This window comes from Streptomyces sp. NPDC051207 (assembly GCF_040682395.1).
Lineage (GTDB): Bacteria > Actinomycetota > Actinomycetes > Streptomycetales > Streptomycetaceae > Streptomyces.
On the sequence record NZ_JBFBAX010000015.1, the window covers coordinates 1 to 115,343 of the forward strand.

A 115,343-nucleotide genomic window follows, 5' to 3' on the forward strand; every position below is an offset into this window, starting at 1 on the left:
ACCTGGAGTTCGCGGGCCTGCTGGCGCTGGCCGACGTCTCCCGCGAGACGTCCCCGGCCCTCGTCCGGGGCCTGAGGAACGCGGGCGTACGGCCGCGCAGCCGCCGCACACGATGGGGGCCTGTGCCAGGACCGAGGGAACGACCCGGACGTTGCGCCCGCAGTCGCAGACCGCCTTGACGCGGACACCTCCGCCGGAGGAGCCGTGCCGGGCGGCGGGGCCGCGGAAGCTGCGGGCGGTGTCGGACGCCGTCGCCGCCGTGTGGGCCTTCAGGGCCCGCTGGAGGCGCTCGATCGTCGGCCGGTAACGGCGCTTCGCCTCGGGCGTGAGCGAGACCAGGGAGAAGCCGCTGCTGGGATGCGGCTCCTCGGGATGGTCCAGGCCCAGTTCCTCGGCGATCGAGAGGAAGCGGCGGTTGTGGTAGCGGCCGGCCCGGGACGTGTCGCGCACTCCGCGGGCGGCGGCGATGCCGTGGACTGCTTCGTGCAGCAGCCGCTCGAAGGAGAGCTCGTGACCGCAGGCGGACGACGACTCCCCGATCAGGGACTCTGGCGCGGCTAGATCCGGCAACTCGGGGTGGTACCGCTGGATGTCGGCCCACGCCTGTGCCAGCTCTGCGGCGAGTACAGGTGGTGTCTGTGTCGTGCTCACGTAATGACAACGAGCCGGGGTGCCCCCGTGTTCCTATTCCGGGGCATCTCAAATAATTTGCACGTACCCGTCAGTTGCGACTGATGCGTAGCGACGAGGGCGGGTGCGCTGATCTGCGGAGAAGCCTCGCAGCTCACCACAAGACGGTACGTAGTTCAACATACGACCCGGCGCGTAGCCGTCGGTCCGCGCACCGGGGCGACTGCGCTCCACGCCTGCGCAAGAGGCGATTCGGTCGCTCTGGCACCGGAACGGCCTCTTCTCACCCAGCGCACGCGACAACTGCGACGTTACCCGGTACGTCACCGGTTCCCCGAACCGGCCCGCCCGCGGGAGGTTGGCCGGAACCGTCCAGGTTGCCGGAATGTGAAATCTCGCCGCTTTCCCACGGATTCAGCAAGCCGGCACCCCCTTCCACTGGACGCGGGGTCGCGCTCGGAGTTTCCTGGCTTACGGGGGGCGAGCGCATGGCACGGGGGCCGGTACAGGGCACAACGGCAACTCTCGGCGGATTGGGGCGCTTTCATGACACGTACGCTCGTGCGGCAGCATCCGCGACACGCAGGGCCGGTACCCGGCGTGGACCGGCGTGCACGCGCGCGTGACTGGTCGGAAATCCAGGAACGGATGCTGGTGCCGCTCTACGAGGCCGTCTACCAGAGACTCGACGTGGGCTCGGACACGCGGCTCCTCGGCCTCGGCTGCGGTTCCGGGCTCGCCCTCCTCATGGCGGCCACCCGCGGCGCCGCGGTCACCGGCGTGGACTCATCCTCCCCCGAACGGCTCGACCTGGCCCGGGAGCGGCTGCAGCCGCAGGCACGGGACACGCGCGCGCGTGCCGCGACCCGGGTCGTCGACGGCACCCCCGGGGACACGGCCGACGCGCGGATGCCCGCGTACACGCTGGTGACGGCCTTCGAGCCGATCGGCTGCCTGGCGGGCGACTCGGAAGGGCTCGGCGAGCTGATCGAGGAGGCGACGCCGCTGGTCGCGCGCGGTGCGCCCGTGGTGCTGGCGGGCTGGGGCCCGCCGGAGCGCTGCGCCACGTCCACCGTGTTCCGGGTGGCGACGAAGCTGGCGGACCCGCTGCGCAGCGCGGGCAGCTGGCGCCCGGCGCTGCGGGACGACCTGGAGGAGGTCGCGCAGCGGGCGGGCCTGCGGCCGGACGGTTCCGGCCGGGTGTCCTGCCCCTTCGGGTACGCCGACGTGGACAGCGCGATGCGGGGGCTGCTGTCGACGGGGCTGTTCGACGCGGCGATCGTGGCGACCGACCGGGAGCAGGTGGACAAGGAGCTGTCGGAGGCGCTGCACGCGTACCGGCGGGCGGACGGCACGGTGTGGATGCCGAACGTGTTCCGCTACCTCATCGCCCGCACACCCTGACCCACCGGCCGGCCGGACGGCTTCCGGCCCGTACGCCGCTGGGGGCGCCCCTCACGACGAGGGCGCCCCCAGTGGCGTGACACGCGGGCGGTCAGCCCATGAACTTCTTGAACTCGTCCGGCAGCTCGAAGTCCTGGGCGGCCTGCTGCGGCAGCCCGAAGGCGTTGCCGCCCTGCGCGGCGGCGGCCCGGCGGGCGGCCTCCTCCTGCTCCTGCTGCTTGCGCTTCATCGGGTTGCCGGAGCGCTGCTTGCCCTTGGCCTTCTTCGGCTGCTTCTTGGAGCGGCCGGGGCCGCCGCCCATGCCCGGCACCCCGGGCATCCCGGGCATGCCGCCACCCTGGGCCATGCGGGACATCATCTTGCGGGCCTCGAAGAACCGCTCGACCAGGTTCTTCACGGCGCCCACCTCGACGCCGGAGCCCTTGGCGATACGGGCGCGCCGCGAGCCGTTGATGATCGTGGGGTCCTGGCGCTCGGCCGGCGTCATCGACTTGATGATCGCGGCCGTGCGGTCGACGTCCCGCTCGTCCAGGTTCTGGATCTGGTCCTTGATCTGGCCCATGCCGGGCAGCATCCCGAGGAGCTTCGAGATGGAGCCCATCTTCCTGACCTGCTCCATCTGGGCCAGGAAGTCGTCCAGGGTGAATTCCTGGCCCTTCTTGGACGCCAGCTTGGAGGCCATTTTCTCGGCCTCTTCCTGGCTGAACGTCTTCTCCGCCTGCTCGATCAGGGTGAGCAGGTCACCCATGTCGAGGATGCGGGAGGCCATCCGGTCCGGGTGGAAGGCGTCGAAGTCCTCGAGCTTCTCGCCGTTCGACGCGAACATGATCGGCTTGCCGGTCACCGAGGCGATCGACAGGGCGGCACCGCCGCGGGCGTCGCCGTCCAGCTTGGACAGCACCACGCCGTCGAAGCCGACGCCGTCGCGGAAGGACTCGGCGGTGTTGACCGCGTCCTGGCCGATCATCGCGTCGACGACGAACAGGATCTCGTCCGGGGAGACCGCGTCGCGGATGTCCGCGGCCTGCCGCATCATCTCCTGGTCGATGCCGAGGCGGCCGGCGGTGTCCACGATGACGATGTCGTGGACCTTGGACTTCGCGTGCTCGATGGAGTCCTTGGCGACCTTCACCGGGTCGCCCACGCCGTTGCCCGGCTCGGGCGCGTAGACGGCCACGCCGGCGCGCTCGGCCACGACGCTGAGCTGGTTGACGGCGTTGGGGCGCTGGAGGTCGCAGGCGACCAGCAGCGGGGAGTGGCCCTGCTCCTTCAGCCAGCGGCCGAGCTTGCCCGCGAGGGTGGTCTTACCGGCACCCTGGAGACCGGCCAGCATGATGACGGTCGGCGGCTGCTTGGCGAAGCGCAGCCGGCGCGTCTCGCCGCCGAGGATGGTCACCAGCTCGTCATTGACGATCTTGATGAACTGCTGGGCCGGGTTGAGGGCCTTGGAGACTTCCGACCCGAGGGCGCGTTCCTTCACGCTCTTGATGAAGGAGCGCACGACGGGCAGCGCCACGTCCGCTTCGAGGAGCGCGATGCGGATGTCGCGCGCAGTGGCGTCGATGTCCGCTTCGGACAGCCGTCCCTTGCCGCGCAGGTTCCTGAAAGTCGCTGAAAGGCGATCGGAAAGAGTATCGAACACGGCGCTCGCGGTCCTCGGGGTCGGTGACAGGCGAATGAATCGCCCTCCAGGGTATCCCGCCGGGCAAGTCACCGGGTCCGGCTCATCCTCGCAGGGTCTCCTCCAGTTTCCGGGCCACCGCCGACGCCTCCTCCGCGGGCAGGGGGGCGCCCTCGGCCCCGGTGACGTAGAAGGCGTCCACGGCGTTGGCGCCGAGGGTGGACACGTGCGCGCTGCGCATCCGCACGTCGGCGTCCTCCAGGGCGCGGCCGATGCGGAACAGCAGCCCCGGCGCGTCCTGGGCGCGGACCTCGATGACCGTGGCCAGCCGGGAGGCGGCCGGGTGGACGGTGACGCGGGGCGGCGGCGCGACGACGCCCCGGCGGCGCGGGTAGGCGGCGTCGCGTTCGGCGAGGCGGCCCGCGATGTCCAGGGAGCCGTCCAGGGCGCGGACCAGGTCGGCGCGCAGCCGGGCGGCCTGCGGCAGGGAGCCGTACTCGGCGGCGACCCGCCAGTCCAGCAGGACGACCGAGCCGTCCACGCCGTCGGGCAGGTCCACGGCCCGCAGCTCGGCGGTCCGTACGGTCAGCCGGTGCAGGGCGAGCACGCCGGCGACCGCGGGCAGCACGCCCGGCTGGTCGGGCACGGCGATGAGCAGTTCGACGCCGAGCGGCTCCGGGTCCCCGGACCGCTCCTGGCCCGGGGCGGGCTCGGCGGGCGGTTCGGTCTGGGCCCGCAGGGACAGGACGGGGCTGCCGGTGGCGGCGGCCTCCAGGGCGAGGCGTTCCTGCTCGGCGGTCGGCGCGGCGCTCTCCGGCTCGGGGGAAACGTCGCCGGCGAGCACCGCGGAGACCCGTTTGACCAGGTCGGTGACGAGGGAGCCGCGCCAGGACGACCAGGCGGCCGGGCCGGTGGCCAGGGCGTCCGCCTCGGTGAGGGCGTGCAGCAGTTCCAGGGTGCTCTGCGAGCCGACGGCGTCGGCGACCGCGCGGACGGTGGCCGGGTCCTCCAGGTCGCGCCGGGTGGCGGTCTCCACGAGCAGGAGGTGGTGGCGTACGAGGGCGGCGAGCACGGCGACGTCCGCGCGGTCGAAGCCGATGCGCGCGGCGACGTCCCGGGCGATGATCTCCCCGGCGACGGAGTGGTCGCCGGGCCAGCCCTTGCCGATGTCGTGCAGCAGCGCGGCGACGAGCAGCAGGTCGGGGCGGCTGACGCGGCGGGTGAACTCGGAGGCGCGCACGGCCGTCTCGATGAGGTGCCGGTCGACGGTCCACACGTGCACGGCGTTGCGCTGCGGGCGGCAGCGGACCCGCTCCCAGTCGGGCAGCAGGCGGGTGATCACACCCTCGGCCTCCAGGGCTTCCCACACCTCGACGGTCGGGCGCCCGGAGCCGAGCAGGGTGACCAGCTGCTCGCGGGCCTCGGCGGGCCAGGGCGTCGGCAGCGGGCGCACGGTGGCCGCCATGCGGCGCACGGCGTGCAGGGAGAGCGGCAGCCCGGCCTGCGCGGCGGCGGCTGCGGCACGCAGGGGGAGCACGGGGTCGCGTTCGGGGCGTGCGGCGCGGGCGAGCACCACTTCGCCGTCCTGTTCCACGACGCCCTCGGCGAGCGGGGAGCGCTCGGTGGCGGGCTTGCCGGCGCCGGGTGCCCTCCCGTCGCCCGTCACCACCCGTCGGAGGAAGTCGCCGCGCTCCCTCGTCAGTTTGCGCAGCCTCGGCCGCACGGACCGCGCCCGCAGCACGCGCCCGACCTCGCGCCAGGTGACGTCGCTGGCGTACGAGATGACGCGTGCTGCCTCGTACACCTGCCGCAGCAGGGCGTCGGCGTCGAGGAGGCCGAGTTCGGCGGCCACCTGGTCCTGTTCCTGGAGCGCGAGCCGGTCGGTGGCGCGCCCGGTGGTCAGGTGCAGCGCGTCGCGGACGTCGAGGAGGCGGCGCCGGGCGTCGGCGAGGCCCTCGCGCGGGGCGTCGGCGAGCCAGGACGCGGCGACGGCGCGCAGGGCGGTGGCGTCGCGCAGGCCGCCGCGGGCCTCCTTCAGGTCGGGTTCCAGGAGGTACTGGAGTTCGCCCTGGCGTTCGGCGCGTCCGGCGCACAGTTCCTGCAGTTCGGGCAGGCGTTTGGGGGCCTGGTTGCGCCAGTCGGCGAGGACCGCGGTGCGCAGGGCGGCGGTGAGGCCGAGGTCGCCGGCGAGGTGCCGGGCGTCCAGCAGGCCGAGCTGGGCCTTGAGGTCCTCGCCGGCCGTCCTGCGGGCCTCGGCGGGGGTCCGCACGGAGTGGTCGAGGTCGAGGCCGAGGTCCCACACGGGGTACCAGAGGCGGTCGGCGAGGGCGGCGACGGCCTTGGGGTCGCTGCCGTCGTGCAGCAGGAGCAGGTCCAGGTCGCTGCGCGGGGACAGCTCGCCGCGGCCGTATCCGCCGACGGCGACCAGGCTGGCGCCGGGCAGTGGCCCGGCGGCGGCGAACAGGCCGCCCAGCCAGCCGTCGGTCAGTTCGGACAGGGCCGCGCGGCGCGGCGGCCCGGACCGCGCCTCCTCGGTGAGGAGGCGCAGCCGGGCCGCCGCGTAGCCGCCGGGTCCCGGTTCCTCTGCTTCGTTGTGCACGTCCGTGCTCGTCACCCGGCGACTCCTGTTCCGTTGTCCTGCAGCGCGTCTGTCCTACAGCGCGTCCGGGCCGCGCTCGCCGGTCCGGACCCGTACGGCCGTGTCGACGGGGACGGACCAGACCTTGCCGTCACCGATCTTGCCGGTACGGGCCGCCTTGACGACGACGTCGATCAGCTGCTCGGCGTCGTCGTCCTCGACCAGCACCTCGATGCGGATCTTGGGGACCAGGTCGACGGTGTACTCGGCGCCGCGGTAGACCTCGGTGTGTCCCCGCTGCCGGCCGTAGCCGCTGGCCTCGGTGACCGTCAGGCCGTGGACCCCGAAGGCCTGGAGGGCTTCCTTGATCTCGTCGAGCCGGTGCGGCTTGACGACGGCGGTGATGAGCTTCATGCGTCCACCTTCTTGCTCTCGGCACCGGCGACGGGGGCGGGGGCGGCGGTCCGGGCGGCGGTACCTCCGCCGGCGCCGCTGAAGTCGTATGCGGTCTCGGCGTGCTCGGCCTGGTCGATGCCGGCGATCTCCTCGTCCTCGGTGACCCGCATGCCGATGGTCTTGTCGAGGAGGAAGGCGAGGATCGCGGAGACGACCAGCGAGTAGGCGAGGACGCCGAAGACACCGGCGCACTGCTTCCAGAACTGGTCCAGGCCGCCGCCGTAGAAGAGGCCCGCGACGTCGGACTGGCCCTTGCCGGTGGCGAAGAAGCCGACGAGCAGGGAGCCGAGGATGCCGCCGACGAGGTGGACGCCGACGACGTCGAGGGAGTCGTCGTAGCCGAACCGGTACTTCAGACCGACCGCCATGGCGCACAGCACACCGGCGACGACGCCGACCGCGATGGCGCCGAGCGGGGAGACCGCGCCGCCCGCCGGGGTGATGGCGACCAGGCCGGCGACGGCACCGGAGGCGGCGCCCAGCGTGGTGAACGCGCCGTGGCGGATCTTCTCGTAGGCGAGCCAGCCGAGGACGGCGGCGGCGGTGGCGACCTGCGTGTTGACGAACATCAGCGCGCCGACGCCGTCGTCGTTGCCGAGCCAGGAGCCGGCGTTGAAGCCGAACCAGCCGAACCACAGCAGACCGGCGCCGAGCATGACCAGCGGCAGGCTGTGCGGGCGCATCGGGTCCTTCTTGAAGCCGACGCGCTTGCCGATCACCAGGATGACACCGAGGGCGGCGGCACCGGCGTTGATGTGGACGGCCGTACCGCCGGCGAAGTCGATGACGCCCAGCTCGAAGGCCCAGCCTCCGGCGCCCCACACCCAGTGGGCGACCGGGAAGTAGACGACGGTGGCCCACAGGGCGACGAACAGCGCCCAGGCGGTGAACTTGACGCGGTCCGCGAGGGCGCCGCTGATCAGGGCCGGGGTGATGATCGCGAACATCAGCTGGAAGACCAGGAAGACGAAGACGGGGATGGTGTATCCGTCCCACAGCTGCGTCAGGCCGATGTTGCTCAGGCCCACCCAGTCGGAATTCCAGCCGACGATGCTGCCGGAGTCCGTGCCGAAGGCCATGGAGAAGCCGTAGAGCACCCACAGGACGGTGACGATGCCCAGGCTGATGAAGCTCATCATCAGCATGTTCAGGGTGCTTTTGACGCGGACCATGCCTCCGTAGAAGAAGGCCAGGCCCGGGGTCATGAGCATCACCAGGGCGGAACAGATGAGCATGAAGCCTGTGTTGGCGGACGACAGCGTGGGTGCGTCCGCCGCAAGCGTGATGGCGGCTGATGCCATCGGCGTCTCCTCGTCATTGGTACGGCCCCGTGCGGGCGAAGCCTGAGCGGATTGAGGGGTGGGCCGGTTATGCGCCATGAGATTGGCGCAGCGCCGTTTCGGTGGAAGCCCCTCGTTGTTTCGCCGCCGTGACGAAGGCGGTGCGAGTGTTACGCCTCGGTGAACTGCCTGATCCCGGGTCGCCGGATCGTTATCGTGGCGCAACCTTCCCAGCGAAGGGGCACCACGGGGGATGCGAACCGGCCGCGGTCGGCCTTCCGACGACTTGGCGTGGGGGAGCCGAGTCGGGCAGTTCGGGAGGGCCGGCCGCGGCCGGGGTTCGGGGTGGTCAGACCGCTTCGGCGGTCTCCGGCAGCTCCGCGGCGAGCCGCTGGGTGAGGTCCACGACGTCGGCGAGGTCGCCGAAGTCGCGTACGGCCGTGTCGACCGTCTTTCGGATACGAGTGTTGACGCGCTCGGAGCGGACCTTTTTGGCCACTTCCATGGCCTGTTGGGCGAGGATCGCGCTCTGCTCGGGCTCGCGCTGGAGGAGGTGCACGGTGGCCATGCCGATGAGGTTCAGCGCGTAGGACCGCTGGTGCTCGCCGTCCTGCGCGAACAGCTCCACGGCCCGCCGCATCAGCGGCTCGGCCAGGGACGCGTAGGTGGGGCTGCGGCCCGCGACGTAGGCGAGGTCGCGGAACGAGTGGGAGTTCTCGCCGTGCAGCTCGGCCTCGGAGAAGAAGCGGATCCAGTCGGGGTCCGGCTCGTCCCACTCGTCGGCCTCGGAGAAGATGTCCTCGGCCATCCGGACCGCCCGCTTGCACTTGCCGGGCTGGCCCATGTTGGCGTAGGCGCGGGCCTCCATCGCATACAGCATCGACTGGGTGCGCGGGCTCGCGCAGTCCCGGCTGCCGTACTGCGCGAGGTGGATCAGCTCCAGGGCGTCGTCGGGCCGCCCGAGATGGATCATCTGGCGGCTCATGCTGGAGAGGATGTACGAGCCGAGCGGCCGGTCGCCCGCCTCCTTCGCGGCGTGCAGCGCGAGGACGAAGTACTTCTGCGCGGTGGGCTGGAGCCCGATGTCGTACGACATCCAGCCGGCCAGTTCGGCCAGTTCGGCGGCGACCTTGAACAGTTTGCGGGCGGTCTCCTCGGGCTGGGGCTCCTGGAGCAGGTCGGTCACCTCGTGCAGCTGGCCGACGACCGCCTTGCGGCGCAGCCCTCCGCCGCACTGGGCGTCCCACTGCCGGAACATCACCGTGGTGGTCTCCAGCAGGTCCAGCTCGGGCCTGGAGAGCCGGCCGCGGGAGCGGGTGGTGGGCTCCGACCGGGGCTCGCGCGCCGGGCCGGACGGCGCGGGCACGAGCCAGCGCTGCATGGGCTCGATGAGGGACGGCCCCGCGGACAGGGCCAGCGAGCTCCCGAGGAAGCCGCGCCGCGCCAGCATCAGGTCGCTGCGCGAGAACTCGCTGAGGTGGGCCACGGTCTGCGGGGCCGTCCAGGGCAGGTCGACGCCGGTCACGGAGGGCGGCCTGCGAGTGCTGCGCAGTCCGAGGTCCTCGACGGAGACCACGACGCCGAAGCGCTCGGAGAACAGCTCGGACAGGATCCTGGGGATGGGCTCGCGGGGGTTCTCGCCGTCCAGCCAGCGGCGCACCCGTGAGGTGTCGGTGGAGATGTGGTTGGCGCCCATCTGGCGTGCGCGGCGGTTGACTTGGCGGGCGAGCTCGCCCTTGGACCAGCCGCTGCGGACGAACCACGAGGTGAGCAGCTCATTGGGGCGCTTGTCCGCGTTCGTCGCGTTACCGCCGTTGCCGCTCACTGGAACGCCCCCATCCCTGAGACCACTGTGCCGTCGAGTGCGCCAAGCCCTATCAGAATGCCGGTGACCGGGTCTTCCCGTCCGCCGGTTGTCACCCTTCGAACGGACGGTCGCCTTGCCTCCGGCATACCCGGAAAGGCATGTGCCCCCAGGCCTCGTGCACTAAAAGTAATCCTACGATCACGCACTCAGCCACGGCGAACCCGGAAACGCCACCATTCGCCACCCCTTCGAATGAACTCACCCCCGCCCGCATCCGATTGACTTGACACCGGACAGTCAGAAGTAGAGGGAACGGTGCACCGAGGGGCGCGCGCGGCCGAACGTGCCACCCCGAACACCCCAAGGCGCCACCCGTGTCGCGCGACAACGAGGCGACAACGGGGAGTTTGAGGACAGGCAGTCACGTTCCGCATCCGACTCGTAACCATCGGTGCGCCGGACCCGTTGGAGGGGGTATGGGCTTCACGATCGGCAGCAGCCGGGGCATCCGTGACATCCGGTCCGGCACACGCCGCCGCGGCCGCTCCTCGGAGTGCACCGCCGTGGCCGAGTTCACCGGGCTGTGGGGCTGGGACGTGGTGCCCGGCGCCCGGGCCGCCGCGGGCGCCTGCTCCTGCGGCCGGGACGACTGCCGGGCACCGGGCGCGCACCCGCTGGACTTCGCGCCGGAAGTGCCCGCGGGTGCCACGCTGGACGAGGTGACCCGGGCCTGGTCGGCCTTCCCCGGCGCCTCGGTGCTGCTGCCGGTCGGCCGGACCTTCGACGTGATCGAGGTCGCCGAGGCCGCCGGGCGCCGCGCGCTGGCCCGGCTGGAGCGCATGGGCCTGCCGCTGGGCCCGGTCATCGCCACCCCCGAGGGCCGCGCCCACTTCTTCGTCGCCCCCGGCGCCGCCGCCCGACTGCCCGAGCTGCTCTACCGCATGGGCTGGGACGACCCGGCCGCCCTCGACCTGCGCGGCCTCGGCGCCGGTACGTACGTCACGGCCCCGCCGTCGGACCGCGGGGGGCGCGGGCCGGTGCGCTGGCTGCGCTCCCCCGCCCTGGACTCGGCGTCGAAGCCGCCGGCGGCCCGGCTGCTGCTGGGCACGCTGGCGTACGTGGCGCACCGGTCGCGGGCGTAACACCCGCGGCGCGTCCGCGGCGCCGACGGCGAAGCGCCCGTCCCCGAAGGTGCTCTCGGGGGCGGGCGCCTGTCGTCGTCCACGGTGGTGCGGGGGTGGCTCATTCTCCGATGAGCGCGTCGACGAACGCCTCCGGCTCGAACGGCGCGAGGTCGTCGGCGCCCTCGCCGAGACCCACGAGCTTGACCGGGACGCCCAGCTCGCGCTGCACGGCGACGACGATGCCGCCCTTGGCGGTGCCGTCCAGCTTGGTGAGCACGATGCCGGTGATGTCCACGACCTCGGCGAAGACACGGGCCTGGACCAGGCCGTTCTGGCCGGTGGTCGCGTCCAGCACGAGCAGCACCTCGTCCAGCGGGGCCTGCTTCTCCACGACGCGCTTGACCTTGCCGAGCTCGTCCATGAGTCCGGTCTTGGTGTGGAGCCGGCCGGCGGTGTCGATGAGGACGACGTCCGCGCCGAACTCCTTGCCCTCCTTGACCGCGTCGAAGGCGACGGAGGCGGGGTCACCGGCCTCCGGGCCGCGCACGGTGTGGGCACCGACCCGCTCGCCCCAGGTCTGCAGCTGGTCGGCGGCGGCGGCGCGGAAGGTGTCGGCGGCGCCGAGGACGACACTGCGCCCGTCGGCCACCAGGACGCGGGCGAGCTTGCCGGTGGTGGTGGTCTTGCCGGTGCCGTTGACGCCGACGACCATCACGACGCCGGGTCCGCCGGTGGCGGGCTCGGTCTTGACCGCGCGGTCCATGTCGGGGCCGACCAGCGTGAGCAGTTCCTCACGCAGCAGGGCGCGCAGCTCCTGCGGGGTGCGGGTGCCGAGCACCTTGACCCGCTCGCGCAGCCGCTCGACCAGTTCCTGGGTGGGCTGCACGCCGACGTCGGCGGTGAGCAGCGTGTCCTCGATCTCCTCCCAGGTGTCCTCGTCGAGGTGCTCGCGGGACAGCAGCGTGAGCAGTCCCTTGCCGAGGGCGTTCTGCGAGCGGGACAACCGGGCGCGCAGGCGCACCAGGCGCCCCGCGGTGGGCTCCGGGACCTCGATCTCGAGGGCCGGGAGTTCTTCGACGGGTGGTTCCCCGACGGCGATCGTCGAGCCGCCGCCCGGCAGGTCCACCTCCTCTATGGTCCGGCGCGGTTCGTCGCGCGGCGTCTCGGCCTCGTCGCCGACGTGCGGTTCGGCCGGAGGGGCGGTGATGTCGGGGGCGGCGGGCGGCGGCGGGGGCAGCGTCTTCTTCCGGCGGCTGCCGACGACGAGCCCGCCGAGCGCGCCGAGCACGACCACGGCGATGACTACAGCAAGGATGACGATTTCCATAACCCGTCCAGTATCAGTCATGGGCACCGCCGGGCACCTCGCCCGCGCGTGCCGTGCCGCGCGGGCGAGGTGGGGCTCAGCCCATCTCCTCCAGGGTCTTGCCCTTCGTCTCCTTGACGAACTTCAGGACGAACGGGACGGACAGCGCGGCGAAGACGGTGTAGATGACGTACGTGACGGACAGGTTCCAGTCGGCCAGCGACGGGAAGCTCGCGGTGATGGCCCAGTTGGCGATCCACTGCGCGGCGGCGGCCACTCCGAGGGCGGCGGCGCGGATCCGGTTCGGGAACATCTCGCCGAGCATGACCCAGACGACCACACCCCACGACAGGGCGAAGAACAGCACGAACACGTGGGCGGCGATCAGGGCGACCCAGCCCTGCGTTTCCGGCAGCCTGCCGTCGACCAGGTCGAAGGAGAACGCCCACGCCTCCAGGGCGAGGCCGATCACCATGCCGACGGAGCCGATGATCGCGAGCGGGCGGCGGCCGAGGCGGTCCACGAAGATCATGGCGATGACGGTGCCGACGATGTTGATGATCGACGTGGTGAAGGAGTAGAAGAACGAGTCCGTCGGGTCGACGCCGACCGACTGCCACAGCGTCGAGGAGTAGTAGAACGCGACGTTGATGCCCACGAACTGCTGGAAGACCGACAGGCCGATGCCGACCCAGACGATCGGCTTGAAGAGGAAGCTGCCGCCGAGCAGGTCCTTGAAGGACGACTTGTGCTCGCTCTGCATGGCGTTCTCGATCTCGGCGACGCGCGCGTCGAGGTCGATCGCCGTGCCCTCGACCTCGCCGAGGATCTCGCGGGCGCGCTCGTGCTCGCCCACGGAGATCAGGAAGCGGGGGGACTCGGGTATGACGAAGGAGAGCAGGCCGTAGAGGACGGCCGGGACGACCATGACGCCGAGCATGACCTGCCAGGCCTCCAGGCCCATCAGCTCACCGCGCTGGTCGCCGTCGGCGGCGTGGAGCAGGCCCCAGTTGACGAGCTGGGAGACGGCGATGCCGACGACGATCGCGGCCTGCTGGAAGGAGCCGAGCCGGCCGCGGTAGGCGGGCGGGGCGACCTCGGCGATGTAGGCCGGGCCGATCACGGAGGCCATGCCGATGGCGAAGCCGCCGACGACCCGCCAGAAAGCGAGGTCCCACAACGTGAAGGGCAGGGCCGAGCCGACGGCGCTGACGGTGAACAGGACCGCGGCGATCTGCATGCTCCGGATCCGGCCGATGCGGTCGGCCGTGCGGCCGGCGGTGGCGGCGCCGACGGCACATCCGATCAGGGCGACGGCGATGACCTGGGCCAGCGCCGCGGAGCCGATGTCGTAGCGGTCCCGGACGGCCTCGACGGCGCCGTTGATCACGGAACTGTCGTAGCCGAAGAGGAAACCGCCCATCGCGGCCGCCGCCGCGATGAAGATGACGTGCCCGAGATGTTCGGGGTGAGCCGTCCCGGCTCCTGACGCGGGTGCCTGCGCTGTGCTGGTCACGTGTACTCCTCGGGCCCCGGCAGCGTCGCCGGGTGGGGGGTCAGCCCTTCCAGGTGCCACCTGAGGTACCTGAAGGTGAAAGCAACGTTGCCGAGACTATTCCTTCAAGTATCGAAGTCAATAGGGACAGAGCTGTGACGTTCACGGCAGCGGTGACCGAGATGTGTTCACTTCCTGAAGAAGTTCTGAACGGGCGGAGAAGTCCTCAGCGCAGGCGCTGGCTGATGACCTTGGACACGCCGTCGCCCTGCATGGAGACGCCGTACAGCGCGTCGGCGACCTCCATCGTGCGCTTCTGGTGCGTGATCACGATGAGCTGCGAGGTCTCCTGCAGCTCCTGCATGATCCGGATGAGCCGCTGGAGGTTGGTGTCGTCGAGCGCGGCCTCGACCTCGTCCATGACGTAGAACGGGCTGGGCCGCGCCTTGAAGATCGACACCAGCATGGCGACCGCCGTCAGCGACCGCTCGCCGCCGGACAGCAGGGACAGCCGCTTGACCTTCTTGCCCGGCGGGCGGGCCTCGACGTCCACGCCCGTGGTGAGCATGTTGTCGGGATCGGTCAGCACCAGGCGCCCCTCGCCGCCCGGGAAGAGCCGGGAGAAGACGCCCTCGAACTCGCGGGCGGTGTCCCGGAAGGCCTCGGTGAAGACCTGCTCGACGCGCTCGTCGACCTCCTTCACCACCTGGAGCAGGTCGGCCCGCGTCTTCTTCAGGTCCTCCAGCTGCTCACTGAGGAACTTGTGCCGTTCCTCCAGCGCCGCGAACTCCTCCAGGGCCAGCGGGTTCACCTTGCCGAGCTGCTGGTAGGCCCGCTCGGCGGCCTTCAGCCGCTTCTCCTGCTCGGCCCGCACGAAGGGCCTGGGAAGGTTGCGGGGATGCTCCGGGTCGTCCGGCAGTTCCTCGCCCTCGGCCGGGGGCGAGGGCGGCACCGGCTGGTGCGGGCCGTACTCCGCCACCAGTCCCGCCGGCTCGACGCCCAGTTCCTCCAGCGCCTTGGCCTCCAGCTGCTCGATCCGCAGCCGCTTCTCGGCGCCGAGCACCTCCCCGCGGTGGACCGAGTCCGTCAGCTTGTCGAGTTCCGCCTTCAGATCGCGTCCCCGGGCGCGGGCGTGGCCGAGTTCCTGCTCGCGGTGCGCCTTGGCGGCCTCGGCGGCGGTACGTTCCTGCTCGGCGCGGGCGAGGGACACCTCGACGTGTGCGAGGAGTTGCCGGGCGCCGGAGGCGACGGCCCCGGCGACGGCGGCCTCGTGGCGCAGCCGGGCCCGGCGCTGCTCGGCACGCGCGCGTGCCTCGCGTTCGGCGCGGGCGGCCCGGTCGAGCGAATCGGCCCGCCCCGCGAGCCCCTTCACCCGCTCCTCGTGCGTACGGACCTGGAGGCGGGCCTCCATCTCGGTCTGCCGGGCGTTGGCCCCGTCGGCGGCGAGCCGGTCGCGCACGGAGGTGTCCGGCTCGTCCTCGATCGGCATCTCCTCGGCGACGGCGAGCCGCTCGGCCAGCTCCTCGGCGTCCTGGAGGGCCTTGTCCAGCGCCTCCTGCGCGCGTGCCGCGGCGGCCGTGGACCGCTCGGCCTCACCGGCCGCGCCCCGGGCCTGCCCGGCGAGCCGCCCGAGCTGCTGGGCCACGGACGACTTCTCCCGGTCGGCGGCCCGGCGCCGCTCCCCCAGCTCCTCGACGCGCGCCGCCCACTCCTCGCGCCGCCCGGCCGCCGCGTGCTGCGCCTCGGCCAGCTCCCGGCACCTGACCTCCAGCTCCTCCAGCTCGGCGGCGGCCTCGTCGACGGAGGCCTGCACCTCCAGCAGGCTCGGCGCCCCGGCGGACCCGCCGTGCGCGAAGTGCGCGCCAAGCAGATCGCCCTCGGCGGTCACGGCGGTGAGGTCGGGGCGGGCGTACACGAGGTCCTCGGCGTCCTCCAGGGTGCTCACGACGACGATGCCGCGCAGCAGGCGCCGTACGGCGGACATCAGGTCGGCGGGGCCGCGGACCAGGTCGGCGGCGGGAAGTGCCGCGCCGGGCGGCCGGTCGTCCGCGGGGCTCGTCCCGTCCCCGGGGACGGCGTCCGGGGCTCCCGCCAGCAGCAGCGACGCCCGTCCCGCGTCCTGCTTGCGCAGCAGGCGGATCGCGTCGGCCGCCGCGGACGGCGACGTCACCGCCAGCGCGTCCGCCGCCGCGCCGAAGGCCGCCGCCAGCGGGACCTCGTAGCCGGGCGTCACCGTCAGCAGCTCCGCCGCCGGGCCGAGCAGTCCGGTGAGCCGGTCGCGCGCCCCGAGCAGGGCCCCGGTGCCGTCCTTGCGGCGCAGGCCCATGGCGAGGGCGTCGTGGCGGGCCTGTGTCGCGGCGCGTTTGCGTTCGGCGGCGGTGACGGCCTCGCGGGCGGCGGTGTGGGCGGCCTCCGCCTCGGCGAGCCGCGCCTTGGCGGCGTCGTGCCGCTCGGCGAGTTCCCGGTCGCCCGCGTCCAGGCCGTCGACCTCGGCCCGCAGGGTCTCGTACTCCTCCTGGGCGGCGGCGGCCCGCTCCCGGGCCTCGTCGCGGGCGGCGGCCAGCCGCTCGATCTCGGCCTGGGCGGCTGCCGCGCGGGACCGGGCGGCGCCCACCTGTCCCCGCAGCCGGGCCAGTCCCTCGCGGCGGTCGGCGATGGCGCGGGCCACGTCCTTCAGCCGGCGTTCCTCGGCGGCCAGTGCGCGTTCCAGCTCGGCCCGGTGGGCGACGGTGTCCTCCAGGGCGCGCTGGGCCGCCTCCAGGGCCGCCTCCAGCTCGGCCTCCTGCTCGCGGATGCGGGCGGCCTCGCGCTCCATGTCCTCCGGGTCGCGGCCACGCCGTTCCTCGGGCGGGGCGGAGGTGGCGCTCTTCACGCGCGCGTCGGCGAGCGAGACCGTGCCGCGCACCCGCTCGGCGAGCTGGGACAGCTCGTACCAGGTCTGCTGGGCGCGCTGGAGGCGGGGGGTGAGCTGCCGCACCTCGTCCTCGAGCAGGGCCTCGCGCTGGAGGGCCTTCCTCAGCTCCTGCTCGGCGGCCTCCTTGAGCTCCTTGAGGGCGGCCTCGTCGGCGACCTCGGCCTGGAGCGCCTCCCGCAGCCGTACGAGGTCGTCGGCGAGCAGGCGCAGCCGGGCGTCGCGCAGGTCGGCCTGGATGACGGCGGCCCGCCGGGCGACGGCTGCCTGGCGTCCGAGGGGCTTGAGCTGGCGCCGCAGTTCGTCCGTGAGGTCCTGTACGCGCGCGAGGTTGGCCTGCATCGCGTCCAGCTTCCTGAGCGCCTTCTCCTTGCGCTTGCGGTGCTTGAGGACGCCGGCTGCCTCCTCGATGAAGGCACGGCGGCCCATGGGGTCGGCGTGCAGGACGGAGTCGAGCTGGCCCTGGCCGACGATGACGTGCATCTCGCGGCCGATGCCGGAGTCGGACAGCAGTTCCTGGATGTCGAGCAGGCGGCAGGTGTCGCCGTTGATCTGGTACTCGCTGCCCCCGTTGCGGAACATGATCCGCGTGATGGTGACCTCGGCGTACTCGATGGGCAGCGCGCCGTCGGAGTTGTCGATGGTCAGCGACACCTCGGCACGGCCGAGCGGCGGGCGGCCGGTGGTGCCGGCGAAGATGACGTCCTCCATCTTGCCGCCGCGCAGCGACTTGGCGCCCTGCTCGCCCATGACCCAGCTGAGCGCGTCCACGACGTTGGACTTGCCCGAGCCGTTCGGGCCGACGACGCACGTGATGCCCGGTTCGAAGCGGAGCGTGGTCGCCGAGGCGAACGACTTGAACCCGCGGAGGGTCAGGGCCTTGAGGTGCACGCCGGTGGACTTTACCCGCCGGGGTTGTCTCACTCCATGAACCGGCGGTTTCGCCGGTGGACACGCAGGGCACACCAGACGTTGAAGATGGTGAAAGGATGCGCGGGGGCAAGGAAAGCCACCGGAAGGTCACCCGAAGGCCGTCGGCGCCGGCGGAGGCAAGAAAGAAGGGACGCCGAAGCGTCCCTTGCAACTCTGAGAATCAGCGGCTGTGACGGGCGGCCCAACCACTGCTGCGCTGGTGTGGAGCGGTGCAGCGATCAGGTCAGCGCAGGCTCCGCCTGGTGTGCGTCAACGCTCTCCGTGATCCTGTCGTGAGAAGCGGCAGCCGACAGTGCGTCCTTCTCGGCCTGGATCCGTACGAGCTCGGATTCGAGGTCCTGGACGCGCTGCTGCAGCCGTCGCATCTCGGCGAGGAGTCGCGGGTCGGAACCGCCGACGTAACCGAGAAGCGCCTTTGCCATGATGGATGGTCCTCCACAATGAGTGACCGACCGAAGCGGTGTGGGTCGTGAGGGATTCGCACCCGCGGTGCTTGGCAATGGTGGAGTGGTGGTGCCGTTCTCCCATGCCAAACAGCTGAGGTGCGCGGGGCTTTCAGCGTCTCACCAAAAAGTTTGACGGTCAACACGATCACGCCCCGTATTGGCGGCAACCCGAGGGCGCGCGGCCTGAAGCGGCGGCGCGGCGACTCCTGCGGGGCCCTCGGGGCGTGGCGATCATCCTTGCCGGTGGAGCCTGCCACGGCAAGCCCCTGTTGGCAACCACCAGCCATTTCTTCCCCCGGCGGGCCCCGGCGGCGGGCTCGTCCGGCGCCGGGCGGGCGGTGCCGGGAGGCGCGGTCAGCGGATGGCGAAGCCGTCGTAGCCGCCGCGCGGTGTGTCCCAGATCTCTGTCACTCCGTCCACGCGGCCGGGCGTGTCGTCACCGCGGAGCCAGTCGAGCAGCGCCTCGCACGCCTTGCGGGGACCCTCCGCGACCACCTGGACCCGTCCGTCCGGCAAATTGAGAGCAAAACCACTCAAGCCGCCGAGCTCCAGGGCCTTGGCCCGCGTGAACCAGCGGAAACCCACACCCTGGACGCGTCCGCGCACCCAGGCGACCAGCCGTGCATCCTCGCTCATGGGTGCAACCTAACCGGCGAATGTCTCGTGCGGCACTTCCTCACCGGGCGGCATGCGGTACCGTCCCCACCCAAACGAAACTCACCCGTTCGTGTGAGTTTCGTGTTGATCGCGAGGACGAGTCGACCGCGAGAACGAGGAAGGCCAGGACATGGGACGCCACCGACGCTCCGCCGCCGGCCGCGCCGCCACGGGCCGCGCCGCGGGGGGCACGCAGCCGGAAGGACACCGCGAGCCGCCGGGCTCGTACGGGGACGACCGCCCGGCTATGGGGATCGCCCCGTACCTGAACCCCGAGGCGTACGCCGAGACCTACGCCAGGGCCGAGGCGTTCCTCTACGCCACGGACGACGACTACACCCCGGCCTCGGGCACCCGCGCCTTCCCGGCCGAGGGCCACACCGGTGACGGCTACCGGCCCGACGGCGGCCCCGCGCGCTCCGGGGGCCACCGGCGGCGGCGCGGGAAGAAGGCCGCGCCGGTCCGCACCGGGCTGCTGGGCGTCTCGGCCGCCGTCGCGCTCGGCACGGTCGCCGTGTCCACCGGTGCGGTCCCGGGCCTGGACCACTACCGCCTGGGCGGCGGCTTCGGCGCCGGCGACAAGGTGCGGGCCGCCGACTCGCCGACGAGCACGCCGAGCGAGCAGGGCGGCACCTCCGGCTCCGTCGAGAACCGCGACGGCACCGCCCCGAGCCGCGGCACCGAGCGCTCCACGTCCCCGTCGGTGTCGGTGTCCCCGTCGCCGTCCGCGCCGACGACCGGGGCCCCGTCGAAGAAGCCGGAGACCACGCCGAGCGAGAAGCCCCGGCAGACGCCCACCCGGCAGGCCACGAAGACGCCGGATCGCCCCACCGCGCCGGTCACGGTGTCCGAGGAGGCCGCCGCCGCTGCCCAGGTGCTCAAGCTCGTCAACGACGAGCGGACCCAGGCCGGCTGCAGCCCCGTCGCCGCGAACAGCGCGCTGAGCGAGCTGGCCGCGGACTTCAGCGAGGACATGGCCGAGCGCGGCTTCTTCGACCACACCGACCCCAGCGGCGCCACGCCGTGGGACCGTGCGGAGAAGGCCGGCATCGACAACCTCGGCGGCGAGAACATCGCCCGCGGCCAGGCCGACGCCGAGACCGTCATGAAGGCCTGGATGGACAGTCCCGGCCACCGCGCCAACATACTGAACTGCGACTTCACGACCCTGGGCGTCGGCGTGCACATCGCCGAGGGCGGCCCTTGGTGGACGCAGAACTTCGGCTACTGACCCGACCGGCCGCCCCCTCCTGACCCGCCCCCGAGCGCTGCCCCCCGGTGAGCGCCGTCCGCAGGGCAGCGCTGTGGTCGCCTACGCCGGGTCCAAGCGGTGTCCCCCGCGGGCACGCTGGAGCACATCACGGTGCGCTGGGGTGCGCTCACCCTGGGTGCCCTGTCCGAGGGGTCCCTCCGCTTCAACGCGCTGCGCCGCCGGGTCGACGGCGTCAGCGAGAAGATGCTCTCCCAGCGCTGCACGCCCTGGAGCGCGACGGCCTGGTGCACCGCGAGGCGCAGCCGGTCAACCCGCCCCGCGTGGACTACGAACGCACCCCGCTCGGCCGCGAGGTCGCCGCGCGCCTGCTGTCCCTGATCCACTTCCTGGAGGGCAGCATGGACGAGGTCCTGGCCGCCCGTGAGCGCTACGACGCGGCGCGCGGCGGGCGCTGACACCTCGGGCAGAAGTAGCTGGACCGGTTCATCCACGGGCGCCGGCGCATCGGCGTACCGCACCGGCGGCACGGCTCGCCCTCCCGGCCGTAGGCGTCCAGGGACCGGTCGAAGTAGCCCGACTCGCCGTTGACGTTGACGTACAGGCTGTCGAAGGAGGTGCCGCCCACGGCGAGGGCCGCGTTCATCACGTCCCGGACATGGCCGAGGAGCTGGAGCGTGCGGGGGCGTGTGAAGGCCGACGTGGGGCGCTCGTAGTGCAGGCGGGAGCGCCACAGCGCCTCGTCGGCGTAGATGTTGCCGACTCCGCTGATCAGCGACTGGTCGAGCAGGGCCCGTTTGATCGTGGACCGGCGGCGGCGCAGCGCCTGGTGGAACGCCTCGTCGTCGAAGCGCGGGTCGAGGGGGTCGCGGGCGATGTGCCCGATGACGTCGGGCAGGCCCTCGGGGGTGGTCTCGTGCAGCGACAGGCCGCCGAAGGTGCGCTGGTCGACGAAGCGGAGTTCGGTGGCCTCGGCGGCGGCCGGTGCCATGGCGTCGGCGAAGCGGATCCGGATGCGCAGGTGCTTCTCGTCGGGCGCCGACCGCGGCTGGACCAGCAGCTGGCCGCTCATGCCGAGGTGGGCGAGGATCGCCTGCCCGGTGACCCCGGTGCCCTCCAGCGGCAGCCACAGGTACTTGCCGCGCCTGCTGGGCATGCCGATGCGGTGCCCCTCGAGACGGTGCGCGAAGTCCTCGGCGCCCGCGGGATGGCGGCGTACCGCGCGCGGGTGCAGGACCTCGACGTCGGCGACGGTCCGGTGGGCGACCCACCGTTCGAGGCCGCGCCGGACGACCTCCACCTCGGGCAACTCGGGCATGGACTCCCCCGTACGGCCGTGGGATCGAAGAGGAACGAGCCGAGCGCCCGCCCCGGTCTCGCGGGGCGGGCGCTCGGATGCTGCCTGTCGGTCAGGCGGAGGCCGACGGGGCGTCGGCGTTCTCAGGAGTTCCGGCAGCCTCGGGGGCCCTCACGAAGGCCCCGGCGACTTCGCCGACGCTCTCCGCACCCCCGACCGCCTCGCCCGCGCTCACGGGAGGCTTGGCGGCTCCGCCGGCGCTTTCCGCATCCCCGGCCGCCTTGTCGGCGCCCACGGGGGCCCCGGCGGCTCCGTCGGCGCTGACCGGATCCCCGGCGGCCTCAGCGGCGCTTTCCGCGCCCCCGGCCACCCCTGCCGCGTTCTCAGGAGCCTCGGCAGCCTCTGCGGCGGCCTCGGCCGCTGCCTTGGCGCGCTCGTCCGCCGCGGCCCGGATGGACCGCCACGCGGACTCGGCGGCCTGCTGCTCCGCCTCCTTCTTGCTGCGGCCGGTGCCGGTGCCGTACGAGACGCCTCCGACGCGGGCGGCAGCAGTGAAGGTCTTCTCGTGGTCGGGGCCGGTCTCCGTGACCAGGTACTCGGGCACGCCGAGCCCTTCGGTCGCGGTGAGCTCCTGGAGACTGGTCTTCCAGTCCAGGCCGGCTCCGAGGTTCGAGGACTTCTCGATCAGCGGGTCGAACAGGCGGTGCACCAGCTCCGCCGCCGATTCCAGCCCCTGGTCGAGGTAGACCGCGCCGATCACCGCTTCCAGGGTGTCGGCGAGGATGGATGCCTTGTCCCGGCCGCCCGTGCCCTCTTCACCGCGGCCGAGGCGGATGAAGGAGCCCAGGTCGAGGCCGCGACCGACCTCCGCCAGCGCACGCGAATTGACCACCGCGGCCCGCAGCTTGGCCAGCTGGCCCTCGGGCAGGTCGGGGTGGGTGCGATACAGCGTGTCCGTGACCACGAGGCCGAGCACGGAGTCCCCGAGGAACTCCAGACGCTCGTTCGTGGGCAGACCGCCGTTCTCGTACGCGTACGAACGGTGGGTCAGTGCTCGCACCAGAAGGGCGGACTCGACCTGGTAGCCGAGCCGCCCTTCCAGAAGCGTGTGGGACGAGGCCTGGTTGTCCGCCTGCTGCTTCTTGGGCGTGGACACAGTGCCTCTCACCAGCCGCTCAGACCTCGAGGACCTGGCGCTTGTTGTAGGTGCCGCAAGACGGGCACGCGATGTGCTGCTGCTTGGGCTCGTGGCAGCGCTCGCACGCAACCAGGGTGGGGACCGCAGCCTTCCACTGCGACCGGCGGTGGCGCGTGTTGCTGCGCGACATCTTCCGCTTCGGAACAGCCACGGCTACTTCTCCTGCTTCTCGTCGGCGCGTGCTGACTGAGGCGCGCCGCCGCTCATCTCGTCCTTCTCGCCGTCCTTCATGGTGCCGGCGAGTCCCTGCAATGCCGCCCAACGGATGTCGACGGCGTCATGGTGGTGGTCCGGGTCGTCCGCGAGGCGCGCGCCGCACTCGGCGCACAGACCTGGGCAGTCTTCCTGGCACACCGGCTGCATCGGCAGTGCGAGCACCACCGCATCGCGCAGCACGGGCTCGAGGTCGAACAGGCCGTCCTCGATGAAGAGCCTGTCCTCGTCTTCCTCGGCGTCGTCGGCCGGCTCCGCCCTGGGGCGGCCCCGGTCGTCGGCGTCAGGGTACGAGAACATCTCCTGGAAGTCCGCTTCGAGCTGCTGCCCGAGCGGCTCCAGACACCTTACGCACTCCCCCTCGGCCCGTGCACGGGCGGTGCCTGTGACGAGCACCCCTTCCATGACGGACTCCAGGCGGAGGTCGAGCTCCACCGGGGCGCCTTCCGGCACTCCGATGACGTCCTTCAGACCGAGGTCCTGGGGAGCGTCGACCGTGCGGGACAGGCGCTGCAGCGCACCGGGCCGCCGGCCCAGCTCGTGTGTGTCGAACACGAGGGGGTTGCGGTGGTCGAGGCGGGCGTTCAGGGCCATTCCTGCTTTCGATCTTCCGAGCTCTCGGGACGCCGCCCCTTCGGTCTGTCCGGGCAGCGTTGATCGCGGACGTACACGCGACCGAAGAGCCAGGATACTGGACCTTTCGCTCTCGGCCCAATCCGGTGTGCCCGGTGGGGCACGCACCGGCCGTCGCGGGGCCTCAGCCGTTGCCGCGGCCCTGCTCGTAGGCTCGCAACTGCTCGGCGCTGATCATGCTGGTGTCGAACAGGCTGGTCTCGTCGAGGGCCTGCGGCGGCTGCGGCGGGACGGTGGTGTGGGCCTGCGCGGTGCCGTTCGGGTCGTAGCCGCCCTGCTGGGCTTCGTAGCCCTGGTAGCCGTAGGCGTCGGCCTGCTGGTAGCCGTCCTGCTGGTAGCCGTACACGCCCTGCTGTGCGCCGTCGTACTGCTGCGGGTAGCCGCCGCCGTACGGGTCCGGCTGTGCGGGCTGCTGGTAGCCGTACGCCGGCTGCGGTGCCGGATGGCCGGGCTGCCGGCGGGGCTCCTGGGCCGCGATCGGCTCGGCGACGGCCGCGAGGTCGGCGAGGTAGTCGGCGTCGCTGGTGTGCTGGACGGTGCTGGTGTCGTCGGCGAGGGCGCCGAGGTCGTCGCTGGCGATCCGGCCGTGCAGCTTCTGCCGGCCGCGCCCGACGGCTTCCAGGGTCTTGGCGAGGACCGCCTCGAAGGCGCCGAGCTTGACGTCGACGTACTCGTCGGCGGTGCGGCGCAGGGTCTGAGGGTCGTGGCTGCGCTCGGGGGCGTCCTCGTCCTCGTAGCCCCGCTCGTCGAGTCCGGGGCCGGTGCCGAGCAGCTTCTCCCGGCCGCGGCCGACGGAGCCGAGCGTCTTGGTGAGGACGACCTCGAAGTTGGCGAGCTTGGAGTCGACGTAGTCGTCGGCCTCGGCGCGGATCTCCTCGGCCTCCTTGCGGGCCTCGGCGAGGATCCGGTCCGCCTCGGCCTGCGCGCGGCGGGCGATCTCGGTGCCGGAGACCAGGGAGCTGCGTTCGGCGTGCGCGCCCTCGATGATCCGCTCGGCCTCCTGGCGGGCCCGGGCGACCATCTGCTCGCGGTCGCCGATCAGCTCCTGGGCCTGGGCGAGGGAGCCGGGCAGGGCCGCGCGCAGTTCTTCGAGCATCGAGAGCAGTTCGGCGCGGTTGACCACGCACGAGGCCGACATGGGCATCGACCGGGCACTGGAGACCGAGGCGACGATCTCGTCGAGCTTCTTCTGCACGTCCACCGTGTGCTCGCCACTCTCTACAGCTGTGTTGGAGACGGACGGGACGACTGTACGGCCACGGGGCTGCCGGGTGACAGCGCGTGACGGCCCGTCAGCCGGTCAGTCGCGCCGCAGCCGCTCGCCGAGCGCCGCCAGCACCTCCGGGGGCACCAGGTGGGAGACGTCGCCGCCCCAGGCCGCGACCTCCTTGACCAGGGAGGACGACAGGAAGCTGTAGGTGGGGTTGGTGGGCACGAACAGCGTCTCGACGCCGGTCAGGCCATTGTTCATCTGGGCCATCTGCAGCTCGTAGTCGAAGTCGCTGACGGCCCGCAGGCCCTTCACGATGGCCGGGATGTCGCGCTCCTTGCAGAAGTCGACGAGGAGGCCGTGGAAGGCCTCGACCCGGACGTTGGCGTACTCGGCGGTGACCCGGCGGATCAGGTCGATCCGCTCGTCGATCTCGAACAGGCCCTTCTTGGACTTGTTGATCATCACCGCGACGTAGACCTCGTCGTACAGGCGGGAGGCGCGGGCAATGATGTCGAGATGTCCGTTGGTGATCGGGTCGAACGACCCGGGACAGACGGCGCGGCGCACTTGTGATCCCTCGCTCTCCGGTCCGGTCATCGTGCGTCTTCGCACGTAGCGGCGGCGCGACCGTACCAAAACGTTCCCTCGCCGTAGCGACGGGCCCGGAGCGCCTCGAAGCCCTCCGGCCACCGGAATTCGCCGCCCCTGGTGCTGCGCTCCACGGTGACCAGCGCATCCTCCGCGAGCCAGCCCTCCGTGCGTAGTGTGAGCAGAATCTCGCGGAGATCGTCGTCCGACACGGCGTACGGCGGGTCCAGGAACACGATGTCGTACGGCTGCTCCGGCGGCGCCGTACGGATGACCTGTTCGGCTCTGCCCGCCCTGACCTCGGCGCCGGGCAGGCCGAGCGACGTCACGTTCTCCCTCAGGGTGCGGGCCGCTCGCGCGTCGGCCTCGACCAGCAGGGTGTGGCTCGCGCCGCGGGACAGGGCCTCCAGGCCGACCGCGCCCGAGCCGGCGTACAGGTCGAGGACGCGCTCGCCGTCCAGGGGGCCGCCGAGGAGGGACTGCCAGGTGGACAGCAGGCCTTCGCGTGCGCGGTCGGAGGTGGGGCGCGTGCCGGTTCCCGGGGGGACGCGCAGGCGGCGTCCACCGGCTGCGCCGGCGATCACGCGGGTCATCTGGGTTCCTTCGTCGGGGTGGTTACGGATGCCAGTGTGGCAGCGAATGCTCAGCCCTTCTCCAGGTACTGCTCCCTCTCCTCGTCCAGGAGGGCGTCCAGGGCCGTGCGCAGGGCCGGCAGGCGGGTGAGGTCCGGGTCGGCCGCCACGACCGCCGTCGCTTCCTCGCGGGCCTCGGCGATGACGTCCTCGTCCTCGATGACCGCGAGCATGCGCAGGCTGGAGCGGGTGCCGGACTGCGCCTGGCCGAGGACGTCGCCCTCGCGGCGCTGTTCGAGGTCGATGCGGGAGAGTTCGAAGCCGTCCAGGGTGGCGGCGACGGCGGCCAGGCGCTGCCGGGCCGGGCTCGCCTCCGGCATCTCGGTGACGAGCAGGCACAGGCCGGGGGCCGAGCCGCGGCCGACGCGCCCGCGGAGCTGGTGGAGCTGGGAGACGCCGAAGCGGTCGGCGTCCATGATCACCATGGCGGTGGCGTTCGGGACGTTGACCCCGACCTCGATGACCGTCGTGGCGACCAGGACGTCGGTCTCGCCGGCGGCGAAGCGGCGCATGACCGCGTCCTTGTCGTCGGGGTGCATACGGCCGTGCAGGACCTCGACGCGCAGGCCCTGGAGGGGGCCCTTGGTGAGCTGTTCGGCGACGTCGAGGACGGCGAGCGGCGGGCGTTTGCCGTCCTCGTCCTCGGAGGGCTTCTTCTTGGTCGCCTTCTTGGGGCCGGCGGGTTCGTCGGCGTCGTCGCCGATGCGGGGGCAGACGACGTACGCCTGGTGGCCGCCCGCGACCTCCTCGCGCACGCGCTCCCAGGCGCGGGCGAGGAAATGCGGCTTGTCGGCGACGGGGACGACATGGCTGGCGATCGGGGAGCGGCCGGCCGGGAGCTGGTCCAGGACGGAGGTCTCCAGGTCGCCGAAGACGGTCATGGCGACCGTGCGCGGAATGGGGGTCGCGGTCATCACGAGCAGGTGCGGCGGCTGCTTGCCCTTGCCGCGCAGGGCGTCGCGCTGCTCGACGCCGAAGCGGTGCTGCTCGTCCACGACGACCAGGCCGAGGTCGTGGAACTGCACCTTGTCCTCGATCAGCGCGTGCGTGCCGATCACGATGCCGGCCTCGCCGGTGGCCAGGTCGAGCAGTGCCTGGCGCCGGGCGGCGGTGCCCGTCGAGCCGGTGAGCAGCACGACCTTGGTGGCGTGCTCGGCGCCGCCCAGCATTCCGCCCTCGGCGAGCTCGCCCATCATCTCCACGATCGAGCGGTGGTGCTGCTGGGCGAGCACCTCGGTGGGTGCGAGCATCGCGGCCTGCCCGCCCGCGTCGACCACGGCGAGCATGGCGCGCAGCGCGACCATCGTCTTGCCGCTGCCCACCTCTCCCTGGAGCAGGCGGTGCATCGGGTGGTCCGTGGCGAGGTCGTCGAAGATCTCCTTCGAGACGCGGCGCTGGCCCTCGGTGAGAGTGAAGGGGAGGCGGGCGTCGAAGGCGGTGAGCAGTCCGGCCGGCTTCGGTGTGCGGGGGACGGCCGGGAGCTGGGTCTCGGCGTGGCGGCGGCGGGCCAGGGCGACCTGGAGGACGAACGCCTCGTCCCACTTCAGGCGGGCGCGGGCGTCGGCGATGTCCGCCTGGGTGTGCGGGCGGTGGATCTTCAGCAGGGCCTCGGGCAGCGGGATCAGACCGCGGCCGGCGCGGAGGCTCTCCGGGAGCGGGTCGAGCGCCTCCCGCGCGCTGGGCAGCACGGTCTGGATCGCCTTGCCGATCTTCCAGGACTCCATCTTGGCGGTGGCCGGGTAGATCGGGATGAGGGCGCCCGCCCAGGTTTCGGCGGTCTCCTCGGCGCCCTCCCCGTGCAGCAACTCGTACGCCGGATGTGCCAGTTGCAGCCGGCGGTTGAAGACGGAGACCTTGCCCGCGAACAGGGCGCGGGTGCCCGGCAGCAGCTCCTTGTGCGGCTTGTGGACGCCGTTGCCGAAGAAGACCAGCTGGAGCCGGCCGCTGCCGTCCGTGATGGTGACCTCCAGGCGCTGGCCCTTGCCCCGCGGGGCCCTGGACGAGGCGAACGTGTGCAGGCGGGCGTCGGCGACCTGGGCGACCACCGTGACGTGCTCGTCCATCGGCAGGTCGGCGAGGTGGGTGAGCCGGCCGCGCTCCTCGTATCTGCGCGGGTAGTGGTGGAGGAGGTCGCCGACCGTGTGCAGGCCGAGGTGCTCGGCCATCACCTTCGCGGTGGCGGGGCCGAGCACTGATTTCAGCGGCTGGTCCAGTGGTTCTTTCAGCGCGGGCACGAGATCCATTGCACACCACGTCACTGACATCGCCGTATACATCCCCGGAAAGTCCTGGTCAGGCGGCTCCGTCCGGCCTTAGGATGGCGCGCTCCCGCCATCCCGCGGTCACCGCCTCACAGGGACCGCCCGACCCCGCGCCGTCGCCTCTCCCCACCGGCGCCGTGATGATGGACTCCCAGATCTCTCAGTCACCCCAGACACCCCGGCAGTCTTCGGGTTCCCTTGCACCACAAGGGGTCCAGACTCCTCACACCTTCCAGGTCGACCTGCGCGGCCTGGTGGACCTGCTGTCCCATCACCTCTACTCCAGCCCCAAGGTGTACCTGCGCGAGCTGCTGCAGAACGCCGTGGACGCCATCACCGCCCGCCGCGCGGAACAGCCCGACGCCCCGGCCCGCGTACGGCTGTACGCCGACTGCGGTCCGGACAGTGCGCTGCGCGTCGAGGACACCGGCGTGGGGCTCACCGAGGCGGACGTGCACAGCCTGCTGGCGACGATCGGGCGCAGTTCCAAGCGCGCCGACGGCCTTCAGGAGGCCCGCTCGGACTTCCTCGGGCAGTTCGGGATAGGCCTGCTGGCCTGCTTCGTGGTCGCCGACCGGATACGCGTGGTCAGCCGCAGCGCCCGCACGCCCGACGCGCCGCCCGTGGAGTGGACGGCGAGCGACGACGGGTCGTACACCGTGCGGACCCTGCCGGACGAGGCCAGGCCCGAGCCGGGCACCACCGTGCACCTGAGCGCTCGGGCGGGGGCCGCCGAGTGGCTGGCCGGCAAGCGGGTGCTGGAGCTGGCGCGGGACTTCGGCTCGCTGCTGCCGTACGACGTGCGGGTGGGCGACGAGGCGGTCACCGACCTGCCGGCGCCGTGGGACCGGGCGTACCCGAGCCCGGCGGCCCGGCGGGTGGCCCTCGCCCGGCACTGCCACGAGCTGTTCGGGTTCACGCCGCTGGACTCGATAGACCTGGACGTGCCGCTGGCCGGCATCCGGGGCGTGGCGCACGTCCTGCCGTCGGCGATCAGCCCGGCGCAGCGCGCGGGTCACCGGGTGCACCTGAAGGGCATGCTGCTGACCGAGCGGGCCGAACAGCTGCTGCCCGACTGGGCGTTCTTTGTGCGCTGCGTCCTGGACACCGACAGCCTGCGGCCCACGGCCTCGCGCGAGTCGCTGTACGAGGACGAGACACTGGCCGCGGTGCGCGACGCGCTGGGCGAGCGGATCCGCTCCTGGCTGACGCAGCTCGCCACCGGGGACCCGGAGCGGCTGTCGGCCTTCCTGGCGGTGCACCACCTGGGCGTGAAGTCCCTCGCGCGGCACGACCACGAGATGCTGCGCACGATGCTGCCGTGGCTGCCCTTCGAGACGACCGACGGGCGGCTGTCGCTGGAGGAGTTCGCGCAGCGCCACCCGGTGGTGCACTTCACGCGGACGGTCGAGGAGTTCCGGCAGGTCGCGCCGATCGCGGCGGCGCAGGGCATCGGTGTCGTCAACGGCGGCTACACGTACGACAGCGAGCTCGTCGAGGCGCTGCCGTCGGTGCGGCCCGGCACGGCGGTCGCCGAGCTGGACGCCGACACGGTGACCGCGCACCTGGACGCCGTGGACCCGGCGGAGGAGCTGGCCCTGTCGGGCTTCCTGGCCGCCGCGCGGGCGAAGCTCGACCCGCTGGGCTGTGACGTGGTGCTGCGGGCCTTCCACCCGCTGTCGGTGCCCGCGTTGCACCTGGACGACCGGGAGGCGCGGCACGAGCAGGCCCGCGCGGAGGCCGAGGAGCAGGCGGACGAGCTGTGGGCGGGCATCCTCGGCTCCCTGCGCGGGAGTGCGCCCCGGGCGCGTCTGGTGCTCAACCACCTCAATCCGCTGGTCCGCAGGATCAGCTCGCTGCGCGATCCGGAGCTGATCGGCACGGCGACGGAGTCCCTGTACGGGCAGGCGCTGCTGATGGCGCAGCGCCCGCTGCGGCCGGCGGACTCGGCGCTGCTGAACCGGGCGTTCATCGGTCTGCTGGAGTGGGCCACCCACGGGGAGGACGGTCACTGATGACGGAGATCACCAACTTCGACGCGCTGCGCCGGGCGATGGCGGAGAACTCCGAGCAGCCCGAGGGTCCGGCCCGCAACGCGCGCGCGGAGCAACTGCTCGCCGAGGCGGAGAAGCTGAACATCCCGCTCGCGGTGATCGAGGCGCTCGGGCACCAGCTGAAGGTCTACAACTACAGCTCCGAGAAGGACAAGATGTTCGTCCCGTTCTCGCGGCTGCTGCGCATGTGGGACGAACGGCCGGAGGACTTCGACGAGTACGAGGCCCATCAGCTGCACTGGGTCTTCAAGTGGGTGTCGTCGGGGATGCTCGACCAGCCGCACATCCCGTTGGCCTCCATCGAGAAGTGGCTCGCCGAGATGGAGCACCGCTACCGGCTCGCCGGACACACCGAACGGGCCGTGCGGGGCGCGGAGTTCAGTGTCGCCGCGCACATCGGGGACGTGGCGCGCGCGGAGCGGGCGTACGAGGCGTGGCTGGCCGCCGACCGGGACCGGATGGCCGACTGCCACGCGTGCGAGCTGCACGAGCAGGGCTGGTGGCAGGCGGAGCGCGGCCGGGACGAGGAGGCGCTGCGGCTGTGGCAGCCGGTGCTGGAGGGCGAGTTCAGCTGCGCCCACGAGCCGCACACCGTGCTGGCGTCGTCCCTGGCGCCGCTGCTGCGGCTGGGCCGCCCGGAGGAGGCGCGCGCCAACCATCTGCGGGGCTTCCGGCTGGTGCGCCCCATGGAGAGCATGCGCTCCGCGTACGCGGACCACGTGGAGTTCTGCGCGCTGTCCGGCAACGAGGCGCGCGGCCTGGAGCTCCTCGCGGAGCGGCCGGCGTACTTCACGGACGACGGGCATCCGCGCAGCAAGCTGGACTTCATGGCCGTGGTGGCACTGCTCATGGACCGGCTGACGGAGCTGGGCCTGGGCGGTCAGCGGGTGCCGGGTCCGGCCGGCCGGGCGTGGACCGCGCGGGAACTCGCCGCTCACGCGCGTGCGGAGGCCCTGGAGCTGGCGGCGCGGTTCGACCTGCGCAACGGCACGGGCCATGTCAGTGAGCAGGCACGTGCGCGCATGGGCCAACGGCCACGGGTGGAGCGGCTGCCGCTGGGCGTGCGGGCGACGCCCCGGTCGGTACCGGTCGCCCCGGCGCCCCGGCCGGTCGTGCCGGACGGCGCCGAGCCCGAGCTGCCCGCGCTGCTCGCCGAGGCGCGGCGGCTGTCCGAGGCGCTGGAGCCGAGCGCCGTCGAGGCGTGGGCGGCGGTCGAGCGGGCCGCGGAGGGCGTCGAGCTGGACGCCCTCGACCGCGCGGAGATCGCCGACCACCGGGCGATGGGCCTCGGCCCGGACGGGGTCGAGCTGTTCGAGCGGGCCGCCGCCCTGTACGCGGAGGCGGGCGACCCGGGCGAGTCCCTGGCGGCACGCGCGCGTGCGGCGTACGTACGGGCTCTGGCGGGTGACGTGGACGCGGCGCTGACGGCGGTGGCCGAGCCGTACGACACGGCGCGCGCACTGTACGCCGGGGGCGGTACGGGGGTGCGGCAGGCGGCGTCCGTGGTGATGGCGCGGACGCGGATCCTGATGCGGCGCGTGCAGGAGACGGACGGGCCCGTGGCGGACGCCGTACTGGCGGACGCGGAGGAGGCCGTACGGGAGGTGCTGGCGCTCGTCGAGGAGCACGCGGACGGGGACGTGCGGCTGGCGTCGCGGGCCGCCGAGTCCCGGGCGATGCTCGCGGAGCTGGCGGAGCGGCGCGGGGACCCGGAGCGGGCGGCGGAGCTGTTCGCGCGGGCCGCGGCGGAGTACGTCGGGGCCGGGCTGCCGTGGTTCGCGGTGGAGTACGAGGCGCGGCTCGCGCAGCTGGCGCACCACCGCGGTGACCCGGCGGGGGCGGAGCGGGCGCTGCGCGCCGCCCTGGAGCACGGCGGGCCTCATCTGGAGCCGGCCGGCCGTGCCCAGCTGCATCTGCAGCTCACCGAGGTGCTGGGCGGCTCGGGCCGGTTCGGGGAGGCGGCGGACGAGGCGCTGGAGGCGGCGCACTGGGCCGACGAGGCGGGCGGGGGGCCCGCGCTGGGCGCCTGGGCGCGCCACCAGCTCGGCGGGCTGCTGCTGCGGCAGGGCCGCTGTGCCGAGGCCGCCGAGGTGCTGGAGTCGGCGCTGCCGGACCTGACGGCCGAGACGCACGGCGAGGGCACGGTCGTGCAGACCCTGTGGTGGCTCGGCGACTGCCTGGGCGAGCTCGGCGAGCACCGCACGGCCGCCGAACGGCGCCTGCAGGCCGCCGAGATCGCCCAGCACTGGCCCGAGCAGCAGGACCACGCGACGCTGGCGCACCTGGCGGCCGAGTCGCTCGGGCAGGCCGGGCTGCCCGCCGAGGCGGACCGGGCGTACGCGCGCGCGGGTGAGCTGTGGCGCGGGCTCGGCGACGTCCACGGCCTGGTCCGCTCCCTGCGCGCACGCGCGTGGCTGGCGCTGGGCCCGGCCGGGGGCGCGCAGGCCGCGCGGGAGCTGATGGCGAGCGCCGTGCGGGAGTGCGAGGCGGCGCGGGAGGCGGTCGGCGACGACGCCGCCCGGCTGCGGATCACCGCCGAACTCGCCCACACCCACCGGCAGTTCGGCGACCTGCTGGCCCGGTCCGCGGGCGAGGCCACCGAGGAGGACGTGATCCAGGAGGCGTTCGAGGAGGCACTGGTCCAGGTGGCCGCCGCGGCCCGGGGGTTCGCCTCCCTCGGCGACGGCGCGCTGCACGAGCGGACCGGTGCGGAGCTTGCCGCGGGCTGGCTGGAGGCCGACCTCGGCCGCCCGGCCGCGGCGGTGGCACGCGCGCGTGCGGTGCTGGCGGCGTACGACGGCGCGGAGGGCGACGAGGACGACGGTCCGGCGGGGACCCGGCGCGCGGAGGCGGAGCAGATGCTGCGGCTCATGGAGAACGACGCCGACTGAACGACGCCGACCGGCCGCGGGTGCCGGGCGGATCGGGGTCATCCGGGGTCCACTCGACGCCGACCGGCTGCGGGTGCCGGGCGGATCGGGGTCGGTTGGGGGTGCCGGGTGAGTCCCGGTCGGCCGGGGTCTGCCGGGGTCTACTCGACGCCGATCAGCAGCAGCGCGCCCTGCCGTCCGCCCCGGTACACCACGGTGTCGACGGCGAGATGGGCCTCCCGCACGTGTGCCTCCAGGTGCTCGGCGACGGGCTCGGGTGCCTCGTCGCCGAGGACGAGCGTGACCAGTTCGCCGCCGGCGGCGAGCATCCGGTCGAGAACGGTCCCGGCGACGTCCGCGACGTCCGGGCCGATCACGGCCACGTCGCCGTCGATGAGGCCGAGGACGTCGCCGGCCTGGCAGATGCCGGCCGTGGTCCAGGACTGCCGCTCGGCGACGGTGACCTCGGCGTAACGGGTGGCACCGGCCGCCGAGGTCATCGACACGACGTCCTCGTCGAAGCGGCGGTCCGGCTCGTGCACGGCGAGCGCCGCGATGCCCTGCACGGCGGAGCGGGTGGGGATCAGCGCCACCCGGATGCCCTCCGTGCGGGCCTGCTCGGCCGCCGCCGCCGCGGTGTGCCGCAGTTCGGCGTCGTTGGGCAGCAGGACGACCTCGCGCGCGTGCGCCCGCCGCAGCGCCTGCACGAGCTCTCCGCTGGCGGGCGGCTCCCCGGGGCGCGCGAGCACGGCGGTCGCGCCGGCCTCCGTGTAGAGCCCGGCCAGGCCCTCGCCCGGTACGACGGCCACCACGGCGCGCTGGGCGCGCGGGGCACGCTCGGCGCCGGTGGTGTGCACGTCGCCCGCGCCGAAGTGCGTGATCCGGATGCGGTACGGCCGTCCGGCCTCGACGCCCGCCTCGACGGCGGCGCCGGCGTCGTCCACGTGCACGTGCACGTTCCACAGCCCGTCGCCGCCGACCACGACGAGCGAGTCCCCGAGGGCGTCCAGCCGCTCCCGCAGCCGCGCCACGGCCGCGTCGTCGGCCTCCAGCAGATAGATCACCTCGAAGGCGGGCCCGCCGGCCTGGGGCGCGGCTGCGCCGGGGGCGCATGACTCCAGGGCGCACTCTCCGGGCTCCTCGCCGGCGCCGTGCCCGGAGACGTCGGCCTCCGGCCCTTCAGCCGGACCGGCCTGCGCACGCGCGTGCGCGCCGCCGTCTCCGCTCGCCACGCGCGCGTGCACGCCCTCGGCCCGCCCGGGGGCCACGCCCGCGTCGGCCTTCTCGCCGGACCCCACCCGCGCCTGCGGCGAACCGCCGCCCGCGCCGGCTCCCGCACGCGCGCGTGCGCCCCCGCCCGGCCCCGGCCCCTCCCCCGTCAGCGCCTCCACCAGTGCCGCGAGCACCGTCACCAGGCCACGTCCGCCGGCGTCCACCACACCGGCCCTGCGCAGCACGGGCAGCTGGGCCGGGGTGTCGGCGAGGGCGACGAGGGCTCCCTCGTAGGCCGCGCGCGCGACGGTCCCGCAGTCGCCCTCGGCCCGCCCGGCCGCGTCGGCGGCGGCCGAGGCGACGGTGAGGACCGTGCCCTCCACGGGACGGGCGACGGCCTGGCGCGCGGAATCGGCGGCGTGCCGCAGTGCGAGCCGCAGGCCCTCGCCGTCGGCGCGCCCGGAGCCGTCGTCGGCCGCGAGCACCTGCGCCATGCCGCGCAGCAGCTGCGCCAGGATCGTCCCGGAGTTCCCGCGGGCACCGATCAGCGCCCCGTGCGCCATGGCCCGCGCGGCGTCGGCGAGCGCGGGCCCGGCCGCCGTACCGCCGGTCCCTGCCGTGTCGCCGGCCCCGGCCGGACCACCCGGCCCCGCCGCGGAGCCGCCCTGGCCGCGAGAGCCCCCGCGGCCCAGCTCATGCGCCGCGAACACCGCCTCGACCGCCGTCACCGCCGACTCGACCGTCAGATACAGGTTCGTACCGGTGTCACCGTCCGCGACCGGATAGACATTGATGGCGTCGATCTCCTCACGCGCCCGCCCCAGCGCCCGGAGCGCGAGGCCGCACCAGGTGCGCACCGCGAGAGCATCGAAGAACGTCTGCGGCACCTGCGCCACCTGCGCCTCCTTGAGCTGACGGACGTGGGACGCAGCGTAGACCCCGGAGCGGTGGCCTCCGGAAGTGGGCCGGGCGGGGCCCTGAGCTGCCATGGTAGTTTCGCTGTACGGGCGCAGTCGTTGTATGCTGCTCCGGTTGCCCGATCCTGATCGGGCCATTCCCCCTGGCAGCGCCACCCGGATCCGGACCGCTCGTAAGAGCCCCAAGATCTTGATCCCGGCATGCCGGGATCAACCGTAAGTGCATCTGAAGTCTTTGGAGTGACCCGTGGCTGCCAACTGCGACGTCTGCGGCAAGGGGCCGGGCTTCGGCAACAACATCTCGCACTCGCACCGCCGTACGCCCCGTCGCTGGAACCCGAACATCCAGCGCGTACGTACCGTGGTCGGCGGGACGCCGAAGCGCGTGAACGCTTGCACCTCGTGCATCAAGGCCGGCAAGGTTTCGCGCTGACGCACTGCTGAGCGCGCGGCCACTGCTGGTTGCTTGCACTGAGCCGGTCCACCTCGGGTGGACCGGCTTTTTGCTGTCCGCGGGCACTGACTGCCCGGACGGCACCCGGGTTCAGCCCTTGAACCGCCACCCGTGGTCCACCGGCCCGATTCCGCCCCCCAGCGCGAACCCGGCGGCGATCGCCCCGGTGACGTACTCCTTGGCCGCCACGACCGCCTCCGTCACCGCCTGCCCCTTGGCGAGCTGTGCGGCGATCGCGGAGGCGAGCGTGCAGCCCGTGCCGTGGGTGTGCCGGTTGTCGTGCCGGGGCGCCCGCAGCCAGTGCTCCTCCGAGCCGTCGGTGAGCAGGTCCACCGCGTCCCCGGACAGGTGACCGCCCTTGATCACCACCCACTTCGGCCCGTACGCCAGGACGGCGTCCGCGGCCTCCCGCATCCCGTCCCGCGACTCGACGCGCACCCCCGTGAGCTGGGCCACCTCGTCCAGGTTGGGCGTGGCGACCGTCGCGGCGGGCAGCAGCCGGGTGCGTACCGAGTCCAGGGCGGACTCGGCCAGCAGCGGGTCCCCGTGCTTGGACACCCCCACCGGGTCGATCACGGCCGGCGCGTCCGTCCCGGCGATCAGGCCGGCCACCGCCTCGACGAGTTCGGCGGACGCCAGCATGCCGGTCTTCACGGCCTGTACGCCGATGTCGTCCACGACGCTGCGGTACTGGGCCCGCACCGCCTCCACGGGCAGCTCCCAGGCACCCTGGACGCCGAGGGAGTTCTGCGCGGTCACGGCCGTGATCACGCTCATGCCGTGCACGCCGAGCGCGAGCATCGTCTTCAGGTCGGCCTGCACGCCCGCGCCGCCGCCGGAGTCGGAGCCGGCGACCGTCAGGACCCTGGGCGGCGCGCTCATGACTCGATGTCCCCGAAGTGGTCCCAGCCGCCCTGCGTCGTCCAGGGCGCCCCGTCGACCGTCACCTGGGGCAGCGCCGACGGGTTGAGGACCTCGCCGATCACCTTCCAGCGGGCGGGCAGCTTCACGTCCGGCGGGAAGGTCGCCACGATCGCGTGGTCCTCTCCCCCGGTCAGCACCCACTGCATCGGGTCGACGCCGACGGCCTGCCCGATGTCGTTCATCTGGGACGGGATGTCGATCGCGCCGGACCGGACGTCGATGCGCACCTTGCTGGCCTCGGCGATGTGCCCGAGGTCGGCGATCAGCCCGTCGCTCACGTCGCACATCGCGGTCGCGCCGAGGCCGGCCGCCGCGGGACCGGCGTGGTAGGGCGGCTCGGGGCGGCGGTGGGCCTCCACGAAGGCGCGGGGCGAGCGGAAGCCGCGGGACAGGACCGCGTAACCGGCGGCGGACCAGCCCAGCCAGCCGGTGACGGCCACGAGATCGCCGGGCTGCGCGCCGGCCCGCGTGACGGGCTCCTGGTTGCGCAGGTCGCCGAGCGCGGTGATCGAGATCATGATCTGGTCGCCGCGCACGACGTCCCCGCCGACCACGGAGGCGCCCGCGACCTGGCACTCGTCGCGCAGGCCGTCCATCAGCTCGGTCGGCCAGGTCACCGGCAGTTCGGCGGGCACGACCAGGCCGAGCAGCAACGCGGTCGGCACGGCGCCCATGGCGGCGATGTCGGCGAGGTTCTGCGCCGCCGCCTTGCGGCCCACGTCGTACGCGGTCGACCAGTCGCGGCGGAAGTGCCGGCCCTCCAGCAGGATGTCCGTGCTGGCCACGACCCTGCGGTCGGGCGCGGCGACCACCGCGGCGTCGTCGCCGGGGCCGACCCGGACCGCCGGGGTCGTGGTGAGACGGGAGGTGAGCTCCCTGATGAGCCCGAACTCCCCGAGCTCACCAACAGTGCCCTTCATTGCCCTTTCTCCCCTTCTGTCCCTGTCCGTTCCCGGTCGCGGGCCGTGTGTGTCGTCGTTACGGTCGTAGGGACCGTCCATTTCCTTCGCGCCTGCACCGCGGCACGGGAACGCCGGTTCCCGCGGGTCTCCCCGTGGTGAGCGGCGACGCGATACCGTGGCGTTCCTTTTCCCCACATGATCCTCGTGGCCGCCCTGGAGGTTCCGTGGTACAGGCGTACATCCTGATCCAGACGGAGGTCGGCAAAGCGTCGACCGTCGCCGAGACGATCAGCAAGATCCCTGGAGTCGTCCAGGCCGAGGACGTGACAGGACCGTATGACGTGATCGTGCGTGCCCAGGCCGACACCGTCGACGACCTCGGTCGCATGGTGGTCGCCAAGGTCCAGCAAGTGGACGGCATCACCCGTACCCTGACCTGCCCGGTCGTCCATCTGTAGTCCCCCGTCCGCCCTCGGCCGGTGTGCTCTTTTTCCGTCACCGGCACACCGGACCGGGGAAGCCCGGCGATCATACTGCGCCGCGCCTGGAAAGGACCCGCCGAGACGGGACCGCGGGGCTCAGCAAGAAGGCGACCCCCCGGGGGGATCGCCTCCGTGCGCCGGGCGGGCGGGCCGGTTCAGCGCAGCCCGGTGGAGCGCCGCAGCGCCGCCCGCAGCAGCAGGTCCACCAGCTCGGAGTAGCCGATGCCGGTGGCCTGCCACATCTGCGGGTACATCGAGATCGGCGTGAAGCCGGGCATCGTGTTGATCTCGTTGATGACGAACTCGCCGTCCTCGGTGAGGAAGAAGTCAGCGCGGACCAGCCCCTCGCAGGACGCCGCGTCGAACGCCGCCACCGCTTGCCGCCGCACCTCGGCGGTCTCCTCCTCGGTGAGCGGGGCGGGCACGACGCCGGGCGTGGAGTCGATGTACTTGGCGTCGAAGTCGTAGTACGCGTGCGTGTCCGGCGGCGGGATCTCGGCCGGCACGGAGGCGCGCGGCCCGTCCTCGAACTCCAGCACCCCGCACTCGATCTCGCGCCCCCGCAGCGCCGCCTCGACCAGGATCTTCGGGTCGTGCCGCTGCGCCTCGGCGATCGCCTCGTCCAGGCCGGACAGGTCGTCGACCTTGGTGATGCCGATGGACGAACCCGCGCGCGCGGGCTTCACGAACAGCGGCCAGCCGTGCTCGCCGGCGAACTCCACGATCCTCTTGCGCGCGGCCGGCTCGTCCCGCTGCCACTCGCGGGGCCGGATCACCAGGTACGGGCCCACCGTGAGCCCGAAGGAGGTGAACACCCGCTTCATGTACTCCTTGTCCTGGCCGACGGCCGAGGCGAGCACCCCGGAGCCGACGTACGGCACCCCGGACAGCTCCAGGAGGCCCTGGAGGGTGCCGTCCTCGCCGTACGGGCCGTGCAGGACCGGGAAGACCACGTCGACGTCGCCGAGCACCTTCGGCACCGATCCGGGCTCGCTGTAGACGACTTCGCGGCTGGCGGGGTCGACGGGGAGCACCACGCCGCCCTCGCCGGACTCGGCGAGCTCGTCCACGCTGGGCGTGCGGCGGTCGGTGATCGCCATGCGGTCGGGCTCGTCGGCGGTGAGCGCCCAGCGGCCGTCCCGGGTGATGCCGATCGGCAGGACGTCGTACTTCGTCCGGTCGATGGCGCGCAGGACGGCTCCGGCCGTGACCACGGAGATCCCGTGCTCGGAACTGCGCCCGCCGAACACGACGGCCACACGCGGCTTGCGAGGCGGCTGGTCGGGGCTCTGGGGGAGGTTCTGGGTGCTCATATCGCGTTGAGGGTACCCGCTGGTACCCCCCGCGTCAGCGCCCGCCGGGCCGTCGCGGCGGCGCGTCCCACGGACGGTCGCTCAGCGTCGTTCGGGCTTCGCGCTGCGCGACATGAGTTCCTTGAGGGCGACGACCGGCGGCTTGCCCTCGTGGACGATGCCGACGACCGTCTCGGTGAGGGGCATGTCGACGCCGTGCCGACGGGCCAGATCCAGCACCGACTGGCAGGACTTGACGCCCTCGGCGGTCTGCTTGGTGACGGCGATGGTCTCCTGCAGGGTCATGCCCTTGCCGAGGTTGGTGCCGAAGGTGTGGTTGCGGGACAGCGGCGACGAGCAGGTCGCCACCAGGTCGCCGAGGCCCGCGAGCCCGGAGAAGGTGAGCGGGTCGGCGCCGAGGGCGACTCCGAGCCGGGTGGTCTCGGCGAGGCCGCGGGTGATGAGCGAGCCCTTGGCGTTGTCGCCGAGGCCCATGCCGTCCGCGATGCCGACGGCCAGCCCGATCACGTTCTTCACGGCGCCGCCGAGTTCGCAGCCGACGACGTCGGTGTTGGTGTACGGCCTGAAGTACGGGGTGTGGCAGGCGGCCTGGAGCCGCCGGGCGACGGCCTCGTCGGCGCAGGCGACCACGGAGGCGGCGGGCATCCGGGCGGCGATCTCCCGGGCCAGGTTGGGCCCGGTGACGACGGCGATGCGGTCCGGGCCGACCTTCGCCACGTCGTCCATGACCTCGCTCATCCGCATCGCGGAGCCGAGTTCGACGCCCTTCATCAGCGAGACCAGGACGGTGCCGGGGGCGAGCAGCGGCGTCCACGCGGCGAGGTTGCCGCGCAGGGTCTGCGAGGGGATCGCGAGGACGGTGAAGTCGGCGCCGTGCGCGGCCTCGGCGGCGTCCGTGGTGGCGCGCACGTTCCCGGGGAGTTCGATGCCCGGGAGGTAGTCCGGGTTGGTGCGCGTGGAGTTGACCGCCTCGGCGACTTCGGGGCGGCGCCCCCACAGCACGACGTCGCAGCCCGCGTCGGCGAGCACCATGGCGAACGCCGTGCCCCACGATCCGGTGCCGAAGACGGCGGCCCTGACCGGCTTGCTCACTTGCCCAGCCCTTCTTCCTGTCCTGCTCTGCGCCGCGACTGCGCCGCGGTCCTGTGCCGCTGCTCGATCCGCTCCTCGCGCGGGTCGTAGGGCGTGCTGGGGGCCTTCTCGCCGCGGATCTCCTCCAGCTGGCGGGTGATCGCCCCCATGATGACCTCGGTCGCCTCCTTCAGCAGTTCGGCGGTCATCTCCTGGTCGTAGAACCGCGAGAGGTCCACCGGCGGGCCGGCCAGCACGTGGTGGGTCTTGCGGGGGAAGAGGTTCGGCTTCTTGGCGTAGGGCGGCAGGAGTGCGTTGCAGCCCCACTGGGCGACCGGGACGACCGGGCACTTGGTCTGCAGGGCGACCCGCGCGGCGCCGGTCTTGCCGGTCATGGGCCAGCCGTCCGGGTCGCGGGTGAGGGTGCCCTCGGGGTAGAAGGCGACGCACTCGCCGCGCTGCACGGCGTCGATGGCGGCGCGGAAGGCGCTGAGGGCGTCCGAGGTCTCGCGGTAGACGGGAATCTGCCCGGTGCCGCGCATCGCGGCGCCGACAAATCCTTTCCGGAAAAGGCCGCTCTTCGCCAGGAAACGCGGAACCCGTCCGGTGTTGTACTGGAAGTGCGCGTAACCGAAGGGATCGATGTGTGAATTGTGATTCACGACGGTGATGAATCCACCCTCGGCCGGAATGTTCTCCATTCCACGCCAGTCCCGCTTGAGCAGAACCACCAGCGGCGGTTTGCAGATCACCGCGGCGAAGCGGTACCAGAAGCCGATTCTGCGGCGGGGCACGCGTACACCTTCCTCTAGGGCCTGGGGGGCCGCACAAGTGTCGCCCCGGGCCGTCGGTCTGTCGAGAACACCGTACGCCCGGTGACGGCGCCGCCGGTTGGCCCGGGTGACAATGGCCGCGACAAGGGAGGGACGGAACGCCGGATGCAGTGGACCCTGGTCATACCCCTGAAGTCCTTGGCGCACGCCAAGAGCAGGCTCTCGGACACCGCGGGCGAGGGACTGCGGCCCGGGCTGGCGCTGGCGTTCGCGCAGGACACGGTGGCCGCCGCGCTGGCCTGCCCCGCGGTGCGGGATGTGGCAGTCGTCACGGACGACGCGCGGGCCGGCCGGGAGCTTTCCGCACTGGGTGCCCGGATCGTCGCCGACGAGCCGGGAACGGGACTCAACGCGGCTCTCGCACATGCGGCGGCGGTCGTGCGGGCAACGCGCCGGGAAAGCCCCCTGGCGGCTCTGAACGCGGATCTTCCCGCGCTCCGCCCGGCGGAATTGGCGCGGGTGCTGGAAGCGGCCGCGGAATTCCCGCGTGCTTTTCTCCCCGATGCGGCCGCAATGGGCACGACTCTGCTGACCGCGGCCCAGGGCCGGGAATTGCGGCCGGCCTTCGGCACGGACTCCCGCTCCCGCCACCGCGCGTCCGGCGCCGTGGAACTGCCGCTGGACGCGGTCGACTCGGTACGCCAGGACGTGGACACCGGGGACGACCTGCGCGCGGCGCTCGCGCTGGGCGTGGGCTCCCACACGGCCGCGGTCGCCGCGCGGTTGCTGATACCGGGGCAGTAGGCTGCCGTCATGCAGGCGACCGCATACACGTACGACCCGGAAAGCCGCAGCGGGCAGGTGCTGCTGGACGACGGCACGCCGGTGCCCTTCGACGCGGCGGCGTTCGACGCGGGGGGCCTGAGGCTGCTGCGGCCCGGGCAGCGGGTGCGCGTCGAGACCGACGGCGAGGGCGAGGCCCGGCGGATCACGCTGGTGACGCTGCAGACCTTCTGACACACCGCGGGCCGGACTCCGACGCGGAGTCCGGCCCGGCGCGTGAGTACCCCTGTGCCGCTTACTTCTTGCGGGCGGTGGTCTTCTTGGCGGTGGAGCGGGCGCTCGACTTCTTGGCGGGGGCCTTCTTGGCCGTCGCCTTCTTCGCCGGGGCGTTCTTGGCCGCTGTCTTCGCGGTGGTCTTCTTCGCGGCGGTGGTCTTGGCGGTCGCCGTGGTCTTCTTGGCGGGGGCCTGCTTCGCCGTGGTCTTCTTGGCCGCGGCCGTCGTCTTCTTGGCCGTGGTCTTCTTCGCGGTGGTCTTCTTCGCCGCGGCCGCCCTGGTGGTGGTGGCCTTCTTCGCGGCGGCCTTCTTGACCGTGGCGGAAGATCCGCCGGTCAGGCTGCCCTTGGGTGCCTTCTTCACGGCGACGTCGTTCTTCGGGAGCTTCTTCGAGCCGCTCACCAGGTCCTTGAAGCCCTGGCCCGCGCGGAAGCGGGGCACCGAGGTCTTCTTGACCCGAACCCGCTCGCCCGTCTGGGGGTTGCGGGCGTACCGGGCGGGACGGTCCACCTTCTCGAAGGAGCCGAAGCCGGTGACCGAGACCCGGTCACCCGCGACGACCGCGCGGACGATGGCGTCCAGGACCGCGTCGACAGCATCGGCGGCCTGCTGGCGGCCACCCATCTTGTCGGCAATCGTTTCTACGAGCTGCGCCTTGTTCACGTCTTCCCCTTCGGAGACATCGCCAGAACGAAAGTGTTCAAGCTTTTCGCACGTTAGGCAGATATATACCGCAAATCAAACACGAAACGGGCTTATCACCCTTGTGCCGCAGCGGACTCGGCCGCCCCGGGCTGTTCAGCGTTCCTCTTCGGGGAACCGACCCTCGTCGAGGTCCGTCGTGAACCGCTCCAGACGCCTTGCCGCGTCGGCGAGATCGTGCTTGGCCACGGCCGTAATGACCAGCAGCTTCCGGGTCAGCGCCATCCGTACGCCCTCCGGGACTTGCAGTGCGCGCACTCGTGCGTGCGCTTCCTTGAGCCGGACCGCGACCGCCGCATAGAGCTGGAGTTGGCCGTCGTGTTCCATGCACAGATTGTGCCATCTGGGGCGAGTTGTCGCCTGCCCAGGGGGCAACTGCCGCCGCGAACGGCCTTCCTGGCCCGTGCGGTCGCCGCGGCCACGAACCCCGCGTACCCCGGCAACCACCCCTCTAACGTGGGAAGTTGGCATTACCGGTCGGGCCGAGCGGGGCCGTTCGGGTACAGAAACGGCCGTACCCCCGATCGGGCTGATCGGGGGTACGGCGGGGGTGTCGCGGTGGCCGAAACTCGACCTCCCCCAGGCGCTGGTGTCGGACGCGTCAGGCGCCTCGGGCGAGTCAGACCTGGACGGTGCTCGGCTTGAACGCCGGGCGCTTCGCCTCGTACGTGGCGATGTCCGCCTCGTTCTGCAGCGTGATCGAGATGTCGTCCAGGCCGTTCAGCAGCCGCCAGCGGGAGTTCTCGTCCAGCTCGAAGGAGGCGGTGACGCCCTCGGCGCGCACCTCGCGGCGCTCCAGGTCGACGGTCACCTCGGCGGTCGGGTCCTGCTCGGTGAGCTCCCACAGAAAGTCCACGATCTTCTGCTCCAGAACCACCGTGAGCAGGCCGTTCTTGAGCGAGTTGCCGCGGAAGATGTCGGCGAAGCGGGAGGAGATCACGGCCTTGAAGCCGTAGTTCTGCAGCGCCCAGACGGCGTGCTCACGGGAGGAGCCGGTGCCGAAGTCGGGTCCGGCGACCAGCACCGTGGCGCCCTGCCGCTCGGGGCGGTTGAGGACGAACTCCGGGTCCTTGCGCCAGGCCTCGAACAGCCCGTCCTCGAACCCGTCCCGCGTCACCTTCTTGAGCCAGTGGGCGGGGATGATCTGGTCCGTGTCGACGTTGCTGCGGCGCAGCGGGACGGCCCGGCCGGTGTGGGTGGTGAATGCTTCCATGACTCTCAGACTCCAGCGGGCGTACGGACGTCGGCGTCGGACAGGTCGGCCGGCGATGCCAGGTGGCCCAGGACCGCCGTGGCCGCCGCGACCTGCGGCGACACCAGATGCGTACGGCCGCCCTTGCCCTGCCGGCCCTCGAAGTTGCGGTTGGAGGTGGACGCGGAGCGCTCACCGGGGGCGAGCTGGTCGGGGTTCATGCCCAGGCACATCGAGCAGCCCGCGTGCCGCCATTCGGCGCCGGCCTCCTTGAAGACCACGTCCAGGCCCTCGGAGACGGCCTGCAGACCGACCCGCGCGGAGCCGGGCACGACCAGCATCCGTACGCCGTCGGCGACTTTGCGGCCCTTGAGGATCTCGGCGGCGTTGCGCAGGTCCTCGATGCGGCCGTTGGTGCAGGAACCTACGAAGACGGTGTCCACCGTGATGGAGCGCAGCGGCTGCCCGGCCTCCAACCCCATGTACTCCAGGGCCTTTTCGGCGGCGAGGCGCTCCGAAGCGTCTTCGTACGAAGCGGGATCGGGGACGGCCGCGGAAAGCGGGGCGCCCTGGCCCGGGTTGGTGCCCCAGGTGACGAACGGCGACAGCTCGGCGGCCTCGATGACGACCTCGGCGTCGAACTCGGCGTCGTCGTCGGTGCGCAGCGTCTTCCAGTACTCCACCGCCGCGTCCCACTCGGCGCCCTGCGGGGCGTGCGGGCGGCCCTTGAGGTACTCGAAGGTCGTCTCGTCGGGGGCGATCATGCCGGCGCGGGCGCCGGCCTCGATCGACATGTTGCAGATGGTCATCCGGGCCTCCATCGAGAGCTTCTCGATGGCCTCGCCGCGGTACTCCAGGACGTAGCCCTGGCCGCCGCCCGTGCCGATCCTGGCGATGATCGCCAGGATGAGATCCTTGGCGGTGACACCGTCGGGCAGTTCGCCGTCGATGGTGATCGCCATGGTCTTCGGGCGGGACATCGGCAGCGTCTGGGTGGCCAGTACGTGCTCGACCTGGGAGGTTCCGATACCGAAGGCCAGCGCGCCGAAGGCGCCGTGCGTGGAGGTGTGCGAGTCGCCGCAGACGACCGTGGTGCCGGGCTGGGTCAGGCCCAGCTGCGGGCCGACGACGTGCACGACGCCCTGCTCGACGTCGCCCAGCGGGTGCAGCCGGACGCCGAACTCGGCGCAGTTCGCGCGCAGCGTCTCCAGCTGGACCCGGGAGACCGGGTCGGCGATGGGCTTGTCGATGTCGAGGGTGGGGGTGTTGTGGTCCTCGGTGGCGATGGTCAGGTCGAGCCGGCGCACCCTGCGCCCGCTCTTGCGGAGACCGTCGAAGGCCTGCGGGCTGGTCACCTCGTGCAGCAGGTGCAGATCGATGTAGAGGAGGTCGGGCTCGCCCTCTGCGCGCCGGACGACGTGGTCGTCCCAGACCTTCTCCGCGAGTGTCCTACCCATCGCTTTCCCTCCGGCCGGCAAGGAGTGCGCCGGCCCAACTAGAGATCTTGAGGAGACGGCGCCCGCGCCCCTGTCTCCGGGCGTCCGCCGCCAGGCCCTGGTCACGGGCCGCTGTGAAACTTCGTGGTGTCCAGAGTGGCGTGTTCCACGGAAAATGGAACTTGCGTTTCACAGAGTGAGACGCAAGTATCGTTGCATGGACAACAGTAGCGGCGTCGGCGTTCTGGACAAGGCGGCCCTCGTCCTGAGCGCTCTGGAGTCCGGTCCGGCCACCCTCGCGGGTCTGGTCGCGGCGACCGGACTGGCACGACCCACGGCCCACCGCCTGGCCGTGGCTCTGGAACACCACCGCATGGTGGCGCGTGACATGCAGGGGCGCTTCATCCTCGGCCCCCGCCTGGCAGAGCTGGCCGCGGCCGCGGGCGAGGACCGCCTGCTGGCGACGGCCGGACCGGTCCTCACCCACCTCCGTGACGTCACGGGAGAGAGCGCGCAGCTGTACCGGCGCCAGGGCGACATGCGCATCTGCGTCGCCGCGGCGGAGCGGCTGTCGGGCCTCAGGGACACCGTCCCGGTCGGTTCCACGCTCACGATGAAGGCCGGTTCCTCGGCGCAGATCCTGATGGCCTGGGAGGAGCCCGAGCGGCTGCACCGGGGTCTGCAGGGCGCCCGTTTCACGGCGACGGCCCTGTCGGGTGTCAGGCGCCGCGGCTGGGCCCAGTCCATCGGCGAGCGGGAGCCCGGTGTGGCGTCGGTCTCGGCGCCCGTGCGCGGCCCCTCCAACCGTGTCGTGGCGGCGGTGTCGGTCTCCGGTCCGATCGAGCGCCTGACGCGTCACCCGGGCCGGATGCACGCCCAGGCGGTCATCGACGCCGCCGGCCGCCTCTCGGAGGCACTGCGCCGCTCCAGCTGAACGCCGTCCCCTTGCCCGGGCCGCCTCAACGCCGCGGCAGGCCCAGGCAGCGCGCGCCCCGAAGGGACGCGGAACCGCGCGACCGGCCCAGGACGACCCGCGCTCGCCGACACGCGAAAACGGCCCCCCGCCTCAGCGCAACCGCTGAGGCGAAGAGCCATCGTCTCGTACCCCCGACCGGATTCGAACCGGCGCTACCGCCTTGAGAGGGCGGCGTGCTAGGCCGCTACACAACGGGGGCGTGGACCGTGCGTTTCCGCAGGTCCGAGCTGGTCTACCTGGACTCGAACCAAGACTAACTGAACCAGAATCAGTCGTGCTGCCAATTACACCATAGACCAAAGGTGGTTTAGACCTCTGAGTACCCCCGACCGGATTCGAACCGGCGCTACCGCCTTGAGAGGGCGGCGTGCTAGGCCGCTACACAACGGGGGCCCTGATCTCGAAGGATCCGTACCCCCGACCGGATTCGAACCGGCGCTACTGCCTTGAGAGGGCAGCGTGCTAGGCCGCTACACAACGGGGGCTTGCGGATGTGATCCGCGGTGTGCAGATGAGCTCTGCGAGCTGGCCTACCTGGACTCGAACCAAGACTAACTGAACCAGAATCAGTCGTGCTGCCAATTACACCATAGGCCACTGGAACGCAAGCCCCAGAGGGGATCTTGTTCTAGTTCTGCGCTTCGGGTGTCCGGCCTTGCGGCCCGCGTCCCGCGGCGCAGGAAGAACATTACCCGAAGGTGGACGGGGCTCCAAAACGAGTATCGGCGCCGAGGATCGCGGGGAGTTCGGCGAGCGACGCGATGCGGTGCGGGCCCCGCGGGGGTTCCAGCGTGGCGTACGCGCCGCCGCGGTCGATCCACACCGACAGCAGGCCCGCCTCGGCGGCGCCGCGCCCGTCGATCTCCGGGTGGTCGCCGACGTACGCCACCTGGTGCGGGGCGAGGCCCAGGGCGTCGCAGGCCGCCCGGAAGGCCGCCGGCGCGGGCTTGGAGACGCCCAGTTCGGCAGCGCACAGGATGGCCTCGAAGCGGTCGTGGACGCCGAGCAGGCGCAGCTTGCGGTCCTGGACGTGCAGGCTGGAGTTGGACAGCACGGCGTGCCGGTGGCTGCCCGCGAGGGCGTCCAGGACGGGCAGGACGTCCGGGAAGAGCGCCCAGGCGGCCTCGTAGTGCGCGATGTAGCGCTGGAACCAGGCGTCGGCCTCGGCGTCGGTGAGGTCGCGGTCGATGAAGGCGCGGACGCGGTCGCGCCGTTGGTCCTCGAACGACACCTCCCCCGCCGCGAACCGTGCCCACTGGCGGTCGGTGATCTCCCGCCAGCGGTCGAGGGCCTGCTCGACGCCCTCGTACGCCGCGAGGAGGCCCTCGGCGGCGAGGTGGCCGCGCATGCCGGCGCGGTCGGCGGACGTGTAGTCGAAGAGGGTGTCGTCGACGTCCCACACCACGGCTCTGACGCTCATGGCACCGACGGTAACGCCCGCGCCGCCGTGCGTGCCGGGCGGTGTCCGGGTGCGGGCCTGCTCCGTCGCGGAGCGGGACAGGGCGGCAGCCGGGCCGGCTGCCGCCCTGCGGGGCGTGGTGGTGTCAGTCGCTCACGCGGCGAGCTTGGCGAGCGCCGCGTCGATGCGGGCCAGCGTCGTCTCCTTGCCCAGGATCTCCAGGGACTCGAACAGGGGCAGGCCGACCGTGCGGCCGGTGACGGCGACGCGGACCGGGGCCTGGGCCTTGCCGAGCTTGAGGCCGTGGGCCTCACCGGCGGCCAGGACGGCCTCCTTCAGGGACTCGGCGGAGGTCCAGTCGGCGGCCTCCAGCTTCTCGCGGGCCGTGCGCAGGAGGGCGTCCGAGCCTTCCTTCATGGCCTTCGTCCAGCTCGCCTCGTCCTCGACCGGCTCCGGCAGGAACAGGAAGTCGACGTTGTCGGTGATCTCGGAGAGGACCTTCAGGCGGGTCTGCGCGTGCGGCGCGATCGCCTGCCACTTGGCCTCGTCGAAGGCCTCCGGGGCCCACGGGGCGAACGGGGCCCGCAGCCACGGGCGGCAGCGCTCGGTGAAGTCCTTCACGTCGAGCATGCGGATGTGGTCGCCGTTGATCGCCTCGCACTTCTTCAGGTCGAAGCGGGCCGGGTTGGGGTTCACGTCGGCGACGTCGAACGCGGCGACCATCTCGTCCGTCGTGAAGACGTCACGGTCGGCGGAGAGGGACCAGCCGAGCAGGGAGAGGTAGTTGAGCAGGCCCTCGGGGAGGAAGCCGCGGTCCCGGTAGAGGTTCAGGCTGGACTGCGGGTCGCGCTTGGAGAGCTTCTTGTTGCCCTCGCCCATCACGTACGGCAGGTGGCCGAACTGCGGGACGTCCTTGGCGACGCCCAGCTCGATCAGCGCCTTGTAGAGGGCGATCTGCCGCGGGGTGGAGGACAGCAGGTCCTCGCCGCGCAGCACGTGGGTGATCTCCATCAGGGCGTCGTCGACCGGGTTGACCAGGGTGTAGAGCGGGGCGCCGTTGGCGCGGACGATGCCGTAGTCCGGGACGTTCTCCGGGGTGAAGGTCAGCTCGCCGCGGACCAGGTCGGTGAAGGTGATCGTCTCGTCGGGCATGCGGAAGCGGACGATCGGCTCGCGGCCCTGGGCCTGGTACTCCTCGACCTGCGCGGCGGTCAGCTCGCGGCAGTGGCCGTCGTAGCCGGAGGGCCTGCCGGCGGCGCGGGCGGCCTCGCGGCGGGTGTCCAGCTCCTGCTGGGAGCAGTAGCAGCGGTAGGCGTGGCCGGCGTCGAGCAGTTTCTGGGCGACGTCGCGGTAGATGTCCATGCGCTGCGACTGGCGGTACGGCGCGTGCGGGCCGCCGACCTCGGGGCCCTCGTCCCAGTCGAAGCCGAGCCAGCGCATCGAGTCGAGGAGCTGCTCGTAGGACTCCTCGGAGTCGCGGGCCGCGTCGGTGTCCTCGATGCGGAAGACCAGGGTGCCGCCGTGGTGCCGGGCGAACGCCCAGTTGAACAGGGCGGTGCGGACCAGGCCCACGTGGGGGTTGCCGGTGGGCGAGGGGCAGAAACGGACGCGCGGGGGTGCCCCCTGTCCGAGCGGGGTCGAGGACTTGGGGGACGGGGAGCCTGATGCGCTAGCCACGCTTGACAACCTTGTTGGTGAGAGTGCCGATGCCTTCGATGGTGACGGCGACCTCGTCGCCGACGTTGAGGGGGCCGACCCCTGCCGGGGTGCCGGTGAGGATCACGTCGCCGGGCAGCAGCGTCATGGCCTCGGAGATGTTGACGATCAGGTCCTCGATGGAGTGGATCATCTCGCTGGTGCGGCCGAGCTGGCGCTGCTGTCCGTCGACCGTGAGCTGGATGGTCAGGTCGCTCGGGTCCAGCTCGGTCTCCACCCAGGGGCCGAGCGGGCACGCGGTGTCGAAGCCCTTGGCGCGGGCCCACTGCTTCTCGCGCTTCTGGACGTCGCGGGCGGTGACGTCGTTGGCGCAGGTGTAGCCGAAGACGACGTCCTTGACGCGCTCGCGCGGCACCTCTCGGCACATGCGGCCGATGACGACGGCCAGCTCGGCCTCGTGGTGCAGTTCCTCGGAGAACGACGGGTACTGGATCTCGTCACCGGGCCCGATCACGGAGGTCGACGGCTTGAAGAAGGCGAACGGGGCGTCGGGGACGTCGTTGCCGAGTTCCCGCGCGTGTTCGGCGTAGTTGCGGCCGAAGGCGACGACCTTGTTGGGGAGCACCGGCGGCAGCAGCCGTACCTTGCGCACCGGGACCTTGGTGCCGGAGAGCTCGAAGTCGGCGAACGGGATGCCCTTGATGATGTCGAGGACGAGCTCGTCGGGCTTGTCGCCCTCGACGGCTCCGAAGGCTACGTTCCCGTCGATGGAGAATCTGGCGATGCGCACGGGATGCTGGGCCCCTTGACTGAAGCGGCTGGAGTCTGACGCTCCAGGCTAACGCGGCAACGGGCCCGTGCCTCGCGCGATACGCCCGCGGCCCTCGCGCGGTGCGGCCCGTGGCCCTCGCGCGGCAATGCGCCGCGGCACGGCGAAGGGCGCCCCTCACAGACGGGCGCCCTCGGGTGCGCTGCGGCTACTGGCCGGCGGAGACGGCGGACGGGATCTTGTCCAGGACGGTGCGCCGGGGGTTCGCGGTCTGGGTGGGAAGCTCGACGCCGTGCTCCAACTGCTCCGGCTTCTGCAGTTCGTCGGCGTCCTTCAGGTGGGCCAGCGTCGTGCGTTGCGGATTGGCGATCCTCTGGAACATCATCGTCGTCTTCACGGTTGTACGAGACCCTGTCGTCCGGGCGCCCGGGGAGCGTCAGCGGACGCCGCTCGGGCGCGGGTTGTCGGATGTGCCATCCCTGTAAAGCGTCAGGCTAAACATTCAACTTCCCCCGGATGTGGTGAAGACCCCATGATCGATATGTGAGTTTGCTCACGAGCGAGCGGGCAATTCGGTCATACCGGGCCGTCATATCGCCTTACCGAAACGGACATTGCATCCCTGAAGCCCTCATTCCGCTCCTGATCATGGCGACTGGGACACCGGACCCGCCCAGGCGACTCGCGGCCTTTGGTCCGCTTTGCCGGGGATCTCTTTCCACATGCGGTGACCCGGCGCTCACACCGTGTCACGGTCGTCATGGGCTCGCCCACGGGCCTTGTTGGAGATCCTGCACTGTGCTGGAATTCCACGGACCGCCGCAGGATCGAACCGGCGCACAGGGGGCGCACACAGACGCGCCGAGTGGCGGTGAGAAGGGGGAACCAGCGCCGGTCACTCACGACCACCACGGGGACGTTTTCAGGGCGCCCCCACGACGCCGACACCGTCTTCGCCGTTCACGCGGCGAGACGCCTGGTCCAGAGGTTGCGACGCTAGTGCAGGGACGTTTCAAGAGGGATGGCAGCGCTTCGGCGGAGCCGGAGCCGCACGGCGGGACTGGCCCGATGGCCGGCAGCTCCTCGCCCCAGCACGCCCAGAACCCGGGCCAGTCCGGCGACAGCGGTGACCGCTCCGGACGCCCCGGGGCGTCCGCCTCCGGCGCCGCGTCGGCTCCGGCGCCCGCCAAGGGCCCCGTGGGCCCCGGTTCCCGCCTGGCCCTGCGCAACTGGCGCATCTCGACGCGCCTGGTGTCGCTGCTCGCCCTGCCCGTGGTCGCGGCCACCTCCCTGGGTGCGCTGCGCATCAACCAGTCGATGGACGACATCCAGCAGCTCGACAACATGAAGCTGCTGACGGACATGACGAAGCAGGCCACCGAGCTGGCCGCCGCGCTCCAGGAGGAGCGCGACCAGTCGGCGGGCCCGCTGGCCCACGGCTCGAAGGCCACCGGCTTCACCGTCAAGGGCTACCGCGACAAGACCGACCGCGCCCTGGACAACTTCCTCACCAGCTCCGAAGAGGTCGACAACGCGGCCAAGGACGGCAACCTCCTCGGCGTCCGCGACAGCCTCGTCGGCCTGGCCACCGACCTGAACACCCTCAGCAAGATCCGCGCCAACGCGTACGAGGCCGAGGACAACTCCACGCAGACGGTCGAGGCGTACCACCGTCTGATCACCCACCTGCTCGACCTCTCGCAGGACATGTCGGAGGCGACGAGCAACCCGGAGATGATCCAGCGCACGCGCGCGCTGTCGGCGTTCTCCTCCGCCAAGGAGTACGCCTCCATCCAGCGCGCCGTGATCGCCGCCGCGCTGCCCGCCAACGACGACACCTTCGGCGACCTCTCCGAGAACGACCGGCTCTACGCCGAGTCGGCGCTCCAGAGCCAGACCTCGGAACTGCGCAGCTTCAAGAGCATCTACGGCGACGACAACGCCGAGGAGCTGCTCAAGCCCATCAACGAGGGCAACCCGACGATCGAGTCGACCGACACCTACGCCAGCCGCGCGCTGAACTCCGCGGGCGGTCTGAAGTCGCTGGACAAGCGGTCCTACCTGGACTGGGTCGACGACAGCTCGACCAAGATCGAGCAGATGAAGAAGATCGAGCACACGCTGCTCGAGGACATGGAGCAGAAGGCCCGCGAGCTGCGCAGCGCCTCCGAGCGCGAGGCGATCATCTCGGGTGCGCTGATCCTGCTCGTGCTCGGTGTGTCGCTGGTCGGCGCCTTCGTGGTGGCCCGCTCCATGATCCGCTCGCTGCGCCGTCTGGAGGAGACCGCGACCCGGGTCGCCCAGGACCGTCTGCCCGAGCTGGTCAAGCAGCTGTCCGAGGCCGACCCGCAGGACGTCGACACCTCCGTGGAGTCGGTCGGCGTGCACTCCCGGGACGAGATCGGCCGGGTGGCCGCGGCCTTCGACGACGTGCACCGCGAGGCGGTCCGCCTCGCCGCCGAGCAGGCCCTGCTGCGGGGCAACGTCAACGCGATGTTCACCAACCTCTCGCGCCGCTCCCAGGGCCTGATCCAGCGCCAGCTGTCGCTGATCTCCGAGCTGGAGTCCCGCGAGGCCGACCCGGACCAGCTGTCGTCGCTGTTCAAGCTCGACCACCTCGCCACGCGCATGCGCCGTAACGGTGAGAACCTCCTCGTCCTCGCGGGTGAGGAGCCCGGCCGGCGCTGGACCCGGCCCGTTCCGCTGGTCGACGTGCTGCGTGCCGCCGCCTCCGAGGTGGAGCAGTACGAGCGCATCGAGCTGGCCGCCGTACCGACCACCGAAGTGGCCGGCCGGGTCGTCAACGACCTCGTGCACCTGCTCGCCGAGCTGCTGGAGAACGCGACGTCGTTCTCCTCGCCGCAGACCAAGGTCAAGGTCACCGGTCACGCGCTGCCCGACGGTCGGGTGCTGATCGAGATCCACGACACCGGCATCGGCCTGTCCCCGGAGGACCTGGCGGCGATCAACGAGCGGCTCGCCTCGCCGCCCACCGTGGACGTCTCCGTCTCCCGCCGCATGGGTCTGTTCGTGGTCGGCCGGCTGTCGCAGCGGCACGGCATCCGCATCCAGCTGCGCCCGTCCGACTCCGGTGGTACGACCGCGCTGGTCATGCTGCCCGTCGACGTCGCCCAGGGCGGCAGGAAGCCCCAGCCCAAGCAGGGCCAGCCGGCCGTGGGCGGTCCCGCCGCCGCGCAGGCCGCCGCCGGTGCGGCGGCGGCCCGGCGTGCCGCCGGGCAGGACGCCGGCCCCGGCGGCGCGTTCGGCTCCGGTGGTCCCGGCGGCGGCGCGTTCGGTCCCGGTGGCGGCGGTGCGCTCGGCGCCGGCCCGTCCGGCGGCCGGCTCGGCGCCGGTCAGGGACCGCGTGCCGCGCTGACCGGCCGGGACGGCGGTCGCCCGGGTGCGCCGGGCGGCGCGCGCGGCCCGCAGGGTCCCGCCGCTCCCCAGCAGCGTCCGGCCCCGGCCGGCGCGGGCGCCGGTTTCGCAGGCCAGGCGCCGGGTGCCCCGCAGGGCATGCAGGCGGCCGGTCCGCACGGGCCGCAGGGCATGCAGGGCGGCGACCAGGACGTCTTCGGCGGCAGGCAGCGCGGCGACGACGAGCAGGGCCGCCGCCCGCAGCTTCCGCCGCGCGGTGGTCCGCGCGCCGAGCTGCCCGGCGGCAACCCGCAGCCGTCCCGGCCGAGCTGGAGCGACGAGAACGCCCAGCCGCCGGTGCCGCGCGCCTCGCTGGACACCCCGCGCGGCCACGACGAGCAGGACCATGGCCGGACCTCCCGCATGCCGCGGGTCGACGACCGGCAGGGCCCCGGCTCGACGGCCGAGATCCCGATGGCGCCGCGCCACGACGAGCAGCAGGTCCCGGGTCCTGCGGGCGACTTCCCGCACCCCGGCCTCCCGGGCGCGGACGGCTCCCCGGAGACGGGTCGGTTCGCCCCCGGCACGGAATCCCCGCAGGGCGGCGGGCAGTTCGTGCGTCCGGACGTCTTCGGCGCCCCGGCCGGGCGGGACACCGCGTCCGCACCGGGCCGGTTCCCGGCTCCCCAGGCGTACGACGCCGGTTCGGGCGACCCGTTCGCCGGGCCGGGCCAGGACAGCGCCTCCACCGGCCGGCACGCTCTGCCGGGCCGCGGAAACGGGGTGGACGCCCCGCAGCACACGGACGACTTCCAGCGTCCGGTCAACGGCGCCCGCGGCGGCTTCGACTTCGGCGCCCCGCGCCCGCCGGCTCCGCAGCAGCGGCCGGCCCGCCAGGAGCCCGAGGCGCTGCCCCCGGCCGGTCCCGGTGACGGCCGTACGCCGCTGTACGACACGCTGGAGACCAACTGGTTCCACGGCGCTGGCCGGCAGGAGGCGCAGGAGCGGGAGCAGAACAGCGGCTCCGCCGCCCCGGCCGCGCCGCAGCAGCCGCAGGCCCCCACGGGCCCGCAGCGTTCCGGCGTCACCCCGTGGCGCAGCTCGCCGAACGACGATCTCGTACGGCAGGCGGAACGAGTGCGGCAGCCGGCCGCCGGTGGTGTCACCACCTCCGGCCTGCCGCGCCGGGTGCCCAGGGCGAACCTCGTCCCGGGCACGGCTCAGCAGCAACCGCACCAGAGCGGTCCGCAGGTCTCGCGCGCGCCTGACGACGTGCGCGGACGGCTGACCAATCTGCGTCGGGGTATCGCACAGGGTCGTCAGGCCGGGTCAGGACAGACCGGCAGCTTCCCACGGCCCTCTCACCAGCAGGAGCGTTAGTTGAGCCCGATGAGCCAGGCGGCACAGAACCTCAACTGGTTGATCACCAACTTCGTGGAGAACACCCCCGGGGTGTCCCACACCGTCGTCGTGTCGGCCGACGGTCTCCTCCTGGCGATGTCGGAGGGCTTCCCGCGCGACCGCGCCGACCAGCTCGCGGCCGTCGCCTCGGGGCTGACCTCGCTGACGGCCGGGGCGTCCCGGATCTTCGACGGGGGCACGGTGGCCCAGACGGTCGTGGAGATGGAACGGGGGTTCCTCTTCCTGATGTCCATCTCGGACGGATCGTCGCTCGCCGTCCTGTCGCACCCCGAGTGCGACATCGGCCTCGTCGGCTACGAGATGGCGCTCCTGGTCGACCGCGCGGGAGCGGTGCTCACGCCGGACCTGCGCGCCGAGCTCCAGGGAAGTCTGCTTCACTGATCCGCCCCGGCACCACCCGTCTCACGAAATCACCGTCCGGCCGCCACAATCCCCCCACCGGCCCCGTCAGACGGCACGACTGACCGATCTGCTGTCCCGCCCGGAGGATTCATGACCCCGCCCACCGCCTCTCATGATCCGTACGCGGAGCCGTACGAGGACGAGGGCGACCAGCCGCTGGTACGTCCGTACGCGATGACCGGCGGCCGGACCAGGCCTCGCTATCAGCTCGCCATCGAGGCGCTGATCAGCACGACGGCCGACCCGGCAGCGCTCATGGGGCTGCTCCCGGAGCACCAGCGCATCTGCCACCTGTGCCGTGAGGTCAAGTCGGTCGCAGAGGTGTCCGCGCTGCTGAACATGCCGCTGGGCGTGGCCCGGATCCTCGTCGCGGACCTGGCGGAGGCCGGTCTCGTCGCGATCCACCAGCCCGGCGGCGACGAGACCACCGGCGCGCCGGACGTGACTTTGCTCGAAAGGGTGCTCAGTGGACTTCGCAAGCTCTGACGGGGGCCGTGCCACCACCTCGGCGAAGATCGTGGTGGCGGGTGGCTTCGGCGTGGGCAAGACCACGTTCGTGGGCGCCGTCTCGGAGATCGACCCGTTGCGCACGGAGGCCGTCATGACGTCCGCCAGCGCGGGCATCGACGACCTGACCCACACCGGGGACAAGACCACCACCACGGTGGCCATGGACTTCGGCCGCATCACGCTCGACCAGGACCTGATCCTGTACCTGTTCGGTACGCCGGGCCAGGACCGCTTCTGGTTCATGTGGGACGACCTGGTGCGCGGCGCCATCGGCGCGGTCGTGCTGGTCGACACCCGCAGGCTCGCCGACTGCTTCCCGGCTGTCGACTACTTCGAGAACAGCGGCCTGCCGTTCGTCGTCGCGCTGAACGGGTTCGACGGTCAGCAGCCGTACGCGCCCGAGGAGGTGCGGGAGGCCCTGCAGATCGGCCCCGACACCCCGATCATCACGACGGACGCCCGCCACCGCGCCGACGCCAAGGGCGCGCTGATCACCCTGGTGGAACACGCCCTCATGGCGCGGCTGCGCTAGAACCCCGGGCAAAAACGCAGCGCCGCACGGCAGTTGCCGCAGGCACTCGGTGGCCGGCTGTGTCCTTGGACACGGCCGGCTGCGCTGTTCATAACGTTTCGGCAGAGGAATCCGGTGGTGCCGCCACGCGTCGCGGTCGACCGGTGCCGCTGCGCTCACAAGTTGCCCGCCTTATGCCGCACATCACTGTTTATGCCCGGTTTACACAGGCGCCGCATCAGGGGCAATGTCTTTCTTGCCATGTTTGGAAGAGCGCAGGCCGCCGTGCTGGAATGCCTGAACTGCCCAATGGTCAAAGACGTACTCGTCAGTCGATGGCGCCCTGGGCTCTGAGACACTGCGGCACAACGTGAGGTGCCGACCGCCGAGAGGTTGTTGGTCGAGTGAGGCGAAGCAAGAACAGTCCCGAGCCGTCGGCCCGGGGCAACTTCACCCCGCCGCCGCGCACAGCGGCGCCCGCTTCCGTGCCCGGTCCGGAGCCGACGGCCGCGCCCGCGCCGAGCGGGGGCCGCCTCTCCCCGCGCAACTGGCGCGTGGCGACCCGGCTCAACGCCATCCTCCTGATACCCGTGCTGGTCGGCCTCGTCATGGGCGGCTTCCAGGTCAAGAGCTCGATCGACACCTGGCAGGACGCCGAGGACGCCGAGAACACCGCCCGCCTGGTGCGGGCCTCCCTCACCTACGCCAACGCCCTCTACATCGAGCGCGACGCCACGGCGGCCCCGCTGCTGAAGGGCAGCGCCCAGACCGCCGAGGACAAGAAGACCGTCGCAGCGCTGCGCAGGAGCACGGACGAGGCGGCCGACACCTTCGACCGGGCCGCGCAGAGCATGCCGGACAAGGCCGGACTGGAACGCCGCCTGAAGCTGTTCCGCGAGGCGGAGCCGAAGCTCCAGGCGCTGCGTGCCGCCGCCTACACCCCCAGGCTCAAGGGCGCCGAGACCGAAGAGGGCTACGTCCAGGTCGCCCACCCCCTGATGGAGTTCGCCAACGAGCTGGGCCTGGGCACCGGCAACATCACCTCGTACGGCCGCACCGTCTACGCCATCGCGCTGACCAAGTCGGCGCTGTCGCTGCAGCGTTCCATCGGCATGCACATGCTGGAAAAGCCGGGCCCCACCGACAGCCAGCTCGCCAGCCAGCGCGTCGCCCTCTCCTCCTACGCCTACCTCGAGCGCATCGCCGTCGAGGAGTACCTCGGCGGCGGCACCCAGGCGGACGCCGACAAGCTGGAGCGGGCCGAGGAGCAGGTCAGGGAGGACGGCGCGCGGCAGGCCGCCGAGGCCAAGCGGCAGAACCCCGACTACGTGCCGCCGCCGGCCGACCCGAAGACCATGATCGGGGAGCTGGCCAGGCTGAACACGACGGACGAGAGCGCGCGCGCCCGGCTCGCCCAGCGGGGCATCTCGCCGGCGAACTGGTGGGCGGTCACCACGCTCAAGTTCGACGCCTACCGCCAGATCGAGTCCGACCTCGCCGACACCGCGGTGGCCGAGGCCTCCACGATCGCCGACGACGCCCGGCGCGACACCTACATCACCGGCGCCGCCGTCGTGATCGCCCTGCTCGCCGCGTTCATCCTGGCCGGCATGGTGGCCCGCCAGATGAGCCGCTCGATGCGCCAGCTGCGCAACGCCGCCTTCGGCATCGCCGAGCAGCGCCTGCCGATGCTGGTCGACCAGCTCTCCCGCACCGACCCCGGCCGTGTCGACACCCGCGTCGCGCCGATCCCGATCAGCTCCACGGACGAGATCGGCGAGGTCGCCCGCGCCTTCGACCAGGTCCACCGCGAGGCCGTCCGGCTCGCCTCCGAGCAGGCCCTGCTGCGGGGCAACATCAACGCGATCTTCACCAACCTCTCGCGCCGCAACCAGTCGCTCATCGAGGGCCAGCTGACCCTGATCACCGATCTGGAGAACAACGAGGCCGACCCGGACCAGCTGGAGAACCTCTTCAAGCTGGACCACCTCGCCACCCGTATGCGCCGCAACGGCGAGAACCTCCTGGTCCTCGCCGGCGAGGAGCCCGGCCGCCGCTGGGACCAGCCGGTGCCGCTGGTCGACGTGTTGCGCGCCGCCTCCTCCGAGGTGGAGCAGTACGAGCGCATCGAGCTGTCCGGTGTCCCGGAGGCCGAGATCCACGGCCGTGCCGTGACCGACCTCGTGCACCTGCTGGCCGAGCTGCTGGAGAACGCCACGACGTTCTCCTCGCCGCAGACCAAGGTCCGCGTCACCGCGACCCGGCTGCCCGACGGCCGCATCATGATCGAGATCCACGACAAGGGCATCGGCCTGACCGCCGAGGACTTCGCGGACATCAACCACAAGCTGGCCAACCCGCCCACCGTGGACGCCGCGATCTCCCAGCGCATGGGCCTGTTCGTGGTCGGCCGGCTGTCAGACCGGCACGGCATCCGCGTCCAGCTGCGCCCCTCCGGCGAGCAGGCCGGCACGACCTCGCTCGTGATGCTGCCGGACGCGATCACGCACGGCGGTGGCGGCGAGGGCCAGACGGCCGGTGACGAGTTCACCGTCTCGCAGATCATCCCGGAGCAGAACTTCGGCGGCGAGGACTTCAGCCGGCCGGTGCGGACCGCCGCCGAGCTGGGCTTCGACGACAGCCGCTACTCCGACGTCCCCGACGACATCCGCGAGCTCGACCCGGTCGGCCGCTCCCTGATGCGCGAGGAGCGCCGCGCCGCCCTGGAGCAGGGCCGCGGCCAGGACGACCCGCACAGCGCCCACGAGAGCGCCGAACAGGCCTCCTACGCCGACGAGTTCGGCGGACAGCAGCACGGCTACGACGGCGGCTACCGGGACCAGACCGGCGGATACGGCGCGCAGCCGCCGTACGAGGAGCCGCAGCCGCAGCAGTACGACGGCACGTACTACGCGCCGAACGGCGGCCTGCCGCGGCACGACGCCTTCGGGGCGAACGGCGGCTACCCGGAGACGGGCTACGCGGAGCCGGCCCAGGACGGCGCCCAGGCCGCCGGCGGCGAGACCTATCAGCAGCCCTACGGGGAGCAGACCTACGAGGAGCAGTCGTACCAGGACGACTGGCAGCAGCAGAGCGGCTACCAGAACGGCTATCCGAACCAGTACCCTTCGGATGCCCCGGAGGCGGAGTCCACGCAGGCCGGTGACGCCGGTGAGCAGGACCACGTAGGCTTCGAGCGTCCGGGACCGGCCCCTTCCGCCGGCCACGAGCTGACCGACGCCGGGCTTCCGCGCCGCGGCTCCACCGCGAGCGGCACGAACGGTACGGGCGGTGCGCGGCAGGCGGACCAGGAGGCGCCGGCTCCCGCGGAGAGCAACGGTGACAGCGGCTGGCGGTCGGCGAACGACGAGCGCTGGCAGCAGGCCTCGCAGCTCCGCAAGCCCAAGGCGGGCGGGGTCACCTCCTCCGGCTTGCCGCGGCGGGTGCCCAGGGCCAACCTGGTCGAGGGTTCCGCCGACTCCACCCCCCAGGGAGGCCCGCAGGTCTCCCGTGCCCCGGAGGACGTCCGGGGCAGGCTGAGCAACCTGCGCCGCGGTGTCCAGCGAGGCCGCAGCGCAGGCAGTGAAACGAACGGCCAGGGCTTCGGTCCTGACAGCACCTACAACCAGGAGCGTTAGTGTGAGCCCGATGAGCCAGGCGGCACAGAACCTGAACTGGTTGATCACCAACTTCGTGGACAACACCCCGGGGGTGTCCCACACGGTGGTGGTCTCCGCCGACGGACTCCTTCTGGCGATGTCCGAAGGCTTTCCCCGCGACCGCGCCGACCAGCTCGCGGCCGTCGCCTCCGGTCTGACGTCTCTGACGGCAGGCGCTTCCCGCATCTTCGAGGGCGGCAGCGTGAACCAGACGGTTGTGGAGATGGAGCGGGGATTCCTCTTCATCATGTCCATTTCCGACGGTTCGTCTCTCGCCGTTCTCGCACACCCCGAGGCGGACATCGGCCTCATTGGGTACGAGATGGCCCTTTTGGTGGACCGCGCCGGTACGGTCCTGACTCCCGACCTTCGCGCGGAGCTCCAGGGGAGCCTGCTCAACTAACAGACGGACGGTGCGTTTTGGCGTCCCGTGGCCGTAAGGTTTCGGGACGCGGCTACCACAGCGATGGGTGCCAGGCACAGTCGGAGGAGGAGAAAGTGGCAACACCCCCAGGCGATTCGCCTTCGGGCAACTGGTCGTACGGCCCTGCCCAGGGCCCGCACGACGGTTCCCAGAACCGGTACAACTTCCCCTCCACGCCGAGCCACCGGCAGCCGTACGCGCCCCAGGGCCCCGGCTCCTCGCCGTACGACCAGCCGCAGGCGCCGCGTATCCAGCCGGTGCAGCCGCAGCGCCGCGCTCCCGAGCCGGCGCCCGCCGGAGCATCGCACAACCCTCTGGTGCGTCCGTACGCCATGACGGGCGGTCGCACCAGGCCGCGTTACCAGCTCGCCATCGAGGCGCTGGTGCACACCACCGCGCAGCCGCACCAGATGCAGGGCCAGCTGCCCGAGCATCAGCGGATCTGCAACCTCTGCCGAGAGATCAAGTCGGTGGCCGAGGTCTCGGCTCTCCTCACGATCCCCCTCGGCGTGGCCAGGATCCTCGTCGCCGACTTGGCGGAGGCGGGACTGGTCGCCATCCATCAGCCCGGCGGCGACGAGAGCGCCGGCGGCCAGCCAGACGTGACACTGCTCGAAAGGGTGCTCAGTGGACTTCGCAAGCTCTAGCGGCGGTCCTTCCCGCTCCACCACCTCCGCGAAGATCGTGGTGGCGGGTGGCTTCGGCGTGGGCAAGACCACGTTCGTCGGCGCCGTCTCGGAGATCAACCCGCTGCGCACGGAGGCCGTCATGACGTCTGCTTCGGCGGGCATCGACGACCTCACCCACACCGGGGACAAGACCACGACGACCGTGGCCATGGACTTCGGCCGTATCACCCTGGACCAGGACCTGATCCTGTACCTGTTCGGCACCCCCGGTCAGGACCGTTTCTGGTTCATGTGGGACGACCTCGTGCGCGGCGCCATCGGCGCGGTCGTGTTGGTCGACACCCGGAGGCTCGCCGACTGCTTCCCGGCTGTCGACTACTTCGAGAACAGCGGCCTGCCGTTCGTCATCGCCCTCAACGGCTTCGACGGGCAGCAGCCGTACAGTCCCGACGAGGTGCGGGAGGCGCTGCAGATCGGGCCCGACACGCCGATCATCACGACGGATGCGCGGCATCGCGCGGATGCGAAGTCGACGCTGATCACCCTCGTGGAGCATGCGCTGATGGCGCGCCTGCGGTAGCGCTCCGCGCGGTCTGCGGGCAGTCGTACCTCCCTCCGTGCCTCGAGGGCCCGGGAGGTGCTCCCAGGCGGCACGGGTGGGCGCAAGCACCACCCCTTACCCGCCGGGTTGCGCATCGCCCCCTGCGGCCACTGGGCTGCCGGGGGCTGTCGCATGCCGGGCGCGGGTTGTGTGTGGCTGGGCACGCAGTTCTCCGCGCCCCTGCGGGGCGTGAACGCGAAGAGGCCCCTCCAAAAGGAGGGGCCTCTTCGCGTTCTGTGCGGTCAGCGCCAGCTGTGAGGGGCTCGGAAGCCGGGTTCGCGTTCCAGGCGGCGCCAGCCTGCCCGGGCCCGGCCGCGGTGGGCCGGGGCCGTCTCGGTGGGGCGGGCCGCCGCACGCGCCAGGAGGATGGCCGTCAGGGCGGCGACTTCCTCGGGCTCGGCGTGGCCCTTCTCGACGCGGATGTCAGGCGTGTCCATGGGTGTCAGTCTCCGTGAGAGAGGTCCGCCGGGTTACTGCGGCGGGTTGCCGTGCTTGCGGGAGGGCAGGTCGGCGTGCTTGGTCTGGAGCATGGCCAGGGAGCGGATGAGGACTTCGCGGGTCTCGGCGGGGTCGATGACGTCGTCGACGAGGCCCCGTTCGGCCGCGTAGTACGGGTGCATGAGCTCGGCCTTGTACTCCTTGACCATCTTCTGCCGCATGGCCTCGGGGTCTTCGGCCTCGGCGATCTGGCGGCGGAAGATGACGTTGGCCGCGCCCTCGGCGCCCATCACGGCGATCTCGTTGGTGGGCCAGGCGTAGGTGAGGTCGGCGCCGATGGACTGGGAGTCCATGACGATGTAGGCACCGCCGTACGCCTTGCGCAGGATCAGGGAGATGCGCGGCACGGTGGCGTTGCAGTAGGCGTAGAGGAGTTTGGCGCCGTGGCGGATGATGCCGCCGTGTTCCTGGTCCACGCCCGGGAGGAAGCCGGGGACGTCCAGGAAGGTCACGATGGGGATGTTGAAGGCGTCGCACATCTGGACGAAGCGGGCGGCCTTCTCGCTGGCCTCGATGTCGAGGACGCCGGCCAGGGTCTGGGGCTGGTTGGCGACGATGCCGACGACCTGGCCGTCCAGGCGGGCCAGCGCGCAGATGATGTTCCGCGCCCACCGCTCGTGGACCTCGAGGTACTCGCCGTCGTCGACGATCTCCTCGATCACCTTGGTCATGTCGTACGGCCGGTTGCCGTCCGCCGGGACCAGGTCGAGCAGGACGTCCGAGCGGCGCTCGGCGGCGTCCGTGGACTCGTGGCGCGGCGGGTTCTCCCGGTTGTTCTGCGGGAGCAGGGAGAGCAGGTAGCGCACCTCGGCGAGGCAGGTCTCCTCGTCGTCGTACGCGAAGTGGCACACGCCCGAGGTCTCGGCGTGCACGTCCGCGCCGCCCAGGCCGTTCTGCGTGATCTCCTCCCCCGTCACCGCCTTGACCACGTCCGGGCCGGTGATGAACATCTGCGAGGTGTCGCGGACCATGAACACGAAGTCCGTCAGGGCGGGGCTGTAGGCCGCGCCGCCCGCGCACGGGCCCAGCATCACGCTGATCTGCGGGATGACACCGCTGGCCCTGGTGTTGCGCTGGAAGATGCCGCCGTACCCGGCCAGCGCCGAGACGCCCTCCTGGATACGGGCGCCCGCGCCGTCGTTGAGGGACACCAGCGGCGCACCCGCCGCGATGGCCATGTCCATGATCTTGTGGATCTTCGCGGCGTGCGCCTCGCCCAGCGCGCCACCGAAGATCCGGAAGTCATGGGCGTAGACGAAGACCGTGCGGCCCTCCACCGTCCCCCAGCCGGTGATCACACCGTCCGTGTACGGCTTCTTCGCCTCCAGCCCGAACCCCGTCGCCCGGTGCCGGCGCAACTGCTCCACCTCACGGAAGGACCCCGGATCGAGAAGAAGCTCAATCCGCTCCCGAGCCGTCAGCTTCCCCTTGGCATGCTGCGCCTCGGTCGCCTTCTCACTCGGCCCGGCCAGTGCCGCCGCACGGATGTCGTGCAGTTCGGCCACCCGCCCGCGCGCGTCCGTCGGCTCACCCGGCGCCTCTTCCAAAACGGTCATGTAGTGACCTTACGAAGCCCGGCAAGAAAAGCGGGCCGTCGACTCCGTACAGTCTCCGGACCGTTTTCCTGGTAGCCCTGAACAGAACCGCGGCCCCGGGCAGCCGTTTCGACTGCTCAGAGGGCGTGCCGCTTGTAGGGCTCGCACAAACGCGTCGCCCTGAGAGTCGTCTCACATCGTGAGCCTCCGATGGCCTTCCCGGGTGACGCGGCGACCGGTCGGCGGCCGGGCCCCGGTCGGGTGATTCCCGGGGCGTGCGGTCAGAAGCCTCCGCCGAAGTCCCCGCCGCCGCCTCCGAAGTCCCCGCCGCCGAAGCCGCTGCCGAAGTCGCCGCCGAAGTCACCCGAGTCGAAGTCGGCGCCGGAGACGTCGCCGCCCTCGTGGCCGCCGAAGTCGCCGTACCCCGCGCCGTAGTCGGCGCCGTAGGCCGGGCCGGCCATCATGCTGCCGAGCATGGTGCCGACGAGCAGGCCGGGCAGGATGCCGCCGCCGAAGTAGCCGCCCGCCCAGGGGCCGTACGCCGGGCCCGCCTCCCAGTAGGGGCGGCGGCCGTCGGCGGTGTCGACCTCGCGGACCATCGGGTCGCGGCCCTCGGCCAGCCGGGTGCGGTCCGCCGCGCAGACCGGCACCTCGCGGGTCGTGCCGCCCGGCGGCGTCCAGGTCGCGTCGGCCACCGACGGGCCGTGCCGCGGGTCGAAGAAGCACGGCGGCCGGCGTTCCGGCAGGGGCCTGCCCTCGCGGCGGGCCGTCAGCCGGGCCAGCGAGAAGCGGCCGTCCTCCAGCGTCTGGGTGACGCCCCGCACCTCCTCCGGGTGCCGGGCTGCGGCCATCAGGGACTTGGCCCGGTCGTAGGCGTCCAGGGCGTGTTCGTAGTCGGCCCGCATCGCGTCGTCGGCGCCGGGCTCGGAGGGGTGGAAGTCGAGCCGGTCGAGTTCCTCGCCGAAGGCCGTGATGTCCTCGTCCACGACGACGCGCAGCTTCTCCAGCGCCGCCCGCCGCTCCTCCTCGTGGCGGCGCCGGTTGCGCCGGACGAGGGCGTACGCGCCGGCGCCGCCGGCCGCGAGCACCGCGCCCGTGGTGATCAGCGCGCCCGTCGGCACGCCGTCGCCGCCCTCGCTCCACGAACCCGGCGCGGAGCCGCCCATGCTGCGCAGCGCGTTGTCGACGAAGTCGTTGAGCTGGGCCTTGGTGTCTCCCGCGTCCTGGACGGCGGTGACCAGGTTGCTCACGCCCTGGCGGCTCAGCACGCGGCTGTCGGCGCGCGCGTCGAAGCGGTCGCCGAGGCGGATGCCGTACAGGCCGGTCACGCCGGTCTCGGTGCGCAGGTTCCGGAAGAGGTTTGCCGTCGGGTAGCCGTCCGGCAGGACCGCGACGAAGACGGGCTTGTCCGCGTCCTGGATCTTGTCGGCCAGCGCCTCGGCGTCCGACTCGGACAGCAGGTCCGAGGCGGCCGGGTCGACGTAGACGGGGCTCTCGCGCAGTGCCGCGGCGATCCGGGAGACGTCGGTGGCCGCGTGCGCTCCGGGCGCACCGGCCATCAGGACCGCCAGGACGGCGGCGACCGGCACGATCAGCAGGCGTACGAACGTACGCGTCGTTGCGCCCTTCATATGTTCGAAAGTACCCGAACCGGGAGAGAAACGGGCGTCGGGCCCGGTGGGGATTTCCCCGCCGGGCCCGATGTCCCTCGGTGGTGCCGCCTCACGCGGCCCGGTAGGCCTCCGTCAGCTTCTCCACGGCCGCTCCGTACCGGCCCGTCAGCAGCAGGTGGTCCGCCTCGGCGAAGGGTTTCGCCACGGCCGCCGACAGGTGCCCGTCGGCCTTGTGCTGGACGATCAGGCGGGCCTTGGTGACCAGCGCGCGCCCCGCGGCCTCGGCGCCCGCGCGTTCCACGGCGCTCGCCGCGACGCGCAGCGCCTTGAGCGTCGCCGCCCCGCCCCGCGGCACCTCGGCCCCGGTGGTCAGGCCCCAGCCGTAGGGGAACTGCGGGTCGTAGCTGGAGTCACCGACGTTGATGGGGAGCTGTGCCTGGGACTTGGGCCAGGTGACGGGGAGCTGCCCGGTGAAGGGCCGCCTGCCGTAGAGGACGTCGGCGACGCCGTCGCCCTCGGTGCCCGGCAGCCAGGACGCGACCAGGGCGTCGATGTCGCCGAGCCGGCCCCCGAGCAGCTGGGGACGGCCGGAGACGACCAGCACCACGCACTTCATCGCGCCGCACACCGTGTCGACGGCGGCCTGGTCGGCGTCGGACAGCTCCAGGTCGTGCCCGTTGCCGACGTCGCCGGCGCCCTCGGCGTACGGGGTCTCGCCGACGACGACCACACCGACGTCGTGTCCGGCGGGCGCAGCCGAGGCGTCCTTGGACCAGGTGAGGTCCGGGGAGTGCTTGCGCAGGGCCTCCAGGACGGTCGTCCCGGGGGTGATGTCGCCGGAGGAGCCCTGCCAGGTGACGGTCCAGCCGCCGGACTGGTTGCCGATGTCGTCGGCGTTGGAGCCGGCGACGTACACCTTCTGGTTCTTCTTCAGCGGCAGCAGGCCCGCCTCGTTCTTCAGCAGCACCTGGGACTCGGCGACCGCCTCGCGGGCCACCGCCCGGTGTCCGGCGGAGCCGATGCGGGCGGCGCCGCTCGTGTCGGCGTAGGGCTTCTCGAAGAGGCCGAGGCGGAACTTCTGCGTGAGGATGCGCGCCACGGCGTCGTCGATCCGCCGCTCGCTGACGCGCCCGGCCCTCACCTCGTCCACGAGCGTGCCCCGGAAGTCCCGGTAGGCGTACGGGACCATGATCATGTCGAGGCCGGCGTTGACCGAGGTGCGCACGTCGGAGGCGTAGTCGCCGGGGATCTGGTCGATGGCCTGCCAGTCGCTGACGACGAAGCCCTCGAAGCCCATGCGGTCCTTGAGGACGCCGTTGAGCATGTCGGCGCGGGCGTGCATCTTGACCGGTCCCCTGCCGTCGCCGACCAGGTCGAGGGAGGAGTACGACGGCATGACCGTGCCCACTCCGCGCTTGACCGCGTCGTCGTAGGGCGCGAGGTGGACGGCCTCCAGTTCCTGCCGGGTGACCTTGGTGACGCCCTGGTCGATGGTGTAGGTGCCGGTGGTGGACGAGCCGAAGTCGGTGCCGCCGTCGCCGACGAAGTGCTTGGCGGTGGCGAGCACCTTGTCGGCGCGGTCCAGATCACGTCCGTCGGCGCGGCCCTGCAGGCCCTGGATGACGGTCTCCATCGACTCGACCAGCGCCGGGTCCTCGCCGAACGCCTCGTAGGAGCGGCCCCAGCGTTCGTCGCGGGTGACGCACAGGCAGGGCGCGAAGTCCCACGGGACGCCGGTGGCGCGGACCTCGGCGGCCGTCACCTCGGCGGTGCGCCGGGCGAGCCCGGGGTCGCGGGTGGCGCCGATGCCGATGTTGTGCGGCATGATCGTCGCGCCGACCAGGTTGTTGTGGCCGTGCACCGCGTCCACGCCGTAGATCAGCGGGATCTGGAAGCGGGTGGCCTGCGCGCGCAGCTGGTAGCCGTCGATCATCTTCGCCCACGCCCCAGGGGTGTTGGGCGAGGGGGTGGAGCCGCCGCCGGACAGCAGCGAGCCGAGGGCGTACGCCGCGATGTCGCCGGGGGCGGTGAGCGCGCCGCGCTCGGCCTGGGTCATCTGCCCGGCCTTCTCCTCCAGGGACAGGCGGGAGACGAGGTCCGCCACGCGCTTCTTCACCGGCAACCTGCTGTCCAGGTACGGCAGTCCGTGCGCGTCCACGACGATCTGCGGCGTCTCGGCCGGGGCCTTGGCGCCCGTCACGGTCAGCTTCAGCGGGATCGTCTCGGCGGACTCGGCCGGGCGGTCCTTCAGGGTGGGCACCTCGACGGTGCGGGAGGTGCCGGAGGCGGTGCCCGCCGGGAAGGTGAGGGTGCCGGTGACCGGCGTGTAGTCCTCGCCGGGGTCGGCGGTGCCCGTCGCGGCGGTCTCGTAGGCGACGGTGACCGGCTCCTCGACGGGGACGGCTCCGGTGGTGGCGACGGTGACGCGCACCCGCGCGGTGCCGCCCTCGGCCACCGGGTGCACGGCCGCGTCGGTGGTGACCGTGGCGCGCAGCGACTGGTCGGCCCTGCCGTACAGCTCCACGGCGTCCATGGCGAAGTCGCTCTTGACTCCGGTGGGGAGGGTGACGGCGTAGCCCCACATCTCGGTGAGGCCGAGGACCTGGTCGATGCCGCCGACCGGCTGGTAGTCCGTGCGATAGGTGAAGTCGGAGAAGGGGATCTCGATCTGCTTCCAGCCGGTGAAGTCGTCCGTGAAGGAGGTCGTCCACAGCTCGGAGGCCTCGCCGTGCGCGCCGCCGTCCTTCAGCTCGAAGGCGATCCTCTTGCCGTTGCCGCGGCCCTCCCACCAGAAGCGGATGCCGCGGTGCGCGGACCAGTCGCGGGCGGGGCCCGCGGCGGCGTAGTCGTGGGTGAAGCCTCCGTAGCCGCTGATGTCGTAGGTGCCGGTGAGCACCTTGTCGCCCTCGGGGGCGTCGTCGCGGGCGGTCAGCTCCAGGGCGGGCGGGTCGTCGCTGTCGCCGCCCCAGGTGAACAGGCCCTCGGCGGGCTGGCTCGCGAACGGCACCTCGCCCTCGAAGCGGTCCACCGGGACGGGGGCGGGGTCGTCGGCGCCGGCCGCCTGCGTCGCCGCGGTGAGCGGGAGCAGGGTGGTGAGCAGCGCGGCGGATGCGAGCAGGGCGGTTCTTCGCATGGACCTTCCCTCGGCTCTCTCGGTCATCCCACAGTCATCTCATGACTTAGATCAGGGCGTGAGTTAACTGGTGCGGCGTGTTGCCGTCAAGACTTCACACCGGAACCGGTACATCCCCAATTCGTGGCCGGGGCGGACCGGTTGCCCCTTCGGGACGTGAACGCGCACCCTCTCGACGCGCTGCCGGAGCCGTCGTTCACTCACGGCTCGCACGCCCCGGCGAACGGCGCCCGCGCGCAGATCTGGAACCGCACGGGCGCCGCCAACCGCCGTGGCCGGCCGGGTGCGTTACGCGGCCGGCTCCACGCCCGCCCGCAGCAGGCCGTACGTGTACGCGTCCTCCAGGGCCTGCCAGCTCGCCGCGATGACGTTCTCGGCGACGCCGACCGTGGACCACTCCCCCGTCCCGTCGGACGTGGAGATCAGCACGCGGGTGGTGGACTGGGTGCCGTGCTTGCCCTCCAGGATGCGGACCTTGTAGTCGACCAGCTCCAGCTTGGCGAGCTGCGGGTAGATCTTCTCCAGGGCGACGCGCAGCGCCCGGTCCAGGGCGTTGACCGGGCCGTTGCCCTCGGCGGTGGCGACGATGCGCTCGCTCTTGGCCCACAGCTTGACGGTGGCCTCGTTGGCGTGGGTGCCGTCGGGGCGGTCCTCCACGATCGCGCGCCAGGACTCGACCTGGAAGTACGACAGCGGCCTGCCCTGGACCTCGGCGCGCAGCAGCAGTTCGAAGCTCGCGTCGGCGGCCTCGTAGGTGTAGCCCTTGAGTTCGCGCTCCTTGACGCGCTCGACGACCCGGCCGACCAGTTCGCGGTCGCCGCCGAGGTCGATGCCGAGTTCCTTGCCCTTCAGCTCGATGGAGGCGCGGCCCGCCATGTCGGAGACCAGCATCCGCATGGTGTTGCCGACCTGCTCGGGGTCGATGTGCTGGTACAGGTCCGGGTCGACCTTGATCGCGGAGGCGTGCAGTCCGGCCTTGTGCGCGAAGGCGGAGACGCCGACGTAGGGCTGGTGGGTGGAGGGCGTGAGGTTGACGACCTCGGCGATGGCGTGCGAGATGCGGGTCATCTCGCGCAGCCGGCCCTCGGGCAGCACCCGCTTGCCGTACTTCAGCTCCAGGGCGGCGACGACGGGGAAGAGGTTGGCGTTGCCGACGCGCTCGCCGTAGCCGTTCGCCGTGCACTGGACGTGGGTGGCGCCCGCGTCGACGGCGGCGAGGGTGTTGGCGACGGCGCAGCCGGTGTCGTCCTGGGCGTGGATGCCGAGCCGGGCGCCGGTGTCGGCGAGGACGGTGGCGACGACGGCCTGGATCTGCGCCGGGAGCATGCCGCCGTTGGTGTCGCACAGGATGACGACGTCGGCGCCGGCCTGGGAGGCGGCACGGACGACGGCCTTGGCGTACTCGGGGTTGGCGCGGTAGCCGTCGAAGAAGTGCTCGCAGTCGACGAACACCCGGCGGCCCTGCTCGCGCAGGAAGGACACCGTGTCGCGGACCATGGCGAGGTTCTCGTCCAGGGTGGTGCGCAGGGCCAGCTCGACGTGCCGGTCGTGCGACTTGGCGACCAGGGTGATCACCTCGGCGCCCGCGTCCAGGAGCGCCTTGACCTGCGGGTCCTCGCTCGCCTCGGCGCCCGGTCGGCGGGTGGCGCCGAACGCGACCAGCTGGGCGTGCCGGAACTCGATCTCCTGCCGGGCGCGGGCGAAGAACTCGGTGTCGCGGGGGTTCGCGCCGGGCCAGCCGCCCTCGATGAAGCCCACGCCGAATTCGTCCAGGTGCCGCGCGATGGTCAGCTTGTCCGCGACGGTGAGGTTGATGCCCTCGCGCTGCGCGCCGTCGCGCAGGGTGGTGTCGAAGACGTGGAAGGAATCGTCGAGCTGGCTGGATGCGGTCATGGTCTAAGGCTCCTGATATGGGGTCTCGGTCTACCGGAATGACCGGTTCCACCGTCTCGATGATCCCTCGCGCTCCCTTCCCGGCTGGGGTGGGCCAGGAAACAGAAAAACCTCTCGCGGGTGCGAGAGGTCTGCGCGCGGGTCGAGGACGAGGGTGCCCGCCCGTACCTGGTCGTACGGGGCGGTCACTGCGGACCGGCGCGCCTGCTGCCAATAATCGTGGCGAACGAGAGCACGGGGGCAGTCTGGCACAGAAGGGACCGCCGCCCACGACGCGTCTCAGGATGCGGTCAGCGGTCCGTGCCCAGGTTCTCCGCCAGGAACTCGCGGACGTGTCCGAGGACGTGCTCCCGGTCGGTGCCCCGCAGCCCGATGGCCACGTGGATGGAGAAGCCGTCGAGCAGGGCGCGCAGCCGGGCCGCGAAACGGTCGGGGTCGACGGCCCGGAACTCGCCGTGCGAGATGCCCTCGGCGAGCAGCGCGACGAGGTCGCGGTGCCAGGCGCCCTCGATGGCGACCTGCCGGTCGCGGGCCTCGTCGGGGGCGTTCTGCGAGCGGTTCCACACCTCCAGCCACAGCGTCCAGTGCGGGTCGCGGTGGCCGTCCGGGACGTACAGGTCGACGAAGGCGTCGAGGCGTTCGCGGGCGGTGCCCGCCCGGGTCAGCAGCCGGCCGCGCTCGGCGCCGAGCCGCCCCTCGCTCCACTCCAGGGTCTGCAGCAGCAGCTCGTCCTTGGAGCGGAAGTAGTAGAGCAGGTGGCCGCTGCTCATGCCGACCTCGCGGCCGAGCGCGGCCATGGTGAGCTTCTCCAGGCCGCGTTCGGCGATCATCTCCATGGCGGCGGCGAGCACCCGCTCCCGCGGCGGGGCGTTCTTCCGCGCACCTGCCATCCGGCGGCTCCTAGATCTTCGGCTGTTGCTGGGTGATGCAGTGGATGCCTCCTCCACCGGCGAAGATCGTACGCGCGTCCACGAGGGTCACCGTCCGCCGCGGGTACAGGCGGCGGAAGATCCCGGCCGCGATCTCGTCGCGCGGGTCGTCGAAGGCGCACAGGACGACGCCGCCGTTGCAGACGTAGTGGTTGATGTAGGAGTAGTCGGCCCAGTGGCCGTCGGCCTCCAGGACGGCCGGGGCGGGCACCTCCACGACCTCCAGGCGGCGGCCCCGGGCGTCGGTCTGGGCCCTGAGCAGGCCGATGACCTCCTTCGTCACCTCGTGGTCGGGGTGGGCCGGGTCGGGCTGGTGGTGGGCGACGACGACGCCGGGCCCGGCGAAGGCGGCGACGATGTCGACGTGCCCGAGGGTGCCGAAGCCGTACGGCGGGTAGTCGCCGGTCAGGCCGCGCGGGAGCCAGATGGCCTTGCGGGTGCCGAGCTGGGCGTGGATCTCCGCCTCGACCTCTTCCCTCGTCCACTCGGGGTTGCGCTCGGGGCCGAGCTGCACGGTGTCGGTGAGCAGCACGGTCCCCTCGCCGTCGACGTGGATGCCGCCGCCCTCGTTGACCAGCTTCGAGGGGTACGTCCGTGCCCCCGCGAGGTCCGAGACGTACGCGGCGATCTTCGCGTCGTGCTCCCAGCGGGCCCAGTCCTGGGCGCCCCAGCCGTTGAACACCCAGTCCACGGCGGCGAGCCGACCGTCGCCGCTGGTCAGGAAGGTCGGGCCGATGTCGCGCATCCAGGCGTCGTCCAGGTCCCGCTCGACGGTGTCGACGTCCTCGCCGAGCAGGGCGCGCGCCTCGGCCGACTGCCCGGGGCCGCACACCACCGTCACCGGTTCGAACCGGCGGACCGCGCGGGCGACCGACGCCCAGGCCCGGCGGGCCGCGGCCAGTTCCCCGGGCCCGTCGAAGGTGGGGTTGGCGCCGGGCCAGGCCATCCAGGTGCGTTCGTGCGGGGCCCACTCGGCGGGCATGCGGAAGCCGTCGGCGGCTGCGGACATGGCGGGTCCTTACAGGAAGTAGAGGCGGTTGAGGGTGACGGAGTCGGCGGGCCCGGAGCGGACCGGTTCGCCGTCGAGGGTGACCAGGCCGGTGCGCTGGTCGACGTCGACCTGTCCGGTTCGGGAGTTGAGCCGCAGGTCGGCCGGGCCGATGCCGCGGGTGCCGCGCACGGCGACCCGGCGGCGCCTGGTGGGCATCCGGTCGCCGCCCTGGTCGAGGGCGGCCTGCGCGACGAAGGCGACGGAGATGTCGGCCGGGGTCGCGCCGTGCGCGCCGAACTGCGGCCCGAGCACGAGGGGTTCGCAGGTGTCGGTGGCCGCGTTGGGATCGCCGGTCACGCCGTAGGCCGGGAAGCCGGACTTGAGGACGAGCTGCGGCTTGGCGCCGAAGTACTCGGGCCGCCACAGCACGATGTCGGCGAGCTTGCCGGTCTCGAGGGAGCCGACCTCGTGCGCGAGGCCGTGCGCGATGGCGGGGTTGATCGTCAGCTTGGCGATGTAGCGCAGGACGCGCTCGTTGTCGTGGTCCTCCGGGGCGCCGAACTGGTCCTTCATCTTCCCGGCCATGGCGAAGGTGCGGCGGACGGTCTCGCCCGCGCGGCCCATGCCCTGCGCGTCGGACGAGGTGATGCCGATGGCGCCCAGGTCGTGCAGCACGTCCTCGGCGCCCATGGTCCCGGCGCGGATGCGGTCGCGGGCCATGGCGGCGTCGCCCGGCAGGTCGGTCTTCAGGTCGTGGACGGCGACGATCATGCCGTAGTGCTCGGCGACGGCGTCCCTACCGAAGGGCAGGGTGGGGTTGGTGGAGGAGCCGATGACGTTCGGCACGCCCGCCATCTTCAGCACGTTCGGGACGTGTCCGCCGCCGCAGCCCTCGATGTGGAAGGCGTGGATGGTGCGGCCCTCCAGGACGCGCAGGGTGTCCTCCACCGACAGGCACTCGTTCAGCCCGTCGCTGTGCAGGGCGACCTGGACGTCGTGCTCCTCGGCGACGCGCAGCGCGGTGTCCAGGGCGCGGGTGTGGGCGCCCATGTCCTCGTGCACCTTGAAGCCGCTCGCGCCGCCCTCGGCCAGCGCCTCGACCAGCGGCGCCGGGTCGGAGGACGAACCACGGGCCAGGAAGCCGATGTTGACGGGCCAGGCGTCGAACGCGCCGAAGGCGTGGCGCAGCGCCCAGGGCGAGTTGACGCCCACGCCCCAGACGGGGCCGAACTCCTGGCCGACGATGGTGGTCACCCCGGAGGCCAGCGACGCCTCCATGACGCGCGGCGACAGCAGGTGGACGTGCGTGTCCACGGCCCCGGCGGTGGCGATGAGGCCCTCGCCGGACACGATGGACGTGCCGGTGCCGACCACGACGTCCACGCCGTCGAGGGTGTCGGGGTTGCCGGCCCGCCCGATCGCGCAGATGCGGCCCTCCCTGATGCCGATGGACACCTTGCGGATGCCCTGGGCCGCGTCGATCACGACGACGTTGCTGATCACGACGTCGCAGGTGTCGCGGACGGCGGCGGCCTTCAGGTGCAGTCCGTCGCGGGCGGTCTTGCCGAAACCGGCAAGGAACTCGTCGCCGCGGCGCTGCGCGTCGGACTCGACGCGGATCACCAGACCCGAGTCGCCGAGCCGGACGCGGTCACCGGCGCGCGGGCCGTGGGTGGCGGCGTACTCGTACGGGTTCACTGCGCGGCTCCCAGATATCCGCAGGCGGCGGCCCTGCGCAGGGCCTCTTCCTTGGCGCCCGGCGCGTCCAGCGGCCCGTCGACCAGGCCGGCGAAGCCGATGGCGACGCGGTCGCCCCCGATGGGCACGAGCCCGACCTCGGCGCTCTCGCCCGGCCCGAAGCGGACGGACGATCCGGCGGGGACGGCGAGCCGCATGCCGTAGGCCTTCTCGCGGGCGAAGTCCAGCCGCGGGTTGGCCTCGAAGAAGTGGAAGTGGGAGGTGACGGAGACCGGCACGGCCGCGGTGTTGGTGACGGTCAGCCGCACCGCCGGTTCCGGCTCGGCGTGCTGCGGACCGGGCAGCAGCGCGCCCGGCGCCCGGTCGCCGAGTCCGCCCCCGATCGGGTCGGAGACGACCGCCAGCCGGGAGCCGTCGTCGAAGACGGCCTCGACGTGCACCTCGGTGACCACGTCGGCGACGCCGGGCAGCACGTCGTCGGGGCCGAGGACCGACCGGGCGCGTGCGACGGCCTCGGCGAGCCGGGCGCCGTCCCGGGCGGCCTCGCACACCGCGTCCGCGACCAGGGCGGTCGCCTCCGGCACGTTCAGCCTCAGGCCCCGGGCCCGGCGGGCGCGCGCCAGCTCGGCCGCCCCGAACAGCAGCAGCCGGTCACGTTCCGTGGGGGTCAGTCTCATGACGCGGGCACCTCCTTGCCTTCCACGCAGCGCCTCCCACACTTTAGAGCAACACTCTAAGCCGAGAATTCCCACGACGAAAATATTGACGTACGACGTCAGCCAACATCACATTGAACGGCACTCTAATCCTGGCGGCCGTCGAAGGAGACCAGCCATGCCGATCGAACAGCGCGGAGTCGACACCGTCCCCGAGGAGGAACGCACCAGCGGGCCACGGGACCTCGTGACGATCCTGCTCGGATCCAACCTCTGCCTCGGCGTGATCGTCTTCGGCTGGCTGCCGCCGTCGTTCGGCCTCGACTGGTGGGCCTCGGTCAGCTCGGTCGTCGCGGGCACGGTGGCGGGCACGGCGCTCACCGCCCCGCTGGCCCTCGTCTCGCTGCGCACCGCGACGAACCTGTCCACCTCCTCGGGCGCCCAGTTCGGCGTGCGCGGCCGGCTCGTCGGCTCGGTCGTCGGCCTGCTGCTCGCCCTCGGCTACACGGCCCTGACCGTGTGGATCGGCGGCGACGTGATGCTCGGCGTCCTCGCCCGGCTGACCGGACTGCCGGTGAACGGGACGACGTACGGCGTCGTGTACGCGCTGCTCGCGGCGGCGACGGTCACGGGCGCCGTCTACGGCTACCGGGTGCTGCTCGCGATGTCGCGCGTGCTGGCCTTCGGCATGACGGCCCTGCTGGTGCTCGGCGTGATCGCGTACGCCCCGCACTTCACCACCGGGGCGCTGCCCGAGGCGGGCGGGTATCTGCTGGGCGGGTTCTGGCCGACCTGGCTGCTGTCGGCGGTGGCGGCGGGACTGTCCGGGCCGATCGCCTTCATCACGCTGCTCGGCGACTACACCCGCTACATCTCACCGGCCCGCCACTCCTCGCGCCGGGTGCTGCGCGCGACCTGGCTCGGCCTGCTGCTGGGCCTGCTGGTGCCGCAGCTGTTCGGCACGTTCACGGCGTTCGCCGCCCGCGCGGCCCTGGACTACGCCGGGCCGCTGGTCGACGCCGCGCCCGGCTGGTACCTGGTGCCGCTGCTGCTCGCGGCCACGGCGGGCTCGGTGGGCAACGCCGGTCTGATGCTGTACTCGATGGGCCTCGACCTGGACGCGATCGTGCCGCGCGCCTCCCGCGCCACGGCCACGTACACGGTCGCCGTCGCCGCCACGGCCTGCGTCTTCGCCGGGCACTACGCGTCCACGGCGCAGGACGCGATGACGTCGTTCGTCCTGCTGCTGACGGCGATCGGCACGCCGTGGGCGGTGATCACCCTGATCGGTTTCGCCCGTTGCGGCGGCGTCTACGACGCGGACGCCCTCCAGGTCTTCAACCGCCGCGCGAAGGGCGGCGTCTACTGGTTCCACCGCGGCTGGAACGTCCCGGCGACGGTGTCGTGGGCGCTGGGCGCGGCCGTCGGCGTCCTGTCGGTGTCCCTGCCGCGGTACGAGGGTCCGCTGCTGCCCCTGACGGCCGGGGTGGACGTGAGCTTCCTGCTGTCGGGGGCGGTGGGCGGCGTGGCGTACGTGCTGCTGACGCCGAGGCGGGAGACCGCGGTCGCGGTCCCGGCGGTCCCGGAAGCCCGGTTCAGCGCTCATGGCCGGCCCGGCGATTGAGGACGGGGCCGTCCAGGCCGGAGCGGGGGTCCGGGGCGGCAGCCCCCGGCGGGGCGAGCACCCGCGCCGGGCGCCTTCACCACACCGGGGACGGAGCAAGCCGCGTCAGCCCAGCACGCGCATCCACCCGTGCGTGTCCTCGGCGGTGCCGCGCTGAATGTCCAGCAACGCCTCCCGCAACCGCTGCGTGACAGGGCCGGGCTCCCCCCCGCTCTGCTGCCACTCGGCGCCGGTCCGCTTGACCGTGCCGACCGGGGTGATGACGGCGGCCGTGCCGCAGGCGAAGACCTCGGTGAGGCTGCCGTTCTCGGTGTCGCGCTGCCACTGGTCGACGGAGACCCGCTCCTCCACGGCCCGGTAGCCGAGGTCGCCGGCGACGGTGAGCAGGGAGTCGCGGGTGACGCCCTCCAGGATGGAGCCGGTGAGGCTGGGCGTGACGATCCTGTCGCCGTACACGAAGTACAGGTTCATGCCGCCGAGTTCCTCGACCCACTTGTGCTCGACGGCGTCGAGGTAGCAGACCTGGTCGCAGCCCTTGCGGGCGGCCTCGGCCTGGGCGAGCAGGGACGCGGCGTAGTTGCCGCCGGTCTTGGCGTCGCCCATGCCGCCGGGGACGGCGCGGACGCGGTCCTCGGAGACCCAGATGGAGACCGGCTTGACGCCGCCGGGGAAGTAGGCGCCGGCGGGCGAGGCGATGACGAGGAAGAGGTACTCGCTCGCGGGCTTCACGCCGAGGCCGACCTCGGTGGCGATCATGAAGGGGCGCAGGTAGAGGGACTCCTCGCCGCCGTGGGCCGGCACCCATGCCTTGTCCTGCCCGACCAGGGCGTCGCAGGCGGCGATGAACGTCTCGACCGGCAGCTCCGGCATGGCCAGGCGGCGCGCGGAGCGCTGGAACCGCTCGGCGTTCTTCTCGGGGCGGAAGGTGGCGACCGAGCCGTCGGGCCTGCGGTAGGCCTTCAGGCCCTCGAAGATCTCCTGCGCGTAGTGCAGCACCGTGGTGGCCGGGTCCAGGGAGATCGGCGCGTACGGGACGAGCTGCGCGTCGTGCCAGCCGCGGCCCTCGGTCCACTTGATCGTCACCATGTGGTCGGTGAAGTGGCGGCCGAAGCCGGGGCTGGCCAGGATGGCCTCGCGCTCGGCGTCGGAGAGCGGGCTGGCGGAGGGCTTGAGCTCGATCGTGGGCGTCGTCATGGGTTGATGTCCTTCACCGGTTGTAGTGACGGGCCGCGCTCACGCCTGTACTGCCAGTGGCCAGTGCTAGGACGTCCGAGCATTCCCTCATTCCGCGGCTCCGCGTCCGATTATCGCAAGCGGGTACCGCGGAAGAAATCGGCGTGAATGCGGCCCAGGGGTCGATGTTCCCACCCGGCGGCAGACATGCGGAAGCCGCCGGGTGCCAGGACCCGGCGGCTTCGACGTGTCGAGAGGCGCGCCGGATCAGCCGGCTACGCGTACGGCGAGCGCGTCACCGATCCCGGAGGTGCTGCGGGCGGGCTGCCCGACGCGCTCCGCGAGGTCGGCGGCGACCGCGTCCTCGATGCGGGCGGCCTCGGCCTCCAGGCCGAGGTGGCGCAGCAGCAGGGCGACGGAGAGCACGGTGGCGGTGGGGTCGGCCTTGCCCTGTCCCGCGATGTCCGGGGCCGAGCCGTGGACGGGCTCGAACATGGACGGGTACGCGCCGCTGGGGTTGATGTTCCCGCTGGCCGCGACGCCGATGCCGCCGGAGACGGCCGCGGCGAGGTCGGTGATGATGTCGCCGAAGAGGTTGTCGGTGACGATCACGTCGAACCGCTCGGGCTGGGTGACCAGGTAGATGGTCGCCGCGTCGACGTGCATGTACTCGGTGGTGACCTCGGGGAACTCCTCGGCCACCCTGGTGAAGACGTCCGTCCACAGGTGCCCCGCGAAGGTCAGCACGTTGTTCTTGTGGATCAGCGCCAGCTTCTTGCGGGGGCGGGCCTGGGCGCGGGCGAAGGCGTCGCGGACGACGCGCTCGACACCGAAGGCCGTGTTGACGGAGACCTCGGTGGCGACCTCGTGCTCGGTGCCCTTGCGGATGGTGCCGCCGTTTCCGGTGTACGGGCCCTCGGTGCCCTCGCGGACCACGACGAAGTCGATGGACGGCTGGCCCTTCAGCGGCGTGTCCACACCCGGCAGCAGCTTGGACGGCCGCAGGTTGACGTGGTGGTCGAAGGCGAAGCGGAGCTTGAGCAGGAAGCCGCGCTCCAGGACACCGGACGGCACGGACGGGTCGCCGATCGCGCCGAGCAGGATGGCGTCGTGCTGCTTCAGGGCGTCGAGGTCGGCGTCGGTGAGGGTCTCACCGGTGGCGCGGTAGCGCCGGGCGCCGAAGTCGTACTCCTTGGTCTCCAGCTTCACATCCTGCGGAAGGACGGCGGAGAGGACCTTCAGGCCTTCGGCCACGACCTCCTGGCCGATGCCGTCACCGGGGATCACTGCGAGATTGATGCTGCGAGACATGCGGGCACCCTACTCCTCGTCCCATGGGATGACATGGGCCGTCCGCGATACGGACACCCGGTCGGGGGACACCTCCTGCGCGCCGCCCGCCGTTCACCCGTGTGCCGGGCGGCCGTTGGCCGGCGCTGGGAAGTTCTCTGCCATGGACATCCCCGACTTCGGCATTCCGCCCGCGCTCGCCCGCCGGATGAGCATGGCGGAGCAGCACGAGTACCTGCGGCTGCGGCTGTCCCGGCGCCGCACGCTGGTGACGGCGGGCGCGGTGGCGAGCGGCCTGCTGGCGGGCTGCTCGGGCGGGTCCGCTTCGCGCGGCGCCACGGCGGGCGCGTCCCCGGCCACCGCCACGGCGTCCGGGGTGCCCGGCGCGGTGATCACCCCCTTCGGCCGGCACCTCGCCTTCGGCGCCGACCCGCGGACGCAGATGCGGATCTCCTGGCAGGTGCCGCTCGCGGTGCGCCGGCCCTACGTCCGGATCGGCCTGCGCCCCGACGACCTCGGCCGGAGGATCACGGCGGAGGTGCGCGACCTGCGCACGCCCGAACTGGCGGGCGTCCGCCCAGCGGTCGAGCAGTACTACCTGCACGCGGCCCTGGACGGCCTGCGGCCCGGCACCACGTACTACTACGGCGTCGGCCACGAGGGCTTCGACCCGGCCGCCCCGCCGAACCGGCCGACCATCGCGTCCTTCCGCACCGCGCCCGCGAGCCCGCCCGAGCGCTTCGTGTTCACGGCCTTCGGCGACCAGGGGGTGAGCGACGAGGCGGTGGCCAACAACCGTCTGCTGCTGCGCCAGAACCCGGCCTTCCACCTCCACGCGGGCGACATCTGCTACGCGAACCCGACGGGCCGCGGCAAGCAGTCCGACACCTTCGACGCCTCCCAGTGGGACCGGTTCCTGAAGCAGACCGAGCCGGTGGCCAAGTCCGTGCCGTGGATGGTGACGACCGGCAACCACGACATGGAGGCCTGGTACTCACCGGACGGCTACGGCGGCCAGCTGGCCCGCTTCTCCCTGCCCGACAGCGGCTTCGACCCGCGCACGGCACCGGGCGTGTACGCGTTCCGGTACGGCAACGTCGGCGTGGTGGCGCTGGACGCGAACGACGTGTCGTACGAGCTGCCGGCCAACCACGGCTACACGGAGGGCAGGCAGACGGCGTGGCTGGCCCGCACGCTCAAGGAGCTGCGGGCGGCGCGGGACATCGACTTCGTCGTCGTCTTCTTCCACCACTGCGCCTACTCCACGTCGACGCACGCCTCGGACGGCGGCGTGCGCGCCGCGTGGCTGCCGCTGTTCACCGAGCACCGCGTGGACCTGGTCATCAACGGCCACAACCACGTGTACGAGCGGACCGACGCCATCCGCGGCGGCGAGGTCGGCAGGCCCGTACCCGTCGGCGGGTCGACCGATCCGGCGCGGGACGGGATCGTGTACGTCACCGCGGGCGGCGGCGGCAAGGACCTGTACGGCTTCCCGGCGGGTGTCGGGGAGAGCTACGAGGGCGAGGTCGCCGACCGCGAGTCGGTCGCCACCTTCCGCTGGACGAAGTCGCGCAAGGCCGAGCCGGAGACGGTCGAGTGGTCCCGGGTCCGCCACCGCGGCTTCTCCTTCCTCAGGGTCGAGGCGGAGGCCGGCGCGGCACCGCGGCTGTCGGTGTCGGCGCTGACGCCGGGCGGCGAGCGGATCGACCACTTCGAGGTGCGGCGCGGCGGCTGACGGCGCGCCGCCGGGTGCGGCTGCTCGGACCCGGGGCGGGCTCAGTGCCCGGTGGAGCCGCCGTTGTCCCTGCGGTCGAGGGCGCGCTGGAGGGCGGCGGCGGCGTTCTGGCGGTCGGACTCGCTCGTGCGGGACACGTGGCGGACTCGGCGGCGGACGGTCGTCTCGGCCATGGGGAATCGACTCCTTCGAGTCAACGGAGTGCAGACAAGGGGTTTCGAGACGCCGGGTGGGCGGGGAGCGGCGCCGCAGGGGTTGCCTGCGCGGGGCGCGCGCTCACGACCGCCATTCGCTTGATCGAGCGAGACGTTCGGCTCCTACAAAAGTAGGTGAGGACCGCGCCGCTGTCTCCACAATTACTCGGGCTTCCTACTATCTGAGACGGCACGACGACGCCCCCGGCCCCGGCCGTGGCCGGGAACCGGGGGCGGGGCCGCCGGGCGGGCCGGTCGTCAGCCCATGTGCGGGTAGGTGTAGTCGGTCGGCGGGACGAGCGTCTCCTTGATGGCGCGGGTCAGGGTCCAGCGCATCAGGTTCTGCGGGGCGCCGGCCTTGTCGTTGGTGCCGGAGGCCCGGCCGCCGCCGAAGGGCTGCTGGCCGACGACGGCGCCGGTCGACTTGTCGTTGATGTAGAAGTTGCCCGCCGCGTAGCGCAGCTTCTCCATCGTGTACGCCGCCGCGGCGCGGTCGTTGGCGATGACCGAGCCGGTGAGGGCGTAGTCGGACACCGACTCCATCTGCGTCAGCATCTCGTCGTACTTGTCGTCCTCGTAGACGTACACGGCGAGGATCGGACCGAAGTACTCGGTGCGGAACACCTCGTTGTCCGGGTCGCTGCACTCGATGACGGTCGGGCGGACGAAGTAGCCCACCGAGTCGTCGTAGGAGCCGCCCGCGACGATCGTGCAGGTGGGGTCCTCCTTGGCGCGGTCGATGGCGGCCTTGTTCTTGGCGAAGGCACGCTCGTCGATGACGGCGCCGACGAAGTTCGACAGGTCGGTGACGTCACCCATCGTGATGCCGTCGACCTCGGCGGCGAACTCCTCCTTGAAGCCGGAGTTCCAGATCGAGGCGGGCACGTACGCGCGGGAGGTGGCGCTGCACTTCTGGCCCTGGTACTCGAAGGCACCGCGGGTCAGCGCCGTCTTCAGGATCGCGCGGTCGGCGGACGGGTGGGCGACGAGGAAGTCCTTGCCGCCGGTCTCGCCGACCATGCGCGGGTAGGTGCGGTACTTCTCGATGTTGTTGCCGACCGTCTTCCACAGGTACTGGAAGGTCTTGGTCGACCCGGTGAAGTGGATGCCGGCGAGGTCCCGGTGGGCCAGGGCGACCTCGGAGACCTCGATGCCGTCGCCGGTGACGAGGTTGATGACGCCCTTGGGCAGACCGGCCTCCTCCAGCAGCTCCATGAGCAGCACGGCGGCGAGGGTCTGCGTCGGGGACGGCTTCCACACCACGACGTTGCCCATCAGCGCGGGCGCGGTGGGCAGGTTGCCCGCGATCGCCGAGAAGTTGAAGGGCGTGATCGCGTAGACGAAGCCCTCCAGCGGGCGGTGGTCGAGGCGGTTCCACACGCCCGGGGAGTTCGCCGGGGGCTGCTCGGCCAGGATCTGCCGGGCGTAGTGGACGTTGAACCGCCAGAAGTCGACCAGCTCGCAGGGCGTGTCGATCTCGGCCTGCTGGGCGGTCTTGGACTGGCCGAGCATGGTGGCGGCGGCGATGGTCTCGCGCCACGGGCCCGCCAGCAGTTCGGCGGCGCGCAGGATGATCGCCGCGCGGTCGTCGAAGGACATCGCGCGCCAGGCCGGGGCGGCGGCCAGGGCGGCGTCGATCGCGTCCCGGGCGTCCTGCTGGGTGGCGTGCCGGAAGGTGCCGAGGACGGCCTTGTGGTTGTGCGGCTGCACGACCTCGAAGGGCTCGCCGCCGCCCATCCGCTTCTCGCCGCCGATGGTGCAGGGCAGCTCCCTGGGGTTGTCGGCCAGCTCCTTGAGCCTGGCCTCCAGGCGGGCACGCTCGGGTGAGCCGGGGGCGTAGCCGTGCACCGGCTCGTTGACGGGGGTGGGGACCTGGGTCACAGCGTCCATGGGTTCCGTAACTCCTTGTTGAGCGGGTGGGTGGGGCTCAGCCCTTGCTGACCATCGAGCGGACGAAGAACCGCAGGTTGGCGGGCTTCTCCGCGAGACGGCGCATGAAGTAGCCGTACCAGTCGGTGCCGTAGGCGGTGTAGACGCGCATGCGGTGACCCTCGGCGGCCAGCCGCAGGTGCTCGTCGCCGCGGATGCCGTAGAGCATCTGGAACTCGTACTCGTCCAGTTTGCGCCCCGCGGCCCGGGCGAGTTCCTGGGCGATGGAGATCAGGCGCGGGTCGTGCGACCCGATCATGGGGTAGCCGTCGCCCTCCATCAGCGTGCGGAGGATGCGGACGTACGCCCTGTCGATCTCGTGCTTGTGCTGGTGGGCGACTTCGGCGGGCTCCTTGTACGCGCCCTTCACGAGCCGCACCCGGCTGCCGTTCGCGGCGAGGCGGCGGGCGTCGGCCTCGGTGCGGAAGAGGTACGCCTGGATGACGCAGCCGGTCTGCGGGAAGTCCTTCCGCAGCTCCTCGTGGATGGCGAACATCGAGTCGAGGGTGGTGTGGTCCTCGGCGTCCAGGGTGACCGTGGTGCCGATCTCCGCGGCGGCCTCGACCACCGGCCGGACGTTCTTCAGCGCCAGCTCGTGACCGCCGTCCAGCGCCTGCCCGAACATCGACAGCTTCACCGACATCTCGGCGCGCGGGCCGAGCTCCAGCGGCTTGAGCCGGTCGATCAGCTCCAGGTAGGCGTCCCGGGCGGCCTCGGCCTGCGCGGGAGTGGTGATGTCCTCGCCGACGACGTCCATCGTCAGCTCCAGGCCCCTGCCCGCGAGGTCCTCGATGATCGGCAGGACCTCGTCCACGGTCTCGCCGGGGATGAACCGGTTGACCACCTGCTTGGTCACGGGGGCCGCCGAGACCAGGCGTCGCATCCGGTCACTGCGCGACGCGGCGAGAATCACGGGACCCAGCACGGGGCACCTCCACTGGACGACCGACACGAGGCCGTGACCCGACGATCCGGATACGGCACGGAGAACCACCGTGAAACCTAAGGATCCCCCCGATCGTCGGCCATCGACAGCTGTCACGCATCCGTGCCCCAGATCTCAGACAGATGTATGAAGGTGTCCCTGGTGTGCGGCAGAATGCCCGGGTGACGTCCGAACACAGGGGTGACTACCAGGAGCTGGTGGACGAGATCTCCGAGCTGCTCGGCGCCCCGGCGACGCTGGAGAACCGCGACTTCGAGCTGATCGCCTTCGGCGCCTACGACAGCGAGGGCGACCTCGACCCCTCGGCCCTCGACCCGGTCCGCACCCGCTCGATCCTCACGCGCCGCTCGACACCCGCGGTCCGCGCCTGGTTCGAGGGCTTCGGCATCACCCGCGCGACGGGCCCGGTCCGCATCCCGCCGAGCACGGAGGCGGGCGTCTACCGGGGCCGCATCTGCCTGCCGGTACGCCACCGGGGCGTCGTCCTCGGCTACGTCTGGCTGCTGGACGGCGACCCCGGCCCCGGCGAGCGGCAGCTGGCCGCCGCCATGCGGGTCGCGGCACGGATCGGGGCGCTGCTCGCCGACGAGGCCCAGCACGGCGCCGACCTCACCCGCGAGCTGCGCGCGGTGCTGACCGCCGAGCGCGACTGGCAGCGGGACATGGCGGTCGCCGAGCTGCGCGCCGCCCTCGGCGCCCGCGCCGACGCCCTGCACACGGTGGTGTGCGTGGCCCCGTGGCCGTCGGCCGACCCGGACGACGCCCCGTCGGTCCGTACGGTCCCGGGCGCGACGGCGCTGTGCACCCTGCCGTGGGGCACGGCGTCCCTGTCCCTCGCCCTGCTGGTCCGGCTCCGGTCGGCGGACGTCCCCGCTCCGGCGACATCGGCGGCGGCCCGGCTGCTGGAGAGGGCGCGCGGGAGCACGGCTTCCGGGGGTGCGGCGGGTGCCGGGCCTCGGGTCGCCGCCGGGATCGGGGTCGCGCGCGCCGGGCTGGCCGAGCTGGGGGCGGCCTGGCGGGAGGCGTCGGCCGCGGCCCGCGCCGCCCTGGCGGAGCCCCGGCTCGGCCCGGTCGCCGACTGGACGTCGATCGGCCCGTTCCGCCTGCTGACGGCGCTGCCCCCGAACGCCCCGCGGGACCCGGTCGTACGCCCGCTGCTGTCCCCCGCCCACCGTGGACTCGCCCGCACCGCCGAGGTCTACCTCGACCGCGCGGGCCAGGCCGGCCGCACCGCCGCCGAGCTGGGCATCCACCGCCAGACCCTGTACTACCGCCTGTCCCGCGTCGAGAAGCTGACGGGCCTGGACCTGGACGACGGCGAGGACCGCCTGCTGCTGCACATGGCCCTCAAGGCACACCGGCTCCGACCGCAACACGAAGCCGGGCGAGCCGAATGACTCGGCTCGCCCGGCGCCCGTCCACCCGTGTCAGGTGAGGTTCACCGACCGCGCCGACGTGGCCCCGATCTCCTCGGCGAGCTCCGCCAGCACCGCGGAGCCGACCGTGTCGTCCACCGTCAGCACCGCCAGCGCCTCCCCGCCGGCCGCCGCACGGGCGACCTGCATGCCGGCGATGTTGATGCCCGACTCGCCGAGGATGCGGCCGACCGTGCCGACGACACCGGGACGGTCCTCGTAGCGCAGCACCACCATGTGGTCGGCGAGCGCGAGGTCGACGTCGTACTCCCCGACGGCGACGATCTTCTGCACGTGCTTCGGGCCGGTCAGCGTGCCGGAGACCGACACCTCCTCGCCGGTGCCGAGCGTGCCGCGCACGGTGACGACGTTGCGGTGGTCGGCCGACTCCGAGCTGGTCGTCAGCCGCACCTCGACGCCGCGCTCCTGCGCGAACAGCGGGGCGTTGACGTACGACACCGTCTCGTCCACGACGTCCTCGAAGACACCCTTGAGGGCGCTGAGCTCCAGCACCTTCACGTCGTGCTGGGTGATCTCGCCGTACACCTCGACGTCGAGGCGGACCGCGACCTCGCCGGCGAGCGCGGTGAAGATGCGGCCGAGGCGCTCAGCGAGCGGCAGGCCCGGCTTGACGTCCTCGGCGATGACACCGCCCTGGACGTTCACCGCGTCCGGGACCAGCTCACCGGCGAGGGCCAGGCGCACCGACCGGGCGACGGCGATACCGGCCTTCTCCTGCGCCTCGTCCGTGGAGGCACCGAGGTGCGGGGTGCACACGACCTGGTCGAACTCGAACAGCGGCGAGTCCGTGCACGGCTCCTTCGCGTACACGTCCAGGCCGGCGCCGGCGACGCGGCCCTCCTTGAGCGCCGAGTACAGCGCCTCCTCGTCGACGATGCCGCCGCGCGCGGCGTTGACGATGCGGACGCTCGGCTTGACCTTGCGCAGCGCCTCGTCGCCGATCAGGCCGAGGGTCTCGGGGGTCTTGGGCAGGTGGACGGTGATGAAGTCGGAGACCTCGAGCAGCTCGTCCAGCGACAGCACCTTCACGCCCATCTGCGCGGCGCGCGCGGGCTGCACGTAGGGGTCGTAGGCGACGACCTTCATGCCGAAGGCGGACATGCGCTGGGCGACGAGGGCGCCGATGCGGCCCAGGCCCACCACACCGAGGGTCTTCTCGGCCAGCTCGACACCGGTGTACTTGCTGCGCTTCCACTCGCCGTTCTTCAGCGCGGCGTTCGCCTGCGGGATGTTGCGGGCGGTGGCGATGATCAGGCCGCAGGCCAGTTCGGCGGCGGTCACGATGTTGGAGGTCGGGGCGTTGACGACCATCACGCCGGCCTTGGTGGCGGCGGAGACGTCGACGTTGTCGAGGCCGACGCCGGCTCGCGCGACGACCTTCAGTTTGCGCGCGGCGGCGATCGCCTCGGCGTCGACCTTGGTGGCGGAGCGGACCAGGATGGCGTCCACATCGGCGATGGCCGGGAGCAGCTCGGCCCGGTCGGCCCCGTTGCAGTGCCGGATCTCGAAGTCGGGGCCAAGCGCGTCGACGGTGGCGGGCGACAGCTCTTCAGCGATGAGTACGACGGGTTTCGAGCTCACGTGAGTCCTCACATGTCCAATGCGGACGGCCGTCCCGACGGCCGCATGCGGTGGAGGGTTGCTAGCCGCGTGGAAGACGCACGACGCTGTGGGCCTGACGCGTATGTTGCAGCAGTGTAGTGGCGCCGGGGCGTCGTCCTACGCCGCTTCGGAAGGATCACCCGTCCGTGGCGGGACGGGTGGGACAACGCCGTACCACCGACGTTACCCCTGGTGCGGCACGAGGGGCCGGAGCGTGCCGCTCCGGCCCCTCGGCCACAAGGCTCACGCCTCTTCGTCGACCCAGCTCATGAGCTTGCGCAGCTCCTTGCCGGTGGTCTCCAGCAGGTGCTCGGAGTCCTGCTTCTTGTACTCGTTGTACTTCTTCAGACCGCCGTGGTACTCGTCCATCCACTGCCGGGCGAAGGTGCCGTCCTGGATCTCGGCGAGGACCTTCTTCATCTCGGCCTTGGTGGCGTCCGTGATGATGCGCGGGCCGGTGACGTAGTCGCCCCACTCGGCGGTCTCGGAGATCGACCAGCGCATCTTCTCCAGGCCGCCCTCGTACATGAGGTCCACGATCAGCTTCAGCTCGTGCAGGCACTCGAAGTAGGCGATCTCCGGCTGGTAGCCCGCCTCGGTCAGCGTCTCGAAGCCCGCCTTCACCAGCGCCGCGGTGCCACCGCACAGCACGGCCTGCTCACCGAACAGGTCGGTCTCGGTCTCCTCGGTGAAGGTCGTCTTGATGACGCCGGCGCGGGTGCCGCCGATGCCCTTCGCATACGACAGGGCCAGCGCGAAGGCGTTGCCCGTGGCGTCCTGCTCGACGGCGGCGATGCAGGGCACGCCGCGGCCCTCCTCGTACTGGCGGCGGACCAGGTGGCCCGGGCCCTTCGGGGCGACCATGCAGACGTCCACGCCGGCCGGGGGCTTGATGAAGCCGTAGCGGATGTTCAGGCCGTGGCCGAAGAAGAGCGCGTCGCCGTCGCTGAGGTTCGGGGCGATGTGCTCCTCGTAGACCTGGGCCTGGACGGGGTCCGGGACGAGGATCATGATGACGTCGGCCTCGGCGGCGGCCTCGGACGGGCTCACCACGCGCAGGCCCTGCTCCTCGGCCTTCGTCTTGGACTGGGAGCCCTCGTGCAGACCGACGCGCACGTCGACACCCGAGTCACGGAGCGACAGCGCGTGGGCGTGGCCCTGGCTGCCGTAACCGATGACCGCGACCTTGCGGCCCTGGATGATGGACAGGTCGGCGTCGGCGTCGTAGAACAGCTCGGCCACTGTGGGTTCTCTCCTTGTGTGCAGGTGTTGCGGATCACCGTATGACGGTGGGGGAAGGGACGTTTCGGAGTCTCGGAATACGGGCGGTCGGTGCTGCCCGGCCGCCCGGTTTCCCGGCTATGCCGACCGGTCGAGAGCGCGCAGCGAGCGGTCCGTGATCGAACGGGCGCCGCGGCCGATCGCGATCGTGCCGGACTGGACCAGCTCCTTGATGCCGTACGGCTCCAGCATCTTCAGCATGGCCCCCAGCTTGTCGCTGGACCCGGTGGCCTCGATGGTCACGGCCTCCGGGGAGACGTCGACGGTCTTGGCGCGGAACAGCTGGACGATCTCCACGATCTGGGAGCGCGTCTCGCTGTCGGCGCGCACCTTCACCAGGACGAGTTCGCGCTGGACGGCCTGGGACGGCTCGAGTTCGACGATCTTCAGCACGTTGACGAGCTTGTTCAGCTGCTTGGTCACCTGCTCCAGCGGCAGGTCCTCGACGGTCACCACGATGGTGATGCGGGAGATGTCGGTGTGCTCGGTGACGCCCACCGCGAGCGAGTCGATGTTGAAGCCGCGCCGGGAGAACAGGGCGGCGATGCGGGCGAGGATGCCGGGGGTGTTCTCCACCAGGACGGAGAGCGTGTGCTTGGACATGTTCGGTGCTCTTCCTCGCTCAGTCGTCTTCGTTGTCGCCGAAGTCGGGGCGGACGTCCCGGGCGGCCATGATCTCGTCGTTGGAGGTGCCGGCGGCGACCATCGGCCAGACCATCGCGTCCTCGTGGACGATGAAGTCCACCACGACGGGGCGGTCGTTGACGGAGTTGGCCTCCTCGATGACCTTGTCGAGGTCCTCCGGGGACTCGCAGCGGATCGCGTAGCAGCCCATGGCCTCCGACAGCTTCACGAAGTCGGGGACGCGGGTGCCGGCGCTCGGTGAGGTGGCGTCGGCGCCGGGGCCGGAGTGCAGCACCGTGTTGGAGTAGCGCTGGTTGTAGAAGAGGGTCTGCCACTGGCGGACCATTCCGAGGGCGCCGTTGTTGATGATGGCGACCTTGATCGGGATGTTGTTCAGGGCGCAGGTGGTGAGCTCCTGATTGGTCATCTGGAAGCAGCCGTCGCCGTCGATCGCCCAGACCGTCCTGCCGGGTGCGCCGGCCTTGGCACCCATCGCGGCCGGGACGGCGTAGCCCATCGTTCCGGCGCCGCCGGAGTTGAGCCAGGTGGCGGGCTTGTCGTACTCGATGAAGTGCGCGGCCCACATCTGGTGCTGGCCGACGCCGGCCGCGAAGACCGTGCCCTCCGGGGCGAGTTTGCCGATCCGCTCGATGACCTGCTGCGGGGAGAGCGAGCCGTCCTCGGGCTGGTCGTAGCCGAGCGGGTAGGTCTCGCGCCAGCGGTTCAGGTCGTTCCACCAGGCGGTGTAGTCGCCGCGGTGGCCCTCGCTGTGCTCCTTCTGCACGGCCTGGACCAGATCGGCGATGACCTCGCGGGCGTCACCGACGATGGGCACGTCGGCGGCGCGGTTCTTGCCGATCTCGGCCGGGTCGATGTCGGCGTGGACGATCTTGGCGTACGGGGCGAAGCTGTCCAGCTTGCCGGTGACGCGGTCGTCGAAGCGGGCTCCGAGGGCGACGATCAGGTCGGCCTTCTGCAGCGCGGTGACGGCGGTGACCGCACCGTGCATGCCCGGCATTCCCACGTGCAGCGGGTGGCTGTCGGGGAACGCGCCGAGCGCCATCAGGGTGGTGGTGACGGGCGCTCCGGTGAGCTCGGCGAGGACCTTCAGCTCGGCGGTGGCGCCGGCCTTGAGGACGCCGCCGCCGACGTAGAGGACGGGCCGCTTCGCGGCGGTGATCAGCTTGGCGGCCTCGCGGATCTGCTTGGCGTGCGGCTTGGTCACCGGGCGGTAGCCGGGCAGGTCCATGACGGGCGGCCAGGAGAAGGTGGTCTTCGCCTGGAGGGCGTCCTTGGCGATGTCGACCAGGACCGGGCCGGGGCGGCCGGTGGAGGCGATGTGGAACGCCTGCGCGATGACCCGCGGGATGTCCTCGGCCTTGGTGACGAGGAAGTTGTGCTTGGTGATCGGCATGGTGATGCCGACGATGTCCGCCTCCTGGAAGGCGTCCGTGCCGATCGCCTTGGACGCGACCTGACCGGTGATCGCGACCAGCGGCACGGAGTCCATGTGGGCGTCGGCGATGGGCGTGACCAGGTTGGTGGCGCCCGGCCCCGAGGTCGCCATGCAGACGCCGACCCGGCCGGTGGCCTGCGCGTAGCCGGTGGCCGCGTGGCCGGCGCCCTGCTCGTGGCGGACCAGGACGTGGCGGACCTTGGTGGAGTCCATCAGCGGGTCGTACGCCGGGAGGATGGCGCCGCCGGGAATGCCGAATACCGTGTCGGCCCCGACCTCCTCGAGAGAGCGGATGAGGGACTGCGCGCCCGTGACGTGCTCGGGGGCCAGGTGCTGTCCTCCGGATCGGGGCCGCGGCTGCGGGTGATGGGCCCCGGTGGCCTGGTCGGTCATCGGCATTCTCTTCTCGATGCTGAGGGTTTTTGCGAGGTTTGTGCGGTGTACGCGTGCTGTGCGCCAGGTGCTGGTGCAACAAAAAACCCCTCGTGCCATAAGGCAAGCGAGGGGAGCGCGCCGGGTGGGGTCGCCGGGAGTTCCGGGGTCGATCCGGACGTCACCAGCTTCAGCCGACGCGCTTTCCAAGTACGAGAATTCGGGTGTGCATGGCACTGACCCTCCCCCCGGCACGCACCCACTGTCAAGTGGGTGGGACGGGAGTCTCATTATGTGAGCGCAGGGCCGTCCCGCCTCGGAGGACGGCCGTCACTCCACTGGAGTACACGCCCGTGGCGCCACCCGCGTACGCCGGTTCGGCCGGTCCGTGCGGCACCGGATAGTGGCCCGCGGTGAGGGCCCGGCGCAGCCGGTATTCGTCCAGCGGACCGGAGAAGGCCATGCCCTGCCCGTGGGTGCAGCCCATCGCGCGCAGGGCGACGACCTGCTCGGGCAGGTCCACCCCGTCGGCCACGGACTCCAGCCCGAGGTCGGTGGCGATGCGCAGCAGCCCGCTGGTGATCTTGTGCAGCCGGGCGGACTCCACGACGCCCTCCACCAGACTGCGGTCGAGTTTCAGTATGTCGACGGGGAGCCTCCTGAGGGCCGTGATCGTGCCGTAGCCGCTGCCGAAGCCGTCCAGCGCGATCCGGACGCCGACGCGCTTGAGGGCGCCGAGGCGGCGCTCCAGCTCGTCCAGTCCGGCGCGCGGGTCGCTGTCGGCCAGCTCGATCACCAGCGAGCCGGGCGACAGCCCGTGCCGGGTGAGGAGCGCCTCGACGGAGCCGAGCGGCATGGCGCGGTCCAGCAGCCCCCGGGCGCCGATCCGGACGGCGACGGGGACGGACAGCCCGGTCGCGGCGCGTGCGGCGGCCTGCTCGACGGCCTCCTCCAGCACCCACCGGCCCAGCTCGGCCGTCTTGTCGCTGTCCTCGGCGACCCGCAGGAACTCGGCCGGTGTGAACAGCACGCCCTGCGACGAGCGCCAGCGGGCCTGGGCGCACACGGACGTGATCCGGCCGTCCTGGAGGGAGACCACCGGCTGGTGCAGCAGGGCGAACTCGCCGTCGTTGAGCGCGGCACGCAGGCGCGTGGCCAGCTCCGCCTTGCGGACGACGTCCTGCTGCATCTGCGGTTTGTACAGCTCGACGCGGCCCTTGCCGCCGGCCTTGGCGCGGTACATGGCGAGGTCGGCGTTGCGCAGCAGTTCGCCCGCGCCGATGCCCGGCTCCGCGAAGGCCACGCCGATGGAGGCGTTGACGCGGACGTCGTTGCCGTCGATGAGGTAGGGCTGGGACAGCGTCAGCCTGAGGCGGTCGGCGAGTTCCAGGATGTGCCGTTCCCGGTCGGTGCGCTCGCGCGTACCGTCCCCGACGATCAGGGCCGCGAACTCGTCGCCGCCCAGCCGGGAGGCCGTGTCGCCCTGCCGGACGGCCTCCCGGAGCCTGCGGGCGGCCTGGACGAGGAGTTCGTCGCCGGCCTGGTGCCCGATGGTGTCGTTGACGGCCTTGAAGCCGTCCAGGTCGATGAAGAGGACCGCCGTGCCGCGCAGGGCGGTGCCGCGGTCGCCGGACCGCCGGCCGGTGAGCGCCTGCTGGACCCGCTTGGTGAACAGCGTGCGGTTGGGCAGGTCGGTCAGCGGGTCGTGCTCCGCGTTGTGCTGCAACTGCGCCTGGAGGCGGACGCGTTCGGTGACGTCGCGGCTGTTGAAGAGGAGGCCGCCGTGGTGGCGGTTGACGGTCGACTCGACGTTCAGCCAGCCGCCGTCGCCGGACCGGAAGCGGCACTCGATGCGCGTCGTGGGCTCGTCGGCCGGGCCCGCGGCGAGGAACCTGCGCACCTCGTGCACCACGCGCCCCAGGTCCTCCGGGTGGATCAGGCTGGACAGCTCCTGGCCGACCAGTTCCTCCGCGGGCCGCCCGTAGACACCGGCGGCGGCCGGGGAGACGTACCGGAGGATGCCGCTGGGCGCGGCGATCATGATGACGTCGCTGGAGCCCTGCACCAGGGAGCGGAAGTGGTTCTCCTTCTGCGCCAGTTCCTGGGTGAGGGTGATGTTGTCGAGCAGCATGATCCCCTGCCGCACGACGAGCGCGAGCACCACGGTGCCGCAGGTGATGAGCACGACGCGGTCGACGCTGCGGCCGTTGAGGACGTTGTAGAGGATTCCCAGGGTGCACACGGCGGCCGCGAGGTACGGGGTGAGCGCGGCCAGGGAACCGGCGATGGGCCGGGCGGCCGTGCAGCGCGTGGGGTCGCCGGTGGGCGCGGGCGGCGGCGGGCGGTGGGCGCCCGCGGGCCGGCCGGGCAGGTGCTCGTGCACCACGCGCGTGTGCCCGTCCGTGTGCGGCGCGCCGGCGTCCCGGGGCCCGGCCCACGGGGCGTACGCCAGCAGCAGTGAGCCGGCGAACCAGCCCGCGTCGAGCAACTGGCCCGAGCGGTAGCTGTCCTGGAACAGCGGCGAGGTGAACAGGGCGTCGCACATCACGGTCAGGCCGAGCCCGCCGATCGCGGTGTTGAGCACCGTGCGGTTCACCGAGGAGCGCCGGAAGTGCAGCGCGAGCACCATGCTGACCAGCACGATGTCCAGCAGCGGGTACGCCAGCGACAGCGCGGTGTGCGCGACGCCCGGCCCTTCGGACTTGGCGGCCTGCGCGAGGGCCAGGCTCCACGCCAGTGTCAGCAGGGAGCCGCCGATCAGCCAGGCGTCCAGGGCGAGGCAGACCCAGCCCGCCTTGGTCACGGGCCGTTTGGCGAGCACCAGCAGCCCGACGATCGCGGGCGGCGCGAAGCACATGAAGAACAGGTCGGCGTACGAGGGGCTGGGCACGGGAAGGCCGAGAACCACCTCGTACCAGCCCCAGACCAGGTTGCCCAGGGACGCCATCGCCGAGGAGAAGCCGAACAGCAGCCAGGCGAGCCGGAACCGGACCCGTACGCTGCGGGCGTACAGCAGGCAGGAGACGGCGGCGGCAGCGGCGGCGGCGCTGAGCCCGAAGTCGCCCATGACGAGGGCCAGTTGCCGCGATCCCCAGCCGACCGCGGCGCCGACGGCGTAGCCCGCGCACACCAGGGCGAGGGCGAGGTGGTGGACCAGGCGGCCCGGGGCGTCGGCGGTGGCCGGCGGGCGGGGCCGCGCGGCGCCCGGTACCGGCTGTGTGCGCAGCGCGCCGTCGAGGACCGGCGCGGGAGGCGGCGGCGCGCTCACCGGTCCCTCCCGGTGCGCGTCGGCCCCGGGTGCCGGCGGCGCGGGTGCGCGGGCTGGGCGTGCCTCCTGCGGCTGCCGTGCCTGCGGTGCTGGCTGTGCCGGTTGTGATGGCTGTGAAGATCGCTGTGCAGATCGCCGTGGGGGGCGTGGCAGCCGCGTCTGCGCGCGGCCGTCCGCCAGGGTCGCCGCCGGCGGCCCCGCCGCATCGGATCGCTCGTCCATAGGCCGTGCATCGCCCGTCGCCCCCCTCGCAGTTGTGCATGTCCGTCCCCGGCGCCGAACGGTGCGCGGCGCAACCCCTGTCGGGACGATACACCAGTATCGTCACTCAGGGACATAGGTTCTCTACGCTCCGTGACGACCAGGAATGATGCGAGTACCCACCGCTTCCGCGAAGTAGCGGACGGTACTCGAACCGCGTCAAACGCCGTCCTTGCCCGTCGTCAGAACCACGTTCCGCAGCGGCTCCCGGTTCACGAACCGGCTCAGCTGGTCCACCAGCAGACGTTGGGCGCGCGGCATGAACGCGGACGTGGGCCCGCCGACGTGCGGGCTGATCAGCACGCCCGGCGCCCGCCACAACGGGTGCTCGCGGGGCAGGGGTTCGGGGTCGGTGACGTCGAGGGCGGCGGTGATGCGGCCGCTCTCCACCTCCGCGAGCAGGGCCTTGGTGTCGACGACGGCGCCGCGCGCGACGTTGACGAGGAGCGCGCCGTCCTTCATCCGCGCGAGGAAGTCGGCGCCGGCCAGGCCCCGGGTGGCGTCGGTGAGGGGCGTGGTGAGGACGACGACGTCCGCCTCCGGGAGCAGGGCGGGCAAGTCGGTGAGCGGATGCACCGGGCCGCGCGCCGTGGTGCGCGCGGAGCGCGCGACGCGCGCCACCCGCGCGACCTCGAACGGCACGAGCCGGTCCTCGACGGCGGCGCCTATCGATCCGTACCCGACGATCAGCACGGTCCTGTCGGCCAGCGCGGGCCGGAACCCGCCGAGCCACTCGCCGCGGTCCTGGGCGCGCACGTAGTCGGGCAGGCCGCGCAGGGACGCCAGGATCAGGGCGAGGGCGAGTTCCGCGGTGCTCGCCTCGTGCACCCCGCGCGCGTTGCACAGCCGTACGCCGGGACGCAGGTGCGTCAGGCCCGGCTCGACGTGGTCGGTGCCCGCCGACAGGGTCTGCACGACCTCGACGGAGGCCATCTCGGGCAGCGGGCGCTGCCCGAGGCCCGGCGGCTTCATGTACGGCACGACATAGAAGGCGCAGTCGGCGGGGTCGGCCGGGTACTCCTCGGCGCCGTCCCAGAAGCGGTAGACGGGCCCCTGCGGGAGGCCCTCGATCTCTTGCGGCGGGATGGGGAGCCACACGTCAGCAGTCATGCCAGGAGGCTATGTCAGGGGCCACAGGGCGCAGAGGTTAGGTTGGGGGCGCCAGGAGAGGGAGGGTCCGAGCAGGTGGAGCGCAGGACGATCGGCGCGGCGGCGCTCTCGGTGGGGGCCGTCGGACTCGGGTGCATGCCGATGAGCTGGGCGTACAGCACCTCGCGGCAGCGGGGCGACGAGTCGCTCAGGGCGGTGCACCGGGCGCTGGACCTGGGGTCGACGCTGCTGGACACGGCCGACATGTACGGCCCGTTCACCAATGAGCTGCTGCTGGGGCGGGTGCTGAAGGAGCGGCGGGCCGACGCCTTCGTGTCGACGAAGGTGGGGCTGCTGGTCGGCGATCAGCACCTCGTGGCCAACGGCCGCCCCGGGTACGTGAGACGGGCGTGCGACGCGTCGCTGCGGCGGCTGCAGACGGACGTCATCGACCTCTACCAGCTGCACCGGGCCGACCCGGAGGTGCCGGTCGAGGAGACCTGGGGCGCGATGGCGGAGCTCGTGCAGGCCGGAAAGGTACGGGCGTTGGGGCTGTGCGCGGTGGGTGCGCGGCCGGCGCGGCGGCCGGGGGCGCGGCTGCACGACGGCACGCTGCGGCAGCTGGAGCGGGTGCAGCAGGTGTTCCCGGTGAGCGCGGTGCAGGCCGAGCTGTCGGTGTGGTCGCGGGAGGCGCTGGAGGCGCTGCTGCCGTGGTGCGAGGCGCGCGGGATCGGTCTCCTCGCCGCGATGCCGCTCGGCAGCGGCTTCCTGACCGGCACGCTGACGCCCGGCGAGGGCTTCGAGCCGGACGACCCGCGGGCCCGGCACCCGCGCTTCACGGCCGAGATGATGGCCGCGAACCAGCCGATCGTCGCAGGGCTGCGCCGCGTCGCGGCCCGGCACGGCGAGGCGGTCACCCCGGCGCAGGTGGCGCTGGCATGGGTGCTGGCGCAGGGCCGGCACGTGGTGCCGGTGCCGGGAGCCAAGCAGGAACGTTGGGTCACCCAGAACGCGCGGGCCGCGGCCCTCGGGCTCACCGAACGGGACCTGGCGGAGGTGGCGGCGCTGCCGCCCGCGCAGGGCTCGTGGGACTGAGGAGGTGCGGATCGGGAACCCGCCGGGCCCGGGCGGTGTATGACAAGGGAGAACCCACCGCGTCGAAGGGACCACCATCGTGCAACGTCGAGCCGCGACGGCCGCGCTGGCCACCGCCCTCCTGCTGACGGCCGGCTGCTCCTCCGACGGCGGCGGAGCACCCGACGGCGACAGGAGCACTCCGGCGAGTACGCCGGCCCGGTCGTCGCCCCCGCAGCGGGACGCCGAGCAGGGGCCGCCCGCCAAGGGCACGGTGACGGTGGTCCGCACGGTCGCCACCGGTCTGGACAGCCCCTGGGGCCTCGCCCCGCTCCCCGGCGGCGGCCTGCTGGTGTCCTCCCGGGACGACGCGACGATCACGCGGATCGACGAGAAGACCGGCAGGAAGACCGAGCTGGGCGAGGTGCCGGGCGTCGTCCCGGAGGGCGAGGGCGGCCTGCTCGGCATCGCCCTCTCCCCCGGCTTCGCCTCCGACCACATGGTCTACGCGTACTTCACCTCGGCCTCCGACAACCGCGTCGTGCGCATGCTGTACGACGCGAAGAAGCCCGCCGGTGAGCAACTGGGCGCCCCGGACACGGTGTTCAGGGGCATCCCGAAGGGCTTCGTGCACAACGGCGGCCGGATCGCGTTCGGGCCGGACCGGATGCTGTACGTCGGCACGGGCGAGAGCGGCGACACGAGCCTGTCCCAGGACAAGAAGTCCCTGGGCGGCAAGATCCTACGGCTGACGCCGGAGGGCGAGCCCGCGCCGGGCAACCCGTTCCCCGACTCCCCGGTGTACTCGTACGGGCACCGCAATGTGCAGGGGCTCGCCTGGGACGGCAAGCAGCGCCTGTTCGCGGCGGAGTTCGGCCAGAACACCTGGGACGAGCTGAACGCGATCGAGCCGGGCGGCAACTACGGCTGGCCGGAGGCGGAGGGCCGCTCGGACGACGCCCAGTACCGCAGCCCGCTCGCCCAGTGGGGCACCGACGAGGCGTCCCCGAGCGGTATCGCGTTCGCCGCGGGCTCGGTGTGGATGGCGGGTCTGCGGGGCGAGCGGCTGTGGCGCGTGCCGCTGAAGGGCACCGGGGCCGCGGCGGACCCGCAGGCCTTCCTGGAGGGCGACCACGGCCGGCTGCGCACGGTGGTGGCGGCGGGCGGCGACCGGCTGTGGCTGACGACCAGCAACACGGACGGCCGGGGCGACCCGAAGGACGGCGACGACCGGATTCTCGAACTGCGGGTGACCTAGGGCCCTAGTCGGCGGGCTGCTCAGCCCACCGTCTCGGCGGCGAGGGCGTCGGCCGGGAACAGGCCCTCGCGGTGGGCCAGGGCCGCCGCCTCCCCGCGGCCCGTGACCCCCAGCTTGGCCAGGATGTTCGACACGTGGACGCTGGCGGTCTTCGGGGAGATGAACAGTTCCCCGGCTATCTGGCGGTTGGTGCGTCCGAGGGCGACCAGGCGCAGGACGTCCCGCTCCCGGCTGGTGAGGCCGAGGGCCTCGGCGGGGTCCGCCGGGGCGGGCTCCGGGGCGCGGTGGCCCAGGGTGAGCCGGGCGCGCTGGGCGAGGAGGGTGACGGCGTCGGCGAGCGGGCGGGCGCCGAGGTGGCCGGCGACGGCGTGCGCGAGGCGGAGCAGTTCGGTGGCGCGGGCGCGCTCGTCGTCGCCGCCGGCGGCCAGCACGGACGCGGCGAGCCGGTGCCGGACGCGGGCGAGGTCGTAGGGGCGTTCCAGGGGTTCGAAGGCGGTGACCACCTCGGACCAGGTGTCCGGGGTGTCGCGGCCCTCGGCGCGCAGGAGTTCGGCGCGGACCCATCTGTCGTGCGCGAGCCAGACCGGGGCGCCGGTGGTGAGGGTCCTGGTGGCCCGGAAGAGGCGGTCGAGGAAGGCGGCGCGGCCCTCCTCGAAGACGGTCCGGCCGCGGGCGTCGGCCTCGGCGGTGGCGGCGGCGAGCAGCAGCGGCCAGGCGTAGCGCTGGGTGCCGGGCGGGAAGCCGGCGGCCAGGGCGCGGTCCGCCTCGGCGCGGGCGTCGAGGAGCCGGCCCTCGGCGGCGGCGACGCCGATGCACAGGCGGGTCAGGGGGAGGTTGTTCTGCGGCATGGGGTCGTGGGTGCCGTAGGAGGCCCGCGCGTCGGCGAGCAGCCGGGCCGCCTCGGCGACCTCGCCGCGGGCGAGCGCGATGCCGGCCTGCTGGAGGCAGCCGCCGCCGCGGGGCTTGGCGGCCTGCCCGGTGCCCTGGGTGACCCTGGCCGCCGCGTCCGTCGCCTCGTCCCAGCGGCCCAGGGAGTACAGCGACTCGGCGAGGTTGAGCCACACCCAGCCCTCGGACTCCCGCAGGCCCCTGCGGCGGGTGAGGCGGACGCCCTCGCGCAGGATGCCGGCGGCCTCGGCCGAGCGGCCGACGCCCTCCAGGGAGGAGGGCAGGTTGATGTGGCTGCGGCCGAGCACCGCGGGGCGGTCCTGTGCCACGGCCAGGTCCCGCACCTCGTACATCTCGGCGAGCCCGGCCTCGATGTCACCGGCGTCGACCATCAGCCCGCCGAGGGTGAGCCGGGCGTTGAGCTCGATGTCGGCGGCGCCGACCATGCGCGCGTACTCGACGGCGCGCTCGGCGGCGGTGACGGCCTCCGGGCCGGGTTCGTGGAGCATGGCCCAGCCCGCGGCCATGGCGAGCACCTCGGCGTGCACCTCGGAGGGCGGCAGGCCGCGGACCAGTTCCTGCGCGGTGCCGATCTCCTGCCAGCCGTCGCCGCGGGCCAGCGCCTGGACGAGCCGGGAGCGCTGCACCCAGAACCAGGCGGCGCGCAGGGGGTCCGGCTCGTCGTCGAGCAGCCGCAGCGCCCGCTTGGTGATCTTCAGGGCGCGTTCGCGCTCTCCGCACCGCCGGCCGGCGACGGCCGCCTCGGCCATCAGGTCGAGGTAGCGCAGGGGGGCGACGGCGGGGTCGCAGCCACACGGAGGGTAGACCTCGGTGTAGTCGACGGGGCGCAGGGTGGCGCGGACCTCGTCGGGGGCGGTGTCCCAGAGGTCCATCGCCCGTTCCAGCAGCCGCAGTTGCTCGGAGTGGGCGTGCCGGCGGCGGGCCTCGACGGAGGCGGCGAGGACGGCGGGCAGGGCCTTGGCGGCGTCGTGCGCGTGGTACCAGTAGCTGGCCAGGCGCATCACGCGCTGGTCGGCGGGGACGAGCGCCGGGTCGGCCTCCAGGGCTTCGGCGTAGCGGCGGTTGAGGCGGGAGCGTTCGCCGGGCAGCAGGTCGTCGCTGACGGCCTCGCGGACCAGGGAGTGCCGGAAGCGGTAGCCGTCGCCGCCGGGCGCGGCGGTGAGCAGGTTGGCGTTGACGGCGGCCCGCAGCGCCTCGATGAGGTCGTCCTCGGCGAGCCGGGCGACGGCGGCGAGCAGCGGGTACTCGACGGTGGAGCCGCCCTCGGCGACGATCCGGGCGATGTTCTGCGCGCTTTCGGGCAGCGCCTCCACGCGGACCAGGAGCAGGTCGCGCAGGGAGTCGGTGAGGCCGGTGCGGCAGCCCTCGTGGGCGGCGACGGCGAGTTCCTCGACGAAGAAGGCGTTGCCGTCGGAGCGTGCGAAGATCTCGTCGACCTGGTCCGGGTCGGGGTCGCGGGCGAGGATGCCGGCGATCTGACGGCCGACCTCGGCGCGGTTGAAGCGGGCGAGTTCGAGGCGGCGGACGGTGCGCAGCCGGTCCAGTTCGGCGAGCAGGGGGCGCAGCGGGTGGCGGCGGTGGATGTCGTCGGCGCGGTAGGTGGCGAGGACGACGAGGCGGCCGGTGCGCAGGGTACGGAACAGGTAGGCGAGCAGGTGCCGGGTGGAGGCGTCGGCCCAGTGCAGGTCCTCCAGGACGACGACGACCGTGCGATCGGCGGCGAGGCGTTCCAGGAGGCGGACGGTGAGTTCGAAGAGGCGGGCGGTGCCGTCCTCGTCGTGCCGGCCGGCGGTGGCGTTGCCCAGTTCGGGCAGCAGGCGGGCGAGTTCGTCCTCCTGGCCGGCCGCCGCGGCGGCCAGTTCGCCGGGCAGGGCGCGGCGCAGGGCGCGCAGGGCGGTGGAGAACGGGGCGAAGGGCAGCCCGTCGGCGCCGATCTCGACGCAGCCGCCGACGGCGACGACGGCGCCGCCCCGGCCCGCGGCGCCGGTGAACTCCTCGACGAGGCGGGTCTTGCCGACGCCGGCCTCTCCGCCGATGAGCAGGGCCTGCGGCTCGCCCCGGGCCGCGCGGGCGAGCGCGCCGTGCAGGGTGTCCAGCTCGGCCGCGCGGCCGACGAACACGGGACTGACGGACCTGGTCTCCACGGGTCCGAGCATCGCACGCGGGTCGGACCGTGCGGCACTCGTTTTCGCGGGGGCGGGGGCACGGCGCGCGGGGAGGACGGCCGGCGGCCGGTCGTCCTCCCCCCGGCGGGCGCCCGTGCGGCGGGCCCGGACGGGTCCCGGGCCGTTCCGCGCCCGGCCGTTCACGCGGCCCGGGTGTAGCGGTGGGGCCGGGAGCGGTGCGTAGGGTCCTCCGGCTCCGTGGCGTCCTGTGGGCCGGTGCGGCGGGCGTCGAGGGCGGCGCGGACCTGGCGCTGGTGCTCGGCGCGCCGGATCAGGTCGGCGGAGCGGTACTGCTGCATCTCGTACTCGTACACGGTGTGTCCCCTGGTGGGTGGCCGGGGCCCGGCTCGTCCGGGCGGTGCCTCCACCTTCGTCTGCCGGGCGGTCCGGCCGCATCGGGCGTGTTCCGCATCTTGGGGGGCCGCGGGGACCTCAGACGTGCGTGAGGGGCCCGGGCGGGCTCCGTAAGGTGCTTACGGCAGGCCCGCGAAGGCCCCTCGGGAGGTGCGCGGGGTCAGCTCGTCGACGGCAGTCCGAGCAGGACGCCGGTGTACTTCAGGACGGCCAGCAGCAGGCCGATGACGCCGAGCGCGGCGCCGCCCCAGGCGACGGACTTGATCCAGCCGGCCTGCGGTCTGCCGGGCGCGCCGAACGCGGGCCGGGCGAGCACCACGGCGCCGGTGATCAGCGCGAGCAGGGCGAACAGGCCGCCCCACAGGGCGCTGGTCCGCCAGGCGTCGCCGTACACCGCGTCGACCTGCTCGGCGACGCCCGCCGACGACGACGTTCGCAGCTGGCCGATGAGCGTCTCGCGCGCGGCGGCCACGGTGCCGATCCAGCTGCCGGTGAGCGAGACGACGCCCAGCGCGGCGGACACGACGGCCCCGGCGCCCTGGCCGACGCCGGAGGGTCCGTCCGGCGCGTCCTGCCCGGCTGTGCCGGGGGCGTCGGCGGCCCCGGCCGCCTGCGCGTCCCCGGACTCGGTGGCGTCCACCGCCTCCTCCTCGTGGGCGGCCCCGGGGGCCTTGTCGGCCTCGGCGGCCTCGGTCGCGTCCACTGTCTTCGTTGCCATGCCCCGCACCGTACGGACGGAGTCTGAGAGTCTGCTTAATGATCGGCGCGTGCGGTGCGTGCCGCCCGCCACTCGGGGGCCAGCACGGACCACACCTCCAGGTCGTGCCGGACGCCGTGGTGGAGGTGGGCCTCGCGGCGGACGCCGTCGCGGCTCATGCCGAGCCGCCGGGCGACGTTGAGGCTGGGCTCGTTGCCGGAGGCGGCGACCCATTCCACGCGGTGGATGCCGCGTGCCTCGACGGCCCAGTCGATGAGCACCCGCATCGCGCGCGTGACGAGACCGCGCCCGGTGGCGTCGGGTTCCAGCCAGCAGCCGACCTCGCAGGTGCCGTTGTCGGCGTCGAAGTTCAGCACCAGCACTCCGCCGACGAGCCTGCCGCGAAGCCACAGGCCGTGCAGGGCCGCGGTGCCGGCGGCGCGCCGGTCGGCGTACCGCTGGAGGACCTCCCGGGCACCGTCGGTGTCCGCCGCCTGGGAGCCGAAGGGGACGAACCGGTTGATGAACGTGCGGCCCCGGTCCAGATGGGCCAGGAACTCCTCGGCGTGCCAGGGCTCCAGGGGCCGCAGTTCCGCGCCGTCGTCACCCAGTGATGTCGCGTACATCCCGCTGCCGTTCCTCCTCCGTCAGGACGTCCGCCACCTCGGCGTCCGTCGCGGCGGCCAGCCTCTCATGGGCGGCGCGGGCCTCGGGCGGCTCGATGCTGATACGGGGCAGGCGCTTGCCGAGCCAGGCCGGCAGCCACCAGTTGGCGCCGCCGAGCAGGTGCATCAGGGCGGGCACCAGCAGGGTGCGCAGGACGAAGGCGTCGAGGGCGACGGCGGCCGCGAGGGCGATGCCGAACATGGCGATCACGCGGTCGCCGCTGAGGACGAAGGCGAGGAAGACCGAGATCATGATGACCGCGGCGGAGTTGATCACCCGGCTGGTCTCGGCGAGGCCGACGCGGACGGCTCGCCGGTTGTCGCCGGTTTCCAGCCACTCCTCGTACATGCGGCTGACCAGGAAGACCTGGTAGTCCATGGAGAGGCCGAAGAGGACCGACACCATGATCACGGGCAGGAACGGCTCGATGGGCCCGGCGGCGCCGAGGCCGAGCAGTTCGCTGCCCCAGCCCCACTGGAAGATGGCGACGACGACTCCGAAGGCGGCGGCGACCGCGGCGACGTTCATCGCGGCGGCCTTCAGCGGGATGCCGACGGACCGGAAGGCCAGCAGGAGCAGCAGGCAGCCCAGGCCGATGACGACGCCGACGAAGACGGGCAGCTTGTCCACGATGACGTCGGCGAAGTCGTCGTAGCCGGCCGTCACGCCGCCGACCTGCACGTCGAGGGCGGTGCCGGTCTCGGCGCGCGGCAGGACGTCCGCGCGCAGCCGGTCCACGAGGTCGCTGGTGTGGCGCGACTGCGGGGCGGACTCCGGCAGGACGGTGAGGTACGCGGTGTCGCCGCCCGCGTCGTAGGTCACCGGGGTCACGGACGCGACGCCGTCGGTCTGGCGCAGGGTGGCGCCGAGGTTGCCGAGGGCGAGCCGGTCGTCGCCGCCGTGCACCTCGGTGACGAGGGTGAGCGGGCCGTTCACGCCGGGCCCGAAGCTGTCGGCGAGCAGGTCGTAGGCCTGGCGGGTGGTGGAGGTCTGCGGGCCGTTGCCCTGGTCGGAGGTGCCCAGGTGCAGGGAGAGCGTGGGCAGCGCGAGGACGGCCATGACGACGACGGCGATCGCGCCGAGCAGCTTGGGGTGCCGCTCCACGAACGCCGACCAGCGGGCGGCGAACCCGGTCGGCAGCTCCGGCTCGGGCCCGTGCTCGGCGAGGCGGCGCCGCTCGCGGCGGCTCAGGGCACGCATGCCGATGAACGACAGCAGGGCGGGCAGCAGCGTCACGGACGCGGCGACGGTGAGGACGACGGTGAGCGAGGCGGCGACGGCGACGCCGTTGAGGAAGCTCAGCCGGAGGATGAGCATGCCCAGCAGGGCGATGCACACGGTCGCGCCCGCGAAGACGACGGCGCGTCCGGTGGTCGCCACGGCGCTGGTGGCGGCCTCGGTGACGGACAGCCCGCGTTTCAGGCCGCGCCGGTGGCGGGTGACGATGAACAGGGCGTAGTCGATGCCGACGCCGAGCCCGATCAGCATGCCCAGCATGGGCGCGAAGTCGGCGACGGTCATGGCGTGCCCGAGCAGCGCGATCCCGGCGTACGCGGTGCCGACGCCGACCAGGGCGGTGGCGATGGGCAGCAGGGACGCGGCGGGCGAGCCGAACGCGAGGAACAGCACGATCGCGGCGACGACCACGCCGACGATCTCGGCGAGGTGCCCGCCGGACGGTTCGGTGAGCGCGACCGCGCTGCCGCCGAGCTCCACCCGCAGCCCGTCGGTCCCGGCGTCCCGCGCGATGTCCACGACGGCCTTCGCGTCGGCCTCGGCGATGTCCCTGGACTGCTCGTGGAAGGTGACGGTGGCGTACGCGGTGCGGCTGTCGGCGCTGACGCGGCCGTCGCCCCGCTCGTCGTACGGGCCGGTGACGGAGGCGACGGCGGGCAGGTCCTCGATGCGCTCCAGGGTGCGGGTCATGGTCTGCTCGACGTCGGCGGCGCGGACGGAGCCGGAGCCGGTGTGCCAGACGATCGTGCCGCTGTCGCCGCCGAGGTCCGGGAAGCCCTCCCGCAGCAGCTCGGCGGCGCGGCCCGACTCGGTGCCGGGGACCTCGTAGTCGTTGGAGTAGGCCGAGCCGGCCGCGACCGCCGCCGCGGACACCCCGCCGAAGGCGAGGAGCCACAGCAGGACCGCGACCAGGCGGCGTCGGACACACCAGCGGGCGAGGGCTGCCACGGAAAGAGCTCCAGGGGTGGTCTGTGGATCTTCGGGCCTGTTCAGTCATTTCATGAATGAGCGGCCCGCGAAGAACGCATGAGCAAAGTCCTGCAACTCTTGCACCCAAAAGTGATCGTTTGTCGGGTTCGTTAGGTTCTTCACAGGGACGGGGGACGACGGGTACGCCGAAGGGGAGGCACCCGGACCGGGTGCCTCCCCTTCGCCGCTGCCGGCCGTCAGCCCTCGACGCCCAGCTTCTGCAGGATCAGCTCCTTCACGCGGGCCGCGTCGGCCTGGCCGCGCGTGGCCTTCATGACCGCGCCGACCAGGGCACCGGCCGCGGCCACCTTGCCGCCGCGGATCTTGTCCGCGACGGCCGGGTTGCCGGCGATGGCCTCGTCCACGGCGGCCGTGAGCGCGCCCTCGTCCGAGACGACCTTCAGGCCGCGCTTGTCCACCACCTCGTCCGGCGTGCCCTCACCCGCGAGGACGCCCTCGATGACCTGGCGTGCCAGCTTGTCGTTCAGATCGCCCTTCGCCACCAGCTCGGTGACCCGGGCGACCTGCTCCGGCGTGATCGCCAGCTCGTCCAGCGCCTTGCCGGACTCGTTGGCGCTGCGGGCCAGCTCACCCATCCACCACTTGCGGGCGGAGGCCGCGTCGGCGCCGGCGTCGATCGTGGCGACGATCAGGTCCAGCGCGCCGGCGTTGAGGATCGCCTGCATGTCGGTGCCGGAGACGCCCCACTCCTCGCGGAGGCGGTTGCGGCGCACCAGCGGCAGCTCGGGCAGGGAGGCGCGGATCTCCTCGACCCACTCGCGGGACGGGGCGACCGGCACCAGGTCGGGCTCCGGGAAGTACCGGTAGTCCTCGGCCTCCTCCTTCACGCGGCCCGAGGTCGTGGACCCGGTGTCCTCGTGGAAGTGGCGGGTCTCCTGGACGATGGTGCCGCCGCCGCTCAGCACGGCCGCGTGGCGCTGGATCTCGAAACGGGCCGCGCGCTCCACGGACCGCAGCGAGTTCACGTTCTTCGTCTCGGAGCGCGTGCCGAACCGCTCCGTGCCGTGCGGCCGCAGCGACAGGTTCACGTCGCAGCGCATCTGGCCCATCTCCATCCGGGCCTCGGACACGCCGAGCGCGCGGATGACCTCGCGCAGCTCACGCACGTACGCCCGCGCCACCTCGGGAGCGCGCTCCCCGGCGCCGGTGATCGGCTTGGTGACGATCTCGATGAGCGGGATGCCGGCGCGGTTGTAGTCGAGCAGGGAGTGGGACGCGCCGTGGATACGGCCGGTGGCGCCGCCGACGTGGGTCGACTTGCCGGTGTCCTCCTCCATGTGGGCGCGCTCGATCTCCACGCGGAAGGTCTCGCCGTCCTCCAGCTGCACGTCGAGGTAGCCGTTGAAGGCGATCGGCTCGTCGTACTGGGAGGTCTGGAAGTTCTTCGGCATGTCCGGATAGAAGTAGTTCTTCCGGGCGAAGCGGCACCATTCGGCGATCTCGCAGTTCAGCGCGAGGCCGATCCTGATGGCGGACTCGACGCCGGTCGCGTTGACGACGGGGAGCGCGCCGGGCAGGCCGAGGCAGACGGGGCAGGTCTGCGCGTTGGGCTCGGCGCCCAGCTCCGTGGAGCACCCGCAGAACATCTTGGTCTTGGTGCCGAGTTCGACATGGACCTCGAGGCCCATGACGGGGTCGTACGACGCGAGCGCGTCCTCGTACGACACCAGGTCGGTCGTGGTGGTCACGGTGAAACTTCCCTCTCAGCCCAGCAGGACGTCGTCGTCGCCCAGCCGCTTCAGCTCGCGGTAGAGGATGGCGAGGCCGGTGACGATCGCGGCGGCGGACACGGTGGCGTCGATGAGGACGAGCGTGTCCTTCTCGGCGCGGGCCGCCTTCAGCCGCTTGGCGACGCCGATCGCACCGAACGCGGTGGCGGCCATGGACAGGTACGTACCGGACTTGGACTTCTTGAAGCCCTTGGCCTTGGTCAGTGCACTCACAGCGACGGTGCCTCCTCGATCAGCGGGTGGCCCCACTTTTCCACGAAGGCGGCCTCGACGGCGGCGCCCACCTTGTAGAGCCTGTCGTCCTTCATGACCGGGGCGATGATCTGCAGGCCGACCGGGAGGTCGTCCTCCGGGGCGAGACCGCAGGGCAGCGACATCGCCGCGTTGCCCGCCAGGTTGGTCGGGATGGTGCACAGGTCGGCCAGGTACATCGCCATCGGGTCGTCGGCGCGCTCGCCGATCGGGAAGGCGGTGGTCGGCGTCGTCGGGGAGACGATCACGTCGACCCGCTCGAAGGCCTTGTCGAAGTCCTGCTTGATGAGGGTGCGGACCTTCTGGGCGCTGCCGTAGTAGGCGTCGTAGTAGCCGGAGCTGAGCGCGTACGTGCCCAGCATGATGCGGCGCTTGACCTCGGGGCCGAAGCCGGCCTCGCGGGTCAGCGAGGTGACCTCCTCGGCGGAGTGCGTGCCGTCGTCGCCGGTCCGCAGGCCGTAGCGCAGGCCGTCGAAACGGGCGAGGTTGGAGGAGCACTCGGACGGGGCGATCAGGTAGTACGCCGACAGCGCCAGGTCGAACGACGGGCAGTCCAGCTCGACGATCTCGGCGCCGAGCCCTTTCAGCAGCGCGACGGACTCCTCGAAGCGCTGCATGACGCCGGCCTGGTAGCCCTCGCCGCGGAACTGCTTGACGACGCCGACGCGCATGCCCTCGACCGAGCCGTTGCGCGCGGCCTCCACGACCGGCGGGACCGGGGCGTCGATGGAGGTCGAGTCGAGCGGGTCGTGCCCGGCGATGACCTCGTGCAGCAGCGCCGCGTCCAGGACCGTGCGGGCGCAGGGGCCGCCCTGGTCGAGGGAGGACGAGAACGCGACCATGCCGTACCGGGAGACCGCGCCGTACGTCGGCTTCACGCCGACCGTGCCGGTGACGGCGGCCGGCTGGCGGATCGAGCCGCCCGTGTCGGTGCCGATGGCGAGCGGGGCCTGGAAGGAGGCGAGCGCGGCGGAGGAACCGCCGCCGGAGCCGCCGGGGATCCGGGTGAGGTCCCACGGGTTGCCGGTCGGCCCGTAGGCGCTGTTCTCGGTGGAGGACCCCATGGCGAACTCGTCCATGTTGGTCTTGCCGAGGATGACGACGTCGGCGGCCTTCAGCCGCTTGGTGAGCGTCGCGTCGTACGGCGGGATCCAGCCTTCGAGGATCTTGGAGCCGACGGTCGTCGGGATGCCCTCGGTGGTGAAGATGTCCTTCAGCGCGAGGGGGACGCCGGCCAGCGGGCCGAGCTTCTCCCCGCGGGCCCGCTTCTCGTCGACGGCGCGGGCCTGGGCGAGCGCGCCCTCGCGGTCGACGTACAGGAAGGCGTGCACCTTCTCGTCGACGGCCTCGATGCGGGCGAGGTGCGCCTCGGTGACCTCGACGGCCGTGAGCTCGCCGGAGGCGATCCTCGCGGCGGTCTCGGCGGCGGTGAGCCTGATGATGCTGCTGTCCGTCATGACTTCCTAGTCCTCCCCCAGGATCTGCGGCACCTTGAAACGCTGCTGCTCCTGGGCCGGGGCGCCGGAGAGCGCCTGCTCGGGGGTGAGCGAGGGACGGACCTCGTCCGGGCGCATGACGTTCGTCAGCGGGAGCGGGTGCGAGGTCGGCGGTACGTCTTGGTCGGCGACCTCGCTGACGCGGGCCACCGCGCCGATGATGTCGTCCAGCTGGCCCGCGAAGTGGTCGAGCTCTTCGGGCTTCAGCTCCAGACGCGCCAGCCGGGCGAGGTGGGCGACCTCCTCGCGCGTGATGCCAGGCATGCAGCGATCCTCTGGGGTGAGTGGGTGCGGTTTGGCCCAATCCTATGGGGCGCGGGGCCGTGCCCGTGAAACGGTTTGCCCGGTCGGCGGCGCCCCTCCCACGCCGGGCTCGCCGGGACGCGGTTCCCGCACGGGCCGCGGGCTCCGCGGGCCGGCGCGCCTACCCGACGCGGCCCGGGTCGTCCGCCGCCGCTGCCGGGAGGGCCGCGGCCGGGCGCTGCCAGCCCCGGGAGCCGCGGGCGAGGAGCCAGGCCGTGGTCTCCTCCGGGGGCATCGCCGCCGCGACCAGCCAGCCCTGTACGGCGTCGCAGCCGAGGTCGCGCAGGCGTTCCCAGGTCTCGTCGTCCTCGACTCCCTCGGCGACGACGAGCAGGCCGAGGGAGTGCGCGAGGTCGACCGTGCAGCGCACGATCTCCGCGTCCTCGGTGTCGACGGCCAGCCGGGCCACGAAGGAGCGGTCGATCTTCAGCTCGCTGACGGGCAGCCGGCGCAGGTGCACCAGCGAGGAGTAGCCGGTGCCGAAGTCGTCCAGCGACATCTTCACGCCGTGGCCGGTCAGGGCGTTGAGGGTGTCGGCGGCGCGCTGCGGGTCCTCCAGCAGGACGTGCTCGGTGATCTCCAGCTGGAGCGCGCCCGCCGGGACGCCGTGCCGGGCCAGCCGGGCGGCGACCGAGCCGGCGAAGCCGGGGGTGTGGACGTCGCGCGGGGAGACGTTGACGGCGACCGGCACGAACAGGCCCTGCGCGCGCCATACGGCGACCTGGCCGAGCGCGCTCTCCAGCACGTAGTCGGTGAGGTGGGGCATCAGCCCGGAGGACTCGGCGATGGCGATGAACTCGTCCGGCGGCACCTTGCCGCGCTCCGGATGCACCCAGCGCACCAGGGCCTCGAGCCCGGCCACCTGGCCGTCGAAGCGGACCTTGGGCTGGTAGTGCAGCTCGACCTGGTGCGCGTCGAGCGCGCGGCGCAGGTCGCCGAGGAGGCCGAGCCGGTCGGGGGTGTTGGAGTCGCGCTTGGACTCGTACACCTCGACGCCCGTGCGGTCCCGCTTCGCCTGATACATGGCCACGTCCGCGCGGCGCAGCAGGCCTTCGGCGTCGAGGGCGTGGTCCGGGAAGACAGCGACCCCGGCGCTTGCCTCCAGCACGAGCGTGAGGCCGTCGAGGTCGAGGGGTGAGCTGAGGGCCGCCACGAGGTTGCGGGCGACGCGGGTCGCGGACGTCGTGGAGTCGGCGACGGGCAGTAAGACGGCGAACTCGTCGCCGCCGAGCCGCGCGGCCTCCGCCCCGCGCGGCAGGGCGACCCGCAGCCGGTCGGCGATCTGGAGCAGCAGCCGGTCGCCGGCGAGGTGCCCGAGGGTGTCGTTGACCGACCGGAAGCGGTCGAGGTCGATCAGCATGAGGGCGGCGCGGGCGCCGATGCGCTCGGCGTCGTCCAGCGCGGTCCAGATGCGCTCCAGCAGCCACTGCCGGTTGGGCAGCCCGGTCAGCGGGTCGCGCAACTGCTCCTCGGCGCGGGCGCGGGCTATCCACAGCGTGGAGTCCAGCGCGATCAGCGGGATGGCGAACAGCGGCAGCAGCACCGGCCGCGCGACGGCGACGACGCACACCAGGGGGGCGATGCCGAGCAGCGCGACGGCGACCAGTCCCTGTCTGACCAGGGCCGTGCGGGCGACGGTGGGCAGTCCGCCCTTCGGGGCGTGCAGGTACCACAGCAGCAGGCGGGTGACCGCGAGGTAGGCGACGGCGACGAGGACGACCTCGGGCACCGCGTAGAGCGTCCAGCTCTCCGGGGACCAGGGGTGCTCGACGGACGGTACGGACCCGAAGACGGCCGGCACGAGGGCGCCGGCGCCGATGCCGAGGATGTCCACCGAGCCGTGCAGCACGCCCTGGCGCCAGCGGCCCCGGCGGGCGACGCCGACCAGGACGACGACGGTGAGGCTGACCATGCCGGCCGGCACCCAGCCGTACAGCAGCAGGACGGCGAGGGTCAGGGCGGCGCCGGAGCCGGTGCCGCCCCACCAGCGGGAGCGGCCGAGCATGACGAGGTGGCCGACGATGATGCCGGTCAGCACGGCCAGGGACCAGCCGACCCGGCCGGACGGGAAGAGGGCGTGCCCGCCGGCGAACGCGCGGTAGAAGCCGGTGCCGAGGACGCATCCGGCCGCCGCGACGACCGCGGCGGGCAGCGGGGGCCAGGTCATCTGCCGGTCCTGGTCGGCGCCGGGCAGGGGCTGGGCGTGCCCGGCGGCCGGGTAGCCGGTGCCGCGGCCGTCGGCGGAGCCGCCGTGCCCCGAAGGCCGCGCGGACTGCTGCACCGCCCGCAGCGCGTTCGTCACGCGGCGCAGGCGGGGCCATGAGTCCGGGGCGGCGCTCTCGGTCGGTTCCATTCCCGTCCCTCTCACAGCCGGCGGTGCCCACGCCACACGGCCCGGCGCCCGACGACCACCAACGGCTCCGCGGTGGAAATCCCTGCCCCCCGGCCCTTCGGCAGCACGGGGTTGCCCCGACCGCAGCTGGGCACGGCAGGCGCACATCCCAACAGTAGGCCGCGGGAGGCTTCCACGGGCAGCGGTCGTCGACGGTTGCCCGAATACGCCCCTGCCACCCTTATGCATCTGATATGCGCCGATCGAGTGGCCTTCAACCGCTACTCCTCGGCCGAAAGTGCGACACCGGCGGCGGCCTCCGGCCCTTGCTCCAGCAGGACGTTGAAGCCGTTCTCGTCCAGAACCGGAACCTTCAGCTGCAGCGCCTTGTCGTATTTCGATCCGGGGTTGTCACCCACTACGACGAACGACGTCTTCTTGGACACCGATCCGGCCACCTTGGCGCCTCTGGCCTGCAGGGCGTCCTTGGCGCCGTCCCGCGTGAAGTGTTCGAGGGTGCCGGTGACGACGACCGTGAGCCCTTCGAGGGGGCGGGGGCCCTCGTCCTGCCCGGAGTGCTCGTCCTCCATGCGGACGCCGGCGGCCTTCCACTTGCGGATGATCTCCTGGTGCCAGTCCTCGGCGAACCACTCCTTGAGGGCCTTTGCCACGATTTCGCCCACTCCGTCGACCGCGGTGAGTTCTTCCTCACTGGCCTGTTCGATGCGGTCGATGGACCGGAACTCGCGGGCCAGCGCCTCCGCGGCGACCGGTCCGACGTGCCGGATGGACAGACCGGTGAGGATCCGGGCGAGCGGGCGCTGCTTCGCGGCGGCGATGTTCTCCAGCATGGCGAGCGCGTTCTTCCGGGGCTCGCCCTGCTGGTTGGCGAAGACGGTGGCGACCTTCTCCTCACCGGTCTTCGGGTCGCGCCTGGGCAGGCCGCTGTCCTGGTCGAGGACGTACGCCTTGATGGGCAGCAACTGCTCGACCGTCAGGTCGAACAGGTCGCCCTCGTCCTTCAGCGGCGGGTCGGCGGGTTCCAGCGGCTGGGTGAGGGCCGCCGCGGCCACGTAGCCGAAGTGCTCGATGTCCAGCGCCTTGCGGCCCGCGAGGTAGAACAGCCGCTCGCGCAACTGGGCCGGGCAGCTCCGGGCGTTCGGGCAGCGCAGGTCGACGTCGCCCTCCTTCATCGCCTTCAGCGGCGTACCGCACTCGGGGCACTCGGACGGCATCACGAACTCGCGCTCGCTGCCGTCGCGCAGGTCGGCGACCGGGCCGAGGATCTCCGGGATGACGTCACCGGCCTTGCGCAGCACCACCGTGTCGCCGATGAGGACGCCCTTGGCCTTCACGACCTCCTGGTTGTGCAGCGTGGCGAACTCGACCTCGGAGCCTGCCACCGTCACCGGCTCGACCTGGGCGTACGGCGTGACCCGGCCCGTGCGGCCCACGCCCACGCGGATGTTGACCAGCTTGGTGTTGACCTCCTCCGGCGCGTACTTGTACGCGATGGCCCAGCGCGGTGCGCGGGAGGTGGAGCCGAGCCGGCCCTGGAGCGGGATCTGGTCGAGCTTGACGACGACACCGTCGATCTCGTGCTCCACCGAGTGGCGGTTCTCGCCGTAGTACGCGATGAACTCCCGTACGCCGTCGAGGTCGTCGACCACCTTGTTGTGCCGGGAGGTGGGCAGGCCCCAGGTCTTCAGCAGGTCGTACGCCTGGGACAGGCGGGTCATGCCGTCGGAGCCCTCCAGGGCGCCGATGCCGTGCACGACCATGTGCAGGGGGCGGGTGGCGGTGACGCGCGGGTCCTTCTGGCGCAGCGAACCGGCCGCCGCGTTGCGCGGGTTGGCGAAGGGCTTGTCGCCGGCCTCGACCAGGCGGCGGTTGAGCTCCTCGAACTTCTCCATCGGGAAGTACACCTCGCCGCGGATCTCCACGAGGTCCGGGACGCGGTCGCCCGTGAGGCGGTCCGGGATCTCCGCGATGGTGCGGACGTTGGGCGTGATGTCCTCGCCGGTGCGGCCGTCGCCGCGGGTGGCCGCGCGTGTGAGCCGGCCGTGCTCGTAGGTGAGGTTGACGGCGAGTCCGTCGACCTTCAGCTCGCACAGGAAGTGGTACTCCTGCTCGCCCAGTTCGCGCGCGATGCGGTCGGCCCAGGCGGCGAGCTCCTCGTCGTTGAACGTGTTGTCCAGCGACAGCATCCGCTGCCGGTGCTCGACCGCCGTGAACTCCGTCTCGTAGGACCCGGCGACCTTCTGCGTCGGCGAGTCCGGCGTGCGCAGCTGCGGATACTCCTCCTCCAGCGCCTCCAGGGTGCGCAGGAGCCTGTCGAACTCCGCGTCGCTGACGACGGGAGCGTCCTTCACGTAGTACCGGAAGCGGTGCTCCTCGATCTGCTCGGCGAGCCGGGCGTGCTGCTCCCGCGCCTCGGCGGGCACCGCCGTCGTTTCCGCTTGCTTGTCGCCGGCCACCGTGTCGTCCTTCCGTCACTCAGGGTTGTCAGCGAGGGATCTCGCCGCCCGGGCGCAGTGGGCGAGAGCCCGGCGCGCGTACTCGGGGGACGCGCCCGCGAGTCCGCACGACGGCGTGACCGTGACCGCCTCCGCGAGAAGCCCCGGAGGCAGCCCCAGCCTGCGCCACAGCGTCCTGACCCCCATGACGCTACCGGCAGGGTCTGACAACGGGCCGTCGGTGCCGGGCACGACACCGGCGAACAGCCGGGTGCCGCCCTCCACCGCCTCACCGATCACGTCGTCGTCACGCTCGGTGAGGAGAGTGGCGTCGAAGGAGACCGCCGCGGCGCCCGCCCGGCGCAGCAGGGCGAACGGGACGTCCGGCGCGCAGGAGTGCACGACGACCGGCCCGCCGTCGTGGACGCCGACGACGTCGCGGAGCGTGCCCTCGACGATCTGCCGGTCCACCGCCCGGTGGGTCCGGTAGCCGCTGGCCGACCTGACCCGGCCCCGCAGGACGGCGGTCAGGGACGGCTCGTCCAGCTGGAGGACGAGCCGGGCGCCGGGCACGCGGCGGCGCAGCTCGGCGAGGTGCAGGCGCAGGCCCTCGGCGAGGGAGGCGGCGAGGTCGCGGGTGGCGCCGAGGTCGGAGAGAGCGGCCTCGCCGTTTCGCAGCTCCAGGCTCGCGGCGAGCGTCCACGGGCCGACGGCCTGCACCTTCAGCGGGCCCTCGTAGCCCTGGGTGAACTCCTCCAGCGCGTCGAGGTCCTCCACGAGCCAGGCCCGCGCCCGCCTGGTGTCCCGTCCGGGCCGGTCCCCGAGCCGCCAGCCGCTGGGCTCCACGCGCGCGTACAGCTCGACGAGCATCCCGGCGGTCCGGCCGAGCATGTCGGCGCCGGGCCCCCGGGCGGGCAGCTCGGGGAGGAACGGGAAGTCCTCGAAGGTGCCGGTGACGGTCTTGACGGCCTCACGGACGTCACCGCCGGGCAGCGAGCCGATACCGGTGGCCGCGCCGAAGTGGGTGGTGTCGGTGGTGTCGTTCACGGGGGAAGCCTACGGTCGTTCCCGGCCGGCGCCCTCGTCAGCGGCCCGGGCGTACCGTCACGTCGTTGATCTCCGCGTCCCTGGGCAGGTCCAGCGCCGTCACGATGGTCGTGGCGACCGACTCGGGGTCGATCCACTGCGACGGGTCGTACTCCTTGCCCTCCTGCTGGTGCACCTTGGCCTGCATGGGGCTCGCCGTGCGCCCGGGATAGACCGAGGTGACCCGCACCCCGTTGGCGTGCTCCTCCTGCCGCAGCGCGTCCGCCAGCGCCTTCAGCCCGTGCTTGGACGCCGCGTACGCCGACCAGTCCGCGTGCGCGTTCAGTCCCGCGCCCGAGTTCACGAACACCACGTGCCCGCGCGCCGTCCGCAGCTGCGGCAGGAACAGCCGGGTCAGCTCCGCGGGCGCGACGAGGTTGACGTCGAGCTGGTGCCGCCAGGTCTTGGGCGTCAGCTCGCCCACCGGCCCGAGGTCGACCACGCCCGCGACGTGCAGCAGCGTGTCCACCCGCTCCGGCAGCGCCTGGTGGGAGAACGCCCAGCTCAGCCTGGAGGGCTCGGCGAGGTCGCCGACCAGGGTCCGCGCCCCGGGGAACTCCGCCGCCAGCTCCTTGGCGCGGCCCGCGTCACGCGCGTGCAGCACGAGGTCGTCGCCGCGCGCGTGCAGCCTGCGGGCGACGGCCGCGCCGATGCCGGACCCCGCCCCGGTGATCACATGTGTAGCCATGCCGCCATGCTCGCACCACCGGCGCTCAGGCCACGCCCCGGCTCTCCTCCAGGTAGGCCAGCGCCCCGGCCGGCTCCTCGGCGAAGAACACCAGCTCGGTCAGCGGGCGGGGCAGGAAGCCCTCGTCCTCCATGCGCCGGAACTGCTCCTTCAGGCCGTCGTAGAAGCCCGCGGTGTTGAGCAGCACGACCGGCTTGTCGGTGTGCCCGTGCTTCTTCAGCTCCAGGATCTCGGTGGCCTCGTCCAGCGTGCCGGTGCCGCCCACCATGATCACGACGGCGTCGGCCTTCTCCAGCAGCAGCCTCTTGCGCTCGGCGAGGTCCCCGGCGACGACCATCTCGTCCACGCCGGTGCGCGCCTTGGCGGAGAGGAACTCCACGGAGACGCCCACCAGCCGTCCGCCGGCCTGCTGCACGCCGTCCGCGACGACCTTCATCAGGCCCACGTCGGAGCCGCCCCACACCAGCGTGTGCCCGCCCTTGCCGAGCAGTTCCGCGAACTCCCGCGCGGGGCGCGTGTAACGGGCGTCGAGGTCGGCGGCGGAGAGGAAGACGCAGACGTTCATGGCGCCACCGTACGCGCCGCCTCGGACACCGCCGTCACGCGCAGTTTCGACTGCCGGTGCGGCAGGTCCTCCCAGTCGTCCATGAACCGGGCGGTCAGGCCGTGCCTGGCGGCGAGGCCCACCAGGGTCTCGGTGCGGTAGTAGAAGTCCTCGTGCAGCACCTGGTGCTCCTCGCCCTCGGTACGGTCGAAGGTGAAGTCGAAGAAGCCGCCCGGCGCGAGGATCCGGCCGACGTGCGCGAAGCACTCCTCGATGACGTGGCGGGGCGAGTGGGAGAAGACGCTGTGCGCGTG

The 115,343-nt window shown here is 72.4% G+C and carries 90 protein-coding genes, 5 tRNA genes and 2 pseudogenes (1 of these 97 running past the window's edge); 24 read left to right on the forward strand and 73 right to left on the reverse strand.

The window, feature by feature from the left end; translation table 11 throughout:
• Positions 1–96: 96 nt before the first annotated feature.
• Positions 97–651, reverse strand: a pseudogene (locus AB0M97_RS16575) (hypothetical protein); the annotation flags it as partial.
• Positions 652–1,176: 525 nt separating this feature from the next.
• On the opposite strand from AB0M97_RS16575, the gene AB0M97_RS16580 reads away from it, so the two are divergent.
• Positions 1,177–2,034, forward strand: a complete 858-nt coding sequence (locus AB0M97_RS16580) for an SAM-dependent methyltransferase (protein ID WP_365961575.1) — start codon at positions 1,177–1,179, stop codon at positions 2,032–2,034.
• Between the two features lie 91 nt (positions 2,035–2,125).
• Here AB0M97_RS16580 and ffh read toward each other — a convergent pair whose 3' ends face one another.
• The 5 genes from ffh to AB0M97_RS16605 form a co-directional block, all read right to left on the reverse strand.
• Positions 2,126–3,676, reverse strand: coding sequence for a signal recognition particle protein (ffh, locus tag AB0M97_RS16585; RefSeq protein WP_365961576.1), 1,551 nt, complete (start codon positions 3,674–3,676; stop codon positions 2,126–2,128).
• Positions 3,677–3,758: 82 nt separating this feature from the next.
• Positions 3,759–6,269 (reverse strand): [protein-PII] uridylyltransferase, encoded by a 2,511-nt coding sequence (locus tag AB0M97_RS16590; RefSeq protein ID WP_365961577.1) that lies wholly within the window; start codon positions 6,267–6,269, stop codon positions 3,759–3,761.
• Positions 6,270–6,308: 39 nt separating this feature from the next.
• Positions 6,309–6,647, reverse strand: a complete 339-nt coding sequence (locus AB0M97_RS16595) for a P-II family nitrogen regulator (protein WP_142192909.1) — start codon at positions 6,645–6,647, stop codon at positions 6,309–6,311.
• The gene (locus AB0M97_RS16600) at positions 6,644–7,990 is read right to left on the reverse strand and encodes an ammonium transporter (RefSeq protein ID WP_365961578.1); all 1,347 of its coding nucleotides are present in this window, start codon (positions 7,988–7,990) and stop codon (positions 6,644–6,646) included. The genes AB0M97_RS16595 and AB0M97_RS16600 overlap by 4 nt, the downstream gene beginning before the upstream one ends.
• Before the next feature lie 328 nt (positions 7,991–8,318).
• The gene (locus tag AB0M97_RS16605) at positions 8,319–9,794 is read right to left on the reverse strand and encodes a hypothetical protein (RefSeq protein ID WP_365961579.1); all 1,476 of its coding nucleotides are present in this window, start codon (positions 9,792–9,794) and stop codon (positions 8,319–8,321) included.
• A gap of 458 nt (positions 9,795–10,252) precedes the next feature.
• On the opposite strand from AB0M97_RS16605, the gene AB0M97_RS16610 reads away from it, so the two are divergent.
• Positions 10,253–10,918 (forward strand): bifunctional DNA primase/polymerase, encoded by a 666-nt coding sequence (locus AB0M97_RS16610; protein ID WP_365961580.1) that lies wholly within the window; start codon positions 10,253–10,255, stop codon positions 10,916–10,918.
• A gap of 100 nt (positions 10,919–11,018) precedes the next feature.
• Here the strand turns inward: AB0M97_RS16610 and ftsY are convergent, their stop codons facing one another.
• The 5 genes from ftsY to AB0M97_RS16635 all read right to left on the reverse strand — a co-directional run bounded on the left by ftsY (position 11,019) and on the right by AB0M97_RS16635 (position 18,627).
• On the reverse strand, positions 11,019–12,227 hold the full coding sequence (ftsY, locus tag AB0M97_RS16615; protein ID WP_365961581.1) for a signal recognition particle-docking protein FtsY: 1,209 nt from the start codon (positions 12,225–12,227) through the stop codon (positions 11,019–11,021).
• A 76-nt stretch (positions 12,228–12,303) separates the two neighbouring features.
• Positions 12,304–13,722 (reverse strand): sugar porter family MFS transporter, encoded by a 1,419-nt coding sequence (locus AB0M97_RS16620; RefSeq protein WP_365961582.1) that lies wholly within the window; start codon positions 13,720–13,722, stop codon positions 12,304–12,306.
• Between the two features lie 205 nt (positions 13,723–13,927).
• Positions 13,928–17,503 carry a chromosome segregation protein SMC gene (gene smc / locus AB0M97_RS16625; RefSeq protein WP_365961583.1) on the reverse strand — a complete coding sequence of 1,192 codons (3,576 nt, stop codon included), beginning with the start codon at positions 17,501–17,503 and terminating at the stop codon, positions 13,928–13,930.
• Between the two features lie 260 nt (positions 17,504–17,763).
• Positions 17,764–17,967 carry a hypothetical protein gene (locus AB0M97_RS16630; RefSeq protein ID WP_365961584.1) on the reverse strand — a complete coding sequence of 68 codons (204 nt, stop codon included), beginning with the start codon at positions 17,965–17,967 and terminating at the stop codon, positions 17,764–17,766.
• Positions 17,968–18,345: 378 nt separating this feature from the next.
• A complete protein-coding gene (locus tag AB0M97_RS16635; RefSeq protein WP_365961585.1) occupies positions 18,346–18,627 on the reverse strand; it encodes an acylphosphatase in 282 nt (93 codons plus the stop codon).
• Positions 18,628–18,778: 151 nt separating this feature from the next.
• Here AB0M97_RS16635 and AB0M97_RS16640 point away from each other — a divergent pair, with 151 nt between their 5' ends.
• A complete protein-coding gene (locus tag AB0M97_RS16640) occupies positions 18,779–19,879 on the forward strand; it encodes a CAP domain-containing protein (protein ID WP_365961586.1) in 1,101 nt (366 codons plus the stop codon).
• A gap of 73 nt (positions 19,880–19,952) precedes the next feature.
• Positions 19,953–20,316 (forward strand): annotated as a pseudogene (locus AB0M97_RS16645) (helix-turn-helix domain-containing protein).
• On the opposite strand, the gene mutM reads toward AB0M97_RS16645, so the two are convergent.
• The 8 genes from mutM to recG all read right to left on the reverse strand — a co-directional run bounded on the left by mutM (position 20,289) and on the right by recG (position 27,875).
• On the reverse strand, positions 20,289–21,176 hold the full coding sequence (gene mutM / locus AB0M97_RS16650; RefSeq protein WP_365961587.1) for a bifunctional DNA-formamidopyrimidine glycosylase/DNA-(apurinic or apyrimidinic site) lyase: 888 nt from the start codon (positions 21,174–21,176) through the stop codon (positions 20,289–20,291). The pseudogene AB0M97_RS16645 and the gene mutM sit on opposite strands and share 28 nt — an antisense overlap.
• Before the next feature lie 91 nt (positions 21,177–21,267).
• Positions 21,268–22,323, reverse strand: a complete 1,056-nt coding sequence (gene rnc, locus AB0M97_RS16655; RefSeq protein WP_365961588.1) for a ribonuclease III — start codon at positions 22,321–22,323, stop codon at positions 21,268–21,270.
• A gap of 7 nt (positions 22,324–22,330) precedes the next feature.
• Complete coding sequence (gene rpmF, locus AB0M97_RS16660) at positions 22,331–22,504, reverse strand: 50S ribosomal protein L32 (RefSeq protein ID WP_003951102.1); 174 nt, start codon at positions 22,502–22,504, stop codon at positions 22,331–22,333.
• A 2-nt stretch (positions 22,505–22,506) separates the two neighbouring features.
• Positions 22,507–23,160, reverse strand: coding sequence for a YceD family protein (locus AB0M97_RS16665; RefSeq protein ID WP_365961589.1), 654 nt, complete (start codon positions 23,158–23,160; stop codon positions 22,507–22,509).
• Between the two features lie 163 nt (positions 23,161–23,323).
• Complete coding sequence (locus AB0M97_RS16670) at positions 23,324–24,400, reverse strand: cell division initiation protein (RefSeq protein WP_365961590.1); 1,077 nt, start codon at positions 24,398–24,400, stop codon at positions 23,324–23,326.
• A 99-nt stretch (positions 24,401–24,499) separates the two neighbouring features.
• Positions 24,500–24,979, reverse strand: coding sequence for a pantetheine-phosphate adenylyltransferase (gene coaD, locus AB0M97_RS16675; RefSeq protein ID WP_365961687.1), 480 nt, complete (start codon positions 24,977–24,979; stop codon positions 24,500–24,502).
• 26 nt (positions 24,980–25,005) lie between these two features.
• Positions 25,006–25,593 carry a 16S rRNA (guanine(966)-N(2))-methyltransferase RsmD gene (gene rsmD, locus AB0M97_RS16680; protein WP_365961591.1) on the reverse strand — a complete coding sequence of 196 codons (588 nt, stop codon included), beginning with the start codon at positions 25,591–25,593 and terminating at the stop codon, positions 25,006–25,008.
• A 50-nt stretch (positions 25,594–25,643) separates the two neighbouring features.
• Positions 25,644–27,875 (reverse strand): ATP-dependent DNA helicase RecG, encoded by a 2,232-nt coding sequence (gene recG, locus AB0M97_RS16685; protein WP_365961593.1) that lies wholly within the window; start codon positions 27,873–27,875, stop codon positions 25,644–25,646.
• Positions 27,876–28,036: 161 nt separating this feature from the next.
• Here recG and AB0M97_RS16690 point away from each other — a divergent pair, with 161 nt between their 5' ends.
• A complete protein-coding gene (locus tag AB0M97_RS16690) occupies positions 28,037–29,908 on the forward strand; it encodes an HSP90 family protein (RefSeq protein WP_365961688.1) in 1,872 nt (623 codons plus the stop codon).
• Positions 29,908–32,838, forward strand: coding sequence for a tetratricopeptide repeat protein (locus tag AB0M97_RS16695; protein WP_365961594.1), 2,931 nt, complete (start codon positions 29,908–29,910; stop codon positions 32,836–32,838). The genes AB0M97_RS16690 and AB0M97_RS16695 overlap by 1 nt, the downstream gene beginning before the upstream one ends.
• Positions 32,839–32,978: 140 nt before the next feature.
• On the opposite strand, the gene AB0M97_RS16700 is transcribed toward AB0M97_RS16695, so the two are convergent.
• Positions 32,979–34,925: a DAK2 domain-containing protein gene (locus AB0M97_RS16700; protein ID WP_365961689.1), complete on the reverse strand. Its 1,947-nt coding sequence runs from the start codon at positions 34,923–34,925 to the stop codon at positions 32,979–32,981.
• 268 nt (positions 34,926–35,193) lie between these two features.
• Between AB0M97_RS16700 and rpmB the strand changes: the two genes are divergently transcribed.
• Entirely contained in the window at positions 35,194–35,379 is a 186-nt protein-coding gene (gene rpmB / locus AB0M97_RS16705) for a 50S ribosomal protein L28 (protein ID WP_004924906.1), read from the forward strand.
• 111 nt (positions 35,380–35,490) lie between these two features.
• Here the strand turns inward: rpmB and thiD are convergent, their stop codons facing one another.
• Both thiD and AB0M97_RS16715 read right to left on the reverse strand, forming a co-directional pair.
• A complete protein-coding gene (gene thiD, locus AB0M97_RS16710) occupies positions 35,491–36,282 on the reverse strand; it encodes a bifunctional hydroxymethylpyrimidine kinase/phosphomethylpyrimidine kinase (RefSeq protein WP_365961595.1) in 792 nt (263 codons plus the stop codon).
• Positions 36,279–37,244, reverse strand: coding sequence for a thiamine-phosphate kinase (locus AB0M97_RS16715; RefSeq protein ID WP_365961596.1), 966 nt, complete (start codon positions 37,242–37,244; stop codon positions 36,279–36,281). Before AB0M97_RS16715 ends, thiD begins: the two co-directional genes overlap by 4 nt.
• A gap of 206 nt (positions 37,245–37,450) precedes the next feature.
• On the opposite strand from AB0M97_RS16715, the gene AB0M97_RS16720 reads away from it, so the two are divergent.
• On the forward strand, positions 37,451–37,684 hold the full coding sequence (locus AB0M97_RS16720) for an Lrp/AsnC ligand binding domain-containing protein (protein WP_037677600.1): 234 nt from the start codon (positions 37,451–37,453) through the stop codon (positions 37,682–37,684).
• A 179-nt stretch (positions 37,685–37,863) separates the two neighbouring features.
• Here the strand turns inward: AB0M97_RS16720 and AB0M97_RS16725 are convergent, their stop codons facing one another.
• The 3 genes from AB0M97_RS16725 to AB0M97_RS16735 form a co-directional block, all read right to left on the reverse strand.
• Positions 37,864–39,021 carry a D-alanine--D-alanine ligase family protein gene (locus AB0M97_RS16725; protein ID WP_365961597.1) on the reverse strand — a complete coding sequence of 386 codons (1,158 nt, stop codon included), beginning with the start codon at positions 39,019–39,021 and terminating at the stop codon, positions 37,864–37,866.
• A gap of 81 nt (positions 39,022–39,102) precedes the next feature.
• Positions 39,103–40,113 carry an NAD(P)H-dependent glycerol-3-phosphate dehydrogenase gene (locus AB0M97_RS16730; RefSeq protein WP_365961598.1) on the reverse strand — a complete coding sequence of 337 codons (1,011 nt, stop codon included), beginning with the start codon at positions 40,111–40,113 and terminating at the stop codon, positions 39,103–39,105.
• On the reverse strand, positions 40,110–40,886 hold the full coding sequence (locus AB0M97_RS16735) for a lysophospholipid acyltransferase family protein (protein WP_365961599.1): 777 nt from the start codon (positions 40,884–40,886) through the stop codon (positions 40,110–40,112). The genes AB0M97_RS16730 and AB0M97_RS16735 overlap by 4 nt, the downstream gene beginning before the upstream one ends.
• Positions 40,887–41,030: 144 nt before the next feature.
• On the opposite strand from AB0M97_RS16735, the gene cofC reads away from it, so the two are divergent.
• On the forward strand, positions 41,031–41,669 hold the full coding sequence (gene cofC, locus AB0M97_RS16740; RefSeq protein ID WP_365961600.1) for a 2-phospho-L-lactate guanylyltransferase: 639 nt from the start codon (positions 41,031–41,033) through the stop codon (positions 41,667–41,669).
• Between the two features lie 9 nt (positions 41,670–41,678).
• The gene (locus AB0M97_RS16745) at positions 41,679–41,882 is read left to right on the forward strand and encodes a hypothetical protein (RefSeq protein ID WP_279551369.1); all 204 of its coding nucleotides are present in this window, start codon (positions 41,679–41,681) and stop codon (positions 41,880–41,882) included.
• A gap of 61 nt (positions 41,883–41,943) precedes the next feature.
• Here AB0M97_RS16745 and AB0M97_RS16750 read toward each other — a convergent pair whose 3' ends face one another.
• The 4 genes from AB0M97_RS16750 to leuC form a co-directional block, all read right to left on the reverse strand.
• On the reverse strand, positions 41,944–42,585 hold the full coding sequence (locus tag AB0M97_RS16750) for an HU family DNA-binding protein (RefSeq protein ID WP_365961601.1): 642 nt from the start codon (positions 42,583–42,585) through the stop codon (positions 41,944–41,946).
• A 135-nt stretch (positions 42,586–42,720) separates the two neighbouring features.
• Positions 42,721–42,951, reverse strand: a complete 231-nt coding sequence (locus tag AB0M97_RS16755) for a hypothetical protein (RefSeq protein ID WP_365961602.1) — start codon at positions 42,949–42,951, stop codon at positions 42,721–42,723.
• Positions 42,952–43,243: 292 nt separating this feature from the next.
• The gene (gene leuD, locus AB0M97_RS16760; RefSeq protein ID WP_365961603.1) at positions 43,244–43,837 is read right to left on the reverse strand and encodes a 3-isopropylmalate dehydratase small subunit; all 594 of its coding nucleotides are present in this window, start codon (positions 43,835–43,837) and stop codon (positions 43,244–43,246) included.
• A gap of 5 nt (positions 43,838–43,842) precedes the next feature.
• Entirely contained in the window at positions 43,843–45,273 is a 1,431-nt protein-coding gene (gene leuC, locus AB0M97_RS16765) for a 3-isopropylmalate dehydratase large subunit (protein ID WP_365961604.1), read from the reverse strand.
• A gap of 196 nt (positions 45,274–45,469) precedes the next feature.
• Between leuC and ndgR the strand changes: the two genes are divergently transcribed.
• Positions 45,470–46,186 carry an IclR family transcriptional regulator NdgR gene (gene ndgR, locus AB0M97_RS16770; protein WP_030787455.1) on the forward strand — a complete coding sequence of 239 codons (717 nt, stop codon included), beginning with the start codon at positions 45,470–45,472 and terminating at the stop codon, positions 46,184–46,186.
• Positions 46,187–46,354: 168 nt separating this feature from the next.
• Here the strand turns inward: ndgR and AB0M97_RS16775 are convergent.
• From AB0M97_RS16775 to AB0M97_RS16815, 9 genes are all read right to left on the reverse strand, one after another.
• Positions 46,355–46,427, reverse strand: a tRNA-Glu gene (locus AB0M97_RS16775).
• A gap of 28 nt (positions 46,428–46,455) precedes the next feature.
• Positions 46,456–46,527, reverse strand: a tRNA-Gln gene (locus tag AB0M97_RS16780).
• 21 nt (positions 46,528–46,548) lie between these two features.
• A tRNA-Glu gene (locus AB0M97_RS16785) sits at positions 46,549–46,621 on the reverse strand.
• A gap of 19 nt (positions 46,622–46,640) precedes the next feature.
• Positions 46,641–46,713: transfer RNA gene (locus AB0M97_RS16790), tRNA-Glu, on the reverse strand.
• A 40-nt stretch (positions 46,714–46,753) separates the two neighbouring features.
• Positions 46,754–46,825 (reverse strand) — tRNA-Gln (locus AB0M97_RS16795).
• Between the two features lie 91 nt (positions 46,826–46,916).
• Positions 46,917–47,648, reverse strand: coding sequence for an HAD family hydrolase (locus AB0M97_RS16800; protein WP_365961605.1), 732 nt, complete (start codon positions 47,646–47,648; stop codon positions 46,917–46,919).
• Between the two features lie 132 nt (positions 47,649–47,780).
• Positions 47,781–49,304, reverse strand: coding sequence for a glutamate--tRNA ligase (gltX, locus tag AB0M97_RS16805; protein ID WP_365961606.1), 1,524 nt, complete (start codon positions 49,302–49,304; stop codon positions 47,781–47,783).
• Complete coding sequence (locus tag AB0M97_RS16810; protein ID WP_365961607.1) at positions 49,297–50,073, reverse strand: fumarylacetoacetate hydrolase family protein; 777 nt, start codon at positions 50,071–50,073, stop codon at positions 49,297–49,299. Before AB0M97_RS16810 ends, gltX begins: the two co-directional genes overlap by 8 nt.
• Positions 50,074–50,260: 187 nt before the next feature.
• Positions 50,261–50,449, reverse strand: coding sequence for a hypothetical protein (locus tag AB0M97_RS16815; protein WP_365961608.1), 189 nt, complete (start codon positions 50,447–50,449; stop codon positions 50,261–50,263).
• Positions 50,450–51,051: 602 nt separating this feature from the next.
• Here AB0M97_RS16815 and AB0M97_RS16820 point away from each other — a divergent pair.
• The 8 genes from AB0M97_RS16820 (at position 51,052) to AB0M97_RS16855 (ending at position 61,543) form a co-directional block, all read left to right on the forward strand.
• Positions 51,052–54,786: a nitrate- and nitrite sensing domain-containing protein gene (locus AB0M97_RS16820; protein ID WP_365961609.1), complete on the forward strand. Its 3,735-nt coding sequence runs from the start codon at positions 51,052–51,054 to the stop codon at positions 54,784–54,786.
• Positions 54,787–54,795: 9 nt separating this feature from the next.
• On the forward strand, positions 54,796–55,209 hold the full coding sequence (locus tag AB0M97_RS16825) for a roadblock/LC7 domain-containing protein (protein WP_358657748.1): 414 nt from the start codon (positions 54,796–54,798) through the stop codon (positions 55,207–55,209).
• Between the two features lie 111 nt (positions 55,210–55,320).
• Positions 55,321–55,716, forward strand: a complete 396-nt coding sequence (locus AB0M97_RS16830) for a DUF742 domain-containing protein (protein ID WP_159535968.1) — start codon at positions 55,321–55,323, stop codon at positions 55,714–55,716.
• Complete coding sequence (locus tag AB0M97_RS16835; protein WP_365961610.1) at positions 55,697–56,272, forward strand: ATP/GTP-binding protein; 576 nt, start codon at positions 55,697–55,699, stop codon at positions 56,270–56,272. Before AB0M97_RS16830 ends, AB0M97_RS16835 begins: the two co-directional genes overlap by 20 nt.
• 383 nt (positions 56,273–56,655) lie before the next feature.
• Positions 56,656–59,889, forward strand: a complete 3,234-nt coding sequence (locus AB0M97_RS16840) for a nitrate- and nitrite sensing domain-containing protein (RefSeq protein ID WP_365961611.1) — start codon at positions 56,656–56,658, stop codon at positions 59,887–59,889.
• 10 nt (positions 59,890–59,899) lie between these two features.
• A complete protein-coding gene (locus tag AB0M97_RS16845; protein WP_004983065.1) occupies positions 59,900–60,313 on the forward strand; it encodes a roadblock/LC7 domain-containing protein in 414 nt (137 codons plus the stop codon).
• 95 nt (positions 60,314–60,408) lie between these two features.
• Positions 60,409–60,981, forward strand: coding sequence for a DUF742 domain-containing protein (locus AB0M97_RS16850; protein WP_365961612.1), 573 nt, complete (start codon positions 60,409–60,411; stop codon positions 60,979–60,981).
• On the forward strand, positions 60,962–61,543 hold the full coding sequence (locus tag AB0M97_RS16855; protein ID WP_044384251.1) for an ATP/GTP-binding protein: 582 nt from the start codon (positions 60,962–60,964) through the stop codon (positions 61,541–61,543). The genes AB0M97_RS16850 and AB0M97_RS16855 overlap by 20 nt, the downstream gene beginning before the upstream one ends.
• A 263-nt stretch (positions 61,544–61,806) precedes the next feature.
• Here the strand turns inward: AB0M97_RS16855 and AB0M97_RS16860 are convergent, their stop codons facing one another.
• The 9 genes from AB0M97_RS16860 to ureA form a co-directional block, all read right to left on the reverse strand.
• Positions 61,807–62,001: an acyl-CoA carboxylase epsilon subunit gene (locus AB0M97_RS16860; protein WP_365961613.1), complete on the reverse strand. Its 195-nt coding sequence runs from the start codon at positions 61,999–62,001 to the stop codon at positions 61,807–61,809.
• Positions 62,002–62,034: 33 nt separating this feature from the next.
• Positions 62,035–63,618 carry an acyl-CoA carboxylase subunit beta gene (locus AB0M97_RS16865; protein ID WP_365961614.1) on the reverse strand — a complete coding sequence of 528 codons (1,584 nt, stop codon included), beginning with the start codon at positions 63,616–63,618 and terminating at the stop codon, positions 62,035–62,037.
• A gap of 260 nt (positions 63,619–63,878) precedes the next feature.
• Positions 63,879–65,228, reverse strand: a complete 1,350-nt coding sequence (locus tag AB0M97_RS16870; protein ID WP_365961615.1) for a hypothetical protein — start codon at positions 65,226–65,228, stop codon at positions 63,879–63,881.
• Positions 65,229–65,319: 91 nt separating this feature from the next.
• Positions 65,320–68,343, reverse strand: coding sequence for a glycoside hydrolase family 3 N-terminal domain-containing protein (locus AB0M97_RS16875; protein ID WP_365961616.1), 3,024 nt, complete (start codon positions 68,341–68,343; stop codon positions 65,320–65,322).
• A 288-nt stretch (positions 68,344–68,631) separates the two neighbouring features.
• Positions 68,632–70,236: a citramalate synthase gene (gene cimA, locus AB0M97_RS16880; RefSeq protein WP_365961617.1), complete on the reverse strand. Its 1,605-nt coding sequence runs from the start codon at positions 70,234–70,236 to the stop codon at positions 68,632–68,634.
• A 290-nt stretch (positions 70,237–70,526) separates the two neighbouring features.
• Positions 70,527–71,126: a TetR/AcrR family transcriptional regulator gene (locus AB0M97_RS16885; protein WP_365961618.1), complete on the reverse strand. Its 600-nt coding sequence runs from the start codon at positions 71,124–71,126 to the stop codon at positions 70,527–70,529.
• A 10-nt stretch (positions 71,127–71,136) separates the two neighbouring features.
• On the reverse strand, positions 71,137–72,174 hold the full coding sequence (locus AB0M97_RS16890; protein ID WP_365961619.1) for an agmatine deiminase family protein: 1,038 nt from the start codon (positions 72,172–72,174) through the stop codon (positions 71,137–71,139).
• 9 nt (positions 72,175–72,183) lie between these two features.
• On the reverse strand, positions 72,184–73,854 hold the full coding sequence (locus tag AB0M97_RS16895) for an urease subunit alpha (RefSeq protein WP_365961620.1): 1,671 nt from the start codon (positions 73,852–73,854) through the stop codon (positions 72,184–72,186).
• Complete coding sequence (gene ureA, locus AB0M97_RS16900) at positions 73,851–74,531, reverse strand: urease subunit gamma (RefSeq protein ID WP_365961621.1); 681 nt, start codon at positions 74,529–74,531, stop codon at positions 73,851–73,853. The genes AB0M97_RS16895 and ureA overlap by 4 nt, the downstream gene beginning before the upstream one ends.
• Positions 74,532–74,688: 157 nt before the next feature.
• On the opposite strand from ureA, the gene AB0M97_RS16905 reads away from it, so the two are divergent.
• Complete coding sequence (locus tag AB0M97_RS16905; protein WP_365961622.1) at positions 74,689–76,134, forward strand: cytosine permease; 1,446 nt, start codon at positions 74,689–74,691, stop codon at positions 76,132–76,134.
• A gap of 105 nt (positions 76,135–76,239) precedes the next feature.
• Here the strand turns inward: AB0M97_RS16905 and AB0M97_RS16910 are convergent, their stop codons facing one another.
• Both AB0M97_RS16910 and AB0M97_RS16915 read right to left on the reverse strand, forming a co-directional pair.
• On the reverse strand, positions 76,240–77,328 hold the full coding sequence (locus AB0M97_RS16910) for a branched-chain amino acid aminotransferase (RefSeq protein ID WP_365961623.1): 1,089 nt from the start codon (positions 77,326–77,328) through the stop codon (positions 76,240–76,242).
• A gap of 246 nt (positions 77,329–77,574) precedes the next feature.
• On the reverse strand, positions 77,575–78,618 hold the full coding sequence (locus tag AB0M97_RS16915; RefSeq protein WP_365961624.1) for a 3-isopropylmalate dehydrogenase: 1,044 nt from the start codon (positions 78,616–78,618) through the stop codon (positions 77,575–77,577).
• Positions 78,619–78,760: 142 nt separating this feature from the next.
• Between AB0M97_RS16915 and AB0M97_RS16920 the strand changes: the two genes are divergently transcribed.
• Positions 78,761–80,335, forward strand: coding sequence for a metallophosphoesterase family protein (locus AB0M97_RS16920; RefSeq protein WP_365961625.1), 1,575 nt, complete (start codon positions 78,761–78,763; stop codon positions 80,333–80,335).
• Positions 80,336–80,376: 41 nt separating this feature from the next.
• Here AB0M97_RS16920 and AB0M97_RS16925 read toward each other — a convergent pair whose 3' ends face one another.
• The 3 genes from AB0M97_RS16925 to AB0M97_RS16935 all read right to left on the reverse strand — a co-directional run bounded on the left by AB0M97_RS16925 (position 80,377) and on the right by AB0M97_RS16935 (position 83,383).
• Positions 80,377–80,508: a hypothetical protein gene (locus tag AB0M97_RS16925; RefSeq protein WP_306963308.1), complete on the reverse strand. Its 132-nt coding sequence runs from the start codon at positions 80,506–80,508 to the stop codon at positions 80,377–80,379.
• 279 nt (positions 80,509–80,787) lie between these two features.
• Positions 80,788–82,419, reverse strand: a complete 1,632-nt coding sequence (gene pruA / locus AB0M97_RS16930) for an L-glutamate gamma-semialdehyde dehydrogenase (protein WP_365961626.1) — start codon at positions 82,417–82,419, stop codon at positions 80,788–80,790.
• Positions 82,420–82,456: 37 nt separating this feature from the next.
• Entirely contained in the window at positions 82,457–83,383 is a 927-nt protein-coding gene (locus tag AB0M97_RS16935; RefSeq protein WP_365961627.1) for a proline dehydrogenase family protein, read from the reverse strand.
• A 143-nt stretch (positions 83,384–83,526) separates the two neighbouring features.
• Here AB0M97_RS16935 and AB0M97_RS16940 point away from each other — a divergent pair, with 143 nt between their 5' ends.
• Complete coding sequence (locus AB0M97_RS16940; RefSeq protein WP_365961628.1) at positions 83,527–84,801, forward strand: helix-turn-helix domain-containing protein; 1,275 nt, start codon at positions 83,527–83,529, stop codon at positions 84,799–84,801.
• Between the two features lie 30 nt (positions 84,802–84,831).
• Here AB0M97_RS16940 and serA read toward each other — a convergent pair whose 3' ends face one another.
• From serA to AB0M97_RS16970, 6 genes are all read right to left on the reverse strand, one after another.
• Positions 84,832–86,421, reverse strand: coding sequence for a phosphoglycerate dehydrogenase (gene serA / locus AB0M97_RS16945; protein ID WP_365961629.1), 1,590 nt, complete (start codon positions 86,419–86,421; stop codon positions 84,832–84,834).
• A 264-nt stretch (positions 86,422–86,685) separates the two neighbouring features.
• Positions 86,686–87,684 (reverse strand): ketol-acid reductoisomerase, encoded by a 999-nt coding sequence (gene ilvC, locus AB0M97_RS16950; protein WP_365961630.1) that lies wholly within the window; start codon positions 87,682–87,684, stop codon positions 86,686–86,688.
• A gap of 117 nt (positions 87,685–87,801) precedes the next feature.
• A complete protein-coding gene (gene ilvN, locus AB0M97_RS16955; RefSeq protein ID WP_365961631.1) occupies positions 87,802–88,326 on the reverse strand; it encodes an acetolactate synthase small subunit in 525 nt (174 codons plus the stop codon).
• Between the two features lie 19 nt (positions 88,327–88,345).
• On the reverse strand, positions 88,346–90,196 hold the full coding sequence (locus AB0M97_RS16960; RefSeq protein WP_365961632.1) for an acetolactate synthase large subunit: 1,851 nt from the start codon (positions 90,194–90,196) through the stop codon (positions 88,346–88,348).
• Positions 90,197–90,440: 244 nt separating this feature from the next.
• Positions 90,441–93,443, reverse strand: coding sequence for an EAL domain-containing protein (locus AB0M97_RS16965; RefSeq protein WP_365961633.1), 3,003 nt, complete (start codon positions 93,441–93,443; stop codon positions 90,441–90,443).
• Between the two features lie 420 nt (positions 93,444–93,863).
• A complete protein-coding gene (locus AB0M97_RS16970; protein WP_365961634.1) occupies positions 93,864–94,814 on the reverse strand; it encodes a 2-hydroxyacid dehydrogenase in 951 nt (316 codons plus the stop codon).
• Between the two features lie 75 nt (positions 94,815–94,889).
• Here AB0M97_RS16970 and AB0M97_RS16975 point away from each other — a divergent pair, with 75 nt between their 5' ends.
• Positions 94,890–95,888, forward strand: coding sequence for an aldo/keto reductase (locus AB0M97_RS16975; protein ID WP_365961635.1), 999 nt, complete (start codon positions 94,890–94,892; stop codon positions 95,886–95,888).
• Between the two features lie 79 nt (positions 95,889–95,967).
• A complete protein-coding gene (locus tag AB0M97_RS16980) occupies positions 95,968–97,125 on the forward strand; it encodes a PQQ-dependent sugar dehydrogenase (protein ID WP_365961636.1) in 1,158 nt (385 codons plus the stop codon).
• Positions 97,126–97,145: 20 nt separating this feature from the next.
• Here AB0M97_RS16980 and AB0M97_RS16985 read toward each other — a convergent pair whose 3' ends face one another.
• The 15 genes from AB0M97_RS16985 to AB0M97_RS17055 form a co-directional block, all read right to left on the reverse strand.
• Positions 97,146–100,190: an AAA family ATPase gene (locus AB0M97_RS16985; protein ID WP_365961637.1), complete on the reverse strand. Its 3,045-nt coding sequence runs from the start codon at positions 100,188–100,190 to the stop codon at positions 97,146–97,148.
• A gap of 149 nt (positions 100,191–100,339) precedes the next feature.
• On the reverse strand, positions 100,340–100,513 hold the full coding sequence (locus AB0M97_RS16990) for a hypothetical protein (protein ID WP_365961638.1): 174 nt from the start codon (positions 100,511–100,513) through the stop codon (positions 100,340–100,342).
• A gap of 200 nt (positions 100,514–100,713) precedes the next feature.
• Positions 100,714–101,280 carry a hypothetical protein gene (locus AB0M97_RS16995; protein WP_365961639.1) on the reverse strand — a complete coding sequence of 189 codons (567 nt, stop codon included), beginning with the start codon at positions 101,278–101,280 and terminating at the stop codon, positions 100,714–100,716.
• 26 nt (positions 101,281–101,306) lie between these two features.
• Entirely contained in the window at positions 101,307–101,876 is a 570-nt protein-coding gene (locus tag AB0M97_RS17000) for a GNAT family protein (protein ID WP_365961640.1), read from the reverse strand.
• Positions 101,854–104,100 (reverse strand): MMPL family transporter, encoded by a 2,247-nt coding sequence (locus AB0M97_RS17005; protein ID WP_365961641.1) that lies wholly within the window; start codon positions 104,098–104,100, stop codon positions 101,854–101,856. The genes AB0M97_RS17000 and AB0M97_RS17005 overlap by 23 nt, the downstream gene beginning before the upstream one ends.
• Before the next feature lie 218 nt (positions 104,101–104,318).
• Entirely contained in the window at positions 104,319–105,830 is a 1,512-nt protein-coding gene (gatB, locus tag AB0M97_RS17010; RefSeq protein ID WP_365961642.1) for an Asp-tRNA(Asn)/Glu-tRNA(Gln) amidotransferase subunit GatB, read from the reverse strand.
• Positions 105,831–105,845: 15 nt separating this feature from the next.
• The gene (locus tag AB0M97_RS17015) at positions 105,846–106,085 is read right to left on the reverse strand and encodes a hypothetical protein (RefSeq protein WP_365961643.1); all 240 of its coding nucleotides are present in this window, start codon (positions 106,083–106,085) and stop codon (positions 105,846–105,848) included.
• Positions 106,082–107,581, reverse strand: a complete 1,500-nt coding sequence (gatA, locus tag AB0M97_RS17020) for an Asp-tRNA(Asn)/Glu-tRNA(Gln) amidotransferase subunit GatA (RefSeq protein ID WP_365961644.1) — start codon at positions 107,579–107,581, stop codon at positions 106,082–106,084. The genes AB0M97_RS17015 and gatA overlap by 4 nt, the downstream gene beginning before the upstream one ends.
• Positions 107,582–107,587: 6 nt before the next feature.
• Positions 107,588–107,884, reverse strand: coding sequence for an Asp-tRNA(Asn)/Glu-tRNA(Gln) amidotransferase subunit GatC (gene gatC / locus AB0M97_RS17025; protein ID WP_031117542.1), 297 nt, complete (start codon positions 107,882–107,884; stop codon positions 107,588–107,590).
• Positions 107,885–108,044: 160 nt separating this feature from the next.
• Positions 108,045–110,276 carry a bifunctional diguanylate cyclase/phosphodiesterase gene (locus AB0M97_RS17030; RefSeq protein WP_365961645.1) on the reverse strand — a complete coding sequence of 744 codons (2,232 nt, stop codon included), beginning with the start codon at positions 110,274–110,276 and terminating at the stop codon, positions 108,045–108,047.
• A 260-nt stretch (positions 110,277–110,536) separates the two neighbouring features.
• Positions 110,537–112,732 carry an NAD-dependent DNA ligase LigA gene (ligA, locus tag AB0M97_RS17035; RefSeq protein ID WP_365961646.1) on the reverse strand — a complete coding sequence of 732 codons (2,196 nt, stop codon included), beginning with the start codon at positions 112,730–112,732 and terminating at the stop codon, positions 110,537–110,539.
• 15 nt (positions 112,733–112,747) lie between these two features.
• Entirely contained in the window at positions 112,748–113,758 is a 1,011-nt protein-coding gene (locus AB0M97_RS17040; protein WP_365961647.1) for a methionine synthase, read from the reverse strand.
• A gap of 37 nt (positions 113,759–113,795) precedes the next feature.
• Positions 113,796–114,485: an SDR family oxidoreductase gene (locus AB0M97_RS17045; RefSeq protein ID WP_365961648.1), complete on the reverse strand. Its 690-nt coding sequence runs from the start codon at positions 114,483–114,485 to the stop codon at positions 113,796–113,798.
• A 25-nt stretch (positions 114,486–114,510) separates the two neighbouring features.
• Positions 114,511–115,050, reverse strand: a complete 540-nt coding sequence (locus tag AB0M97_RS17050; protein WP_365961649.1) for a TIGR00730 family Rossman fold protein — start codon at positions 115,048–115,050, stop codon at positions 114,511–114,513.
• A protein-coding gene (locus AB0M97_RS17055) for a methyltransferase (RefSeq protein WP_365961650.1) crosses the window boundary here: on the reverse strand, positions 115,047–115,343 show its 3' portion. The gene runs 507 nt beyond the window's last position; only the last 297 of its 804 coding nucleotides appear in the window; the start codon falls outside the window, past its right edge; it ends in the stop codon at positions 115,047–115,049. The genes AB0M97_RS17050 and AB0M97_RS17055 overlap by 4 nt, the downstream gene beginning before the upstream one ends.

Excerpts from the sequence above, each read along its gene's own strand:
- AB0M97_RS16580 (WP_365961575.1), top strand. The coding sequence starts at position 1,177 with ATGACACGTACGCTCGTGCGGCAGCATCCGCGACACGCAGGGCCGGTA.
- AB0M97_RS16915 (WP_365961624.1), bottom strand. The coding sequence starts at position 78,618 with ATGTCTCGCAGCATCAATCTCGCAGTGATCCCCGGTGACGGCATCGGC.
- AB0M97_RS16715 (WP_365961596.1), bottom strand. The coding sequence starts at position 37,244 with ATGAAGGGCACTGTTGGTGAGCTCGGGGAGTTCGGGCTCATCAGGGAG.
- AB0M97_RS17000 (WP_365961640.1), bottom strand. The coding sequence starts at position 101,876 with ATGTACGCGACATCACTGGGTGACGACGGCGCGGAACTGCGGCCCCTG.
- AB0M97_RS16755 (WP_365961602.1), bottom strand. The coding sequence starts at position 42,951 with ATGGAACACGACGGCCAACTCCAGCTCTATGCGGCGGTCGCGGTCCGG.
- AB0M97_RS16695 (WP_365961594.1), top strand. The coding sequence starts at position 29,908 with ATGACGGAGATCACCAACTTCGACGCGCTGCGCCGGGCGATGGCGGAG.
- AB0M97_RS16940 (WP_365961628.1), top strand. The coding sequence starts at position 83,527 with ATGTATGAAGGTGTCCCTGGTGTGCGGCAGAATGCCCGGGTGACGTCC.
- AB0M97_RS16825 (WP_358657748.1), top strand. The coding sequence starts at position 54,796 with ATGAGCCAGGCGGCACAGAACCTCAACTGGTTGATCACCAACTTCGTG.
- AB0M97_RS16985 (WP_365961637.1), bottom strand. The coding sequence starts at position 100,190 with ATGCTCGGACCCGTGGAGACCAGGTCCGTCAGTCCCGTGTTCGTCGGC.
- ndgR (WP_030787455.1), top strand. The coding sequence starts at position 45,470 with ATGGACAACAGTAGCGGCGTCGGCGTTCTGGACAAGGCGGCCCTCGTC.
- ftsY (WP_365961581.1), bottom strand. The coding sequence starts at position 12,227 with ATGGAAATCGTCATCCTTGCTGTAGTCATCGCCGTGGTCGTGCTCGGC.
- rsmD (WP_365961591.1), bottom strand. The coding sequence starts at position 25,593 with ATGACCCGCGTGATCGCCGGCGCAGCCGGTGGACGCCGCCTGCGCGTC.
- ureA (WP_365961621.1), bottom strand. The coding sequence starts at position 74,531 with ATGAGACTGACCCCCACGGAACGTGACCGGCTGCTGCTGTTCGGGGCG.
- AB0M97_RS16890 (WP_365961619.1), bottom strand. The coding sequence starts at position 72,174 with ATGTCCGCAGCCGCCGACGGCTTCCGCATGCCCGCCGAGTGGGCCCCG.
- AB0M97_RS16830 (WP_159535968.1), top strand. The coding sequence starts at position 55,321 with ATGACCCCGCCCACCGCCTCTCATGATCCGTACGCGGAGCCGTACGAG.
- leuD (WP_365961603.1), bottom strand. The coding sequence starts at position 43,837 with ATGGAAGCATTCACCACCCACACCGGCCGGGCCGTCCCGCTGCGCCGC.
- AB0M97_RS16860 (WP_365961613.1), bottom strand. The coding sequence starts at position 62,001 with ATGGACACGCCTGACATCCGCGTCGAGAAGGGCCACGCCGAGCCCGAG.
- AB0M97_RS16665 (WP_365961589.1), bottom strand. The coding sequence starts at position 23,160 with ATGGCCCTGAACGCCCGCCTCGACCACCGCAACCCCCTCGTGTTCGAC.
- AB0M97_RS17030 (WP_365961645.1), bottom strand. The coding sequence starts at position 110,276 with ATGGAACCGACCGAGAGCGCCGCCCCGGACTCATGGCCCCGCCTGCGC.
- cimA (WP_365961617.1), bottom strand. The coding sequence starts at position 70,236 with ATGACCGCATCCAGCCAGCTCGACGATTCCTTCCACGTCTTCGACACC.
- AB0M97_RS16920 (WP_365961625.1), top strand. The coding sequence starts at position 78,761 with ATGGACATCCCCGACTTCGGCATTCCGCCCGCGCTCGCCCGCCGGATG.
- AB0M97_RS17050 (WP_365961649.1), bottom strand. The coding sequence starts at position 115,050 with ATGAACGTCTGCGTCTTCCTCTCCGCCGCCGACCTCGACGCCCGTTAC.
- AB0M97_RS16925 (WP_306963308.1), bottom strand. The coding sequence starts at position 80,508 with ATGGCCGAGACGACCGTCCGCCGCCGAGTCCGCCACGTGTCCCGCACG.
- thiD (WP_365961595.1), bottom strand. The coding sequence starts at position 36,282 with ATGAGCGCGCCGCCCAGGGTCCTGACGGTCGCCGGCTCCGACTCCGGC.
- ilvN (WP_365961631.1), bottom strand. The coding sequence starts at position 88,326 with ATGTCCAAGCACACGCTCTCCGTCCTGGTGGAGAACACCCCCGGCATC.
- AB0M97_RS16610 (WP_365961580.1), top strand. The coding sequence starts at position 10,253 with ATGGGCTTCACGATCGGCAGCAGCCGGGGCATCCGTGACATCCGGTCC.
- AB0M97_RS16870 (WP_365961615.1), bottom strand. The coding sequence starts at position 65,228 with ATGAAGGGCGCAACGACGCGTACGTTCGTACGCCTGCTGATCGTGCCG.
- AB0M97_RS16970 (WP_365961634.1), bottom strand. The coding sequence starts at position 94,814 with ATGACTGCTGACGTGTGGCTCCCCATCCCGCCGCAAGAGATCGAGGGC.
- AB0M97_RS16595 (WP_142192909.1), bottom strand. The coding sequence starts at position 6,647 with ATGAAGCTCATCACCGCCGTCGTCAAGCCGCACCGGCTCGACGAGATC.
- AB0M97_RS16635 (WP_365961585.1), bottom strand. The coding sequence starts at position 18,627 with ATGAGCGAGGATGCACGGCTGGTCGCCTGGGTGCGCGGACGCGTCCAG.
- cofC (WP_365961600.1), top strand. The coding sequence starts at position 41,031 with ATGCAGTGGACCCTGGTCATACCCCTGAAGTCCTTGGCGCACGCCAAG.
- AB0M97_RS16725 (WP_365961597.1), bottom strand. The coding sequence starts at position 39,021 with ATGAGCACCCAGAACCTCCCCCAGAGCCCCGACCAGCCGCCTCGCAAG.
- AB0M97_RS16745 (WP_279551369.1), top strand. The coding sequence starts at position 41,679 with ATGCAGGCGACCGCATACACGTACGACCCGGAAAGCCGCAGCGGGCAG.
- AB0M97_RS16885 (WP_365961618.1), bottom strand. The coding sequence starts at position 71,126 with ATGGCAGGTGCGCGGAAGAACGCCCCGCCGCGGGAGCGGGTGCTCGCC.
- AB0M97_RS16800 (WP_365961605.1), bottom strand. The coding sequence starts at position 47,648 with ATGAGCGTCAGAGCCGTGGTGTGGGACGTCGACGACACCCTCTTCGAC.
- AB0M97_RS16845 (WP_004983065.1), top strand. The coding sequence starts at position 59,900 with ATGAGCCAGGCGGCACAGAACCTGAACTGGTTGATCACCAACTTCGTG.
- AB0M97_RS16865 (WP_365961614.1), bottom strand. The coding sequence starts at position 63,618 with ATGACCGTTTTGGAAGAGGCGCCGGGTGAGCCGACGGACGCGCGCGGG.
- AB0M97_RS16630 (WP_365961584.1), bottom strand. The coding sequence starts at position 17,967 with ATGGCAAAGGCGCTTCTCGGTTACGTCGGCGGTTCCGACCCGCGACTC.
- AB0M97_RS16600 (WP_365961578.1), bottom strand. The coding sequence starts at position 7,990 with ATGGCATCAGCCGCCATCACGCTTGCGGCGGACGCACCCACGCTGTCG.
- AB0M97_RS16875 (WP_365961616.1), bottom strand. The coding sequence starts at position 68,343 with ATGCGAAGAACCGCCCTGCTCGCATCCGCCGCGCTGCTCACCACCCTG.
- recG (WP_365961593.1), bottom strand. The coding sequence starts at position 27,875 with ATGGATCTCGTGCCCGCGCTGAAAGAACCACTGGACCAGCCGCTGAAA.
- mutM (WP_365961587.1), bottom strand. The coding sequence starts at position 21,176 with ATGCCCGAGTTGCCCGAGGTGGAGGTCGTCCGGCGCGGCCTCGAACGG.
- AB0M97_RS16960 (WP_365961632.1), bottom strand. The coding sequence starts at position 90,196 with ATGACCGACCAGGCCACCGGGGCCCATCACCCGCAGCCGCGGCCCCGA.
- AB0M97_RS17045 (WP_365961648.1), bottom strand. The coding sequence starts at position 114,485 with ATGGCTACACATGTGATCACCGGGGCGGGGTCCGGCATCGGCGCGGCC.
- AB0M97_RS16640 (WP_365961586.1), top strand. The coding sequence starts at position 18,779 with ATGGGACGCCACCGACGCTCCGCCGCCGGCCGCGCCGCCACGGGCCGC.
- AB0M97_RS16905 (WP_365961622.1), top strand. The coding sequence starts at position 74,689 with ATGCCGATCGAACAGCGCGGAGTCGACACCGTCCCCGAGGAGGAACGC.
- gatC (WP_031117542.1), bottom strand. The coding sequence starts at position 107,884 with ATGCCTGGCATCACGCGCGAGGAGGTCGCCCACCTCGCCCGGCTGGCG.
- AB0M97_RS16690 (WP_365961688.1), top strand. The coding sequence starts at position 28,037 with ATGGACTCCCAGATCTCTCAGTCACCCCAGACACCCCGGCAGTCTTCG.
- gatA (WP_365961644.1), bottom strand. The coding sequence starts at position 107,581 with ATGACGGACAGCAGCATCATCAGGCTCACCGCCGCCGAGACCGCCGCG.
- AB0M97_RS16910 (WP_365961623.1), bottom strand. The coding sequence starts at position 77,328 with ATGACGACGCCCACGATCGAGCTCAAGCCCTCCGCCAGCCCGCTCTCC.
- leuC (WP_365961604.1), bottom strand. The coding sequence starts at position 45,273 with ATGGGTAGGACACTCGCGGAGAAGGTCTGGGACGACCACGTCGTCCGG.
- pruA (WP_365961626.1), bottom strand. The coding sequence starts at position 82,419 with ATGGACGCTGTGACCCAGGTCCCCACCCCCGTCAACGAGCCGGTGCAC.